The 115343-nt window shown below is 45.2% G+C and carries 115 protein-coding genes and 16 tRNA genes (2 of these 131 only partly in view); 83 read left to right on the top strand and 48 right to left on the bottom strand.

Going from position 1 to position 115343, the window contains the following annotated elements; genetic code table 11:
* From AACQ79_RS06110 to AACQ79_RS06045, 14 genes are all read left to right on the top strand, one after another.
* A protein-coding gene (locus AACQ79_RS06110) for a protein-glutamate O-methyltransferase (protein ID WP_013856250.1) crosses the window boundary here: on the top strand, positions 1-163 show its 3' end. 665 nt of this gene lie to the left of the window's left edge; 163 of the gene's 828 nt are visible here — the last part of the coding sequence; its start codon lies beyond the left edge, outside the window; it ends in the stop codon at positions 161-163.
* Between the two features lie 247 nt (positions 164-410).
* Positions 411-806 (top strand): flagellar basal body rod protein FlgB, encoded by a 396-nt coding sequence (gene flgB, locus AACQ79_RS06105; protein ID WP_013856251.1) that lies wholly within the window; start codon positions 411-413, stop codon positions 804-806.
* A 4-nt stretch (positions 807-810) separates the two neighbouring features.
* Positions 811-1227: a flagellar basal body rod protein FlgC gene (flgC, locus tag AACQ79_RS06100; RefSeq protein ID WP_010319383.1), complete on the top strand. Its 417-nt coding sequence runs from the start codon at positions 811-813 to the stop codon at positions 1225-1227.
* A 16-nt stretch (positions 1228-1243) separates the two neighbouring features.
* Positions 1244-1951, top strand: a complete 708-nt coding sequence (flgD, locus tag AACQ79_RS06095) for a flagellar hook assembly protein FlgD (protein WP_013856252.1) — start codon at positions 1244-1246, stop codon at positions 1949-1951.
* A gap of 43 nt (positions 1952-1994) precedes the next feature.
* Entirely contained in the window at positions 1995-3299 is a 1305-nt protein-coding gene (gene flgE, locus AACQ79_RS06090; RefSeq protein ID WP_088732774.1) for a flagellar hook protein FlgE, read from the top strand.
* A 198-nt stretch (positions 3300-3497) separates the two neighbouring features.
* Positions 3498-4247, top strand: a complete 750-nt coding sequence (flgF, locus tag AACQ79_RS06085) for a flagellar basal-body rod protein FlgF (RefSeq protein ID WP_026027903.1) — start codon at positions 3498-3500, stop codon at positions 4245-4247.
* Between the two features lie 21 nt (positions 4248-4268).
* Positions 4269-5057, top strand: coding sequence for a flagellar basal-body rod protein FlgG (flgG, locus tag AACQ79_RS06080; RefSeq protein ID WP_010319379.1), 789 nt, complete (start codon positions 4269-4271; stop codon positions 5055-5057).
* 23 nt (positions 5058-5080) lie between these two features.
* Complete coding sequence (flgH, locus tag AACQ79_RS06075) at positions 5081-5860, top strand: flagellar basal body L-ring protein FlgH (protein WP_013856255.1); 780 nt, start codon at positions 5081-5083, stop codon at positions 5858-5860.
* Positions 5861-5907: 47 nt separating this feature from the next.
* On the top strand, positions 5908-6999 hold the full coding sequence (locus AACQ79_RS06070; RefSeq protein ID WP_094145416.1) for a flagellar basal body P-ring protein FlgI: 1092 nt from the start codon (positions 5908-5910) through the stop codon (positions 6997-6999).
* Positions 7000-7008: 9 nt separating this feature from the next.
* Positions 7009-7932, top strand: a complete 924-nt coding sequence (gene flgJ / locus AACQ79_RS06065; RefSeq protein ID WP_013856257.1) for a flagellar assembly peptidoglycan hydrolase FlgJ — start codon at positions 7009-7011, stop codon at positions 7930-7932.
* A 142-nt stretch (positions 7933-8074) separates the two neighbouring features.
* Positions 8075-9949 carry a flagellar hook-associated protein FlgK gene (flgK, locus tag AACQ79_RS06060; protein ID WP_017045945.1) on the top strand — a complete coding sequence of 625 codons (1875 nt, stop codon included), beginning with the start codon at positions 8075-8077 and terminating at the stop codon, positions 9947-9949.
* A 10-nt stretch (positions 9950-9959) separates the two neighbouring features.
* On the top strand, positions 9960-11153 hold the full coding sequence (gene flgL, locus AACQ79_RS06055) for a flagellar hook-associated protein FlgL (RefSeq protein WP_013856259.1): 1194 nt from the start codon (positions 9960-9962) through the stop codon (positions 11151-11153).
* Between the two features lie 395 nt (positions 11154-11548).
* Positions 11549-12688, top strand: a complete 1140-nt coding sequence (locus AACQ79_RS06050) for a flagellin (RefSeq protein ID WP_017047296.1) — start codon at positions 11549-11551, stop codon at positions 12686-12688.
* Between the two features lie 506 nt (positions 12689-13194).
* The gene (locus AACQ79_RS06045; RefSeq protein ID WP_026029038.1) at positions 13195-14328 is read left to right on the top strand and encodes a flagellin; all 1134 of its coding nucleotides are present in this window, start codon (positions 13195-13197) and stop codon (positions 14326-14328) included.
* A gap of 172 nt (positions 14329-14500) precedes the next feature.
* On the opposite strand, the gene AACQ79_RS06040 is transcribed toward AACQ79_RS06045, so the two are convergent.
* From AACQ79_RS06040 to lolB, 21 genes are all read right to left on the bottom strand, one after another.
* Positions 14501-14585 (bottom strand) — tRNA-Leu (locus tag AACQ79_RS06040).
* A 52-nt stretch (positions 14586-14637) separates the two neighbouring features.
* A tRNA-Met gene (locus tag AACQ79_RS06035) sits at positions 14638-14714 on the bottom strand.
* 19 nt (positions 14715-14733) lie between these two features.
* Positions 14734-14818: transfer RNA gene (locus AACQ79_RS06030), tRNA-Leu, on the bottom strand.
* Between the two features lie 80 nt (positions 14819-14898).
* Positions 14899-14973: transfer RNA gene (locus AACQ79_RS06025), tRNA-Gln, on the bottom strand.
* 25 nt (positions 14974-14998) lie between these two features.
* Positions 14999-15083: transfer RNA gene (locus tag AACQ79_RS06020), tRNA-Leu, on the bottom strand.
* A gap of 81 nt (positions 15084-15164) precedes the next feature.
* Positions 15165-15239: transfer RNA gene (locus AACQ79_RS06015), tRNA-Gln, on the bottom strand.
* Between the two features lie 25 nt (positions 15240-15264).
* Positions 15265-15349 (bottom strand) — tRNA-Leu (locus tag AACQ79_RS06010).
* A gap of 81 nt (positions 15350-15430) precedes the next feature.
* Positions 15431-15505: transfer RNA gene (locus AACQ79_RS06005), tRNA-Gln, on the bottom strand.
* 24 nt (positions 15506-15529) lie between these two features.
* Positions 15530-15614 (bottom strand) — tRNA-Leu (locus tag AACQ79_RS06000).
* A gap of 19 nt (positions 15615-15633) precedes the next feature.
* A tRNA-Leu gene (locus AACQ79_RS05995) sits at positions 15634-15718 on the bottom strand.
* A 45-nt stretch (positions 15719-15763) separates the two neighbouring features.
* Positions 15764-15840 (bottom strand) — tRNA-Met (locus tag AACQ79_RS05990).
* Between the two features lie 78 nt (positions 15841-15918).
* Positions 15919-15993 (bottom strand) — tRNA-Gln (locus AACQ79_RS05985).
* 25 nt (positions 15994-16018) lie between these two features.
* Positions 16019-16103: transfer RNA gene (locus AACQ79_RS05980), tRNA-Leu, on the bottom strand.
* Between the two features lie 81 nt (positions 16104-16184).
* Positions 16185-16259 (bottom strand) — tRNA-Gln (locus AACQ79_RS05975).
* A gap of 25 nt (positions 16260-16284) precedes the next feature.
* Positions 16285-16369, bottom strand: a tRNA-Leu gene (locus tag AACQ79_RS05970).
* 40 nt (positions 16370-16409) lie between these two features.
* Positions 16410-16486, bottom strand: a tRNA-Met gene (locus tag AACQ79_RS05965).
* A gap of 282 nt (positions 16487-16768) precedes the next feature.
* Positions 16769-17860, bottom strand: a complete 1092-nt coding sequence (gene ychF, locus AACQ79_RS05960) for a redox-regulated ATPase YchF (protein ID WP_013857965.1) — start codon at positions 17858-17860, stop codon at positions 16769-16771.
* Between the two features lie 10 nt (positions 17861-17870).
* Positions 17871-18461: an aminoacyl-tRNA hydrolase gene (gene pth / locus AACQ79_RS05955; protein WP_013856262.1), complete on the bottom strand. Its 591-nt coding sequence runs from the start codon at positions 18459-18461 to the stop codon at positions 17871-17873.
* 149 nt (positions 18462-18610) lie between these two features.
* A complete protein-coding gene (locus tag AACQ79_RS05950; RefSeq protein WP_010320509.1) occupies positions 18611-19555 on the bottom strand; it encodes a ribose-phosphate pyrophosphokinase in 945 nt (314 codons plus the stop codon).
* A gap of 29 nt (positions 19556-19584) precedes the next feature.
* Complete coding sequence (gene ispE, locus AACQ79_RS05945; RefSeq protein WP_170898764.1) at positions 19585-20457, bottom strand: 4-(cytidine 5'-diphospho)-2-C-methyl-D-erythritol kinase; 873 nt, start codon at positions 20455-20457, stop codon at positions 19585-19587.
* The gene (gene lolB, locus AACQ79_RS05940) at positions 20454-21086 is read right to left on the bottom strand and encodes a lipoprotein insertase outer membrane protein LolB (protein ID WP_017045762.1); all 633 of its coding nucleotides are present in this window, start codon (positions 21084-21086) and stop codon (positions 20454-20456) included. Before lolB ends, ispE begins: the two co-directional genes overlap by 4 nt.
* A 161-nt stretch (positions 21087-21247) precedes the next feature.
* Here lolB and hemA point away from each other — a divergent pair, with 161 nt between their 5' ends.
* The 8 genes from hemA to ybaK all read left to right on the top strand — a co-directional run bounded on the left by hemA (position 21248) and on the right by ybaK (position 29187).
* The gene (gene hemA, locus AACQ79_RS05935; protein WP_115339219.1) at positions 21248-22507 is read left to right on the top strand and encodes a glutamyl-tRNA reductase; all 1260 of its coding nucleotides are present in this window, start codon (positions 21248-21250) and stop codon (positions 22505-22507) included.
* 30 nt (positions 22508-22537) lie between these two features.
* Positions 22538-23626: a peptide chain release factor 1 gene (prfA, locus tag AACQ79_RS05930; protein WP_013856266.1), complete on the top strand. Its 1089-nt coding sequence runs from the start codon at positions 22538-22540 to the stop codon at positions 23624-23626.
* A gap of 4 nt (positions 23627-23630) precedes the next feature.
* Positions 23631-24512 (top strand): peptide chain release factor N(5)-glutamine methyltransferase, encoded by an 882-nt coding sequence (gene prmC / locus AACQ79_RS05925; protein WP_017045760.1) that lies wholly within the window; start codon positions 23631-23633, stop codon positions 24510-24512.
* Positions 24497-24880 (top strand): SirB2 family protein, encoded by a 384-nt coding sequence (locus AACQ79_RS05920; protein WP_013856268.1) that lies wholly within the window; start codon positions 24497-24499, stop codon positions 24878-24880. The genes prmC and AACQ79_RS05920 overlap by 16 nt, the downstream gene beginning before the upstream one ends.
* An 18-nt stretch (positions 24881-24898) precedes the next feature.
* Positions 24899-25708, top strand: a complete 810-nt coding sequence (locus AACQ79_RS05915) for a SirB1 family protein (protein ID WP_170898761.1) — start codon at positions 24899-24901, stop codon at positions 25706-25708.
* Between the two features lie 22 nt (positions 25709-25730).
* Complete coding sequence (gene kdsA, locus AACQ79_RS05910) at positions 25731-26582, top strand: 3-deoxy-8-phosphooctulonate synthase (RefSeq protein ID WP_026028071.1); 852 nt, start codon at positions 25731-25733, stop codon at positions 26580-26582.
* 360 nt (positions 26583-26942) lie between these two features.
* The gene (gene ushA / locus AACQ79_RS05905; protein WP_069212142.1) at positions 26943-28604 is read left to right on the top strand and encodes a bifunctional UDP-sugar hydrolase/5'-nucleotidase UshA; all 1662 of its coding nucleotides are present in this window, start codon (positions 26943-26945) and stop codon (positions 28602-28604) included.
* A gap of 106 nt (positions 28605-28710) precedes the next feature.
* Entirely contained in the window at positions 28711-29187 is a 477-nt protein-coding gene (gene ybaK, locus AACQ79_RS05900) for a Cys-tRNA(Pro) deacylase (protein WP_026027304.1), read from the top strand.
* Between the two features lie 45 nt (positions 29188-29232).
* Here ybaK and AACQ79_RS05895 read toward each other — a convergent pair whose 3' ends face one another.
* A complete protein-coding gene (locus tag AACQ79_RS05895) occupies positions 29233-30492 on the bottom strand; it encodes a uracil-xanthine permease family protein (protein WP_010320498.1) in 1260 nt (419 codons plus the stop codon).
* Between the two features lie 189 nt (positions 30493-30681).
* On the opposite strand from AACQ79_RS05895, the gene AACQ79_RS05890 reads away from it, so the two are divergent.
* Positions 30682-31827, top strand: a complete 1146-nt coding sequence (locus AACQ79_RS05890) for a DUF2066 domain-containing protein (protein WP_249339183.1) — start codon at positions 30682-30684, stop codon at positions 31825-31827.
* Positions 31828-31928: 101 nt separating this feature from the next.
* Here the strand turns inward: AACQ79_RS05890 and AACQ79_RS05885 are convergent, their stop codons facing one another.
* The 4 genes from AACQ79_RS05885 to AACQ79_RS05870 are packed head-to-tail and all read right to left on the bottom strand — an operon-like array spanning position 31929 to position 34763.
* On the bottom strand, positions 31929-32354 hold the full coding sequence (locus AACQ79_RS05885) for a DUF2069 domain-containing protein (protein ID WP_373433371.1): 426 nt from the start codon (positions 32352-32354) through the stop codon (positions 31929-31931).
* A gap of 8 nt (positions 32355-32362) precedes the next feature.
* The gene (gene wrbA / locus AACQ79_RS05880; protein ID WP_170898754.1) at positions 32363-32935 is read right to left on the bottom strand and encodes an NAD(P)H:quinone oxidoreductase; all 573 of its coding nucleotides are present in this window, start codon (positions 32933-32935) and stop codon (positions 32363-32365) included.
* On the bottom strand, positions 32932-33282 hold the full coding sequence (gene arsC, locus AACQ79_RS05875; protein ID WP_170898752.1) for an arsenate reductase (glutaredoxin): 351 nt from the start codon (positions 33280-33282) through the stop codon (positions 32932-32934). The genes wrbA and arsC overlap by 4 nt, the downstream gene beginning before the upstream one ends.
* A gap of 23 nt (positions 33283-33305) precedes the next feature.
* Positions 33306-34763, bottom strand: coding sequence for a beta-barrel assembly-enhancing protease (locus AACQ79_RS05870; RefSeq protein ID WP_170898750.1), 1458 nt, complete (start codon positions 34761-34763; stop codon positions 33306-33308).
* Positions 34764-34957: 194 nt separating this feature from the next.
* Here AACQ79_RS05870 and AACQ79_RS05865 point away from each other — a divergent pair, with 194 nt between their 5' ends.
* From AACQ79_RS05865 to AACQ79_RS05855, 3 genes are all read left to right on the top strand, one after another.
* Entirely contained in the window at positions 34958-35185 is a 228-nt protein-coding gene (locus tag AACQ79_RS05865; RefSeq protein WP_017042766.1) for a sulfurtransferase TusA family protein, read from the top strand.
* Positions 35186-36262 carry an AI-2E family transporter gene (locus tag AACQ79_RS05860; RefSeq protein WP_017042765.1) on the top strand — a complete coding sequence of 359 codons (1077 nt, stop codon included), beginning with the start codon at positions 35186-35188 and terminating at the stop codon, positions 36260-36262. It abuts the gene before it with no gap.
* Positions 36263-36476: 214 nt separating this feature from the next.
* Positions 36477-38348, top strand: a complete 1872-nt coding sequence (locus AACQ79_RS05855; protein ID WP_064625783.1) for a methyl-accepting chemotaxis protein — start codon at positions 36477-36479, stop codon at positions 38346-38348.
* Positions 38349-38429: 81 nt separating this feature from the next.
* On the opposite strand, the gene bcp is transcribed toward AACQ79_RS05855, so the two are convergent.
* Together bcp and AACQ79_RS05845 are read right to left on the bottom strand one after the other, a co-directional pair.
* Positions 38430-38897, bottom strand: a complete 468-nt coding sequence (gene bcp, locus AACQ79_RS05850; protein WP_013856283.1) for a thioredoxin-dependent thiol peroxidase — start codon at positions 38895-38897, stop codon at positions 38430-38432.
* Positions 38898-38910: 13 nt separating this feature from the next.
* Positions 38911-39453 carry a glycine cleavage system protein R gene (locus tag AACQ79_RS05845; RefSeq protein WP_013856284.1) on the bottom strand — a complete coding sequence of 181 codons (543 nt, stop codon included), beginning with the start codon at positions 39451-39453 and terminating at the stop codon, positions 38911-38913.
* A gap of 281 nt (positions 39454-39734) precedes the next feature.
* Between AACQ79_RS05845 and dapA the strand changes: the two genes are divergently transcribed.
* Both dapA and bamC read left to right on the top strand, forming a co-directional pair.
* Positions 39735-40613, top strand: coding sequence for a 4-hydroxy-tetrahydrodipicolinate synthase (gene dapA / locus AACQ79_RS05840; protein ID WP_026027300.1), 879 nt, complete (start codon positions 39735-39737; stop codon positions 40611-40613).
* Between the two features lie 51 nt (positions 40614-40664).
* Positions 40665-41684, top strand: a complete 1020-nt coding sequence (bamC, locus tag AACQ79_RS05835; RefSeq protein ID WP_170898748.1) for an outer membrane protein assembly factor BamC — start codon at positions 40665-40667, stop codon at positions 41682-41684.
* A 43-nt stretch (positions 41685-41727) separates the two neighbouring features.
* Here bamC and AACQ79_RS05830 read toward each other — a convergent pair whose 3' ends face one another.
* Genes AACQ79_RS05830 through AACQ79_RS05815 form a run of 4 tightly spaced genes read right to left on the bottom strand, consistent with a single transcriptional unit; the run spans position 41728 to position 44093 of the window.
* Positions 41728-41907 carry a DUF2897 family protein gene (locus tag AACQ79_RS05830; RefSeq protein WP_170898746.1) on the bottom strand — a complete coding sequence of 60 codons (180 nt, stop codon included), beginning with the start codon at positions 41905-41907 and terminating at the stop codon, positions 41728-41730.
* Between the two features lies 1 nt (position 41908).
* Positions 41909-42592, bottom strand: a complete 684-nt coding sequence (locus tag AACQ79_RS05825) for a M15 family metallopeptidase (protein WP_094500380.1) — start codon at positions 42590-42592, stop codon at positions 41909-41911.
* A gap of 3 nt (positions 42593-42595) precedes the next feature.
* Entirely contained in the window at positions 42596-43729 is a 1134-nt protein-coding gene (dapE, locus tag AACQ79_RS05820; RefSeq protein WP_170898744.1) for a succinyl-diaminopimelate desuccinylase, read from the bottom strand.
* A gap of 16 nt (positions 43730-43745) precedes the next feature.
* A complete protein-coding gene (locus AACQ79_RS05815) occupies positions 43746-44093 on the bottom strand; it encodes an ArsC family reductase (RefSeq protein WP_170898742.1) in 348 nt (115 codons plus the stop codon).
* Positions 44094-44296: 203 nt separating this feature from the next.
* Here AACQ79_RS05815 and AACQ79_RS05810 point away from each other — a divergent pair, with 203 nt between their 5' ends.
* Positions 44297-44584, top strand: coding sequence for a winged helix-turn-helix domain-containing protein (locus AACQ79_RS05810; protein WP_010318729.1), 288 nt, complete (start codon positions 44297-44299; stop codon positions 44582-44584).
* A gap of 21 nt (positions 44585-44605) precedes the next feature.
* Here the strand turns inward: AACQ79_RS05810 and AACQ79_RS05805 are convergent, their stop codons facing one another.
* Complete coding sequence (locus AACQ79_RS05805) at positions 44606-44959, bottom strand: DUF4156 domain-containing protein (RefSeq protein ID WP_017047856.1); 354 nt, start codon at positions 44957-44959, stop codon at positions 44606-44608.
* 4 nt (positions 44960-44963) lie between these two features.
* Positions 44964-45305 (bottom strand): DUF2956 domain-containing protein, encoded by a 342-nt coding sequence (locus tag AACQ79_RS05800; RefSeq protein WP_017045746.1) that lies wholly within the window; start codon positions 45303-45305, stop codon positions 44964-44966.
* Between the two features lie 179 nt (positions 45306-45484).
* Between AACQ79_RS05800 and AACQ79_RS05795 the strand changes: the two genes are divergently transcribed.
* The 27 genes from AACQ79_RS05795 to flhB all read left to right on the top strand — a co-directional run bounded on the left by AACQ79_RS05795 (position 45485) and on the right by flhB (position 72095).
* Entirely contained in the window at positions 45485-45952 is a 468-nt protein-coding gene (locus AACQ79_RS05795; protein WP_017048865.1) for a DUF2919 domain-containing protein, read from the top strand.
* Positions 45953-46018: 66 nt separating this feature from the next.
* Entirely contained in the window at positions 46019-46921 is a 903-nt protein-coding gene (locus AACQ79_RS05790; protein WP_013856296.1) for a Dyp-type peroxidase, read from the top strand.
* 125 nt (positions 46922-47046) lie between these two features.
* Positions 47047-48180, top strand: coding sequence for a flagellin (locus tag AACQ79_RS05785; protein ID WP_170898740.1), 1134 nt, complete (start codon positions 47047-47049; stop codon positions 48178-48180).
* 243 nt (positions 48181-48423) lie between these two features.
* Positions 48424-49557 (top strand): flagellin, encoded by a 1134-nt coding sequence (locus AACQ79_RS05780; protein WP_013856299.1) that lies wholly within the window; start codon positions 48424-48426, stop codon positions 49555-49557.
* A 285-nt stretch (positions 49558-49842) separates the two neighbouring features.
* Entirely contained in the window at positions 49843-50973 is a 1131-nt protein-coding gene (locus AACQ79_RS05775) for a flagellin (protein WP_026028066.1), read from the top strand.
* Positions 50974-51047: 74 nt separating this feature from the next.
* On the top strand, positions 51048-51476 hold the full coding sequence (gene flaG, locus AACQ79_RS05770; protein ID WP_013856302.1) for a flagellar protein FlaG: 429 nt from the start codon (positions 51048-51050) through the stop codon (positions 51474-51476).
* A 22-nt stretch (positions 51477-51498) separates the two neighbouring features.
* Entirely contained in the window at positions 51499-53499 is a 2001-nt protein-coding gene (gene fliD / locus AACQ79_RS05765) for a flagellar filament capping protein FliD (RefSeq protein ID WP_013856303.1), read from the top strand.
* 1 nt (position 53500) lies between these two features.
* On the top strand, positions 53501-53806 hold the full coding sequence (locus AACQ79_RS05760) for a flagellar protein FliT (protein ID WP_013856304.1): 306 nt from the start codon (positions 53501-53503) through the stop codon (positions 53804-53806).
* Between the two features lie 10 nt (positions 53807-53816).
* Positions 53817-54227, top strand: a complete 411-nt coding sequence (gene fliS / locus AACQ79_RS05755) for a flagellar export chaperone FliS (protein WP_010318718.1) — start codon at positions 53817-53819, stop codon at positions 54225-54227.
* Positions 54228-54475: 248 nt separating this feature from the next.
* Positions 54476-55942 carry a sigma-54 dependent transcriptional regulator gene (locus tag AACQ79_RS05750; RefSeq protein ID WP_017045739.1) on the top strand — a complete coding sequence of 489 codons (1467 nt, stop codon included), beginning with the start codon at positions 54476-54478 and terminating at the stop codon, positions 55940-55942.
* 129 nt (positions 55943-56071) lie between these two features.
* The gene (locus AACQ79_RS05745) at positions 56072-57130 is read left to right on the top strand and encodes a sensor histidine kinase (RefSeq protein ID WP_013856306.1); all 1059 of its coding nucleotides are present in this window, start codon (positions 56072-56074) and stop codon (positions 57128-57130) included.
* Entirely contained in the window at positions 57130-58539 is a 1410-nt protein-coding gene (locus AACQ79_RS05740) for a sigma-54-dependent transcriptional regulator (protein ID WP_026028065.1), read from the top strand. The genes AACQ79_RS05745 and AACQ79_RS05740 overlap by 1 nt, the downstream gene beginning before the upstream one ends.
* An 84-nt stretch (positions 58540-58623) precedes the next feature.
* Positions 58624-58935, top strand: coding sequence for a flagellar hook-basal body complex protein FliE (gene fliE / locus AACQ79_RS05735; protein WP_026028064.1), 312 nt, complete (start codon positions 58624-58626; stop codon positions 58933-58935).
* Between the two features lie 14 nt (positions 58936-58949).
* Positions 58950-60692 (top strand): flagellar basal-body MS-ring/collar protein FliF, encoded by a 1743-nt coding sequence (gene fliF / locus AACQ79_RS05730; RefSeq protein WP_013856309.1) that lies wholly within the window; start codon positions 58950-58952, stop codon positions 60690-60692.
* Positions 60685-61734 (top strand): flagellar motor switch protein FliG, encoded by a 1050-nt coding sequence (fliG, locus tag AACQ79_RS05725; RefSeq protein ID WP_013856310.1) that lies wholly within the window; start codon positions 60685-60687, stop codon positions 61732-61734. The genes fliF and fliG overlap by 8 nt, the downstream gene beginning before the upstream one ends.
* Positions 61735-61764: 30 nt before the next feature.
* Complete coding sequence (gene fliH / locus AACQ79_RS05720) at positions 61765-62568, top strand: flagellar assembly protein FliH (RefSeq protein ID WP_170898738.1); 804 nt, start codon at positions 61765-61767, stop codon at positions 62566-62568.
* A complete protein-coding gene (gene fliI, locus AACQ79_RS05715; protein ID WP_170898736.1) occupies positions 62568-63890 on the top strand; it encodes a flagellar protein export ATPase FliI in 1323 nt (440 codons plus the stop codon). The genes fliH and fliI overlap by 1 nt, the downstream gene beginning before the upstream one ends.
* Before the next feature lie 3 nt (positions 63891-63893).
* Entirely contained in the window at positions 63894-64346 is a 453-nt protein-coding gene (fliJ, locus tag AACQ79_RS05710) for a flagellar export protein FliJ (protein WP_013856313.1), read from the top strand.
* A gap of 172 nt (positions 64347-64518) precedes the next feature.
* Complete coding sequence (locus AACQ79_RS05705; RefSeq protein WP_170898733.1) at positions 64519-66564, top strand: flagellar hook-length control protein FliK; 2046 nt, start codon at positions 64519-64521, stop codon at positions 66562-66564.
* A 33-nt stretch (positions 66565-66597) separates the two neighbouring features.
* Positions 66598-67095 carry a flagellar basal body-associated protein FliL gene (gene fliL, locus AACQ79_RS05700; RefSeq protein WP_013856316.1) on the top strand — a complete coding sequence of 166 codons (498 nt, stop codon included), beginning with the start codon at positions 66598-66600 and terminating at the stop codon, positions 67093-67095.
* Positions 67096-67102: 7 nt separating this feature from the next.
* Positions 67103-68155 (top strand): flagellar motor switch protein FliM, encoded by a 1053-nt coding sequence (fliM, locus tag AACQ79_RS05695; protein ID WP_013856317.1) that lies wholly within the window; start codon positions 67103-67105, stop codon positions 68153-68155.
* 17 nt (positions 68156-68172) lie between these two features.
* Positions 68173-68583: a flagellar motor switch protein FliN gene (gene fliN / locus AACQ79_RS05690; protein WP_010318705.1), complete on the top strand. Its 411-nt coding sequence runs from the start codon at positions 68173-68175 to the stop codon at positions 68581-68583.
* A gap of 33 nt (positions 68584-68616) precedes the next feature.
* Positions 68617-68997 carry a flagellar biosynthetic protein FliO gene (gene fliO, locus AACQ79_RS05685; protein ID WP_013856319.1) on the top strand — a complete coding sequence of 127 codons (381 nt, stop codon included), beginning with the start codon at positions 68617-68619 and terminating at the stop codon, positions 68995-68997.
* The gene (fliP, locus tag AACQ79_RS05680; protein ID WP_038170156.1) at positions 68984-69883 is read left to right on the top strand and encodes a flagellar type III secretion system pore protein FliP; all 900 of its coding nucleotides are present in this window, start codon (positions 68984-68986) and stop codon (positions 69881-69883) included. Before fliO ends, fliP begins: the two co-directional genes overlap by 14 nt.
* A gap of 11 nt (positions 69884-69894) precedes the next feature.
* Positions 69895-70164 carry a flagellar biosynthesis protein FliQ gene (gene fliQ / locus AACQ79_RS05675; RefSeq protein WP_013856321.1) on the top strand — a complete coding sequence of 90 codons (270 nt, stop codon included), beginning with the start codon at positions 69895-69897 and terminating at the stop codon, positions 70162-70164.
* Positions 70165-70172: 8 nt separating this feature from the next.
* Positions 70173-70955, top strand: a complete 783-nt coding sequence (gene fliR, locus AACQ79_RS05670; RefSeq protein ID WP_013856322.1) for a flagellar biosynthetic protein FliR — start codon at positions 70173-70175, stop codon at positions 70953-70955.
* 9 nt (positions 70956-70964) lie between these two features.
* Complete coding sequence (gene flhB, locus AACQ79_RS05665; protein WP_170898731.1) at positions 70965-72095, top strand: flagellar biosynthesis protein FlhB; 1131 nt, start codon at positions 70965-70967, stop codon at positions 72093-72095.
* A 56-nt stretch (positions 72096-72151) separates the two neighbouring features.
* Here flhB and smrB read toward each other — a convergent pair whose 3' ends face one another.
* On the bottom strand, positions 72152-72682 hold the full coding sequence (gene smrB / locus AACQ79_RS05660; protein WP_013856324.1) for an endonuclease SmrB: 531 nt from the start codon (positions 72680-72682) through the stop codon (positions 72152-72154).
* Between the two features lie 63 nt (positions 72683-72745).
* Between smrB and prmB the strand changes: the two genes are divergently transcribed.
* Both prmB and aroC read left to right on the top strand, forming a co-directional pair.
* Complete coding sequence (gene prmB / locus AACQ79_RS05655; protein WP_013856325.1) at positions 72746-73678, top strand: 50S ribosomal protein L3 N(5)-glutamine methyltransferase; 933 nt, start codon at positions 72746-72748, stop codon at positions 73676-73678.
* A gap of 184 nt (positions 73679-73862) precedes the next feature.
* Positions 73863-74948: a chorismate synthase gene (gene aroC / locus AACQ79_RS05650; RefSeq protein WP_026028357.1), complete on the top strand. Its 1086-nt coding sequence runs from the start codon at positions 73863-73865 to the stop codon at positions 74946-74948.
* Between the two features lie 166 nt (positions 74949-75114).
* Here the strand turns inward: aroC and AACQ79_RS05645 are convergent, their stop codons facing one another.
* Entirely contained in the window at positions 75115-75738 is a 624-nt protein-coding gene (locus AACQ79_RS05645) for a trimeric intracellular cation channel family protein (RefSeq protein ID WP_026027295.1), read from the bottom strand.
* A 234-nt stretch (positions 75739-75972) separates the two neighbouring features.
* Between AACQ79_RS05645 and AACQ79_RS05640 the strand changes: the two genes are divergently transcribed.
* From AACQ79_RS05640 to AACQ79_RS05630, 3 genes are all read left to right on the top strand, one after another.
* Positions 75973-76503: an elongation factor P hydroxylase gene (locus AACQ79_RS05640; RefSeq protein ID WP_170898729.1), complete on the top strand. Its 531-nt coding sequence runs from the start codon at positions 75973-75975 to the stop codon at positions 76501-76503.
* Positions 76504-76535: 32 nt separating this feature from the next.
* Complete coding sequence (locus AACQ79_RS05635; RefSeq protein ID WP_170898727.1) at positions 76536-76799, top strand: YfcL family protein; 264 nt, start codon at positions 76536-76538, stop codon at positions 76797-76799.
* A gap of 117 nt (positions 76800-76916) precedes the next feature.
* Complete coding sequence (locus AACQ79_RS05630; RefSeq protein WP_026027294.1) at positions 76917-77441, top strand: NADPH-dependent FMN reductase; 525 nt, start codon at positions 76917-76919, stop codon at positions 77439-77441.
* Between the two features lie 114 nt (positions 77442-77555).
* On the opposite strand, the gene mnmC is transcribed toward AACQ79_RS05630, so the two are convergent.
* Positions 77556-79583: a bifunctional tRNA (5-methylaminomethyl-2-thiouridine)(34)-methyltransferase MnmD/FAD-dependent 5-carboxymethylaminomethyl-2-thiouridine(34) oxidoreductase MnmC gene (gene mnmC / locus AACQ79_RS05625; protein WP_170898725.1), complete on the bottom strand. Its 2028-nt coding sequence runs from the start codon at positions 79581-79583 to the stop codon at positions 77556-77558.
* 127 nt (positions 79584-79710) lie between these two features.
* On the opposite strand from mnmC, the gene fabB reads away from it, so the two are divergent.
* The 3 genes from fabB (at position 79711) to AACQ79_RS05610 (ending at position 83291) form a co-directional block, all read left to right on the top strand.
* Positions 79711-80922: a beta-ketoacyl-ACP synthase I gene (fabB, locus tag AACQ79_RS05620; RefSeq protein ID WP_013856332.1), complete on the top strand. Its 1212-nt coding sequence runs from the start codon at positions 79711-79713 to the stop codon at positions 80920-80922.
* A 226-nt stretch (positions 80923-81148) separates the two neighbouring features.
* Complete coding sequence (locus AACQ79_RS05615) at positions 81149-82294, top strand: 4-phosphoerythronate dehydrogenase (protein WP_026028062.1); 1146 nt, start codon at positions 81149-81151, stop codon at positions 82292-82294.
* A complete protein-coding gene (locus AACQ79_RS05610) occupies positions 82278-83291 on the top strand; it encodes an aspartate-semialdehyde dehydrogenase (RefSeq protein ID WP_170898723.1) in 1014 nt (337 codons plus the stop codon). Before AACQ79_RS05615 ends, AACQ79_RS05610 begins: the two co-directional genes overlap by 17 nt.
* 115 nt (positions 83292-83406) lie before the next feature.
* On the opposite strand, the gene fcrX is transcribed toward AACQ79_RS05610, so the two are convergent.
* On the bottom strand, positions 83407-83856 hold the full coding sequence (fcrX, locus tag AACQ79_RS05605) for a ferric iron uptake transcriptional regulator FcrX (protein WP_010318689.1): 450 nt from the start codon (positions 83854-83856) through the stop codon (positions 83407-83409).
* Positions 83857-84070: 214 nt separating this feature from the next.
* Here fcrX and AACQ79_RS05600 point away from each other — a divergent pair, with 214 nt between their 5' ends.
* Entirely contained in the window at positions 84071-84589 is a 519-nt protein-coding gene (locus AACQ79_RS05600) for a DUF4442 domain-containing protein (RefSeq protein ID WP_010318688.1), read from the top strand.
* Here AACQ79_RS05600 and AACQ79_RS05595 read toward each other — a convergent pair.
* Complete coding sequence (locus AACQ79_RS05595; protein ID WP_170898721.1) at positions 84586-85470, bottom strand: LysR family transcriptional regulator; 885 nt, start codon at positions 85468-85470, stop codon at positions 84586-84588. The two genes, AACQ79_RS05600 and AACQ79_RS05595, sit on opposite strands and share 4 nt — an antisense overlap.
* 117 nt (positions 85471-85587) lie before the next feature.
* Here AACQ79_RS05595 and AACQ79_RS05590 point away from each other — a divergent pair, with 117 nt between their 5' ends.
* Together AACQ79_RS05590 and AACQ79_RS05585 are read left to right on the top strand one after the other, a co-directional pair.
* Entirely contained in the window at positions 85588-86034 is a 447-nt protein-coding gene (locus tag AACQ79_RS05590; RefSeq protein ID WP_170898719.1) for a CidA/LrgA family protein, read from the top strand.
* Positions 86031-86732: an LrgB family protein gene (locus tag AACQ79_RS05585; RefSeq protein ID WP_170898717.1), complete on the top strand. Its 702-nt coding sequence runs from the start codon at positions 86031-86033 to the stop codon at positions 86730-86732. Before AACQ79_RS05590 ends, AACQ79_RS05585 begins: the two co-directional genes overlap by 4 nt.
* Positions 86733-86798: 66 nt before the next feature.
* On the opposite strand, the gene fldA is transcribed toward AACQ79_RS05585, so the two are convergent.
* From fldA to AACQ79_RS05570, 3 genes are all read right to left on the bottom strand, one after another.
* Positions 86799-87332, bottom strand: a complete 534-nt coding sequence (gene fldA, locus AACQ79_RS05580) for a flavodoxin FldA (protein ID WP_094500355.1) — start codon at positions 87330-87332, stop codon at positions 86799-86801.
* Positions 87333-87380: 48 nt separating this feature from the next.
* The gene (locus tag AACQ79_RS05575; RefSeq protein ID WP_010318683.1) at positions 87381-87602 is read right to left on the bottom strand and encodes a DUF2788 domain-containing protein; all 222 of its coding nucleotides are present in this window, start codon (positions 87600-87602) and stop codon (positions 87381-87383) included.
* Positions 87603-87710: 108 nt separating this feature from the next.
* The gene (locus tag AACQ79_RS05570; protein ID WP_170898715.1) at positions 87711-88481 is read right to left on the bottom strand and encodes an alpha/beta fold hydrolase; all 771 of its coding nucleotides are present in this window, start codon (positions 88479-88481) and stop codon (positions 87711-87713) included.
* A gap of 92 nt (positions 88482-88573) precedes the next feature.
* Here AACQ79_RS05570 and seqA point away from each other — a divergent pair, with 92 nt between their 5' ends.
* Positions 88574-89119 carry a replication initiation negative regulator SeqA gene (gene seqA, locus AACQ79_RS05565; protein ID WP_010318681.1) on the top strand — a complete coding sequence of 182 codons (546 nt, stop codon included), beginning with the start codon at positions 88574-88576 and terminating at the stop codon, positions 89117-89119.
* 110 nt (positions 89120-89229) lie between these two features.
* On the top strand, positions 89230-90876 hold the full coding sequence (gene pgm / locus AACQ79_RS05560) for a phosphoglucomutase (alpha-D-glucose-1,6-bisphosphate-dependent) (RefSeq protein WP_026028060.1): 1647 nt from the start codon (positions 89230-89232) through the stop codon (positions 90874-90876).
* A 68-nt stretch (positions 90877-90944) separates the two neighbouring features.
* Here the strand turns inward: pgm and AACQ79_RS05555 are convergent, their stop codons facing one another.
* A complete protein-coding gene (locus AACQ79_RS05555; protein ID WP_017048880.1) occupies positions 90945-91703 on the bottom strand; it encodes a DUF1853 family protein in 759 nt (252 codons plus the stop codon).
* 86 nt (positions 91704-91789) lie between these two features.
* On the opposite strand from AACQ79_RS05555, the gene AACQ79_RS05550 reads away from it, so the two are divergent.
* Complete coding sequence (locus tag AACQ79_RS05550; RefSeq protein ID WP_096036579.1) at positions 91790-92545, top strand: Nif3-like dinuclear metal center hexameric protein; 756 nt, start codon at positions 91790-91792, stop codon at positions 92543-92545.
* An 85-nt stretch (positions 92546-92630) separates the two neighbouring features.
* Here AACQ79_RS05550 and AACQ79_RS05545 read toward each other — a convergent pair whose 3' ends face one another.
* The gene (locus AACQ79_RS05545) at positions 92631-93920 is read right to left on the bottom strand and encodes a citrate synthase (protein ID WP_017042719.1); all 1290 of its coding nucleotides are present in this window, start codon (positions 93918-93920) and stop codon (positions 92631-92633) included.
* 396 nt (positions 93921-94316) lie between these two features.
* Between AACQ79_RS05545 and sdhC the strand changes: the two genes are divergently transcribed.
* The 8 genes from sdhC to sucD all read left to right on the top strand — a co-directional run bounded on the left by sdhC (position 94317) and on the right by sucD (position 103925).
* Positions 94317-94709 (top strand): succinate dehydrogenase cytochrome b556 subunit, encoded by a 393-nt coding sequence (sdhC, locus tag AACQ79_RS05540; protein ID WP_010318676.1) that lies wholly within the window; start codon positions 94317-94319, stop codon positions 94707-94709.
* Complete coding sequence (gene sdhD / locus AACQ79_RS05535; protein ID WP_010318675.1) at positions 94703-95050, top strand: succinate dehydrogenase, hydrophobic membrane anchor protein; 348 nt, start codon at positions 94703-94705, stop codon at positions 95048-95050. Before sdhC ends, sdhD begins: the two co-directional genes overlap by 7 nt.
* Positions 95051-96817, top strand: a complete 1767-nt coding sequence (sdhA, locus tag AACQ79_RS05530) for a succinate dehydrogenase flavoprotein subunit (protein ID WP_013856347.1) — start codon at positions 95051-95053, stop codon at positions 96815-96817.
* Between the two features lie 15 nt (positions 96818-96832).
* A complete protein-coding gene (locus AACQ79_RS05525; RefSeq protein ID WP_013856348.1) occupies positions 96833-97546 on the top strand; it encodes a succinate dehydrogenase iron-sulfur subunit in 714 nt (237 codons plus the stop codon).
* 89 nt (positions 97547-97635) lie between these two features.
* Positions 97636-100446: a 2-oxoglutarate dehydrogenase E1 component gene (gene sucA / locus AACQ79_RS05520; RefSeq protein ID WP_017045226.1), complete on the top strand. Its 2811-nt coding sequence runs from the start codon at positions 97636-97638 to the stop codon at positions 100444-100446.
* 30 nt (positions 100447-100476) lie between these two features.
* Positions 100477-101685: a 2-oxoglutarate dehydrogenase complex dihydrolipoyllysine-residue succinyltransferase gene (gene odhB, locus AACQ79_RS05515; protein WP_017042519.1), complete on the top strand. Its 1209-nt coding sequence runs from the start codon at positions 100477-100479 to the stop codon at positions 101683-101685.
* Positions 101686-101886: 201 nt separating this feature from the next.
* Positions 101887-103053: an ADP-forming succinate--CoA ligase subunit beta gene (gene sucC, locus AACQ79_RS05510; protein WP_013856351.1), complete on the top strand. Its 1167-nt coding sequence runs from the start codon at positions 101887-101889 to the stop codon at positions 103051-103053.
* Positions 103053-103925 (top strand): succinate--CoA ligase subunit alpha, encoded by an 873-nt coding sequence (sucD, locus tag AACQ79_RS05505; RefSeq protein ID WP_013856352.1) that lies wholly within the window; start codon positions 103053-103055, stop codon positions 103923-103925. The genes sucC and sucD overlap by 1 nt, the downstream gene beginning before the upstream one ends.
* Positions 103926-104002: 77 nt before the next feature.
* On the opposite strand, the gene znuB is transcribed toward sucD, so the two are convergent.
* A complete protein-coding gene (znuB, locus tag AACQ79_RS05500) occupies positions 104003-104782 on the bottom strand; it encodes a zinc ABC transporter permease subunit ZnuB (protein WP_026027242.1) in 780 nt (259 codons plus the stop codon).
* Complete coding sequence (znuC, locus tag AACQ79_RS05495; protein WP_013856354.1) at positions 104775-105557, bottom strand: zinc ABC transporter ATP-binding protein ZnuC; 783 nt, start codon at positions 105555-105557, stop codon at positions 104775-104777. The genes znuB and znuC overlap by 8 nt, the downstream gene beginning before the upstream one ends.
* 84 nt (positions 105558-105641) lie before the next feature.
* Here znuC and znuA point away from each other — a divergent pair, with 84 nt between their 5' ends.
* The 5 genes from znuA to AACQ79_RS05470 all read left to right on the top strand — a co-directional run bounded on the left by znuA (position 105642) and on the right by AACQ79_RS05470 (position 113593).
* Positions 105642-106520, top strand: a complete 879-nt coding sequence (znuA, locus tag AACQ79_RS05490; protein ID WP_017048516.1) for a zinc ABC transporter substrate-binding protein ZnuA — start codon at positions 105642-105644, stop codon at positions 106518-106520.
* Between the two features lie 172 nt (positions 106521-106692).
* Positions 106693-110055 carry an AraC family transcriptional regulator gene (locus tag AACQ79_RS05485; protein WP_170898713.1) on the top strand — a complete coding sequence of 1121 codons (3363 nt, stop codon included), beginning with the start codon at positions 106693-106695 and terminating at the stop codon, positions 110053-110055.
* Between the two features lie 810 nt (positions 110056-110865).
* Positions 110866-111093 (top strand): FeoA family protein, encoded by a 228-nt coding sequence (locus tag AACQ79_RS05480; protein WP_013856356.1) that lies wholly within the window; start codon positions 110866-110868, stop codon positions 111091-111093.
* Complete coding sequence (feoB, locus tag AACQ79_RS05475) at positions 111093-113366, top strand: Fe(2+) transporter permease subunit FeoB (RefSeq protein WP_094163674.1); 2274 nt, start codon at positions 111093-111095, stop codon at positions 113364-113366. The genes AACQ79_RS05480 and feoB overlap by 1 nt, the downstream gene beginning before the upstream one ends.
* A complete protein-coding gene (locus AACQ79_RS05470) occupies positions 113363-113593 on the top strand; it encodes a FeoC-like transcriptional regulator (protein WP_096036573.1) in 231 nt (76 codons plus the stop codon). The genes feoB and AACQ79_RS05470 overlap by 4 nt, the downstream gene beginning before the upstream one ends.
* Positions 113594-113705: 112 nt before the next feature.
* On the opposite strand, the gene AACQ79_RS05465 is transcribed toward AACQ79_RS05470, so the two are convergent.
* Positions 113706-114134 carry an HIT family protein gene (locus AACQ79_RS05465; RefSeq protein ID WP_013856359.1) on the bottom strand — a complete coding sequence of 143 codons (429 nt, stop codon included), beginning with the start codon at positions 114132-114134 and terminating at the stop codon, positions 113706-113708.
* 83 nt (positions 114135-114217) lie between these two features.
* On the bottom strand, positions 114218-115343 hold the 3' portion of the coding sequence (gene argS, locus AACQ79_RS05460) for an arginine--tRNA ligase (RefSeq protein ID WP_029388093.1). Its footprint extends 611 nt past the window's final position; 1126 of the gene's 1737 nt are visible here — the last part of the coding sequence; its start codon lies beyond the right edge, outside the window — the gene reads right to left on this strand; its stop codon occupies positions 114218-114220.

Genomic DNA, 115343 nt, shown 5'->3' with positions numbered 1-115343 from the left:
TTATTTCTCACCTGATATGAAGTCGAAAGTATTAAATCAAATGGCTAGTAGCTTAAACCCCGGTGGCTACTTATTGCTCGGCGCATCGGAGTCACTGACAGGATTGACCGATAAGTTTGAAATGGTTCGTTGTAACCCTGGCATCATTTATAAACTCAAATAGCCACATTCTTACGTTGAGTTACTTGCCCAGCTTTTGCTGGGCTTTTTCTTTCCCTTAATTTCGTTTTGATTGGTGAGATTTACTGAAGTTGTGGGCGACAAGTGGATAAAGCGGCGTATATTTTGCTTACATTTCGACGGATTCTTATTTAGATAAAATTGTTGTAAACACGGTTCGTTTTTTAAGTTGGTACGTTAATTGCTTTTAATATGAGTAGTAACAGTCAGTTTTTAGTGTAGAGGCAAACATGGCTATTTCTTTTGATAACGCATTAGGTATTCACCAACACACGGTTGGTGTACGTGAGCGCAATGCTGAGGTGATTTCCACCAATATTGCACAGGCGAACACACCGGGCTTTAAAGCAAAAGGAATGGACTTTCAAAAAGCATTGCAGGCGGCAAGTTCAGGGGCAAGCATTGGTCTTAGCCGTACGGATGGTCGGCATATATCTGCCTCCACGAAAGTAACTGGCGAGAGTCTCTATCGAATTCCGACTCAACCTGATACGGGTGATGGCAACACGGTGGACGTAGATTTAGAGCGTAACTTGTTTATGCAAAACCAGATCAGACACCAAGCCTCACTGGACTTCTTAGGAAGTAAATTCAAGAACTTAACGAAAGCAATCAAAGGGGAATAAGTAGATGAGCTTATTTAATGTGTTCAATGTGACTGGTTCTGCAATGAGTGCTGAATCTGTTCGTCTAAATACGACCTCAAGTAACTTAGCCAATGCGGATAGTGTGAGTAGTTCGGCGAAAGATACTTACAAAGCGCGTCACGCGGTGTTTGGTGCAGAGTTAAGTAAAGCGCGTTATAACCGTGATCATAATGTACCTGTAAAAGTATTAGGTATTGTTGAAAGCGATAAACCGCTTAACGCAGAATATAACCCAGATCACCCACTTGCCAACGATGAAGGCTATATTTACAAGCCTAATGTCAATGTGATGGAAGAGATGGCTAACATGATTTCGGCTTCTCGTTCTTATCAAACGAACGTGCAGGTGGCTGATGCAAGTAAACAAATGCTGCTGCGCACGCTGCAGATGGGTCAATAGGATAAGGAGGTAGCGTATGGCCGGAATAAATAACATTGGTCAAAGCGGCTTGTCTTATATTGACCAGCTGAAAAGTCTTCAAGACCAAAAGAAAACAGAAGAGACAACGGGGAAGCAAGATCTTAAACAAGAAGACTTCCTATCGTTACTCACCAAACAACTGGCTCAGCAAGATCCTTTTAAACCGGTCAGTAATGACCAGATGATCGCCCAAATGGCGTCATTTGCCACAGTTGATGGTATCGGCAAAATGAACACTCAGTTTGAGAGTCTCAACTCGTCGATGACATCCAACCAAGCTCTACAGGCTTCATCACTGGTTGGCCGTGATGTGTTAGTACCTGGAGCGGCAGGGATCAAAAAAGAGGGTGCTGGGATGGCTGCGATGGTCAAACTTCCTCAAAGTTTAGAGAACTTGTTTGTCCGAATAGAGAATGAAGCTGGACAATTGGTTCGTACCTTTGATGTCGGGGCTAAATCAGCCGGTGATAATCGCGTTGAATGGGACGGTAACGATCAAAACGGTAATCCATTGCCGGGCGGCAAATACCAAGTGAAAGCTTCGGGTTTGCTCGATGGAGAAAGCAAGGAGTTTGCGGTATCGACTTACGCAAACGTCAATAGCGTTCTGCTGGGTAAAGGTGATGGTAACGTACTGCTCAATCTGGCTGGATTTACATCGCCAGTTAAACTTGCTGAAGTACTAGAAGTTGGCAAAGCGTAACTCTTTATAGAGTAGATATGCTAGCTAGATAGGAGATTTTGGAATGTCGTATATATCATTAAGCGGTTTATCCGCAGCTCAGTTAGATCTGAACACCACCAGTAACAACATTGCTAACGCGAATACCTTTGGTTTTAAAGAGTCGCGTGCTGAGTTTGGTGATGTTTACTCAACCTCATTGTTTACCAACTCCAAAACGACTCCTGGTCAAGGTGTTCAGGCGAACAAAGTGGCACAACAATTTCACGAAGGTTCCAGTATTTATACTAATAACCCGATGGACTTGCGCGTTGCGGGAACGGGGTTCTTTGCGGTTGCGAAAGATAAGCTGACGCCTCAACAAAATGAGTTGACCAGAAATGGTGCTTTCCACCTCGATAAAAATGATTACATGGTAACGTCAAATGACGAGTTTTTGCTTGGCTATGATGTTAACCCTGATACTGGTGATGTTCTTTCGTATGAGCCAAAACCTATCAATATTCCTGCTCAGTTTGGTAAACCTAAACAAACAGCCAATGTTGAACTTGGCGCGAACTTGCCAGCTAATGGCAAGTTAAAAGACCCAACCTTGTTTGATATTACTGATCCTGAGACGTACAACCGTACCACCTCATCGACAGTCTACGATTCGATGGGTCAGCCTTATAAGTTGACATCCTATTACCTCAAAGATCAGACGCAAGCTAACACATGGCAAACCTATTACACCGTGACGGATAAAACTGGTGAAAAACCAATCAATGTAGTTGGTGGTGATGCTACTACGCCGACGGGTCATATTGGGCATACCATGAAGTTTAATAATGATGGTACGCTAGCCAGCATGAATAATGGTCAGCAAATTGTAACCGAGCCTTTAGGTTTGGGGGCAAACCCAGTTGAACTCAACGGTGCTGATGCCAACCAAACATTGTCGTTCAGTCTCGATTCGGCTACGCAATTTGCCGCTCCATTTGAGTTGACTAAATTTGTACAAGATGGCGCAACCACGGGCTTTTTGACGAAGATCGATTTCGATGAAAATGGCAGTGTGCTAGCCACTTACTCAAATGGTCAAAATACCATTCTAGGACGTGTGGGGCTTGTCCGCGTAGCCAATGAACAGGGCTTAGATAAAAAAGGCGGTACGCAGTGGGATTCGACTCAATTCTCAGGTGATAAAATTTGGGGTGAATCAAACAAAGGCTCATTTGGTACCATCAGCAATGGTGTTATTGAACAATCCAACATTGATATGACTCAAGAGCTGGTGGATCTTATCTCTGCTCAGCGTAACTTCCAAGCGAACTCGCGTGCGCTTGAAGTTCACAACCAGCTACAACAAAACATACTGCAGATCCGTTAATTCTTTTAACGTCATCCAATGGCAATACCAAGTTAGCGGCAATGTTAGCTTGGTATTGTTGCCATCTGTTCGCGGCAATCTTCGTTATATCCTCCCTATTTTTTGTGCAATTACATTTAACTTATTGATTTTTAATTTAAATATAAGTTGGCACGTCAATTGCTTTTAATGATCGAACGATGATTATTGGAGCAGATTATGGATCGCGCACTGTTTCTCGCCATGAGTGGCGCAAAGCAAAACATGCAAGCCATGCAATTAAGAGCGAACAATTTAGCAAACGTCAGTACCACGGGGTTCCGTGCTGATTTGGCGCAAGCTCGCTCAATGCAAGCTTATGGCGAAGGGTTACCGAGCCGCGTGTTTAGCATGACAGAACGTCCGGGACATAATTTTGCGCAAGGCAGTGTCATTACCACAGGGCGCGATCTCGATATCACCATTCAAGGTGACGGTTGGATTTCCATGATGGATAAAACCGGCAAAGAGGGGTTAACCCGCAGTGGCAACCTAAGCATTGACCAAAATGGCATGCTCATAAATGGTAGCGGCCATCTAGTGCTAGATGGAACGGGCGCGCCAATCACTCTACCTATTCCATTGAGTAAAGTAGAAATCGGTAATGACGGTACTATTTCCGTTCGTCCGCAAGGCGCTCCAGCCGATGCGATGGAAGTGGTAGGCCGAATTAAACTGGTTCGACCCAATAATCAATCCCTATACAAAGATACGAATGGTTTATTTCGTGCTAAAGATCCTAATGCAGCATTCGAAGCAGATGCTAGCGTAAAGCTATTAAAAGGTGCGCTGGAAGGCAGTAATGTCAATGCGGTGGGTGAGATGACTAGCTTGATTGAGCTACAACGTCAATTTGAAATGCAAGTCAAAATGATGAGCACCGCAGAAGAGATGGACAAATCGTCCGACTCATTACTTCGTATGAGCTGATAAGCGTTAAAGGAGATTACTATGCAACCTGCATTATGGGTAAGTAAAACCGGGCTTGATGCCCAACAAACCAATATTGCCACTATCTCAAACAACCTAGCGAACGCCTCGACTATTGGTTTTAAAAAGGGTCGTGCGGTATTTGAAGATCTGTTTTATCAAAATATTAATCAACCGGGCGGTCAATCTTCGCAAAATACCAAACTGCCAAGCGGTTTGATGCTTGGTGCGGGTTCTAAAGTCGTGGCAACACAAAAAGTGCATACCCACGGCAACGTACAAACCACGACCAATAGCCTCGATATGATGATTGAAGGTGACGGCTTTTTCCAAATCCTGATGCCAGATGGCAATATCGCTTATAGCCGAAATGGTCAATTTACCCTCAACGACGAAGGGGCGATTGTGACGTCCGGTGCTGGATATAATTTAGAGCCGGAAATTGTTATTCCACCTGATGCAATCTCTATTACTGTCGGTAATGATGGTGAAGTGTCAGTTAGGCTTCGTGGCCAGCAAAATAACCAAGTGGTTGGACAAATTACCACGGTTGATTTTATCAACCCAGGCGGTCTAGAGCCGATTGGTCAAAACTTGTATCTACCGACCGGTGCTAGTGGTGATCCACAAGAAGGGGTGCCAGGGCTTGACGGCCTCGGTGATGTTCGTCAATCCATGCTTGAAACCTCTAACGTGAACGTCACAGAAGAGTTGGTCAACATGATTGAAGCGCAACGCGTTTACGAAATGAACTCAAAAGTCATCTCAGCAGTCGATAAGATGATGAGTTTTGTGAACCAACAACTCTAATCATTAACTAAGAGAATGCTGCGATGAAACGTCTATTGAGTCTTGTATTTGTTACTGCTTTGTCTGGTTGCTCGTTAATGCCGCCACCGGTCGATACTCCTGAAGTGGTTCAAGGTACAACCGTGGTGGACGCGGTTGAAGGGGATAAGTCTGCAGAAGAAGGTTCTGGTTTACTGGACTCAATGCGTAAGCGTTCCGATCCCGTAGCCGGTGATCCTGCTTGGGCTCCCATTCATCCAAAACAGAAACCGGAACATTATGCCGCGGAAACTGGTTCACTGTTTAATTTGGCACAAATGAACAGTCTTTATGATGATTCAAAACCGCGTGGCATTGGCGATATTATTACCGTCAATCTTGATGAAAGTACTAAAGCGGCCAAGAGTGCTGATGCGGATCTATCCAAATCCAATGATGCGTCTATGGACCCACTCGCTGTCGGCGGTAAAGATCTCACTGTGGGTGATTACAATTTCTCTTATGCGTTGAAAAATGACAACAAGTTCAATGGCAGTTCTGCAGCCAACCAAAGTAACAGTATTTCTGGTTCGATCACGGTTGAAGTGATTGAAGTACTGGCCAACGGCAACTTAGTCATCCGTGGTGAAAAATGGCTCACACTGAACACTGGCGATGAATACATTCGCTTAAGCGGTACCATTCGTCCCGATGATATCGACTTTGACAACACCATTGCTTCTACTCGTATTTCTAATGCACGCATCCAATATTCAGGCACAGGCACCAATCAAGATATGCAAGAACCTGGATTCTTGGCACGATTCTTTAATGTCTCTCTGTAACGCCGGAGTTCTGGCGTAAAGAAACGTAGAAATTAAGGTACTAGACCATGAAAAAATTCACCCTGCTTGTTTTAAGTCTGTTGCTCATCGCAACCCATGCACAAGCGGCCCGTATCAAAGATGTCTCTCAAGTTGCGGGCGTGCGGAGTAACCAATTAGTGGGTTATGGTCTAGTCACTGGGCTACCGGGAACGGGTGAATCGACACCGTTCACCGACCAAAGTTTTAACGCCATGTTGCAAAATTTCGGCATTCAATTGCCGCCGGGCACTAAACCGAAAACAAAGAACGTTGCCGCCGTGATTGTCACGGCCGAATTGCCGGCGTTTTCCAAGCAAGGTCAAAATGTCGATGTCACCGTTTCTTCGATCGGCTCTGCTAAAAGTTTACGTGGCGGCACTCTAATGCAAACCTTCCTTAAGGGGTTGGATGGTCAAATTTACGCCGTGGCCCAAGGTAATTTAGTGGTCAGTGGTTTTAGTGCCACCGGTGCTGATGGTTCTAAAATTGTCGGCAATAACCCAACGGTTGGTCTGATTTCAGGCGGTGCTATGGTGGAACGCGAAGTACCAACACCTTTTAGCCGTGGCGATTTTATTACCTTCAATTTGCTTGAATCTGACTTCACCACGGCGCAACGTATGGCAGATGCAGTGAATAACTTCTTAGGCCCAGAGATGGCGACCGCGGTTGATGCAACGTCAGTACGTATCCGTGCACCACGAGATGTTGGGCAGCGCGTCGCGTTTCTTTCTGCAATCGAAAATGTTGAGTTTGATCCAGCGGATGGCTCAGCCAAAATCATTGTTAATTCTCGAACGGGAACCATTGTTGTCGGCCAGCATGTGCGCTTAAAACCTGCTGCGGTGACGCACGGTGGTATGACTGTTGCCATTAAAGAGAATTTGAATGTCAGTCAGCCCAATGCGTTAGCGGGTGGTCAGACAGCTGTGGTGCCTAATAGCCAAATAGAAGTGTCTGAAGCACAAGGTAAAATGTTTAAATTTGAACCGGGTTTGACCTTGGATGATTTAGTGCGCGCGGTCAACGAAGTGGGCGCAGCCCCTTCAGATCTGATGGCGATTCTGCAAGCATTGAAACAAGCAGGCGCGATTGAAGGCCAACTGATCATTATCTAGGAGAGGAAGATGATTAATAATCCCAATGATATTGGCTTTATTCATGATATTGCTAGCTTAGATAAGCTACGTCAGCAAGCTAAAACCGGTGATAAAGAAGGCGAGTCAGCGGCGCTCAAGGCCGCAGCCAAACAGTTTGAAGCGATTTTTACCTCAATGTTGTTCAAATCGATGCGCGACGCCAATGCCGATTTTAAATCTGAGATGTTCAACAGCCAAAACGAAGATTTCTATCGACAAATGCTTGATGAACAAATGTCGAGCGAGCTCAGTGCCTCCGGTTCTTTAGGGCTTGCCGATATGATTGTGGCGCAGCTCAGTCAGGCTAACGGCACCTCGAAAAACGATCCAGCAATAACCGACCCGACGCAAGATGGTTTCCAAGAAGCCATGCGCCGTATAGAACGCAGTAACAACCGCCGCCTCTCAACGCAAGAGACGATCGAACCTAGCAAGGTCGAATCGAGTCGATTTGATTCGCCGCAAGCGTTTGTGGCTTCAATGAAACCTTATGCTGAAAAAGCAGCGCGGGCATTAGGTGTTGACTCTTCACTGCTACTTGCTCAAGCGGCATTAGAAACCGGATGGGGACAAAAAGTTGTTCAAAATGCTCGTGGTAGCAGTAATAACTTATTCAACATCAAAGCGGATAAAAGTTGGTTAGGTGAGAAAGTGGCGACGCAAACTCTTGAATATCATGATAATACACCCGTGATGGAAAAAGCGGCGTTCCGTTCTTATGGGAATTATCAAGACAGTTTTAATGACTATGTTCGTTTTCTCAATGACAATCCGCGCTACACCGTGGCGCTGAACCATAATGGCAGCGATGAGTCTTTCATTCGTGGCCTGCACGCTGCTGGTTACGCGACGGACCCGTACTATGCTGAAAAAGTGCTGAGAGTAAAATCTCAAATTGAAGCAATGGAATAACCCCTCTAAAGCCAGCCTTGCTGGCTTTTATCTTTCCTTTATTTTGTCTAATCTCTTCTTTGAAACTCCTTTGGCATACATATTGCAATTACTAACTTAGATATTCAGTAACCACTGATTTGATTAGGTTTTCGGGGGCAGTATGGCGTCGGATCTTCTGAATCTAGGTACCCAAAGTGTACTTACCGCTCAGAGACAACTCAGCACCACAGGTCATAACATTTCTAATGTTAATACAGAAGGTTACAGCCGTCAGTCTGTGATCCAAGGGACCAATACGCCTCGCCAATACGGTGGTGAAACCTACGGTATGGGCGTACATGTGGAAAAAGTTCGCCGCTCATGGGATCAATTTGCCGTTAATGAATTAAACCTATCTACCACCAGCTTTTCTTTTAAGCGTGACGACGAAGAAAATTTAGACATGCTTTCAAAGTTATTGTCGTCAGTGGCCTCGAAAAAAATCCCTGAAAACTTAAACGAATGGTTTGATGCGATTAAAACCCTCGCCGACAGCCCGAATGATGTAGGTGCGCGTAAAGTTGTACTTGAGAAAGCGGATCTGATCACTCAAAACATGAATGATTTTCACGAAAATATTCGCCGCCAATCTGATGCGACCAACAAAGGGCTAGATGTTGCCGTTGAGCGTATTAACCAATTGGCGCTTGAGCTGCGAGATTTACAACGCTTAATGATGCGCACTCCTGGTCCTCACAATGACTTAATGGACCAGCATGAAAAATTGGTGGCTGAGTTGTCTGAATACACCAAGGTCACCGTGACGCCACGTAAAAATGCTGAAGGGTTTAACATCCATATCGGGAGCGGGCACACGCTCGTCTCAGGTACAGAAGCCAGCCAAATGAAGATGGTTGATGGTTATCCTGATGTGAGTCAGCGCCGCTTGGCCATGATTGAAGGCAAAGGGATCAAGACCATTACCACTGAGGATATTGGCGGTAAGTTAAGTGCGCTGTTTACGATGCGAGATAAGCACATTCCTTACCTAATGGATGAACTTGGCCGCATGGCAACATCTTTCTCTTATGAAGTTAACAAGTTGCAATCACAAGGCTTGGACTTACGTGGCAATGTGGGAAGAGCGTTGTTTACGGATGTGAACTCTGAAGTCAATGCCCGCTCGCGAGCGATCATCGCTGGCAATTCAAAAGCCGATATGGCGGTCTATATCGAAGATACTTCAGCGTTGAAAAGTGGTGAATACTCCCTACAGTACAACGGCAGCAATTATACCGTATTAAAGCCAACGGGCGAGCGGGTTAACGTTCCGGTCGTTGGCAGCAGTTTATTTTTAGATGGAATGCGAGTTGAGATTCGCAACGCCCCTCAAGCAGGGGAGCGCATATTGCTGCGTCCAACGCGTAATGGTGCCGCTATTATGAAAATGGCGACCAACGATCCGACAGCCATTGCCGCACAAAGTTATGAAGCCTCCACCACTTTTGCCCAAGGGCAGGCAAAATTTAATATTTTATCGGCAGGTGGGTTGCGTGAATTTGAAGTGGTGATCTCACCAACGGGCGATCAATTTGCGGTCACGGATACCAAAGGCAACGTGCTGCTAGAACCACAGGCCTACCCACCATCGAATTCGATTACTGTGCTTGGTACAACGTTTGAATTGACGGCTGGCGCGCTACCCAATGATAAATTTACGGCAAACCTTGTCCCCTCAGAAGGTGATAACGGCAATTTACGTAAGATGCAGCAAATTCAAACGGAGAAAAAACTCAACGACGGTGAAACGACCGTGCTCGGGGTTTATCACGATCTCAATACTGATTTTGGTTTGCAGCTGGCCACCGCGTCACGCTTAAGTGACGTGGCCAGGCTTGAAAAAGAGTCAGCGCAGGAGCGCATTGCGTCCATTTCCGGAGTCAACCTTGATGAGGAAGCCGCGAACATGATGAAGTTCCAACAAGCTTATATGGCTTCCTCACGCATCATGCAGGTGGCTAATGATACTTTCAACACGATTTTGCAGCTGAGATAGGAGGCGATAAATGTTAACCAGAATATCGAGCTTCCATAACTATCAATCGGTGCAAAACGATATGCGCCGTCAAGAATCAAAGATCCATCATAACCAAGCGCAGCTAGCGTCAGGTAAGAAGTTGCTTTCGGCCAGTGATAGCCCATTAGCCACTCATTACATCCAAAAAGTAGGGCAGCAAGAAGAGCAATTACGCCAATATCTTGATGCAATCGTGCTGGTTCGAAACCGCTTAGAGCATCAAGAAGTAATCATTGCCAATGCGGAAAGCTCGACCGATGAGGCAAAGCGTACTGTTATGGAAATGATTAACGGTTCATTCTCTCCAGAAGATAGAGAAGCGAAAGCGCGTGAGCTGCAAGAGATGTTCAACAACTTAATTGAACTAGCAAATACGCAAGATGAGTCCGGTAACTACATGTTTGCCGGCACCAAGCCGAAGAATCAGCCTTTCTTTAGAGATAATGCCAGTAACGTGACTTATTCCGGCGATGATTATCAGCGCAAAATGCGTATCTCCAACAGCTTAGAGATCCCGTTCAATAATCCGGGTAATAAAGTGTTTATGGAGATTGATAACCCGTTTGGTAACTACGAACCAAACTATCAATTAAACGAAGGTTCAGAGTTACTGCTCGAGCGCGCAACCAATTTAGACTCGAATGATACATCACGCTATACCGTGACGTTTGTTGATATGGCTAACGGCAAATATGGTTACCAATTAGAGAAAGATGGCAGCGTGGTACAGGCCGATGAGTTTGATCCACAAAAAGGCATTCGATATCAAGATCTGACGGTGCACGTAAAAGGGCAAATCTCGAAAGGTGATGTGTTAAGCCTAGAGCCGCGTTCAACCTTTACCTTATTTGATAGCTATAAAGACGCAATTGAGCTCTCGCAGGGCTCCGTATCGGATGCGTCGACGACAGCGAAACTGCATCAAATTACGGAAGAGTTTCATGCCGCCTTTATTCATCTCAATAAAGTGCGTACTGATGTCGGTGCACGCTTGAGCACTTTAGATATTCAACAAGAACAGCATGAAGATTTCAAAATCAGTTTAGCGAAATCAAAAAGTAACTTTGAAGATCTCGATTACGCAGAAGCGGTGATTGAATTTAATGAGAATTCACGTGCGTTGCAGGCTTCACAACTGGCTTTTGGTAAAACGAAAGATTTGACCCTTTTCAACTATATCTAATCTTCAATGCCTTATGTGCTAAGCCATATGCGCGAAGAGTGGAATGTGTTGAAAAATTGGCCTGGAAATTGCTCATCTATTATCGAGAGATAAAGAGGCAATAGAGCGGCAAACGAAAGTGGCAACTCTGTTGCTAACGAGAAAAAACTGGATGCTCACTCACAAAGATAGAATGAATGAATTTCTTCTAAGTGATTAAAAAACAAAGAATATTAATTTTAATATCAGATGTTTTAAAAGTTGGCATACTAATTGAATTGTCTATATCAGAGTTGATACAACAAGTTTTTAAATCGGCAAATAGCGGATTTAGCAAGTTCACGGTCAGTGCTTCCAAATGAGAGTAAAGCTGGCCGCTTCGCAAAAAGCTTGCGAACTCACTAGGAGAGCAAACTATGACCATTACAGTAAATACTAACGTCTCAGCAATGACTGCTCAGCGTTACCTTAATAAAGCGACGGGTGAATTAAATACCTCGATGGAACGTTTATCATCAGGTAATAAAATCAACAGCGCTAAAGATGATGCGGCAGGCTTACAAATTTCAAACCGCTTAACCGCTCAGTCTCGTGGCCTAGATGTGGCAATGCGTAATGCCAACGACGGTATTTCGATTGCTCAGACTGCGGAAGGGGCAATGAATGAGTCGACCAGTATCTTGCAACGTATGCGTGATCTTGCTCTTCAATCAGCAAACGGCACCAACTCGGCGTCAGAGCGACAAGCTTTGAATGAAGAGTCGACCGCCTTGCAAGATGAGTTAAACCGTATTGCAGAAACGACCTCATTCGGTGGACGTAAACTGCTCAACGGTTCGTTCGGTGAAGCATCGTTCCAGATTGGTGCGAGCTCAGGTGAGGCGATCATTATGGGGCTTACCAGCATACGTGCTGATGACTTCCGTATGGGCGGCCAATCGTTCCTTGCAGAGCAAGGAAAGGACAAGGATTGGGGAGTGCCAGCGGGCGCGCGTGATTTGAAATTTGAATTCACCACCCAGGCAGGTGAGCTTGTTACTCTCGATGTGTTAGCCAAAGATGGCGATGATATTGAAGAGCTAGCGACTTACATTAATGGTCAAACCGATAAGCTTAAAGCATCGGTTGATCAAGACGGTAAACTGCAAATTTTTGCCGCAGAACCGAATTTACAAGGTGACCTTGCCATCTCTGGTGGTTTGGCAACCGAACTTGGCCTAAACGGCGGACCGGGCGTTAAGACGACGGTTCAAGATATTGATATCACCTCAGTTGGTGGCTCTCAAAATGCAGTGGGCGTTCTGGATGCTGCGTTGAGATATGTGGATTCACAACGAGCAGAGCTCGGTGCGAAGCAAAACCGTTTAAGCCATAGCATCAACAACTTGGCCAATATCCAAGAGAATGTTGAAGCATCCAACAGTCGAATTAAAGATACAGATTTTGCGAAAGAAACCACGCAAATGACGAAAGCACAGATTCTGCAACAAGCGGGTACCTCGATTCTCGCTCAAGCAAAACAGTTGCCAAATTCTGCAATGTCACTATTGCAGTAATGTTAGGACCCTTCATCCAACAGCTCAGACGTGGGTTAGGTGAAGGAATCCTTGGCAAAGTATGATTATGGCCGAATATAAAGCTCTCTCAAGATGTACCCTGCTTTATAGTCATAGATAATCATACGCCCCGGTCAGTCGGTAATGTGTTCATTTCTCTGATCTCCACATTGGCTCTGGCTACCAACTAGCCCCGGTTCTCTCAAAGGAAAAGGGGCTTTTCTTTATCTATAACTTCTTGCTCTTATCAATGCTCTTCAATCGCCCGTGAAGCCGACCAATCACGTCAAATCTTTAATGCTATTTTTGCATTTCAGCCAGTTTTGCAGCGTTTATCCCACTTTTAATCGATATTGGTTATTTTTTACGAAATCGTCGTTTTCCCGTTAAAGGATTCCTAACCGCAGTCGCTAATAATAGTACTTTGAGAGAACTACTTGGTTTTCCGAGACGTCGGAAACCGTTTGTCTATGACGCTAAGTCGGAAAATCAATAGGAGAACCACTATGGCGGTTAATGTAAACACTAACGTTTCAGCTATGACAGCACAACGCTACCTAAACAGTGCTAGCAATGCGCAACAGTTATCAATGGAACGTTTATCATCAGGCTTCAAAATTAATAACGCAAAAGATGACGCAGCAGGTTTGCAAATCTCTAACCGTTTGAACGTTCAAAGCAGAGGCTTAGATGTTGCCGTGCGCAACGCAAATGATGGCATTTCAATTGCGCAGACAGCTGAAGGTGCAATGAACGAAACCACCAATATTTTGCAACGTATGCGTGACTTATCTCTACAATCGTCAAATGGTTCGAACTCGAAAGCCGACCGCGTAGCGATTCAAGAAGAGATCACCGCGCTGAATGACGAACTCAACCGTATTGCTGAAACTACATCGTTTGGTGGTAATAAGTTGCTCAATGGTACTTTTGAGACGAAATCATTCCAAATCGGTGCGGATAACGGTGAAGCGGTCATGCTAAGCCTAAATAATATGCGCAGCGACAACGCAATGATGGGCGGTAAGAGTTACCAAGCGGCAAATGGACAAGATAAAGATTGGACCGTTAAAGCAGGTGCTAATGACCTTACCATTACGTTGACTGACAAACGTACTGGCGAGCAAACCATCAACCTAAGTGCAAAAGATGGCGATGACATCGAAGAGTTGGCCACTTACATCAATGGTCAAACCGACATGTTAAAAGCTTCTGTTGACGATGAAGGCAAACTGCAAATCTTTACTGATAGCAATCGTATTGATGGCGTAGCAACCTTTGGTGGCAGCTTAGCGGGTGAACTGAGTTTCCAAGCGGCAAAAGATGTGACAGTCGATACCATTGATGTCACCTCTGTAGGTGGTTCGCAAGAATCAGTTGCCATTGTTGATGCGGCACTGCAATTTGTAGACAGCCATCGTGCTCAACTGGGTGCATTCCAAAACCGTTTCAACCATGCGATTAACAACTTAGATAACATCAACGAAAACGTAAATGCTTCTAAGAGCCGAATCAAAGACACTGATTTTGCGAAAGAAACCACTGCCTTGACTAAATCGCAGATCCTTTCTCAAGCATCAAGCTCAGTGTTGGCACAAGCTAAACAAGCGCCTAATGCTGCTCTTGGTTTGCTTGGTTAAGTCGTTAACTTTTAAATTAAAAATCCAGCTTCGGCTGGATTTTTTTATGCCTCACTTTTCACGTGATCAAAGAATGGATCTGAAAAATGAATCAACGGTTAAAACGGGAGGAAAGGATATATTGTTATGAGGCTAATAAAACAAAACCCAGCCTAAGCTGGGTTTGAATTGATGGTGCAGAAGGAGAGACTTGAACTCTCACACCTTGCGGCGCCAGAACCTAAATCTGGTGCGTCTACCAATTTCGCCACTTCCGCAACTTGTACTGTAGATAGATTGAACATTGGTTATTCAAACTATCGTTATAAATGGTGGCTACGACGGGATTCGAACCTGTGACCCCATCATTATGAGTGATGTGCTCTAACCAACTGAGCTACGTAGCCATTTGACAATCTTAAATCATGGTGCGGAAAGAGAGACTTGAACTCTCACACCTTGCGGCGCCAGAACCTAAATCTGGTGCGTCTACCAATTTCGCCATTTCCGCAGCGTATTCTTTAAATAAACCGAATGTTATTAATTCAGCTTATCTTTTTACGGTCAGCTTATCGCTAACCCTACAAATAATGGCAGGGCTACCTGGATTCGAACCAGGGGATGGCGGCATCAAAAGCCGCTGCCTTACCGCTTGGCGATAGCCCTACAAGATGATTGCTCATCTAAATAATGGTGCGGAAGGAGAGACTTGAACTCTCACACCTTACGGCGCCAGAACCTAAATCTGGTGCGTCTACCAATTTCGCCACTTCCGCAACTTATGCTGTAGATAAAACGAGGATTGGTTACTCAATTTATCGTTGTTATGGGTAGCTTATCGCTAACCATATGAAATATGGCAGGGCTACCTGGATTCGAACCAGGGGATGGCGGCATCAAAAGCCGCTGCCTTACCGCTTGGCGATAGCCCTACAAGATGATTGCTCATCTAAATAATGGTGCGGAAGGAGAGACTTGAACTCTCACACCTTACGGCGCCAGAACCTAAATCTGGTGCGTCTACCAATTTCGCCACTTCCGCAACTTATGCTGTAGATAAACTGAGGATTGGTTACTCAATTTATCGTTGTTATGGGTAGCTTATCGCTAGCCATATGAAATATGGCAGGGCTACCTGGATTCGAACCAGGGAATGGCGGCATCAAAAGCCGCTGCCTTACCGCTTGGCGATAGCCCTACAGGATGATTGCTCATCTAAATATGGTGCGGAAAGAGAGACTTGAACTCTCACACCTTGCGGCGCCAGAACCTAAATCTGGTGCGTCTACCAATTTCGCCATTTCCGCAAATTTTTAGTTATCGAGATGGTGCGGAAGGAGAGACTTGAACTCTCACACCTTACGGCGCCAGAACCTAAATCTGGTGCGTCTACCAATTTCGCCACTTCCGCAGCTCGATATCTATGTGTTGCCAACTTTCGCTAACAACTAAATTATGGTGGCTACGACGGGATTTGAACCTGTGACCCCATCATTATGAGTGATGTGCTCTAACCAGCTGAGCTACGTAGCCATCTTTTTGAGCGAGACAATATAATACAATCCACACTCATGTGCCAATGGTTTTTTAAACACTGACCCATTTGAATAATGGCAGGGCTACCTGGATTCGAACCAGGGGATGGCGGCATCAAAAGCCGCTGCCTTACCGCTTGGCGATAGCCCTACAAGATGATTGCTCATCTAAATAATGGTGCGGAAGGAGAGACTTGAACTCTCACACCTTGCGGCGCCAGAACCTAAATCTGGTGCGTCTACCAATTTCGCCACTTCCGCAACTTAACCTGTAGATTCAGTGAATATTGGTATTCATTGAATCGTTGTTATGACCAGTTTATTCGCTAGTCATCTCAATATTGGCAGGGCTACCTGGATTCGAACCAGGGGATGGCGGCATCAAAAGCCGCTGCCTTACCGCTTGGCGATAGCCCTACAAGATGATTGCTCATCTAAATAATGGTGCGGAAAGAGAGACTTGAACTCTCACACCTTGCGGCGCCAGAACCTAAATCTGGTGCGTCTACCAATTTCGCCATTTCCGCAACTTTCCTAAATATTTTTATAAGAAAAACACTTAGGAAATGGTGGCTACGACGGGATTCGAACCTGTGACCCCATCATTATGAGTGATGTGCTCTAACCAACTGAGCTACGTAGCCATTTTTATTCTCTCTTTAAGTTTGCCTTAATGTCGAGAACGGAGCGCATTATGCGGATATGGCTCTAGAGCGTCAATAGTTTTTTTGAATAAATTCTTTGAAACCAACCGTTCGAACTTTTTTTGAACAAAGAGACGTGTTTGTGATCAAAAACGGTTAATAAATCATTAAGCTTATTGATTTTTCCTTGCTTGTCGCTAAGGTTGATTTTGAGAAAAAAACAAAAAAGCCAACAGAATCTGTCGGCTTTAATGGTGTATTAATTGCTGATTAACGAGTTATTTACACGTTGAAGCGGAAGTGGATAACATCGCCATCTTTTACGATGTATTCTTTACCTTCCAAGCGCCATTTGCCCGCTTCTTTGGCTCCATTTTCGCCGCGATATTGAATGAAATCATCATAACCCACAACTTCAGCGCGAATGAAACCACGTTCAAAGTCGGTATGGATTTTACCCGCCGCTTGCGGAGCCGTCGCACCGACCGGAATCGTCCAGGCACGCACTTCTTTTACGCCTGCGGTGAAGTAGGTTTGCAGCGTTAGCAGTTCGTAACCGGTACGAATCACGCGGTTTAGACCGGGTTCTTCAATGCCTAAATCGGCTAAAAACTCGGCGCGATCTTCTTCTTCAAGTTCAGATAGTTCAGCTTCAATGGCTGCGCAAACAGCAACCACAGAATTGTTCTCTTTTTCTGCAAACTCTCTGACAGCATCAAGGTACGGGTTATTTTCAAAGCCATCTTCGCTCACGTTGGCGATATACATGGTTGGTTTCAACGTTAAGAAGTTGAGATAATCTACGGCGGCTAGCTCTTCTTTTGAGAGTTCAACCGTGCGAGCCATACCACCTTCCGTTAATACAGGGAGTAGCTTCTCTAATACGGTGATTTCAAATTTAGCGTCTTTATCGCCACCTTTGGCACGTTTTGCTTGACGTTGAATGGCGCGTTCACAGCTATCAAGGTCGGCAAGGGCAAGCTCTAGATTGATTACTTCAATATCTTCAATTGGCGATACTTTGCCTGCTACGTGAACGATATTTTCGTTCTCGAAGCAGCGAACAACGTGACCAATCGCATCTGTTTCACGGATATTTGCAAGGAATTTGTTGCCTAAACCTTCACCTTTTGACGCGCCAGCCACTAGGCCTGCGATATCGACAAATTCCATTGTCGTCGGAAGGATACGTTGAGGGTTTACAATTTCTGCTAACGCATCGAGACGAAGGTCTGGAACAGGAACCACACCCGTGTTTGGTTCGATAGTGCAAAACGGGAAGTTTGCTGCTTCGATGCCCGCTTTAGTTAGTGCATTAAATAATGTCGATTTACCCACATTTGGTAAACCCACGATGCCACATTTAAAACCCATGACTGTAACCTTATTCAGCTTTGAACGTATGTAAGCGATTTTGTGCTTTAGTTAGACCATCTTTTAGTAAAATGTCGAAGCAACGAACCGATTCGTCAACTGCGGCATCTAAGCACTCTTGCTCTTTGGCGGGTGCTTTACCTAAAACATAGCCTGCTACTTTATCTTTGTGCCCCGGATGGCCGATACCAATCCGCAGGCGGTAGAATTCTTTGTTATTGCCGAGTTTGCTGATGGTGTCTTTAAGGCCATTATGCCCGCCATGACCACCGCCCATTTTGAACTTAGCTACCCCGGGAGGTAAGTCTAGTTCATCATGTGCCACCATGATCTCTTCTGGTTTTATCTGGTAAAACTTGGCGATGGCCGCCACGGCTTTACCGGATAAATTCATAAAAGTTGTTGGGATCAATAAACGCAGATCTTCACCATTAACCACGATACGTCCGGTGAAACCGAAGAATTTGGCTTCGTTTTTCAAGGTGACGTTATGAACTCGGGCTAATTCTTCTACTACCCAAGCGCCGGCATTGTGCCTCGTTTTGGCGTATTCAGGGCCAGGATTCGCTAGCCCGACAAGAAGTTTGATTGGTTGGCTCAAGGTTAGGATCTCTTTGCAATATCAAAAGCGCGGTATGATAGCACACAAAAGGGAAAGGGTGCGAGGCGCTAAAATAACAAAGGAAAAAGCACCTCATTTTTCAATGAAGTGCTTTAAAAGCATTTAAAAATCAGTAAATAAACTGAGTTTTAATTAAACATGGCAGAAATAGACTCTTCGTTGCTAATGCGACGAATCGCTTCAGCAAGCATGCTAGACAAGGTTAACTGTGTCACTTTACCGGTTGCCGCCATCTCTTTAGATAGGGTGATCGAGTCTGTGACGATAACTTGGTCTAGTACTGAGTTTTTGATATTTTTCGCTGCGTTACCTGAGAATACCGCGTGCGTTGCGTAAGCAAACACACGTTTTGCACCACGTTCTTTCAATGCTTCAGCGGCTTTACACAAAGTGCCGCCAGTGTCGATCATGTCATCCACGATCACACAATCGCGCCCATCAACATCGCCAATCAGGTTCATAACTTCAGACACGTTGGCGCGTGGACGACGTTTATCAACGATTGCGATGTCGATATCACCTAATGCTTTTGCAGTCGCACGAGCACGAACCACGCCACCAAGGTCAGGTGAAACCACAACAGGATCTTCTAACCCACGCGCTTTCATATCTTCAAGCAACACTGGCGTACCAAAGATGTTATCTACTGGGACGTCAAAGAAGCCTTGGATTTGTTCTGCGTGAAGGTCGATGGTCAAAACGCGGTCAACACCAACGTTTGAAAGGAAATCTGCAACAACTTTTGCAGTGATCGGTACACGAGCAGAGCGCACTCGGCGGTCTTGACGGGCATAACCAAAATATGGGATGACAGCAGTAATACGGCCTGCTGAAGCACGGCGCATTGCATCAATCATCACTACTAATTCCATTAAGTTGTCATTAGTAGGAGCACAAGTAGATTGAATAATAAATACATCGCTACCACGAACATTTTCGTTGATTTGCACTGCAACTTCACCGTCGGAGAAACGAGAAACAGTAGCATCACCAAGAGAGATGTATAGACGTTCAGCAATACGTTGGGCTAGTTCAGGTGTGGCGTTACCAGCAAATAGCTTCATATCAGGCACGGTGGAAACCTCAGGGTTGCGTCCAGTTTTTAAATAGGTCGGGTGTTGGCGAATTGGTATTCAGCCAGAGTCTTTTTCAGTGGCGAAATGTTACACCCTAAGGCGACAAACGCGAAGACTGTGTCAGGGAGCTTGGCAAGGACAGCTTCCGCTTCTACTTTGCTAGAAAATTCGGCAAAAACGCAAGATCCCGTCCCAGTCAATCTTGACGGCGCGTATTGTAGCAGCCATGAAAGTTGCTTATCAACCTCTGGGTACAGCATTCGGACAATTTTTTCGCAATCGTTTTCGTAAGGGTGTTCGAGAAGCGTTGCTAGCGCTCGTTTTGGCGTGTTCCTTATCAATTGGGGATGAGTGAAAATATCTTTCGTTGCAATGCTCACATTAGGCCGAACCACCAAATACCATTTTTGCTTTGGTTCGGTTTGGGTCAGTTTTTCACCTACGCCTTCAGCAAATGCGGCAAAGCCATGGACAAAAACGGGAACATCCGCCCCGAGTGTTAAACCGAGCGTAGCGAGTTCTTGCTGTGTTAGATTGGTTTGCCATAAGTAGTTCAGTGCAACAAGCACGGTTGCAGCATTGGAAGAGCCGCCACCGATGCCACCGCCCATTGGCAAAACTTTATTTAATTCAATGCTCGCGCCATAGCGGCATCCACTTGCCTTTTGTAAGGCGATGGCCGCTTTCCAAATCAAGTTGTCTTGTAGCGCAACGCCAGCAATGGCTGGTGTGAGAGTTATTGCGCCAGACTGATTGGCAGTAATGGTTAACTCATCACCAAAATCGAGAAATTGAAACAGTGTCTGTAATTCATGATACCCGTCGGCTCTTTGCCCTGTGATGTACAGAAACAGGTTGAGCTTAGCGGGTGATGGCCAGTGGGTTGGGGTACAAATCATGGCGTTAGGGTCCACTTTGAAATGACGAGGTTTAATGAAACTTGATCTTGAGTCAGCTTCAGTTTGGCCGGAAGTGGCACTGAAGTGGAAGAAGCGGATGTTGAGACGAAGGGATAAGCTTGGTAGTTCAAATATTCCAAGTGCCAGCGGCTAAGCCCTAGCTGTTTATCTAACGATGCCAACAAATTATTTTGATTCAATTGAAAACCATCCGCCTCGGTTGGTAGCCCAAGCAGCCAATCTTGTAGCTGCTCAATGGGGATCGATAACCCAGTTAACTCGTAAACTAAAGCATCCGCATTCTGCGCATCGATAATTTGATCATCATACGTTTTGACCTGGGCGCCCTGAGGCGAGATGGAGAGATTTAAAACGGTCTGACCTAAAAATGTTGAGAGACGAAGCTGGCTATGGTCGGCGTTTTTTTGCCAATGAAAATTGAGGGATTGGCGCTGTTGTGGTGATATATAGCCGAGTTTTCCGCTGGCTTGGTACTCGCGGATCGTTTGCAATTGCTGTTGGTGTTGCTGCCAGCCGACGCTCTCGACCCTTGTTGAGGGTAAGTTTGTGCAACCAAAGAGTGTCAGCAGAGTGAGGAGAGTTAAAATCAGTCTATTTGCGCGTGTCATATCTGCCCATTATTTACACAGTGAAGGCCGTAAAAACGCCTCACTATATCATTGATATCACGAAGTCGGGAAAACAAATCCCTGTTGCCCTTTCATTAAAACAGGGCATCAAGTAAAATTCTGCTCCTATTTACATTTCCTGAACCGAGAAACCTCTATAGATGTCCTTGCTTGCTATTGGAATAAATCACAATACAGCGTCGGTAGAACTGCGAGAGAAAGTGGCGTTTGGTCCTGATAAATTATCAGAAGCCTTGCGACAACTTGCGTCCAGTTCCAGCGTTCAAGGTAGCGTTATTGTCTCTACCTGTAATCGCACGGAAATTTATTGTGATGTAAAATCGTCGAGCAAAAGTAAGTTAATCGATTGGTTGTCTCAGTTCCATCATGTGAATCCTGAAGATCTTAAACCGAGTTTGTATGTACATGAAGAACAAGCCGCTATTCGTCATTTGATGCGAGTGGCTTGTGGGCTGGATTCACTGGTATTGGGTGAGCCGCAGATTTTAGGGCAGGTGAAGCAAGCCTATGCGGATGCTCGCGAGCATAACGCGGCTGATTCAGCGATTGAAAAACTGTTTCAAAAAGCATTCTCGGTAGCTAAACGTGTGCGCACCGAAACCGAAATAGGCGGCAGTGCGGTATCTGTGGCTTATGCTGCTTGTACGTTGGCAAAGCAGATCTTTGAATCACTCTCTGATTCAACGGTAATGTTGGTTGGGGCGGGTGAAACCATCGAACTGGTTGCGAAGCATTTAGCCAGCCATCGATGTAAACGCATGATAGTTGCCAACCGAACCCGCGAGCGAGCGATGGGGCTTGCACAGCAGTTTGACGCTGAAGTGATTGCACTCAATGAGATACCTGACTATCTCGCTCACGCGGATATCGTCATCAGTTCAACCGCCAGCCCACTGCCGATTATTGGCAAAGGGATGGTAGAAAGTGCGATTAAAGTGCGCCGCCATCAACCCATTTTACTGATTGATATTGCCGTGCCTCGTGATATTGAATCGCAGGTCGGGGATTTAAACGATGCCTATCTGTATACGGTTGATGATCTTCAGTCAATTGTAGACAGCAATATGGAACAGCGTAAAGTTGAAGCCATTCAAGCTGAAGCGATTGTCAGTGAAGAGAGCGCAGCCTTTATGAGCTGGATGCGCTCCTTGCAAGCGGTAGACAGCATCCGAGAATACCGTCAATCGGCCAACGAAATTCGTCAAGAATTGCTCAGTAAAAGCTTGCAGGCACTGGCTGCAGGGGGCGATCCTGAAAAAGTGTTACTTGAGTTAAGTAACAAACTCACCAATCGATTGATCCACACACCAACCCGAGCATTGCAAAGCGCTGCAGAGTTAGGTGAACCGGCTAAATTGGCCGTTATTAGACAAAGTTTGGGTCTTGACGACCCTCGATAATATCCGTCACTCCGAATTAAAGAAGAAACTATGAAAGCGTCGATTTTAGTTAAGCTTGAATCCCTTGTTGAGCGTTACGAAGAGGTTCAGCGCCTGCTTGGCGAGCCTACCGTAATTAGTGATCAAAACAAATTCCGTACTTTGTCAAAAGAGTACTCTCAGCTTGAGGAAGTAACTAAATGCTTCCAAGCTTACCAACAAGCGCAAGAGGATTTGGTTGCCGCAGAAGAGATGACCAAAGAAGAAGACGCCGAGATGCGTGAGATGGCTCAAGAGGAAATCAAAATAGCCAAAGCGACGATTGAACGTCTCACTGATGAATTGCAAATTCTGTTGCTACCAAAAGATCCGAACGATGATCGCAACTGCTTCTTAGAAATTCGTGCAGGGGCGGGCGGTGATGAGGCGGGTATTTTTGCTGGCGATCTGTTCCGTATGTATAGCCGTTATGCTGAGAAGATGAGCTGGCGTATCGAAATTATGTCCGCTAGTTATGCTGAGCATGGCGGCTATAAAGAAGTGATTGCTAAAGTGAGTGGTGATGGCGCTTACGGTGTGCTTAAGTTTGAATCAGGCGGTCACCGCGTACAGCGTGTTCCGGCCACGGAATCTCAAGGTCGTGTGCATACTTCCGCTTGTACCGTCGCGATCATGCCCGAAATTCCTGAAGCAGAAATTCCAGAAATTAAAGCTAGCGATCTGAAAATTGACACTTTCCGCTCATCGGGCGCGGGTGGTCAGCACGTAAACACCACCGACTCTGCGATCCGTATTACCCACTTACCAACAGGCACGGTAGTTGAGTGTCAGGACGAGCGTTCACAGCACAAAAACAAAGCCAAAGCGATGGCCGTATTGGCCGCTCGTATTGCACAAGCGGAAGAAGCGAAGCGCGCAGCCGAAGTGTCCGATACTCGTCGTAACCTACTGGGTTCTGGTGATCGTAGCGACCGTATTCGTACTTACAACTATCCGCAAGGTCGCGTTTCCGATCATCGTATTAACTTAACCATCTATCGTCTTAATGAAGTGATGGAAGGGGATCTGCAAAGCTTGATTGATCCAATCATTCAAGAATATCAAGCAGACCAACTTGCCGCTCTTGCCGATCAACACTGATCCCATGACGTTATCTCGTATTGATGATGCGTTGAAAGCCGCGATTGCTCAACTCCAAGAAGGCGGCAGTGATTCGCCTTCTGTGGATGCAGCGGTGCTGCTTTGCCATGTACTGGATAAACCACGTTCTTATCTGCTGACTTGGCCTGAAAAGACCTTAAGCGAAACGCAGTCGCGGCAATTTTGCTCGCTGATTACGCGTCGAGTGACGGGGGAGCCTGTGGCCTATTTGGTTGGGGAACGTGAGTTTTGGTCGTTGCCACTGAAAGTTTCGCCTTCGACATTAATTCCTCGGCCGGATACTGAACGTTTGGTTGAAATTGCGTTAGAAAAAAGCCAGCAGACGCAAGGGGATATTTTGGACTTAGGCACAGGAACTGGCGCAATCGCATTAGCGCTAGCGTCCGAGCTACCTGAACGTCATGTGGTTGGTATTGACTTACGCCCAGAAGCGCAAGCCTTAGCGTTGGAAAACGCGCAGCGTTTAACTATTACCAATGTCACATTTTTACAAGGCAGTTGGTTTGAACCTTTAAAGCTCGGTACAAAGTTTGCTTTAATTGTCTCCAATCCACCGTATATTGAAGAAAATGATCCCCATCTCACGCAGGGGGATGTACGTTTTGAGCCTTTAAGTGCGCTGGTGGCCAAAGACAAAGGCTTGGCTGACATTAAACACATTGCAGAGAATGCGCGACACTATTTGCAGCAACAAGGCTGGCTGCTGTTTGAACATGGTTATGATCAAGGGGCGGCAGTCAGAGCGTTATTTGAGTCACTCGGCTATCACCACGTAGTGACAGAAAAGGATTATGCGGGTAATGACCGAGTGACACTGGGTCAATATTCGCACTCAGAAGAGAGAGCATCATGTACGAAGGATTAAAACATTTTCATCTACTGACCATTGCGATCAGTGCACTATTGTTGTCGGTACGTTATGCCTTGATGATGATGGATTCCAAATGGCTGCAACACCCTTTTTTGAAACGTTTTCCTCATATTAACGATTCGTTGTTGTTGTTATCGGGTATCGCGTTGATTGTGATGTCTGGTTTTATCCCATTTACCCCAGCCGCACCTTGGTTAACTGAGAAGCTGACTTGTGTGATGGCGTACATTGCGCTGGGCTTCTTTGCGCTCAAACTGGGTCGGAATAAGCTGTTACGTACCTTTGCTTTTTTGGGCGCATTAGGTTGGCTTGCTATGGCGGGAAAAATCGCCATCGTAAAAACGGCTATGTTTTTAGGCTAACAGCATCCGAGCGGCATTATGTTTGAATGGTTCGATGAAGATTTTGATGCAATGGAATTGGTGGAAGGGGCGCTGATCTTAAACAAGGCCGTCAATCCTGAAACTGAGGATGAATGGGCACGCCAAGAGTTGGCCCGTTTGCTTACACAAGCAAAACACGAGTTAGCTAATGAACAGGATGAAAAACAGCGTTTCGAAGCGTTGTTGCGTCTGTTTTACCAACAATGGGGTTTTCGCGGTGACAGAGAGGCTTATTTTGATTCACGTAATGCCTTCATCGATAAAGTATTGCAGCACCGCAAAGGTATTCCCGTCAGTTTAGGTGCGCTGTTGCTCTATTTTGCGCGCAAGCTAGGCTTTCCTTTACAAGGTATTACCTTTCCCACACAGTTTTTATTGCAGTTGCATTGGTGCGATGAATCACCGATTTATATTAACCCTTTTACTGGTGAAACCGTCTCATTACATATACTACAAGCGTGGTTAGTTGGGCATAAAGGGGTCTTGTCTAAGCTGAAATCGAGTCATTTGGAAGTGACAGATAATCCGACGGTGATCGGTCGTTGGTTGGCTCTACTAAAGAGCGCACTATTAAGAGAAGAGCGTTATACCTTAGCGCTGCGTTGTACTGATTTAGCGCTGACTTTTGTTCCTGATGATCCGTATGAGATCCGCGATCGCGGATTTATCTATCAGCAACTGGATTGTCACCAAATTGCCTTATCCGATTATCAATACTTTATTGATCATTGTCCGAATGATCCGGCGGCTGAGTTATTAAAAAATCAAGTTAATGCATTAAGCTTTGAAGCTATTACGCTGCATTAACCGCTAAATGAGAGAGAATAAAATGGAACAAAAAATCGTCCACGTGGGTGATATTCCCGTTGCTAACGACAAACCGTTTACTCTGTTTGCTGGAATGAACGTCCTTGAATCCCGTGATTTAGCGATGCAAATCTGTGAGCATTACGTGAAAGTGACCGATAAACTCGGCATCCCTTATGTGTTTAAAGCTTCTTTTGATAAAGCAAACCGCAGCTCTGTTCACTCTTATCGTGGCCCCGGCTTGGAAGAGGGAATGAAAATTTTCCAAGAGCTAAAAGAGACCTTTGGCGTCAAAATCATCACTGACGTGCACACAGAAGCTCAAGCTCAGCCTGTGTCTGAGGTGGTTGATGTGATTCAACTGCCAGCGTTTCTTGCTCGTCAAACTGACCTTGTCGAAGCGATGGCGAAAACAGGTGCAGTGATCAACGTGAAAAAACCACAATTTATGAGCCCTGGTCAAGTGGGCAATATCGTGGAAAAATTTGCAGAGTGCGGCAACGACAAAGTGATTTTATGTGAACGTGGTGCTTGCCATGGCTATGATAATCTGGTCGTTGATATGTTGGGTTTTGGTGTGATGAAAAAAGTATCAAACGGCAGCCCAATTATTTTTGATGTGACCCACTCACTGCAAATGCGCGACCCTTCTGGCGCAGCTTCTGGTGGGCGTCGTGAACAGACAGTTGAGTTAGCAAAATCAGGTCTTGCTGCCGGGATTGCGGGCCTTTTTATTGAAGCGCATCCAAACCCAGATAAAGCGCGTTGCGATGGTCCATCGGCACTGCCTTTGGATAAACTTGAACCTTTCCTTGCACAAATGAAAGCGTTAGATGATTTGATCAAGAGCTTTGCTCATATCGATATCCGCTGATTTTTTGTTGGATCTATCACTCATGATTTGGCCACCGCAAGGTGGTCAAATTTTATCGAATGTTTCCCAAACCTGTTTATCTTGTCTAAGTGCTCACTTTTCCTTATTTTTTCGTGTTTAGGAAAGAAAACGATTGCCTGTGATCCATTAAAATTTCACGTGTAACCTGTGGCAACCGTTACATTTTTGAATTGATTTTATAGTGATCAATTCTACATAAATATGAAATCAATCTGTCACCTTTGAGATGTTAATTTAAACTGGGTCAAGTTTATCGGTATGGCTTGATTTTGTGTTTGCAACGTTGACCATGACCTCCCCCTCACAAGCAGTGGATTTTTCAAGTTCAAAGGTATGATAATGAAACAACGTCTTATTCTAAAAACAGCGCTCAGCGCGGCTATTCTTACAGCCCTTATGGGTTGCGCAACTCAACCCACTCATGAGTGGAAAGAAGATACGACTTATAAACTCACCGTGTTACACACTAATGACCACCACGGTCGTTTCTGGCAAAACAAATATGGCGAGTATGGTATGGCTGCACGTAAAACGCTGATCGACGATCTTCGCTCTGATATTGAAGCTGAAGGCGGCAGCGTACTGCTTCTTTCTGGTGGCGATATTAATACCGGAGTTCCTGAATCTGATCTGCAAGATGCAGAGCCTGATTTTAAAGGTATGAGCAAGATTGGTTATGATGCGATGGCGTTAGGTAACCATGAATTCGATAACCCGCTCGAGGTTCTGTTTAAGCAAAAAGAGTGGGCGAATTTCCCAATGCTGTCGGCCAACATTTACGATAAAGCGACCGGAAAACGTCTATTCCAAGCCTACCAAATGTTTGATAAACAGGGCGTAAAAATAGCGGTTATCGGTTTAACGACTGAAGATACCGCTAAAATCGGCAACCCTGAATACATTGGTGGTATTGAGTTTAGAGATCCAAAAGAAGAAGCGAAAAAACTGATCGCAGAAATTGAGAAAACGGAAAAGCCGGACCTTATTTTTGCCGTTACCCACATGGGCCATTATGAAAATGGTCAACGTGGTGTGAATGCACCGGGTGATGTTGCGCTTGCACGATACTTGGATGAAGGTTCTCTCGATATGATCGTCGGCGGCCACTCTCAAGAGCCTGTCTGCATGGAAGGCCCTAATGTGGTGAAGAAAAACTTCCATCCGGGAGATGAATGTAAGCCTGATATGCAAAACGGTACTTACATAGTGCAAGCGCATGAATGGGGTAAGTATGTTGGCCGTGCGGATTACGAATTCCGTAATGGTGAACTGAACATGGTGAGCTACAACCTGATCCCCGTAAACTTGAAGAAAAAAGTGAAAGTGAATGGCGAGAGTAAGCGCGTACTGATTCAAGATCAAATCGCTGAAGATCCAGAAATGCTTAACTTTTTGCGCCCATATCAAGAACAAGGTCAAGAGAAACTGAATGTGGTCATTGCACAAAGTAATGGCAAGTTAGAAGGGGATCGCAACGTTGTGCGTTTCCAACAAACAAATTTAGGCCGTTTGATTGCACTTTCTCATATGGAACGTGCAAAAGCCGACTTTGCGGTGATGAATTCTGGCGGCGTGCGTGATTCGATTGATGCAGGAAAAATCACTTATAAAGATGTGCTTAAAGTACAACCTTTTGCCAATATTCTCACTTATACCGATATGACCGGGGCTGAAGTGTTGGATTACCTCAATGAAGTGGCGACCAAACCTGTTGATTCTGGCGCTTATGTACAATTCGCGGGGATTTCGATGACAGTGGCCAATGGTAAGGTATCGAACGTCTTTATTGGTGATAAGCAGCTCCGTTTGGACGAAACGTATCGCTTCACCGTGCCTAGTTACAATGCAGCAGGTGGTGATGGTTATCCAAAAATCTCCGATCATCCAGGTTATGTGAATACGGGGTTTGTGGACGCGGAAGTATTGAAAGATTACCTCGAAGCACATAGTCCAATTGATGTGAACCAATATGCGCCAGCGGGCGAAATTGTCTATAAGTGATAGCGCGATAAAGAGTTTGACTCATTGTGAGCAATCATTTTAACTAAAGGCGGTGCTTAGGCATCGCTTTTTTATTGGCACTAACGGTTACTTTGAGATAAGCACGATGACACCTGCGATTGATTTGGCGAAAAAGAAAAAAATTCCTCATACTCTCCATCAATATCAACATGATCCTAATCACAGCAGTTATGGTTTAGAAGCGGCTGAGGTTTTGGGACAAGATCCGAAAAAAGTGTTTAAAACACTGCTGTTTTGCTTAAATGGCGAGCCGAAAAATCTCGCTGTCGCGATTATTCCTGTTGATCAAAAATTAAACTTAAAGCGTGCGGCCAAAGCGGCTAAGTCGAAAAAAGCGGAAATGGCTAATCCAGACATAGCGCAAAAAACCACGGGTTATGTGGTCGGCGGCATTAGCCCACTTGGGCAGAAAAAAGCACTACCGACCTTCATTCATCTCAGCGCAGAAGATCAATCGACCATCTGTGTCAGTGCAGGTAAGCGCGGTTTAGAGATTGAATTGGCACCGAGCGATCTTGCGTTATTAACGCGAGGTGAGTTTGTTGAATTGTGTCAAGAATAGAGAATGAAAATCCGGCCTCGATTGAGGCCGGATTGACTGGCAAAATTAGTTCTTCAGTTTGATCTCTTCTTCCATCTGGGCGTTATCCACCACATGGTTTTCTCCTAAGTCATTAGGAAGGATCAAGTTTAGAATAATGGCTACGATACCGCATAAGCTGACACCTTGTAGGCTAAACTCTCCGATACCAAAGGCCATGCCGCCGATACCAAACACTAATGTCACTGCCACAATCACTAAGTTACGAGACTTGTGAAGATCGACATGATTTTTAATCAGTGTGTTTAGGCCAACCGTTGCAATTGAACCGAACAGCAAAATCATAATCCCGCCCATTACGGGAATTGGAATGGTTTGTAGTAGCGCGCCCAGCTTACCAACCAATGCTAATACAATCGCGGTGATCGCAGCCCAAGTCATGATTACTGGATTAAAGGCTTTCGTCAGCATTACGGCACCCGTCACTTCGCTGTACGTAGTGTTTGGTGGCGCACCCAGCATCGAGGCTGCGATGGTGGCAACACCGTCACCCGCAATGGTGCGATGTAGCCCAGGTTTCTTGATGTAATCTTTTCCAGTGACGTTTGAGATCGCGAGCATATCGCCCACGTGTTCGACTGCCGGAGCAATTGCAACCGGGATCATGAACAAGATAGCGTTGATGTTGAACTCAGGGAAAGTGAAGTTCGGCATTGACAGCCAAGCCGCTTGCGTAACAGGAGTAAAATCCACTACACCAAAATAGAGGCCCAAAAGATAGCCTGCAAAAATACCGCCGCAGATCGGCAACAGTTTGAGAAAACCTTTGGCAAAGACGCTAATCGTGATAGTGGTTAACAGTGAAACGCAAGAGATCCACATCGCTACATCTGAGCTAATCAGTTGTACCGAACCATCTCCAGTTTTACCTAGCGCCATGTTTACAGCAACAGGCGCAAGGCCTAAGCCAATCACCATGATCACTGGGCCAACGACCACAGGAGGTAAAATTTTGTGGATGATTTCGACGCCACGGACTTTGATGATCGCTCCCAGTAGTATGTAGACAAAACCAGCGGCCACTAAACCGCCCATCGTCGAGGCAACGCCCCAAGTTTGGATGCCAAACATAATCGGTGCAATAAAGGCAAAAGAAGAAGCAAGAAAGATGGGGACAGAGCGGCGAGTAATAAGTTGGAATAAAAGGGTACCGACACCGGCGCCAAATAGTGCAACGTTAGGATCAAGCCCAGTTAACAGCGGGACAAGAACCAGCGCACCAAATGCGACGAAGAGCATCTGTGCGCCTTGGATGGCATTTTTCATCATGATTTCCCTGAAGCAAAATAAAAATTCGCCGGATTCTATCACTTTTGCAAACGATTGCCATTGAAACTAGATCAAATAAAGTCACAAATGTTGATGAAATTATCACCGAACTCTGCCGTGGATTCCTTGCCGCGGACCGGATAGTTGCTTATCATCGACGTTCACAAAACAGATCATAGGAACAGTATGCGCTATTTAGCTATGTTGGTGATGAGCTTACTCACTCTCCCTGCTTATGCCTTAACCAAGGTCGACTTATACCATACCGAAGTCGTGATTGATCAACAGCAAAACAATGCCGACGCGAATGCTCGTATCAAAGGGATGAGCGAAGTGATTGTTCGAGCTTCGGGTGATAGGAATGCGGTGAACAATGAGGTGATTAAAAAAGCCTTAAGGCAGAATTCGCAATATTTAGCGCAAATCAGTTATGGTCAAAATGGGGCGCAATCTTCGATTGTTATGGGGTTTAGCGCACCGCATATCCGCACATTACTAACTCAAGCTCAATTACCATTTTGGCCTGAAAACCGAGCTAATGTTTTAGTCTGGTTGATTGAAGAGTCAGGTTATGACCGCAGTATCGCTTGGGAGCATTCTGACACGAGTACGTTAAAACAGCTTAAAGGCGCGACTCAAACTCGCGGTTTGCCTATCACAGTACCTGTGGGTGATTTTGATGATATTACCGGTGTGGAAGTATCGGATTTGTGGGGCGGTTTCGTGCAGCCTATCAGCATGGCTAGCCAACGTTATCCAACCGATGCTGTATTGGTGGTCAGAGTGCAAAGTAATGGTGTGCGTTGGAGTTTGTATGATCAACCTGCCGTTCAAATCACACAAGCGACGAAAGCGCCACTGTCTGGTCAAGCGTCTGGTGACGATGCCATTGAACAAATGGTCGATCAATTGAGTGATTACTATGCAAGAAAGAGCTCGGTTATCGTGGCCAGTGAATCCTCTTCTTCGCTGCTTGCTCGTTTTAGCCCGATTGATGATGCAATGGATTTCTTTACCTTGGAGAATAAGTTGAAGCGCTTAAGCTCTGTTGCTTCTTTGGACATTCTCAAGATTCAAGGTGAGGAAATCACTTTCGAAGTGCATTTGTTGGCTTCAGAGTCCGAGTTTGAGCAAGAAGTGCTACGCATGGGCAAAGTCGCTAAAATTGACGACCCACAGCCAGAGAGTGTGCCAACACAGCTTACCCCAGCAGCAGAGGTTGATGATTCTGCTGTGGAGTCAGGCTCTTTGCAAGTCATACCTGAATCGTCATTATCTCAGGCCATCACTGAACCAGTGAAGCGAGTGCTCTCTTTTGAGTGGCAAGCGTAAAGTACTCAGTCACCCCTTGAACAAATGCTGAGATAATCAAAAAGAGCCCATCAGGGCTCTTTTTGCATGAGAAGAATAGGCAATCCTGTCATGGATTGACTCTATGGTTGGTTATCGTGGGTAAAATTGGCTTTCTCTTGCTTTTCGACTTCGGATAGACGCTTGAGTTTCAGTCCGAGCTCTTTACCGCGATGGCGAGCATACAAGGTATTACCGACAAAAGCGGCAAATGTCAGTAGTAGTTCCACTACCGCTAACCAGCGCTCCCCTCCATCAACATAAATCAGCGTCAATGCGTGTAGAAAGTAGAGCATTAAAACAAAGTTGGCCCAGGCGTGAGTGTAGGGTTTTCCGGCCAAAATTCCCGGTAATGGTAAAAGCAGTGGCATAACCCATGCAATGGCCAATGCAACATGATTAAGATGAGGGTGAGGAGAGAGCGAGAATTGCCATAAAACCACCCATATAATTAGGGATAAGTTACTCAGTAAAGCTAGCCATCGGTACTGCTTGGTGCTTGGCATCATTTCTGCCGTCATAATCTGTCCTTTAATCGGCTGGCTAGCATTGCCAGCCGTTTTCCTAAATTTTTAGCCAGTTCACTTTCGTGCGTAGTGAGCTGTGGCGAGTGTGCTGCGACATGGCTTGCACCATATGGCGTGCCTCCAGAGGTTGTGGTATGCAGTGCAGGCTCTGAATAAGGGATGCCAACGATTAACATGCCATGATGCATCAGTGGCAGCATCATACTCTGTTGCGTACTCTCTTGGCCGCCATGCAAAGAGGATGAAGAAGTAAACACGCAAGCGGGTTTATCAATTAATGCACCGCTAATCCATAAAGGGGTCGTTTGGTCCCAAAAGTGCTTCAGTGGCGCGGCCATATTGCCAAACCAGACTGGGCTGCCAAAAGCCAGACCATCACATTGCTTTAACTCATCCAGAGTAAGGTAAGGATCGGCTGCTTGCTCGGCATGACTGTCTAGTGCAGGGACTGTGCGTAGGATTGCTTCAGCACCTTGCGCTTCAATACCGCGTGCGATTTGCCGTGCTAGAGCTTGCGTTGAACCGTGCCTGCTGTAATAAAGTACGACGACTTTAATACTCATAAAATCTCAAGTACTTGCTCTGGTGGGCGGCCGTGGCGCGCTTTACCATTGGCGACAACAATGGGACGCTCAATCAACTTAGGGTGCGCGGCCATGGCGGAAAACAGCTGATCATCAGTAAGTGCATCATCACTTAGGCCAAGTTCTTTATAGAGCTCTTCTTTAGTGCGCATCATGTCACGAACCTGCTGTAGCCTGAGTTGAGCGTACAAGGTTTTCAACTGTTCGATGGTTGGCGCTTGGTCTAAATATTTGATGATCTGTGGCTTTAACTGGCGGTCTTCTAGCAGTGCCAGAGTTTCACGACTTTTTGAGCATTTAGGGTTGTGATAAATCACGACAGACATAACTTCTCCTCGTTGTATTGTGATTATTGGAGTGATAAGAATCGGTCTCGTTGCACCATCAATTGGTCAATGCGTGCATCGTAGCGAGCTTGTTCTAAGCTGCCAAGTTCAGCGAGTTGACTTGCTTGAGTGTAATATTGAATCGCTTTATTCCAATTAGCTTTGAGCGCTAGAAGCTCCGCCCGCGCAGCGAGATCTTCTTGGCTATTGCCAATGCCGATATTCGCTTCTGATAGCAAATGCCAGCCGTTGGTATCATTAGGGTTGTCATGGGTGTAGCGCTGCAATACCCGAATGGCATCAGACAATTTATCTTGTTTTAACAAGCTGTTGGCGTAGTTAATTGTTAAGGTTGGATTGTTCGGTTTCTGTTTGAGCGCCTTCTCGAGCAAGGTTTGGGCTTTGGCCGCTTGATTTAGAGCGATATCGAGATCGGCCATCGCATCAAGATAGAAATTGTTTGTTGGGTCTTGTGCAACCAGCTTTGATAAAATCGCCTCTGATTTATCAAATTGCTTGCTATCGAGATAAACCAAGGCTTTGCCATATTGGAAGGCTGGCGCGAGAGCCGTACTCTCTTTTTTCTCCGCACGCTTAAACCAATCAAGAGCGGCTTCATTATCAATCCCAGCATAGCGAGCAACAATTCGCGAGCGTGCTAAATGGTAATCCAACGAAGGTTGAAGGCGCATAGGCGGGTAGTGTTGGGCACGCTCACGGCTGTCGGTAATACGATCTTCTGGCAGCGGATGGGTTAGTAACATTGGTGGCGGTTTACTAGCGTAACGATATTCATCAGCGAGGCGGCCAAAAAACCTTGGCATGGCTTGGGCATCAAACCCCGCTTTGGCTAGCGTTGCAATACCAAATCGGTCAGCCTCTTTTTCATTACTGCGCGTATAGTTTATTTGGCTTTGCATACTGCCTGCGGTGGTGGCGGTAATGGCGGCAATGCCCACTTCAGGTGCCGCAATGGCCAATAACAAAGAGCCTGCCAATGCGGCGATTGTTGCTGGTGAGCGTCTGGCTTGGTCTTCCATACTGCGTGCTAAATGGCGCTGCGTGACGTGGGCAATTTCGTGCGAAAGAACCGAAGCGAGTTCGCTTTCTGTTTGTGCATGCAAAAACAGCCCAGAGTGCAACGCAACATAACCGCCAAAGAAGGCAAACGCATTGATGTTGCGATCGCGGATCATAAAAAAGGTGAACGGCGTTTTTACATCGTTGGCATTGGCAACCAATTTATGCCCTAGGCTATCGATGTACTCGTTTATCACCGGATCATTGACGATAGGCTGGCTGTTACGCAGCATGCGCATATAAGCATCACCATAAATAAGCTCTTGATCAATCGTCAAGGTCGAACCTGCTACTGTCCCAATGTCCGGTAGCTCTATGGTGTCGGCATAGCTCAAGGAAGGGGCGTTTATCGCCACAGTAATACAGAGGCAAAGTAAGGATCGAGCGCGTTTAAACTTCATATTTGTCAGTGATATTCCGTGATCTTCTTGTCTGTATGACATTGAATGTGTGAATTGGTTTCCAACTCAAAATAACGGCCAAAAATTGTAGAGAGAGAAGAGTAAGCCAGCCGGTGTTTGAGTATCGATAAACACTGGCATGCCAGTCAAAACTCGATACAATGGCAGGCCTATATTAAGCATTGAGCAGAAGAATGGAACCAAATATTCTGGATTTACGCCAGCAGCGTTGTCCGATGGCTTTATTACTTGCGAAGCGTCACACTGTTCAATTGGTTTTGGGTGAGGTATTAGACATTTGGCTTAACGACGTCAGCTCAGGACAGGATATAGAAAAATATTTGTCTGCTCATGGCTTTCGTTGCCAGTGGAACACGTCACCCGGCTATTTTTGGCTAAAAGTAATTAAGGAACTCGATTAAATGTTTGAAATGGTAACTCGTTGGTATCAAAGACGCTTTTCTGATCCTCATGCCGTTAGTCTGGTTGCTATTCTGTTTTTTGGTTTTGTAACGATATATTTCTTCGGCCATTTGATTGCGCCGCTGCTTGTGGCCATTGTGCTGGCGTATTTACTTGAGTGGCCAGTAATGCAATTGCGCCGTTTTGGGCTTCCTAGGTCCGTTTCCGTAATTTTGGTGATTTTGCTATTTGTCGGTTTGATGCTGCTGGCTATCTTTGGTTTAGTACCAACCATTTGGAAACAGGTTGGTAATTTAATCAATGACATTCCTAACATGTATGCAGGGTTGCAAAGCTTCATTTTGAGTATTCCTGAACGTTACCCTGAACTCGATAACTTACAGATTGTTGAGTCGGTGATAAGCAATGCTAAGAACCAGGCTTTAGGTATGGGGGAAAGTGTCGTTAAAGGGTCACTTGCTTCTCTTGTGAGTTTGGCCACCTTGGGTGTCTATCTCATTTTAGTGCCGTTGCTGGTCTTCTTTTTATTGAAAGATAAGAATGAAATGCTGCGAATGACCAGTGGGTTATTGCCACGCAACCGTAAACTCGCGGCTAAAGTATGGCAAGAGATGAACCAACAAATCTCAAACTACATCCGTGGAAAAGTGTTAGAAATACTGATTGTTGGTAGTATCAGTTACGTCACTTTCGCCATTCTTGATTTACGTTATTCTGTGTTACTTGCTGTGGCTGTGGGTCTATCGGTTTTGATCCCTTATATTGGCGCGGCCGCTGTGACGGTGCCAGTTGCCATCGTCGGTCTCTTCCAATGGGGCATGACTCCGCCGTTTTACACATTATTAATTGCTTATGGCATCATCCAAGCTTTGGATGGCAACGTATTGGTTCCCGTTCTATTTTCTGAAGCCGTTAATCTACATCCCGTTGCTATCATTGTCGCGGTGTTAGTCTTTGGTGGGCTATGGGGGTTTTGGGGCGTATTTTTTGCAATTCCTCTTGCCACTCTAGTAAAAGCAGTATGGCATGCTTTGCCCAGCACTGATGAACCTGTTGTTGAGGCTGAATCACCCTAAAATCACTGAATTATAAATAAAAAATAGAGAGTAAACAGAATCTCTAAGGAAGCCTAAACCGTAATCGTTTTAGGCTTTTTTTTTGCCAAATAGTAAATATTGATTAGACTGAACTAAGTGGATGTGTAAAAAAGCTATAGATTTTTTGTAACTTGGCGATAACTAACTATAACCACAACAATGATAATTAATTTGGCATCAATGAGGGATACTTATGAAGTTTAGCCAAAAAATAGTTGCAGCTTCTTCTGCACTTCTGCTTGTTACCGTCTCGCTTATTTCCATTCAGCAACTGAGCATTGTGCGCTCGGAAATAGAATCCCTAGTTACAAAAAGTCTGAGTGAAATGGAAGCTGGGGTCAAAAACACCATTGTTTCTGAAATGGAAAGTAAAAAAACCTTGGCTCAATCGACGACTGAAGTGATTGAGCTTGATCCGCTCAACCGGGATTACGTTAAAAATATTCTTGAAAAGCCGAAATTGAAAAAAAGCTTTTTAGCCATAGGGTTAGGGTATGAATCCGATGGTAAAGTGGTGGAGAATGATGACGGTTGGGAACCAAGCGCCGATTACGATCCTCGCAAGCGCCCTTGGTTTGTGGATGCTAAAGCATCGAAAAAACTTATCGTTACAGCGCCGTATGTCGATATTTCTACCAAAAATGTGATCATTTCTATTGGTACGCCTATTTACGATCAAGGTCGATTCTCTGGTGCCATGTTCTACGATATGGAATTGACGGGTTTAGCTGAATTGGTGAACTCTATTAATTTATTCGATGCGGGTTACCTCTTTATTGTTTCAGGTGACGGAGCGACGATTGCCCACCCTGATACCAAAAATAATGGTGAGAAGTTATCGACTTATTTACCACAAGTGACTCTGAAAGAGGGGGACCAACAGATTGAAATTGATGGTACCCGTTATCTCGTCAGCTTCACTCATATTCCAAGTGAGAACTGGTACATCGGTGCGATTGTTGATGAATCCATCGCCTTCAATGCGATTGGCGTATTACGCAATAGCTCTATTATCTATACGTTAATTGGGCTTGTGTTGAGTGTGATTGGCTTGACGCTACTGATTAAAGTGTTAATGCGTCCATTAGGTGTGCTCAATGAAGCGATTCAAGATGTCGCCTCAGGGCAGGGGGATTTAACCAAACGCTTGGATACCAATACGGACCAAGAGTTTGCTCAACTCGCATCAGGGTTTAATACCTTTACTGAGACGCTGCAAAAGCAGATCACGCAATCAAAAGCGATTGGTGAAGAGATCATGCGTGGCACAGAGCTCACGGTGCAAGGTGCTCATGAGTCAGCAGAAGCGATGCGCACTCAGTTACAAGAGTTAGAGCAACTAGCCACTGCAATGCACGAAATGGCAGTGACATCGACAGAAGTCGCCAATAATGCGCAAGGTGCAGCAGCAGCGGCGAAAGAAGCCGATGAAGCAACGCAAGATGGTTCCAGTGTGGTCAGTGAAACGACATTGTCGATCGACAATTTATCGGCCCGCATTGACCAAGCGGTGGAAGAGGTGAAAGGCCTAGAGTCCGCGACGGCGAATATTGAAACTATTTTGAAAGTGATTAATGACATTGCTGATCAAACTAACTTGCTTGCCTTAAACGCGGCGATTGAAGCGGCTCGAGCGGGTGAATCTGGCCGTGGTTTTGCCGTTGTTGCTGATGAAGTGCGTACACTAGCTCAGCGCACTCAGCAATCGACCACCGAAATTCGCAGTATGATTGAGCAATTACAAGCAGGAGCGAGTTCGGTTTCTTCGGCTATGAATGAAAGTAAAACGACGGCTGTTGATGCGGTAAATAAAGCGAAAACGGCAAATTCGGCACTGAACCGTATTCGTGATGCGATACAAGTGATTTCGGACATGAATATCCAAATTGCATCTGCGGCAGAAGAGCAAAGCCTTGTGGCTGAAGAGATCAACACCAATACAGTGAAGATTAAAGATTTGTCGACGCAAGTGGCACAATCTGCTGAAGAAGCCAATATCGCAATGCAGGTTCAAACGGAAAACGTTCGTGAGCAAGATGCTCTGCTCAATAAGTTCATTGTGTAATTACACATCAACTTTTGATTAGCCGTGTTACAAAAATGCCAGTATTAAGAACTGGCATTTTTTATTTCAGTCGAGCTTTGATTATTGGGCGTTTAGATAATCAAGTACCACTTCATGGTGATCTTTGGTTTTGAATTTATCAAAAACCTGTTCAATGATACCTTGCTCGTTAATTAAAAAGCTAATCCGGTGTAGGCCATCATAAACTTTGCCCATGAACTTCTTCTCACCCCATACGCCGAACTGCTCAGCAACCACGTGGTCTTCATCGGATAATAAAGTAAAGTTTAAGTGATCACGTTCAATGAACTTTCCTAAACGCTTCACGGGATCTGTGCTGACTCCGAGTACCACTACGTTATGAGCATCGAGTTCTGCTTTTACATCTCGAAGGCCTTGAGCCTGAACAGTACAACCTGGTGTCATGGCTTTAGGATAAAAGTAGAACAACACCTTTTTCCCTGAGAAATCAGCAAGGGAAACGGTATTTCCATCTTGATCTAAAAGTGAAAAAGCAGGTGCTGGCGTGCCTGCAGTAAGCGTTTTCATTATTCTTCCTTTTTTATTGACTGTTTTTTATAAAGTTGAGCGAACCTTGTACATCCAGTGTCTTGCATAAACTGTCAAATTCTTCTTGTAGTTGCATTAAGTTACACCCTGAATCGACACTGGCGGTAATGGCAATATGAAATTGGTCGTGATCAAGATGTAACTTCGATTTATGAATCGTCTGCGCACTCAGTGAAGCCATACCAATATTACGATTGGCAAAAAATTGAGTGAATTTCTCTGTTAGGCCAATTTTGTCTTCAGACTCAACAAACACTTCAACCGTATAGGCATTATCTTGATAATCATGAGGTGATGTACGTTTCATGATGGTGATGAGATCATGTTGTTGGCCTAATAAAGGTAAGGTTGTCTCTACTCGGGTGATGTGGTTTGTATTGCCAGAGACCAGCATGATGAGCGTGAACTCTTTGCCAAACAAAGCAATTCGGCTATCGATGATATTGCAGCCTGATTGCGTAACTAAACGTACCACTTCATTACAGATACCAGGGCGGTCTGTCCCTACAGCAGTGATCACTAGATGCTGAGTCATAATATCGCTTCACTTTTATCGTTTTGGGCATGTTATCACAGTTAAATTATAGAGGAACGGTGGTGGAATAGCTTTTTAAGAACTCCGTCTTGAAAATAACGTGTTGTTGACATCGACATATTCAGATCCGCTATAAAGTTGCCCTTAATTGATGTTGTTTGTTAAACCTCTAACATCTGATAAATATTCATCCAAATGGGCTGATTAAGCGAATTTAATCCCTTGTGTTTTTCAATCGCCTTACAGTACCATGCAGAAAGTAACAAATTAGGGAGATGGACATGTTTTCAGGAAGTATCGTAGCGCTCATTACACCGTTTAATCATGATGGTGAGGTTGATTTTGTTAGTTTGAAGAAGCTGGTGGACTTTCACGTGACAGCCGGAACTGACGCCATTGTTGCCGTCGGAACAACGGGTGAATCTGCCACGCTAACCGTTGAAGAGCATGTCAAAGTTGTCGCAAAAACCGTCGAGTTTGCCGAAGGACGTATTCCTGTGATTGCGGGAACGGGTGCGAATGCTACTCATGAGGCGGTAACGTTTAGCCGTTTATTAAATAACACAGGTATTGCTGGCTGTTTAAGTGTGACTCCTTATTACAATAAACCAACCCAAGAAGGTTTATTTCAACACTACAAAGCAATTTCTCAAGAGACTGATATCCCTCAGATTCTCTATAATGTACCAGGCCGTACAGCGGTGGATTTGCGTCCTGAAACCGTCGCTCGCCTTGCTGAAATTAAAACGATTGTCGCTTTGAAAGATGCAACGGGTGATTTGAGCCGAGTGGCTCTTCATCGTGAGCTTTGTGGAAAAGACTTTATTTTATTAAGTGGCGATGACGCGACGGGTTTGGAGTTTGTTAAATTAGGTGGACAAGGTGTTATTTCGGTGACGAATAATATTGCCGCTAAAGATATGGCGCAGATGATGCACTTAGCATTAGAAGGCCGGTTCGACGAGGCTGAGCTTATTAATCAACGTTTAATGCCTTTGCATAAAGGTCTGTTTGTTGAGTCGAGCCCGATTCCAGTGAAATGGGCTGCTCACAAAATGGGATTGATTACAAATGGTGATCTACGTCTACCTTTGACTGAACTGTCTGAACCAGCACGACCAACTGTTGCCCAAGCCATGACCGAAGCTTGTATCTTCTAAATCGATTCAATATTGTGCCGAGGCTTTTTCCTCGGCAGTCTAGGAGTTTGAATGAAATTTACTCATCAGCTAGTTATCAGTTCACTAGCTGTTTTTGTTTTAAGCGCATGTGCTGGTAACGCTTCTCAGCGTCGCCAAGCAAAAGATGATTTTGCTTATTTAGAAACCCCGGCTCTAAAAGAGTGGCAACTTCCTGAAGGAGCCACTCCGCAGTTTTATCTTAACTACCAAATACCAGAAGGTGACTTCCAAGGTGGCATTGGCCGTACTGTGGATATTCGTCCTCCTCAACAAGTATTAGAATTGATCCCTGGCGCGCGTGCCGAGCGCCAAAATGGCGAAGTGACATTATGGATGATCAAGCAAGATGAAGCCGACAAGGTGTGGCAAACTGCGTTAGCCATGCTTAAAGAGCGAAACATTGGTATCGCTGCACAAAGTGAAAACCAGATTGATACTGATTGGGTGACTTGGGTTTCTGAAGATGAAGAAGTTGAGATTGGTAGCCGCTACCAAATCTCACGAGTGATGGCGAATAATCGTTTTGGCTTTAAGATTTCATTGACTGGTTGGCGTGAAGGTGACAAAGAGATGCCAGTGAGTGCCACCAATAAAGAGCGTTATAATGCGTTCATGACCAATTTGGTCACGGCTCGTTACGATACCGATCTACGTCAAGAAGCAGCACGTAAAGCTCAACAGTTGGTTAAACAGATCCCCATTACGATGGGCAGTGACCGTAGTGGTTTCCCTGTCATTATTGCTCGTACCTCTTACGATGTTCTGTGGCAACGTTTGCCTAATCTTATGCCGCAGTTCGGTTTTACGCTCGAAGAGCGCAATCAATCTCAAGGTACAATAAAAGCGAAATACTCCGCGCCAGATGACGCCTTTTGGCAAGACATTGGGGTGAAACCTATCTCGCTGAAAAGTGGAACTTACACCTTCTTATTAGGTGATCTAGGCAACCGTACCTCGATCAACGTGACCAATTCAGCCGGCAAGCCGGTGGAAGAGGATCTATTGAAAGATATGGTGCCTGTACTGTCGGCGATTGCCGAGCGTCAGTAATTGTGATGACGAATCCATGAAAAATAAAGGGACGAAAGTCCCTTTATCTTTGCTCTGAATCTGAGTCTTCGTGCTTATCAAGTTCGTTGAGTTTATCCAGATCACTCTTCTTTCCTTTCAAGCCAAATTTCATGTTAGCCGTGTATTTCAGCGCGGCAATATTACCGATAAACACCGCTAAGATTACAATAGTGATAACCCAAGGGTTGGTAATGAATTCCATATTAGGACTCCGGTTGGCTGATGTTAACAATGTACTGAGTGTAGATCCGATCTAAGTTCTCTTGTACCGTCGACACACCTAGGAGCGGCATGTTTTCAAGCTGTGTCGCCAATACGCTTGGCGTCAACAGGTCAAGACAGTCTTTAGCCGCTGTTTTGTGGCTAATATGCCAAGGTTCAAACGCAACACCGCCTTTCTTTCCTTGGTAGGGGAAGAAAAAACCAAATTTAGGTAAATGCTCCTTCATCCATTGGTAAAAAGGAGCTTGGTGGCCTGAGAGATATTCCCACGGTTCAAGCTTGAGCGTGACACCTGTCGGTAATGCTTTGCGATCAAAAACATCAAAGTCACACCCCCAATGGTGGCGGCTGCTACCGGGCAGCGCTGACCAGCGCAAAATCGTGAATATCTTTTGTTCTTCGCTTAACTGAGCAGGGTTTACCGGTTGACTGTTATTATCAAGTAATTCGGCTTGCCCTGACATTTTCCGATTCCAGATGTTCAACTGGCGTTCAAAATCACGAAACCCACTGGCGATATGGAAATCAAAACCAGCGTCGTCAGCCGCTTGCTTTAGATCGAGCAAATCTTGGATCACCCCGGGGTGAACCAAGAAAGATTTCTGCCCAATCAGCACTGATGTTAAATGGGAGTCGGTTTGTCCGGTCAACTGCTCTGGAGTCATGGGTTACACCAATAAATTCTCTAGGGTTTTTTGGTACATATCCGTCAGTTTCTCTAAATCGGCAATCTTAACGCACTCATTAACTTTATGAATTGTCGCGTTAACAGGACCAAGTTCGACCACTTGTGCGCCCATCTGGGCAATAAAGCGTCCATCAGATGTGCCCCCCGTCGTTAATAGCTCTGGGGATTTGTGGTTCACCTCATCGACGGCTTTAACGACGGCAGTCAGTAATGAGCCCGTATCGGTCAAGAAAGGTTGGCCGCTTAACGTCCAGCGCAATTCATAATCCAATCCATGGGCATCTAAGATAGAATGCACGCGGCGCTTGATCTCTTCATCGGTTAACTCGGTACTGAAACGGAAGTTAAACTGCACGTCAAACTCACCGGGGATGACATTTGATGCTCCCGTGCCAGCTTGCAAGTTTGGAATTTGGAAGCTGGTCGGTGGGAAATAAGCGTTCCCTTCATCCCATTTTATTGCCGCAAGTTCGGCTAACGCAGGCAAGGCTTGGTGAATCGGGTTATTAGCAAGGTGAGGATAAGCAACGTGTCCTTGAATCCCTTTTATCTGTAGATCGCCTGTAATTGAGCCACGACGGCCATTTTTTATCACATCGCCCACATTTAATGTACTCGATGGCTCACCGACGATACACATATCAATTGGCTCATTACGCGCCATTAACGTATTGACTACGCGAGTGGTGCCATTGATGAATGGCCCTTCTTCATCTGAAGTGATCAAAAAGGCAATCGAACCTTGATGGTTAGGGTGCTGTTCAATAAAGCGCTCGACAGCGACAACCATGCAAGCAAGCGAGCCTTTCATATCTGCCGCCCCGCGCCCATGTAAATAACCATCAATTACAGTCGGTTCAAACGGCGCTGTATGCCACTGCGCTAAAGGACCCGCGGGAACCACATCCGTATGGCCAGCAAAGGCAAAAAGAGGCGATTGAGTGCCGCGGCGAGCCCAAAAATTAGTGGTATCTTCAAAGACCATTGTTTCCACTTCAAACCCTAGCGCTTGTAAGCGTTTAATCATCAGGTCTTGGCAACCTGCATCCTCAGGAGTTACTGATTGGCGACTAATGAGATCTTTTGCGAGCGCCAGTACAGGGCTGTCTGTCATCCTTGAAATCCTTGTATTAAGAGAAAATAGCAGAGTATTGCTGAGCATTAAAACCGAGATGGTAATGGGTGTCGACCAATAAAATAGGTCGTTTGATCATAGCAGGTTGCTCAACCAGCAAGGTCACTGCATTGTTAGCATCTAATGACTCTTTTTGTGAGGGCGTGAGCTGACGAAAAGTTGTACCGCGTTTATTGAGTACATTTTCCCAACCAAGCGCTTGGCAAAACTGAGCCACGAGCTCGGCATCAATACCTTGTTTGCGGTAGTCATGAAATTGGTAATCCACCCCCGCAGCTTCCAACCATTTCCGTGCTTTTTTAATGGTGTCGCAGTTGGGGATGCCATACATGGTGATCGTCATAAAAATCCTTGTTGAGGCGTATTATTTTTTTAATGGTCAAATCCTATCAGGAAGCGCTGTGGCTTACAAAATAGAGATGCTTTTATTTCGTTGTTTAAAAAAAATGTGTTTCAGTTGCTTACGATTGGAAAGTTATTGATCGAACGCAACACTCTAAATGTGAAAACAGAAATAATGAAGCGGCACAGTAATAGGAGGTGTCAATGGAACTGAGTCCTGTTTTTGCAAGGCGACTGTATTTAGCTTTGTTAGTAGAAAGCCTTGAAAGACCAAACGTGCCCAAACTCATCGAAAAAACGGGGTGGCCTCGCCGTACGATTCAGGATGTCCTGAAAGCACTGCCAGGAATAGGGATTGAACTGATGTTTGTTCAAGATGGAAGGCGTCACAATGATGGTTACTATCAACTCTCTGATTGGGGGCCATTTGATAGTCAATGGGTATTAGATCGTCGCTGTGATATTGCGACTAGCCTTGGATTTAGTGCATAAGCCAGCATTTGCTGGCTTTTTTTATGGTGTTTTCATATCCACATTGGGTAAGCAACGATAAACAGTACCGAAAATCGTGACAGAGGTTTTGAAATAATTGGAGTAGTCGAGCGTTACTGTATCGCCTCCCAGTTGATGAGCGTGAGTTTTTAGCTCGTTTACTGCCCTTCGAATTAATTTGTCATTGGGAATGAGCCAAGAGCTGAACCAGTAACCTTCACTGCCTGTCACATCCCCTAACCAGTCACACTGACCAGCATCAAATCCGGCATCAGTACGAATTTGGATGCGATCTGCATCGTTTGGGAGTGGGCTGTGTGATGAGCTACAGCCTATCATTAGCGCTGCCAGCAATAATATAGACAGTCTTTTCATCAGTTTAACCTTTCAGAACTAGATAAGAGATAAAACCAAGCCAGCTCACGATCAGCAGTGCCCAAGGTAACCATGAGGTCGATACCAAGCTGGATGAAGTTTCAATGTGTGCGGGTTCTTCTTCCGTATTTTGTGCGGTTTTCTTTAGCTGCAATGCTCTTTTTTTGGCTTTATCTGCCTGTCGGCTTTTCTCTTTTTGCTGCTTTTTATACAAGGCTATGCCTTTCTCAATGCCTTGAGCGATCAGCTTGGTTTGTTCTTTCGTTTGCCCTTGCTTTTGAGTGGCTAAGGCGACTTTCATGGCTTGTTGCTGAGTTTGTTCTGAGGGAATAATCGTTTTATTCATAACGTTTACAAGCGGCTATAGACAGGCGCTTACCCTATCACGTATCGTCATCCTTCACTATTGAGATTGATCACTATGCGTGATGTTCAAGTTAGAAACTGGTCAAGAGCAAAAGATCTGGCTAGCTATTTGAAATCGATTCGCTAAAGTAAAAACGTTTTTTTAAAAGAGCGAAGGTATTGATGCGTTATGCGTTAGAGCGATACGACCAACATGGTTTTCTTAAAGCCCCTAAACTTATCTGGCTTGGTTGGTTATTTTTGGCAAAAGCTTGGGTTGTTTTCGTGGTGGCAGGAGCAAGCCGAGATAATGGTACGACGATTTTAACCATTGTTTACCCAGACCATTCGATGCTTTATTTGGGGTTGATTATAGGGTTGCCAAGTATCATTCTGATGTGGCTTATCAGCTTACGTGCTCCTGAACGATCGTGGCTAAACCGCATCGTCAGCATGGGAAAACCGCTGACGTTACTTATGGTTATCTTGCAATTTATGCAAACGCTTTATCATATCTATTTAGAGCACGGCGTTTTTAATTGGGCCAATGCAAGCACACTGTTGGTGCTGTTATGGTTTGGCCTATATCTACTGAAGAGTAAAAGTGTGCGTGATTGTTTTTCTATCCCGCTCATAGACAAGGCGTGATCCCAATCAAGGTCGCCCCAAAAAACTGAATTACACTGAGCAAAAATAAGTAAGTGAGGATATTTTATGACACAACCTCAAACCGCGATTCTGCCTGAAGCAGGTCCGTTTGCACTATTTAGCCTTTTAAAAGTAAAGCAAAATCCGGCGCATGTTTTAGCGCAATTAAAAGCATTGCCCGCTTTAGTCAATGAGATAAATCAACATCAACCCGGCGCTGAATTAACCGTGTCGGTCGCATTTACTCGCACCTTTTGGCAGCGTTTAAACCAAAGCATACCACAAGAGCTGATTGATTTTCCTGAGCTTGGTGAAGGCGAAACCATAGCACCAAGTACCGAGGTGGATGTGTTGATTCACTGCCATTCTCAGCGTCATGACTTGCTGTTTTATGTGTTGCGTAAATGGATGGAACCCGTGGCTGAGTTGGTTGAAATGGTGGATGAAACCTACTCATTTCGTTACTTAGATGCGCGAGATATGACGGACTTTATCGATGGCACTGAAAACCCTAAAGCCGAAAAACGTCAAGAAGTTGCACTGATTGCTGATGGTGAATTTGCTGGCGGCAGCTATGTGATGTTGCAGCGTTTTGTGCATAACCTTCCAGCTTGGAATCGCTTAAATGTGGCGGCGCAAGAAAAAGTGATTGGGCGCACTAAGCCTGATTCGATTGAGCTTGATAATGTACCAGCAGCGTCTCACGTTGGCCGTGTCGATATCAAAGAAGAGGGGAAAGGGCTAAAAATTGTTCGTCACAGCTTACCTTACGGTACGGTGAGTGGTGAGCACGGTTTACTATTCATTGCTTATTGCCATACGCTGCATAACTTTAAAGTGATGTTGGAAAGTATGTATGGTGTGGCGGACGGTAAAACAGACCAACTGCTGCGCTTTACCAAGGCCGTAACGGGTGCGTACTTTTTTGCCCCTTCAGCTGAGATGCTGCAACATCTTGAACTAAAGTAAGTTTCAATACTGACCTACTATCGGACCGAGCCTTGTGCTCGGTTTTTCTTTTTTAAGCATTTTATGTAAAGAAAAGCGTCTACTGTCCGATAAAGAGATCATTCATTCTATGGCATGGGTCTGTTATGGCAATTACCGTTAATACCAATGTTTCTGCTTTGATTGCGCAGCGCCACTTAGGCTCAGCAAGCGAAATGTTGAATCAATCTTTGGAGCGTCTTGCTTCCGGGAAGCGTATTAATAGTGCCAAAGATGATGCTGCAGGTTTACAAATTTCGAATCGCCTTGAGTCGCAAATGAGGGGCTTAGATGTCGCTGTACGCAATGCTAATGATGGCATTTCAATCATGCAGACTGCTGAAGGTGCAATGCAAGAGACCACCAGCCTGCTTCAGCGTATGCGAGATCTCTCTTTGCAGTCGGCGAATGGCGCGAACAGTAAAGCGGATAGGCAAGCTTTACAGGAAGAAATGGGCGCCTTGAACGATGAATTAAACCGAATTGCTGAAACCACCTCTTTTGGTGGTCGTAAGTTACTGAACGGTTCGTTTGGTCAATCCTCATTTCAGATAGGGGCGAGCTCTGGCGAAGCAGTGCAAGTTTCGTTAAAAAATATGCGTTCAGACAGTTTGGATATGGGGGGCTTTAGCTATGTTGCGGCAGGCATGGCGGATAGCCAGTGGCGGGTGACACAAGATAATCGGCAGCTCACCATGAGCTATACCGATGCCAAGGGAAAACAGCACAACATTCAAATCCAAGCAAAAGTAGGGGACGATATTGAAGAGTTGGCAACCTACATCAATGGGCAAACCGATAAAGTATCGGCGTCAGTCAACGACAAAGGACAGCTACAGCTGTTCATGGCGGGTAAAGAAACCTCTGGGACTATTGATTTTAAAGGTAGCTTAGCCAATCAGTTGCAAATGAATGTGACGGGATATGAAGCAGTAGACACTCTTGATATTACCGAAGTCGGTGGTGCGCAGCGGGCGGTTGCCGTCATTGATACCGCAATGCAGTACGTTGATAGCCATCGCTCTGAGTTAGGCGCGTTGCAAAACCGTTTTAACCACGCCATCAACAACCTCGACAACGTACATGAAAACCTCGCTTCTTCAAACAGTCGAATTAAAGATACGGACTATGCGAAAGAGACCACCCAAATGGTAAAACAGCAAATCCTACAACAAGTCAGTATCTCTATTCTTGCGCAAGCCAAAAAACAGCCAAACCTAGCATTGGCCTTACTTCGCTAGCGATAAAAATCAACAATTATCGACCTTTATCAACAACTCTTTAGCGAAATTATTACCTTTTTGATGGGTTTTTGACCTCTTGTCCTGTTTTTTACACTAAACACATTTTTTTTAAGAAAATTGAAAAAAAATCCTCAAGCTTTGGAAAATACCGCCGTTATAAAAAGTAACTTTGAGAGAACTATTTGGTTTTCCGAGACGTCGGAAACCGGAAACATCGGAAAATCAATTGGAGTAATCACCATGGCAGTTAATGTAAATACCAACGTATCAGCGATGACAGCACAGCGTTACCTAAACGGCGCTAGCAATGCACAACAAACATCAATGGAACGCCTATCTTCTGGCTTTAAAATCAACAGCGCAAAAGATGATGCGGCAGGCCTACAAATCTCTAACCGTTTGAATGTTCAGAGCCGCGGTCTTGACGTAGCAGTACGTAATGCGAATGACGGTATTTCTATTGCACAAACCGCTGAGGGTGCGATGAATGAAACGACCAACATTTTGCAACGTATGCGTGACTTGTCACTGCAATCAGCTAACGGTTCAAACTCAAAAGCAGACCGTGTAGCGATTCAAGAAGAAGTCACCGCTCTGAATGACGAGTTAAACCGTATCGCAGAAACCACATCATTTGGTGGTAACAAATTACTTAACGGTACTTTTGAAACTAAGTCATTCCAAATCGGTGCGGATAACGGTGAAGCCGTCATGCTTAGCCTAAACAACATGCGTAGTGACAATGCTATGATGGGCGGCACAAGCTACCAAGCGGCGAACGGCAAAGATAAAGATTGGTCAGTTCAAGCCGGCAGCAACGATCTACAAATCACACTGAAAGATACTTCAGGTACAGATCAGACTATCAATATCTCAGCTAAAGAAGGCGATGATATTGAAGAGTTGGCGACTTACATCAACGGCCAAACTGATATGGTGAAAGCATCAGTTGATGATGAAGGAAAACTACAAGTCTTCGCTGGCAGTAATAAAGTAGAAGGCCCTGTAACATTCGCAGGTGGTCTTGCTGGTGAGCTCGGCATGCAAGCTGGTCAAGCTGTTACCGTAGATGTCATTGATGTGACCTCTGTGGGTGGCGCTCAAGAATCGGTTGCCATTGTTGATGCTGCACTGCAATTTGTAGATAGCCACCGCGCACAATTAGGTGCATTCCAAAATCGCTTTAGCCATGCAATCAGCAACTTAGATAACATTAACGAAAACGTGAGTGCTTCTAAGAGCCGCATTAAAGATACTGACTTTGCCAAAGAAACAACAGCGCTTACTAAGTCGCAAATTCTTTCTCAAGCATCAAGCTCAGTGCTGGCTCAAGCAAAACAAGCGCCACAAGCGGCACTTAGCTTACTTGGCTAAAAGAGCCCAATAGCTCAAGAGTTATCCTTAATGAAAATCCAGCCTCGGCTGGATTTTTTTGCTTAGCGGCAAAGTGGAAAAAGTGTTAGTCGATGCAGCATTATCTTTCTTACTTTTTGACGCTAATCACATTTCTCATGCTCGCTGCATAAATTTTAAAAAAAGGCTTATTTTTTTCTAAAGGATATAAATCTTTCGCCGTTAAAGGATACGAGAGAAATGAGGTGTACCGACGTGAGGTGAGAGACACGGAAGTACATCAACACAATGCCTAAGGAGATCAATATGGCAATTAATGTAAGCACTAACGTGTCTGCAATGACCGCACAGCGTTATTTAAATAACGCCGCTGATGGTACGCAGAAATCGATGGAGCGTCTGTCATCGGGCTATAAAATCAATAGCGCGCGTGATGATGCAGCGGGTCTACAAATCTCAAACCGTTTAACGTCACAAAGCCGTGGCTTAGATATGGCGGTAAGAAACGCAAATGATGGTATCTCCATTGCACAAACCGCAGAGGGTGCAATGAATGAAACCACCAACATCTTGCAACGTATGCGAGATCTTTCTTTGCAATCAGCAAACGGTTCTAACTCAAGTTCAGAACGCCAAGCGATCCAAGAGGAAGTCTCAGCACTCAATGATGAATTAAACCGTATTGCTGAAACAACCTCGTTTGGTGGTAATAAACTGCTAAATGGTTCGTTTGGTAATAAATCTTTCCAAATTGGTGCCGATTCTGGTGAAGCTGTGATGCTTTCCATGAGCGACATGCGTTCTGACACAAAAGCGATGGGCGGTAAGAGTTATGTCGCGACAAATGGCAAAGCGCCTGACTGGTCAGTCACCAATGCGACGGATCTGACTCTGAGCTATACTGATAAACAAGGAGAAGCTCGCGAAGTCACCATTAACGCTAAAGCGGGTGATGACTTAGAAGAAGTCGCTACTTACATTAATGGTCAAAATGGTGACATCAAAGCTTCAGTCGGTGATGAAGGTAAACTACAACTGTTTGCCGCCAATCAAAAAGTCTCAAGCGATGTCACTATTGGTGGTGGACTGGGTACTGAAATTGGTTTTGCTGCAGGTAAAGACGTAACCGTCAAAGACATTAATGTCACAACGGTTGGCGGCTCTCAGGAAGCTGTAGCTTTGATTGATGGTGCACTAAAGGCCGTTGATAGCCAACGTGCCTCGTTAGGTGCATTCCAGAACCGTTTCGGTCATGCCATCAGTAACCTTGATAACATCAACGAGAACGTCAACGCTTCTCGTAGTCGAATTAAGGATACTGATTATGCCCGTGAAACAACCCAAATGACGAAGTCGCAGATTTTGCAGCAAGCGAGTACGTCAGTTTTGGCACAGGCGAAGCAGTCACCATCTGCAGCTCTTAGTCTATTGGGTTAACCGATAGGCGAATGGAGCTTTGTGGGGAAAGCAGTGTTTTCACTGCCAACCTATGAGGTGGAAGGGAGATTGTTATGGAAATACCATCCTACACATCGAACATCCAGCCTTACGGCTCGCAAAGTGGCATTAAATTTGCTTCAGAAAACGATGGCGCGACACGCGCTTCCTCGAAACAAAATGAGGTGAATCGTACTGAACAGTTAAGAAATAGGCAAAACCAAAGCGTTGAAGCGGCAATCGAGCTTGCACAGCAACGAGAGCAGATCAACAAATCGGAAAGAGCCAAGATGGTAGAGCAGATGAATGAATTTATCTCATCTATCAACAAAGACTTAGCGTTTAGAGTCGATGAAGAATCAGGACGGGATGTTGTGACGATTTATGAAGCCAGTACTGGTGACATTATTCGTCAGATCCCGAACGAGGAAATGCTAGAGGTTTTGCGACGCCTTGCCAGACAAAAAGACCACAGTACAGGTTTATTGGTTGCTAAGGTGTAATCGTAGTTTTTGAGGTGATTTAATGAGCTTAGGCCCGATGGGTATGAATACTGGCATGGATATCAATTCCTTGGTCAGCAAAATTGTCAATGCAGAGCGCGTTCCTAAGCAGCAACGCATTGATAATGAGCTTGGCCAAATTGATGCCAGTATCAGTGCCTACGGCCGGCTCAAAGAGTCGCTGGATACGATGAAAAATCTTATGACGAATTTTCGTCAGGAGAAGGCTTTCGCTTTGCGAAAAGTCGATACTACTGATGAAAATGTCGTCTCCGCGACAGCCACCACTGACGCAATAGCAGGTAAATATGCTATCGATGTGTTGCAGCTTGCACAGAGCCATAAAGTTGCCTCGGATGTTTTAGATAAAGAGGCAAAGTTTGGTCCTGGTAAGCTGCAGATTTCACTTGGTGATCAGAAGTTTGATGTTGATGTCCAAGCCAATTCAAAATTGATTGATATCGTTCGCGGTATCAACAGCACTAAAACCAATCCTGGAGTTCGTGCTTCGGTAATCAATGATGTTGAAGGGCCACGTTTGATTGTGGCCTCTAATCTATCTGGAAAAGATCATGACATTAAAATTAATGCTCAGTCTGATGCCGGAAATCCGCTCAAAAATCTAGAATACAAAACGCTGGAAGAGCGCGTTAAAGATTTAGAAAAAGCACGCGCTGCGGCGCAACAAATCATTGCACCACTCACGCCAGCTCAACAAGCTATCGCTGCAAAAGTCGCCGAGAAAATAGGTGCGGCGGCACGCGAAGTTGACCAAAGTATGGCGAGTGGTGTTCAAGAAGTCGCCGGGCAAGTAGCTGCCGACGGTAAAGTTGCTAATGCTGCCGGTGAATTAACCGACGCCGCCGTCAAAGCTGCTGCCGCCGCCGGTGTTGCTGCCAATAAATATCTGAAACCGCAAGATCGTATTCCAGGGTGGACTGAAACCGCCTCTGGCACCTTGCTCGATTCCTACTATGAACCTGAGCCAGAGCTTGATGCGACCGCGTTAGAAAAAGCGCCAGATGTGCCCGGTTGGACTAATACTGCTTCTGGTACTTTGGTTGACTCCTATGTAACCCCCAAAGAAGCGCAAGCCAAGCTTGAACAGCAATTAGCAGCTGAAAAAGCCGCGGTTGCGGCGGCGGTGCGTAGTGGTGAACTGACGCCAGAGCAAGCCAAGCAGAAAGAGCGTGAAAAGCTTGACCCGCAAGAGCGTGAGTATTTAGATAAAGTGGACAAAGCAGATGCTGAACTTAGAGCGGCACAAGCATCGTTTGACGCCTATCAAGGTATGACTCAAGTACAAGCAGGCCAAGATTCCGTGGTGGTTTTGGACGGTGTGGCGACCCTTTCTAGCAACAACAACGTGATTGAAGATGCAATTGAAGGGGTTGATTTGACCCTTAAAGGGCAAACGGCCAAAGGCAAACCACCGGCTGAAATTGGCATCGAATATGACCGCAAAACCGTGCGAGATGATATTGAACAATTTGTCGCGGCGTATAATCAGTTTTATCAGGTCTCTAAAGAACTTGGAGGCGTTGACCCTCGGACTGGCCAAGCTGGGCCACTGGCGGGTGACAGTATTGTGCGCAGTGCAGACTCCCGCCTACGTAGTGTTTTTTCGACTAGAATTGAGCAGGCTCCAGAAGAGATCAAAAGTCTGATTGAGTTTGGTATTACCACCACACGCCAAGGGACACTTGAAATTAACTACGACATGCTAGATCGCCAACTCAATAACAACTTTAATAAGCTAGGTGAGTTCTTTGGTGGAAACCAAGGATTTGCCAAACGGGTTGAAGATGCTATTCAGAGCATGACGGGGGTGACGGGGTCGATTCGCACACGCGAAAAAAGCTTAGTAGAACGCAACTACCGTGTGGCGGACGACCAAGCGGCACTCGATCGCCGCATGGACAGTTTGGAGAAGCGAACGCATTCTAAGTTTTCAGCAATGCAAGACGCGACCAGTAAAATGCAGAACCAATTAGCTGGTATGATGAATGCGTTAGGCGGCTGATATGGAACAGCAACTCGACCTTTTAAGTGATCTAGATCACCAAATAAGAGCAATGCTTGTCATTGATGAAATTAATACTGAAGAAATCAATCATCTTGTCGATAAAAGGGAACGGATATTGCAAAACTTACTGACGCATGCGTCAGAAAATCCACAGTTTGCAATGTCGAGCCAATGGCGAGAGGCTATTGATGAAACTAAACATCTTGTTGAACTGATGCAGTCAAAAACGGTCGAGATCGGTAGAACGCTCCAAAAATACCGACACGGTAATAAATCCGTTCAGCAATACAAAAAGTTTTTATAAGAGGAAGACTATGCGCGGTTCTTTACAGGCATACAAAAAGGTATCAGTGGATAGCCAGCTCAGTGCGGCCTCGCCGCATAAAGTCGTACAAATGTTGATGGCGGGTGCCATTGAACGCCTTATTCAAGCAAAAGCAGCAATGCTACAGGGCAATATCCCAAGTAAGGGTGAGCGCCTTGGTAAAGCATTGGATATCATTATTAGCTTACGCAGTTGCTTATCGATGAGTGATGGCGGGGATATTGCAAAAAATTTAGATCAGCTTTATGAATTTATGATCACTCAGATCACCGAAGCGAATCATCAAAATGACCCGCAACCACTGGATGATGTGATCGACATCATTCGAGAAATTAAATCAGCATGGGATCAAATCCCTCCTGAATACCACAATCTAACGGCAAGCGAAGTGGGCATATAAGTTATTTATAAAACTTTAGGCACTTATTTTTTAAAGTTTTAACTGATGTCACACCAGCTCATTGCTTGGTTGCCTTATTTTTTTTATTCCATAGAATAGAAGCCATTACTAGCCTAATGGCTTTTTTTGTTGCTGAATTCCACAAATTGTCTATCGTTTAATCAAGTGATTATAGAAAAACAAAACTGAATAACGATTTTCAGAAGTGCGGCCACAATTTCTCTGATTTAAGGCAAATATTCTCACCTATGCAAGGTTTAGCAAAACTGCTTGTGATAGAAGACGATCCGCAGATCCGTCTCAATCTAAGTAACATTTTAGAATTTGTTGGAGAGCACTGCGAGGCGATCGAGTCATCCCAAATCAAGGATATTGATTGTTCAAGATTGTGGGGGGGCTGCATTATTGGATCGCTAAAAAGTGAGCAGTTAACTGATGAGATAGCTCAGTGGTTGACTAAGGCCAACTATATTCCACTTCTAATGGCAAACAAGCAGCCATATTCATTGGAAGAATTTACTCAATACGTCGGTGAACTTGAGTCACCCCTTAATTATCCTCAACTGAGTGACGCATTACGACATTGCAAAGAATTTTTAGGACGTAAAGGCGTGCAAGTTCCCTCTACATCGCGTAAGAATACCTTATTTCGTAGCCTTGTAGGCCAAAGTCATGGTATCCAAGAAGTTCGCCATTTGATTGAGCAAGTCTCAGGCACAGAAGCTAATGTGTTGATCTTAGGTGAATCTGGAACGGGCAAAGAAGTGGTTGCGCGTAACATCCATTATCATTCTGCACGCCGCAACGGTCCGTTTGTGCCGATTAACTGTGGTGCGATTCCGGCTGATTTACTTGAAAGTGAATTATTTGGTCATGAAAAAGGGGCGTTTACCGGAGCGATAACCGCGCGTAAAGGTCGTTTTGAGCTTGCCGAAGGCGGTACTTTATTTCTCGATGAGATCGGTGATATGCCGATGTCGATGCAGGTAAAGTTGTTGCGTGTGTTACAAGAACGCTGCTTTGAACGTGTGGGCGGTAACACCACCATTAAAGTGAATGTGCGTGTGGTGTCAGCGACTCACCGCAATTTAGAAAACATGATTGATGATGAATCATTTCGTGAAGATCTTTACTATCGACTCAATGTTTTCCCAATTGAAATGCCAGCGCTAAAAGATCGCAAAGACGACATCCCATTGCTGTTACAAGAACTCATGACACGTATGGAAGCGGAAGGTGGACAGCCATTTTGTTTTACCCCGCGAGCAGTCAATTCGTTAATGGAACACAATTGGCCGGGCAATGTTCGTGAGCTAGCGAATTTAGTTGAGCGGATGATCATTCTCTATCCAAATAGTCTCGTCGACGTCAATCATTTACCAACTAAATACCGCTATAGTGATATTCCAGAATTCCAACCAGAGCACAGCTCCTATGGCTCAGTTGAAGACCAAGAACGTGATGTGCTGGCGGGTATTTTCTCTGAAAACTTCAGTTTTGAAGACGTCGAAGAGATGCACGAAAATCTCAACGCACCGCAGTCATTACCTCCTGAAGGCGTGAATTTGAAAGAGCTATTGGCGGACTTGGAAGTCAATATGATCAACCAAGCCCTTGAAGCTCAAGGCGGAGTGGTAGCGCGTGCCGCTGATATGCTGGGTATGCGCCGTACGACCTTGGTTGAAAAAATGCGTAAATACAATATGCAACGGTGATTAAAAAACAGCATGGGTAAAGTTTAGTCAATATATTGGCAATGGATTAATTCTTTGATTTTAAAGAAAAATAGCCTGGCATGTATTTTGCGTGTTAGGCTATTGTTGTTTTATAGGTAGAATTTCGACATGCAGTCTCCTGACACACCCATTAATCAATCTCACTTAGATTCTGTAGAGGATCAAGTTGAGCGCTATAAACAGGTTCTTGATGTGATGCCTGCTGGCGTCATTTTGCTCGATACTCAAGGCGTAGTCAGAGAAGCTAACCCTGAAGCTCAGCGGTTATTGCAAGTCCCATTGGCGGGTGAAAAATGGTATTCCGTCATTCAAAGTGCTTTTGCGCCGAGAGAAGATGATGGGCATGAAATCTCGCTGCGCAATGGTCGTAAAGTGAGATTAGCCATTTCAGCATCAGCAACAGGCCAATTGATATTAATCACCGATTTAACCGAAACTCGGTTACTTCAATCACGCATCAGTGATTTACAGCGCTTATCCTCACTCGGTCGAATGGTGGCGTCTTTGGCACACCAAGTTCGCACACCGTTATCCAGCGCTATGCTCTATGCCTCAAATTTAGGTGCGCCTAACTTGCCAAACGCTACAAGAGAGCGTTTTCAGTCTAAGCTGATGGATAGGCTTCATGATCTTGAAAAACAAGTCAATGATATGTTGTTGTTTGCCAAAGGTGGTGACAATAAAGTCATTCAGCCGTTTACAGTGACAGACTTGGTCAGCGAATTTGTTCCCATGGTGGAAACGGCATTAAAAAATAGCGCAATTGATTATCATCAGGAAGTGGAACAAGAAGGGACAGTGGTGTTAGGCAATGCAAATGCCATTGCCTCTGCACTGAGTAACTTAGTGATGAACGCAATACAAATTGCGGGTAAGGCGTCACAAATTGATGTCTTTTTTCGCCCGGTAAATGGTGAGCTGAAAATCTCGGTACAAGACAGTGGCCCGGGAGTCCCTGCTGCGCTGCAAAGTAAAATTATGGAACCGTTTTTTACCACTCGCTCACAAGGAACGGGGTTAGGGTTAGCGGTGGTACAAATGGTCTGCCGCGCCCATGATGGGCGATTGGAATTAATTTCAGAAGAAGGGGAGGGTGCTTGCTTTACTATGTGCATTCCACTCGAGCGTCATGCCCCTTCTTCACCAACAGAGACTGGAGAAGGATGATGGCTCAAAGCAAAGTCTTAATCGTTGAAGATGATGAAGGTCTACGCGAAGCGTTAGTCGATACTTTGGCGCTGGCCGGTTATGAATGGCTGGAAGCTGATTGCGCCGAAGATGCACTGATTAAACTCAAAGCACATCCTGTTGATATTGTTGTCTCTGACGTTCAAATGGCTGGCATGGGTGGCCTTGCACTGCTGCGCAACATCAAACAGCATTGGCCCAATTTACCCGTGTTGCTGATGACGGCGTACGCCAATATTGAAGATGCGGTCTCGGCGATGAAAGAGGGCGCCATTGATTACATGGCAAAACCCTTTGCCCCCGAAGTGCTACTCAACATGGTTAGCCGTTACGCGCCAGTGAAATCGGATGATAATGGTGATGCGGTTGTTGCAGATGAGAAAAGCCTGCGCTTATTGTCACTTGCCGACAAAGTGGCAAAAACCGATGCTAACGTCATGATTTTGGGCCCAAGCGGCTCTGGAAAAGAGGTCATGTCTCGCTACATTCATAACTCATCTCCGCGTAAAGATGGGCCATTTGTGGCGATCAACTGTGCCGCCATTCCAGACAACATGCTCGAAGCCACCTTATTTGGTTATGAAAAAGGGGCATTTACAGGAGCGGTACAAGCTTGTCCGGGCAAATTTGAACAAGCACAAGGTGGGACCATTTTACTCGATGAGATCAGCGAGATGGATCTGAACCTACAAGCAAAACTGCTGCGTGTACTCCAAGAGCGTGAAGTGGAACGCTTGGGGGGGCGTAAAAGCATTAAGCTTGATGTCCGCGTATTGGCGACCAGCAACCGCGACCTAAAGCAGTATGTGCAGGAAGGCAATTTCCGTGATGATTTATATTATCGCCTCAACGTCTTCCCAATCTCATGGCCAGCGCTACGTGACCGCAAAGGGGATATTGAACCGCTGGCTCACCACCTTGTAGAGCGTCACTGCACTAAACTTGGTTTACCTGTGCCTCGTATCGCGCCGCAAGCCATTAACAAGTTGCTTAGTTACGCTTGGCCGGGCAACGTCCGTGAACTTGATAACGTCGTGCAACGCGCGCTGATTTTGAGCGAGCAAGGAGACATTGCAAGTGAACATATCTTGTTGGAAGGGGTTGATTGGCAAGATGCTAGCAGCCTGCAACAAGTTGTAGAGCGCAGCGATATTGCCACACCAGAGATTAAGCCTGTAGCACAAGCCGAAGTGAACAAGTTGTTTAATAACAATGGCGCTGCATTGGGTGATGAGCTGAGAGATCAAGAGTACACCATTATCATGGATACTTTAGTCGAGTGCCAAGGCCGCCGTAAAGAGATGGCAGATAAGCTCGGAATTAGCCCTAGGACACTGCGTTACAAATTAGCAAAAATGCGTGATGCAGGAATTGATATCCCGAATTAACCCCAAAGTGGGTGATGGCATATAAATTGCTGCATCACAGAAAGAAGCAGCACAGCAGTCAAAGATTTGGCGTTAGAGGTAGCAATGAGACTTGATGGTTTAAACAGCGAAATGCAAACAATGATGTTGGAAGCAACCAATGCTCGTCCTACGGCAACTGGACAAAGTGTGAGTGCTGATTTTGGCGACATGCTTTCCAAAGCCATTAATAACGTGAACAGTTTGCAAAAGACCTCAGGTAATTTACAAACCCGCTTTGATCGGGGAGATGAAAATGTCTCACTATCGGATGTGATGATTGCTCGTAACAAGTCGAGTGTAGCCTTTGAAGCGACGATTCAAGTTCGAAATAAACTTGTCGACGCCTACAAAGAACTCATGAATATGCCCGTATAAATTAGGTAGCCGCCGTGGCAGAAGATAAGCAAACAACCGATCTTACCGTGACCAGTGGTTCTGACCACGCTTTAATGGCGAGCTCAGATCTAGACATGGACACGCAAAACCCAGATCTTGAAGAGAAGAGTTCATCCAAAAGTGATTTTGCGATGGGCGACTTGGACTTGTTGCGCCAGGTGGTGTTAGTCCTCTCTATTTCCATCTGTGTGGCACTGATTGTCATGTTGTTCTTTTGGGTTCGAGAACCTGAAATGCGCCCGCTTGGCGCTTATGAAACCGAAGAACTTATTCCTGTCCTCGATTATCTTGATCAGCAGAAACTGACCTACAAATTAGATGGTAATACTATCTTAGTGCCATCCAGTGAATACAACAGCTTAAAACTCAACCTCGTCCGTGCAGGGTTAAATCAAAACAAGCAAGCGGGCGATGAAATCTTGATGCAAGACATGGGCTTTGGTGTTTCTCAGCGCCTTGAGCAAGAGCGCCTTAAACTTAGCCGTGAACGTCAGCTTGCCAAAGCGATTGAAGAGATGAAGCTCGTCAACAAAGCTCGTGTGTTATTGGCGCTGCCTAAGCAAAGCGTATTTGTTCGTCATAACCAAGATGCTTCTGCCTCCGTATTTCTTACCTTGCGAACTGGCGCGAACCTTAAACAAGAAGAGGTCGACTCTATTGTCGATATGGTCGCCAGTGCCGTGCCAGGGATGAAACCCAATCGAATTACCGTGACTGATCAACATGGTCGGTTGCTCAGCTCTGGCTCTCAAGACCCCGTCTCTTCTGCTCGTCGTAAAGAACAAGAACTTGAACGCAAGCAAGAAGAGGCGTTGCGTGACAAAATTGATTCGGTATTAATCCCAATTCTAGGCTTTGGTAATTACACCGCCCAAGTGGATATCCAACTGGATTTCAGTGCCATTGAACAAACGCGTAAACGCTTTGACCCGAATACGCCAGCGACACGCAGCGAATATACGCTTGAAGACTATAACAACGGCAATGTGGTGGCTGGCGTTCCAGGTGCATTAAGTAATCAGCCACCTGCGGATGCTTCTATCCCACAAGACGTTGCGCAGATGAAAGATGGCTCGGTACTTGGGCAAGGTTCGGTCCATAAAGAAGCCACGCGCAATTTTGAACTCGATACCACCATCAGTCATGAACGTAAACAATCGGGTGTGGTAAATCGTCAAACCGTTGCGGTGGCGATTAAAAACCGACCATCGGTTAACCCAGAGACTGGCGAAGTCACCTATACTCCCTTGAGCGAAAGTGAAATTAGCGCCGTGCGACAAGTATTGATTGGGACGGTTGGCTTTGATGAAAACCGTGGCGATTTGTTGAATGTCTTGAGCATGCAATTTGCCGTGCCTGAAGTTGAGTCAATGGTTGATGTCCCTATTTGGGAGCATCCAAACTTCAACGATTGGGTACGCTGGTTTGCTAGTGCCTTGGTTATTGTGGTTGTGGTGCTGGTGCTGGTTCGCCCTGCGCTGAAAAAACTGCTCAACCCTGCTGCGGATGATGATGACCCAATGTACGGACCTGATGGTTTACCGATTGGTGCTGATGGTGAAACCAGTTTAATTGGCAGTGGTATTGATGGCGGTGATCTCTTTGAGTTTGGTTCCGGTATTGATTTGCCAAACTTACACAAGGATGAGGATGTACTGAAAGCGGTGCGTGCTCTAGTGGCCAATGAGCCTGAACTTGCGGCTCAAGTAGTGAAGAATTGGATGCAAAATGCCTGATAATAAAAATAAGAGTGGAACAGAAGTGACAGAATCATCGGTTGATATTTCAACAATTTCTGGTGATGAAAAAGCGGCTATTTTGTTGTTGAGCTTAAACGAAGAGGACGCCGCTGGCATCATCCGCCATCTTGAACCTAAGCAGGTACAACGAGTCGGTAGCGCGATGGCGAAAGCGAAAGAGCTTAGCCAAGAGAAAGTCGGCGCGGTGCATCGTGCTTTCCTCGAAGATATTCAGAAATACACCAATATCGGTATGGGCAGCGAAGACTTTATGCGTAACGCGCTTATCGCTGCATTAGGTGCCGATAAAGCCAATAACTTGGTCGATCAAATTTTGCTTGGCACGGGTTCAAAAGGGTTGGATTCATTGAAATGGATGGACCCACGACAAGTGGCGAGCATCATTGTTAATGAACACCCACAAATCCAAACCATTGTTTTATCGTATTTAGAACCGGATCAATCGGCTGAAATTTTGGCACAGTTTGCTGAACGTGACCGTTTAGACTTATTGATGCGCATTGCCAACCTTGAAGAAGTACAACCTTCGGCATTGGCTGAGTTGAATGAAATCATGGAGAAACAATTTGCCGGTCAAGCGGGCGCGCAAGCGGCGAAAATTGGTGGCTTGAAAGCTGCGGCTGATATCATGAACTACCTCGATAACAATATCGAAGGCATCCTCATGGATCAGATGCGTGAGCAAGATGAAGACATGGCAACGCAGATCCAAGATCTGATGTTCGTGTTCGAAAACTTAGTCGAAGTGGACGACCAAGGCATTCAAAAATTGCTGCGTGATGTACCGCAAGATGTACTGCAAAAAGCGCTTAAAGGTGCTGATGACGCATTGCGCGAGAAGATCTTCAAAAACATGTCAAAACGTGCAGCTGAGATGATGAAAGATGATCTGGAAGCCATGCCTCCGATTAAAGTATCAGATGTCGAAGCGGCGCAAAAAGAGATTCTGGCGATTGCACGTCGTATGGCCGACAGTGGCGAAATTATGCTGTCTGGCGGCGCAGACGAATTCTTATAATCTAACCCTGACTCAACAATAGGTAGCATTATGTCTGGAGAAAGAAAACGCGGCTTTTTACGTTTAGATGCAGACGCTAATATTGAACAAGCCAAAAAGTGGGGGTTGCCGGACTACGGCGCAGAGATCAATAAAAAAGCCAAAGAAACGGCAATGAACTACGACCCCGGTTGGATGCCAAGTTTTGATGAGCCAGTGGTTGAAGAGCCGCTGCAACTCAGCGAAGAAGAGATTGGCCAGATCAAACAAGGGGCTTATCAAGAAGGTTTGCATCAAGGTCAAGAAGCCGGATTCAAACAAGGTTATGAAAAAGGCAAAGAAGAAGGTCTGATTGCAGGACACCAAGAAGGTGTTGAGCAAGGCAAAACCGAGGGTGTCGCTGAAGGGCAAATTCTCATCCAGCAGCAGGTTGATATTTTCGTTGGTCTTGCCAATCAATTTGCTCAACCGCTAGAGTTGATGAATGCCCAAGTCGAAAAACAGCTGGTCGATATGGTTTTAACCTTGGTCAAAGAAGTCGTTCACGTTGAGGTACAAACCAATCCGCAAGTGATCTTAGATACCGTCAAATCGTCGGTTGAATCCCTGCCTGTATCCGGTCATGCCATCACATTAAAACTCCATCCAGAAGATGTTGACGTGATTCATTCTGCTTATGGCGAAAAAGAACTGGATTTCCGAAACTGGACATTGGTCAAAGAACCAGCATTAAATCGCGGTGACGTCCAGATTGAAGCTGGTGAGTCGAGTGTGAATTATCGAATGGAAGATCGTATTCGTAGCGTGTTGAAAAGTTTTTGTGGCACCAATCGTCACCAACAAGGTGATCAATAGTGTTGTCTCTTGCCGATCGCCTTAGTCAATATAAAACCGAAGGGTTAACCTGCCGCCCAATGGCATCGGGCAAACTGGTCCGTGTGGTTGGTTTAACCCTTGAGGCTACTGGTTGTAAAGCCCCTATTGGCAGCTTATGTAAAGTAGAAACCATGTCCGGAGAAATGGAAGCGGAAGTGGTTGGCTTTTCTGGCGATAACCTCTATCTGATGCCCAGCGAACAGATAACAGGCGTACTGCCCGGAGCTAAAGTTACCCCAATGACAGGGGACGCTGGCTTACCAGTCGGGATGGAACTGCTTGGACGGGTAATTGATGGTGTCGGTAACCCACTCGATGGGCTGGGGCCGATTTATACCGAAAAGCGCGCATCGTTTAATGCTGACCCCATCAATCCATTAGCTCGCAAACCCATAACAGAACCTCTGGACGTTGGCCTAAAAGCGATCAACGGTTTACTGACGGTGGGTAAAGGGCAGCGGATTGGTTTATTTGCTGGTTCTGGTGTCGGTAAATCGGTAACGCTTGGCATGATGACTCGTGGCACAACCGCTCAAGTGGTGGTGGTGGGGCTGATTGGTGAACGTGGCCGCGAAGTAAAAGAGTTTATAGAAGAGATTTTAGGCGTTGATGGACGTCAACGTTCAGTTGTAGTAGCCGCGCCTGCGGACTCCTCACCGTTGATGCGTTTAAAAGGCTGTCAAACCGCGTTAGCGATTGCGGAATACTTTCGTGATCAAGGGTTAGATGTATTGCTACTAATGGACTCGTTGACTCGTTTTGCCCAAGCGCAACGTGAAATTGCGTTATCTGTGGGTGAGCCGCCAGCTACAAAAGGCTATCCACCGTCGGTGTTTGCTAAACTGCCCGCCTTGGTTGAACGAGCGGGAAATGGAGCTCCTCACCAAGGATCGATTACCGCTTTCTTTACCGTGCTCACCGAAGGGGATGATCTACAAGACCCGATCGCTGATGCATCGCGAGCCATTCTTGATGGTCACATTGTTTTATCACGTGAAATGGCCGATGCCGGACATTACCCTGCGATTGATGTAGAGAAATCGGTCAGCCGTGTCATGCCACAAATCACCACCGATGAACATCTGTTGATGTCGAAAGCGGTGCGTCAAATACTCTCCATCTGCCGGAAAAATCAAGATCTCGTCTCTATCGGTGCTTACAAGCCGGGGACGGACCCTGCGATTGACAGTGCATTTACGCTAAAACCTAGGCTGGATGAATATTTGCAGCAAGGGATGAAGGATTCGGTTCCTTACGACATGTGCGTCAATATGCTCAAGCACGTTTTGCAAGTGGGGTAATCGATGGATAACGCACTCGAGTTTTTGCTTGATCAAGCCAAAGACAAAGAAGAAAAAGCCGTGATGGCGTTATCTAAATCGCGTGATGAGCTAGAGAGTTATTACAAGCAGTTGGCGCAGATTGAGCAATATCGTCTTGATTATTGTCAGCAGCTTATGGAGCGCGGCATGTCAGGTTTGACGGCGAGCCAATATGGACACTTAAACCGATTTCTTACCCAGTTAGATGAAACCCTTGTCAAACAAAGAGATGCAGAACAACACTTCAAAAATCAGGTAGATAACTGCCAAGAGCATTGGATGGAAGTGAGAAAACAGCGACGCTCTTACGAATGGCTCATTGAAAAAAAACAGATAGAAGCGCAACGTCTGCAAGATAAACGAGAGCAGAAGCAGATGGATGAGTTTTCTACACTGCTCTTTAGTCGGCAACGTTCTAATCAACACAAGTTTTAAGCAACATAAGTTTTAATCAAAATAAGTTTTAAGTCACTGACGCCTCAAGTCGTCAACGTGTCCAATAAGATGGGTGTCATACTTTTTTATCGATATTGAAGGCTTGGCTCATTTCTTGCTTCTGACTAATCACGGAGTTCATTAGGTTAATCCACTGCGCCATCGTCAAAAAATGATGAAACATGGCTTACTGGCCAATAATGAATCCGCGTCATCCTCTGTTTTTAGTGCGAGCATCATGGATATGAATGTAAATATTACAACACCATCCGACACCTCTAAAATGGCCAGCGTGAGTAAAGCAGGCTCTGATGCGGTGAGTGAAGGTTCTGAATCTCAAGGTTTTTTTGAAAAACTGACCGCCCTCATTATGGGTCGTAGCACTGAATCTTCGGCAGAAACTGACTTTAAGGCGTTGGATGAGGGAGCTGTGCTCACCGATGACGTGGCAGCCCAAAGTAGCGATGCCTTGTTAGATAAAGAACTTGGTGAGGCATTGAGTGAAGAGGCCGATGTTGATACCGTGCAAACAAAATCACCCCCTTCAGCAGAGGTTGATGACCCCGCTCTTCAGCTGAAAACAGCACAGGTTATGAGCGATGGCGATGAAATCCTTGGCCGTTTAAATAGCGCCAATCAAGCACTTGCTGACCAAAACGGCAAAACCTTGCCACAAAACACTCATCCGGTAGACGTGCAAATCGACGACAACGCAGGTGACTCCTCGGATCAAGTGGAGCAAAAAGCGCCAGCGGCTGCGCAAATCCCAGCACAGGATGCATTCGCTAAACCCACTACTGAACCAGTAGCACCGACGTCAGTGAATGAGCAAGCTCCATTATCTGATCAGCACATCACGGAACAAGATGCAGAGCGTGTGCTGCCTATTCAGCAGGACAAAGAGCGTTTGATTGCTGCGGAAGGTTCACCTACGGCATCAAGCTTAAACGCAGAGACTGAAGAGAATGGTGAACTCATCCTGCCGGAATCAGTCCGAAAATTCATTCAGCCGCCTCAAGATACAAAGTCAGTGCAAGCAAGCGCTTTGTCGCAAGCGATAGAAGATGAGGCCACTTTACTTGCCACAACTGAAGTTGGCGATGCAGCAGTTAACGCGGTGGCAAAAAGTGACAACACCATGCCCATAGAGCCATCACCTTTGGTTGAAGCGCAAGCACTTGATTCACAATTGACAACAAATTTAGCAGAGGGCAAGTTGCCACTCTCTCCATCTACGAATACACCTCAAACCGATTCGGAAAATGATCAGCAAGGACTGCCCACAGAGGCGTTATTGACTGCCGCTGCCATTCCTTGGGCGAACACAGTTGTTGCCGAAGGGCAAGCATTACCTCTAGACGTGGCACAAAGTGAAACGGTCCTCAAGGGTAAAAATACGCCGGTTTCATTAGCCCATTCTGTTCAGCAAGCCTTAGCTCAGCAACAATCTCAAACCATGCAGGCTGCCGCGGCGGCAGATAAAGCCGCACTAGCATCGTCACCTCTTGTGACAGCAAGCAATGAGTTATCCAATGTACAAATACAACAGTTAGCGAATGCGGCCGCGATACCAGCTGCAACCCATGCAGAATTGCCACTCAACCCCGCGCTATTCAAAGCCGGATTAGGCGCGAAAGCGTTATCGGGTGTGAATGATGCAGGGTCGGCTCAAGAGTCAAAAGAGGGCACATTAGCGCAGCAGCTTTCGAGTGCTTTGGGGCAACATGGTTTGAACGCGACGCAGAGCCGTGCTGACAACTTGCAAGCCGCGCAACAGCCTCCTTTGTTGCTTAACCGAGAAATGGCCAGTGAGCAAATGGCGGAACGGCTGCAAATGATGATGTCGAAAAACCTTAAACATGTCGATATTCGCTTAGATCCACCGGAATTGGGGCGTTTACAAATTCGTATGAATATGAATGGTGATCATACGACGGTTCATTTTACGGTCGCTAACCATCAAGCACGTGATGTGATTGAACAATCTATGCCAAGGCTACGAGAAATGTTGGCACAACAAGGTGTGCAGTTGGGTGAGACCTCTGTCCAACAACAGAGCGCTGGTCAGCAACAAGCGCGCTACACTGCCGACGGGGATGCCCAATCTGGTCAATTGACGCGCAACGGAAGCTATTTAGACGAAGAAAACCTTGATACAGACGTCAAACTTGATTTGAATGTCGCATCAAAGCGTGATGGAATCAGTTATTACGCTTAAACTAATATTAAAAATAACGACATAGAGAACATTATGGCCGATGAAGAGTTAGGCGCGGAAGCCCCCAAAGGGAAGAAAAAACTGCTGATTATCATTATTGCTGCCGTAGTGTTACTGCTTGGTGGTGGTGCAGCTTTCTTTTTGATGAGTGGAGATGAGGGTGAAGCCACGAGTGAGCAAGCCCCCGCAGCGCAGCAAGCTTTGCCAACGGATCCTGTGGCTTACGTTAATATTGCACAGCCGTTTGTGTTTAACGTCACGGGTGATAAGAAAGATCGTTTGGTGCAAATCAAAGTGCAGTTGATGGTGCGAGGTTCAGAAAACGAAAGCCTTGCACGTTACCATTCACCTTTAGTGGAAAGCTCTTTACTGGCCACTTTTGCGTCTGCCACTGTGGAACAGCTTCGTAGCCCTACCGGACGAATTGAGCTGAGAGATAAGGCGACCGATGACATTAAAGCGGCACTCACTAAAGCGGTTGGGCAACCTGTGATCGAAAAAGTGTTGTTTACCGATTTTGTAATGCAGTAGGTGAGAAGTGACTGATTTATTAAGCCAAGACGAAATTGATGCCCTGCTTCATGGTGTAGACAGTGTTGATGAGGCGGAAGACGATGACGATGTTGCCGATAAATCGGCGATTAACTTTGACTTCTCTTCACAAGACCGTATCGTCCGTGGGCGCATGCCTACGCTGGAGCTTATCAACGAACGTTTTGCTCGTCACATGCGTATTAGTTTGTTCAACATGCTGCGTAAAACGGCTGAAGTGTCGATCAACGGCGTACAGATGATGAAGTTTGGTGAATACCAAAATACGCTTTATGTTCCGACTAGTTTGAACATGGTGCGTTTTCGTCCGTTAAAAGGGACCGCGTTGGTCACGATGGAAGCGCGTTTAGTCTTCATTTTGGTGGAAAACTTTTTTGGTGGCGATGGCCGTTTCCACGCTCGAATTGAAGGGCGCGAATTTACGCCAACAGAACGTCGTGTCATTCAATTACTGTTAAAAATTGTTTTCGGTGACTACAAAGAAGCTTGGTCACCGGTGATGGGCGTTGAGTTTGAATATTTGGATTCAGAAGTGAACCCAAGTATGGCTAACATCGTCAGTCCAACGGAAGTGATCGTAGTGAGCTCGTTTCATATCGAAGTCGATGGCGGCGGCGGCGATTTCCACGTGGTCATGCCTTATTCGATGGTTGAACCCATTCGTGAGTTACTCGATGCGGGTGTCCAGTCGGATAAAATGGAAACCGATGTACGTTGGAGTTCTGCACTGCGCGAAGAGATCATGGATGTACCCGTCAATTTCCGAGTCAATTTATTAGAACAAGACATTTCATTGCGTGACTTAATGGATCTACAAGTAGGCGATATCATCCCAATTAAAATGCCCAAAAACGCAACGATGTTTGTTGAAGAGCTGCCTACTTACCGAGTGAAAATGGGCCGCTCTGGTGAAAAACTGGCGGTTCAAGTCTCTGAAAAAATTAAACGCCCTGATGTAGTAAAAACGGATCTCGCCTTTTTAGGCAAAGACATCATGTCTGAATTTGAAGATGATGACGAAGAAGATAACGAAGAATAATAGAGTAGGTAACGAAGATGGAACCAAGTGACGACCAAAGATTGGCAGACGAATGGGCAGCCGCATTAGGGGAAGACCCGTCCGCGCCTAGTATTGATGTAGATGAAATTCTGGCCGCGCCTCTTGATGAATTGAAAGATACTTCACCACCGATCACCGAAGATGAGCGCCGCAAACTTGATACGATTATGGACATTCCGGTGACCATTTCGATGGAAGTGGGACGTTCGAAGATCAGCATTCGTAACTTACTGCAATTGAACCAAGGCTCGGTGGTTGAGCTTGATCGCATCGCGGGTGAGTCATTGGATGTGATGGTGAACGGCACCTTGATTGCTCATGGAGAAGTGGTAGTGGTTAACGATAAATTCGGTATTCGTTTAACCGATGTAATCAGCCAGACTGAGCGTATTAAAAAGCTGCGTTAGCATAACGTCAGCTTACGAAAAAGAAGTATTTGGATGAAAAAACTGATCGGTTTATTGCTCTGTTCAAGCCAAGCGATGGCAGCGCCGAATGATCACTTAGATTTAGCGACCACTTTCGGGTCGCTTTTGTTCGTTATTGCGCTAATTCTCTTTTTGGCTTGGGTGTTAAAACGCATGCGAGTGCCCACGTTCGGTAATCAAAAAGGGTTGAGCATTGTACGTCAACTGCCAGTGGGTACTAAAGAGCGTATCGTTATTGTGCAAGCGGGAGAAGAACAATTTCTCGTCGGAGTCACGTCACAATCCGTCCAATTGATCGCAAAATTAGATGCCCCACTCAAACAGGAGGAGGCTGAGGTCAGTCCGTTTGCCGGTCAACTGACTCAGCTGCTAAAGAAAAATGACAAGAAATAGTCGCACGGCCTCATTGGGTTACCTTGCTCATCTATGGCATCTTTCTATGTTGCTGGTGGCATTATTGTTTACCCCGTTTGCGTTTTCAGAGCAAGAGTTAGCCACACCAATTCCTTCCAGCGCCGTAGGCGCAGAAACGGTGACAGTAACGGCGATGAATAAAGACAGTGGCGCCTCTAAAACGATAGCCGCTGGTAGCGTCAGTGGTGGTGGCGGTATTCCAGCATTTACCATGACGACCAATTCAGATGGCAGTCAAGATTACTCGATCAATCTACAAATTTTAGCCTTGATGACCATGTTGGGTTTTTTGCCTGCCATGGTCATTTTGATGACTTCTTTTACACGTATCGTGATTGTGATGTCGATCTTGCGCCAGGCAATGGGCCTGCAACAAACGCCGTCAAACCAAGTAATTATCGGCATCGCTATTTTTCTCACTTTTTTCATTATGTCACCAGTCATCAACGCCATTAATGAGCAAGCTGTACAGCCATATCTCAATGAGCAGATGACGGCGCGTCAAGCGTTTGATACGGCTCAAGAGCCACTAAAAGCCTTCATGCTGAAACAGACGCGAGTCAAAGATTTAGAAACCTTTGTTGAGATATCGGGCTCTGACGCAACCAATCCTGAAGAGGTCTCGATGGCGGTGCTGATCCCTGCGTTCATCACCTCGGAGCTAAAAACGGCGTTTCAAATCGGCTTTATGCTATTTTTACCCTTTTTAATCATTGATTTAGTGGTGGCGTCTGTTTTGATGGCGATGGGTATGATGATGCTTTCGCCGATGATCGTCTCGCTGCCTTTTAAACTCATGCTGTTTGTACTAGTGGATGGATGGAACTTGATCCTCTCAACGCTAGCTGGCAGTTTTGCTTTATAGCGGGGGCGCGAATGACTCCTGAAGTCTTTGTTGAGCTGTTTCGAGACGCACTGTGGATGGTGCTTATCATGGTGTGCGCCATCATCATCCCGAGTTTGTTGATTGGCTTAGTGGTCGCCATTTTCCAAGCCGCGACCTCAATTAACGAACAGACGTTGAGCTTTTTACCGCGTCTCATTGTGACGTTACTGGCACTGATGTTCTTTGCCCATTGGATGACGCAGATGTTGATGGAGTATTTCTTCTCTATCGTTGAACGGCTACCACAGGTACTGTACTAGGAGCTTGAATGGAGTACCCAACAAGCCTCGTTTTAGAGTGGATTGCTAGCTATTTTTGGCCCTACACTCGTATTTCCGCCATGCTGATGGTGATGTCAGTCACTGGGGCCCGCTTTGTTCCGACCCGAGTGCGGCTCTACTTAGGTTTGGCTATTACCTTCGCCGTGATGCCCGCGATTCCTGCCGTTTCAGAGACCGTTGAACTACTTTCATTTAAAGGTTTTTTGACCACCTTTGAGCAGATTATTATTGGCGTTGCAATGGGCATGATCACCCAGTTTATAATCCAAACCTTTGTTATGCTTGGCCAAATATTGGGTATGCAAGCCAGCTTAGGTTTTGCTTCAATGGTCGACCCCGTAAACGGGCAGAACACCCCTTTGCTTGGTCAATTGTTTATGTTTTTAGCGACCTTGTTCTTCTTAGCAACCGATGGTCATTTAAAGATGATCCAACTGGTGGTATTCAGTTTCAAAACCTTGCCTATTGGCGATGGGGCATTAACGACCGTGGATTTTCGTGAGCTCGCATTGTGGCTGGGAATTATGTTTAAAGTGGCGCTGAGTATGTCTCTTTCTGGCATCATTGCGCTATTAACCGTCAACTTATCATTTGGTGTGATGACTCGTGCAGCCCCTCAGCTCAACATTTTCTCGTTGGGTTTTGCGTTTGCGCTTTTGGTCGGCTTGTTACTCTGTTGGTATATTTTAGGCGGCCTGTATAGTCACTACGAACTATTCTGGTTAGAAGGCGAGCAACAAATTTGTCGCCTTATCCGTATGAACTGTTAGGAGGCGTGTTTGGCAGAGTCAGACGGTCAAGAACGTACCGAAGACGCCACGCCCAAGCGATTGGACGAGGCGCGAAAAAAAGGTCAAGTCGCTCGTTCAAAAGAGTTAGCGTCCGTTTCGGTACTGGTAGTGGGTGCGATTGCATTGATGTGGTTTGGCGAATCGTTAGCCCGAGCCTTGTACGCTTTGATGGGTCGAATCTTCAACTTAAGCCGAGAAGAAGTGTTTGATCTCGGAAAGTTGTTTGATATTGCGGCTGGTTCTCTTGCGACCCTGATATTGCCACTCTCGCTTATCTTAATTACGTTATTTATTGCTGCATTAATTGGCGCGGCTGGCATTGGTGGAATTAACTTTTCTGTCGAAGCTGCGATGCCAAAGCCCTCCAAAATGAACCCGCTCAGTGGCTTAAAACGTATGTTCGGTTTGCAAAGTTGGGTTGAGTTATTTAAGTCCATTTTAAAAGTACTGCTTGTTTCTGGCGTTGCTTTTTATCTGATCAATGCATCGAAAGAAGATCTATTTCAACTGAGCATGGATGTCTATCCACAAAATATTTTCCATGCGCTCGATATTTTGCTCAACTTCGTGTTGCTGATCAGTTGTTCTTTATTGGTCGTGGTCGCCATCGATATCCCATTCCAAATCTGGCAGCACGCTGACCAATTAAAAATGACCAAGCAAGAAGTAAAAGACGAATACAAAGATACGGAAGGAAAACCTGAGGTTAAAGGCCGAATTCGGATGTTGCAGCGTGAAGCGGCCCAGCGGCGGATGATGGCGGAAGTGCCACAAGCGGATGTAATCATCACCAACCCAGAACACTTCTCAGTTGCGCTGCGCTATAAACAAAATACGGATAAAGCACCGATTGTGGTGGCTAAAGGCGTCGATCACATGGCGATGAAAATTCGTGAAGTAGCACGTGCGCATGATATACACATCATCCCCGCACCGCCTTTGGCTCGAGCGCTTTATCACACAACCGATCTTGAACAGGAGATCCCCGACGGGCTTTTCGTGGCGGTTGCGCAGGTACTGGCTTATGTCTTTCAGATTAAGCAGTATCGTAAACGCGGTGACCAAAGACCCAAACTCGATGAAAATAACATGCCGATTCCACCGGATTTACGACATTAATCCTCATCGTTATGCTGGAGCAAAAGCGTTAATGCTGAAGTTAGCGTCAGTTTAAATCACTTATCAGGAATAGAAAGCAGCACCAATACCGCGCCATGCCCGCCAAATTCAAGGGGGGCTTGATGAAACGCCATCACATCAGGATGTTGAGCGAGCCAGAGAGGAACTTTTTGTTTGAGAATGTGTTTACCGATCCCATGTTGGACACAAGCGCAGTGAATATTTTCTTTCACACAATAAGCAACCATCGCCCCGAGCTCTCGTTTCGCTTCTTGCTGTGTCATGCCGTGCATATCCAAAAATACATCCGGCACATAGACGCCACGTCTTAACCGTTTAACTTCATATTTCGACACATCATCACGAGCATAGCGTGTCGGGCCTTCATCGCTGAGTTTTGGTATAAACTCATCGGAAAAATAAAATTCGGTATCGCTGGCTTCCCGAGCAATACGGCGGATTTCTTTTTGTTTGGGGTTTCTGTTTGGCGGCTGGATTATGGTATCCTGTCGCAACTTTTTAACGCCCTTTACTGCATCCCGAAACAAGTCGAAAGCGTCATCGTGTTCGGTCTCTTTTTGGCTCATTGGGTTTGGTCATTTTCTAACAGATCGATATTGGCAGTATTGTAGCGCTTTTCGGAGGCAATTTTGGATAAGATTTTTGTAGAAGAGGCGGTTTCTGAACTTCACACGCTTCAAGATATGATTCGTTGGACGGTCAGCCGTTTTAATGCCGCCAACTTATTTTATGGTCATGGGACCGATAATGCGTGGGATGAAGCCGTTCAGCTAATCCTACCGACACTCTATCTTCCGATTGATGTTCCTCCGCATGTACTGAATTCTCGTTTAACAGGCAGCGAACGTCTGCGTATTGTTGAACGGGTGATTAAGCGCATTAATGAACGTACTCCTATCGCCTATTTAACTAATAAAGCGTGGTTCTGTGGCCTTGAGTTTTATGTGGATGAGCGAGTACTGGTGCCACGTTCACCGATTGGCGAATTGATTGAAGCGCAGTTCCAACCTTGGTTGATCGACGAGCCTGTGCGCATTATGGATTTGTGTACTGGCAGCGGTTGCATCGCCATTGCGTGCGCCCACGCGTTCCCTGATGCTGAAGTGGATGCGATTGATATCTCAACCGACGCACTGCAAGTGGCAGAGCAAAATATTCAAGATCACGGTATGGAGCAACAAGTTTTCCCGATCCGTTCCGATCTATTCCGTGATTTGCCAAAAGAGAAATATGACCTAATCGTGTCGAATCCACCGTATGTGGATCAAGAAGATATGAATAGTTTGCCCAAAGAGTTCAAACATGAACCAGAACTCGGCTTAGCCGCCGGTACCGATGGTTTGAAATTGGTGCGTCGTATTTTGGCCAATGCGGCGGGGTATCTCACCGATAACGGTATTTTGATCTGTGAAGTGGGCAATTCGATGGTGCATATGATGAACCAATACGACCACATTCCGTTTACTTGGCTTGAGTTTGAAAATGGTGGGCATGGCGTATTCATGCTGACTCGCCAGCAGTTGGTTGATTGCGCTAGCGACTTTGCGCTTTATATCGACTAATGCCGTACGCATAAGAAAAACGCCAGCCACAGTGCTGGCGTTTTTTTATCCATTAGAAAAATACACATTGCTTTATTTTGGGGCTTTACATCATTTCGTAATAAAGCCACTATGAATCCACGAACAATAGAATGAATCGGTGATAGGGAGCATGTCGCTCTGTGTCATCAATATTGAGGAAGTAATGGCAGGAAACAGTATCGGACAACATTTTCGAGTGATGACATTCGGAGAAAGTCACGGTATCGCACTAGGATGTATCGTCGACGGATGCCCTCCGGGCTTAGAAATTACAGAAGCTGACTTACAGATAGACCTAGATCGTCGCCGTCCTGGCACATCTCGCTATACAACGCAGCGCCGTGAAGCGGATGAAGTCAAAATTCTTTCTGGTGTATTTGAGGGGAAAACCACAGGTACATCGATTGGTCTATTAATTGAAAATACCGACCAACGTTCAACCGATTATTCAGACATTAAAGACAAGTTTCGCCCCGGTCATGCCGATTATACCTACCACCAAAAATATGGCATTCGCGACTATCGTGGTGGTGGCCGTTCATCAGCACGAGAGACAGCGATGCGAGTGGCAGCGGGAGCCATTGCGAAGAAATATCTCAAACAAGAATTTGGGGTTGAAATTCGCGCTTACTTGTCACAAATGGGTGATGTTTGTATCGATAAAGTGGATTGGAATGAAATTGAGAATAACGCCTTTTTCTGTCCAGATGCAGACAAAGTGGCGGCATTCGACCAACTGATCCGTGATTTGAAAAAAGAAGGTGATTCGATCGGTGCAAAAATTCAAGTTGTCGCGACCAACCTGCCTGTTGGTTTAGGTGAGCCGGTATTTGATCGTCTAGATGCGGATATTGCGCATGCTTTGATGAGCATTAATGCGGTGAAAGGGGTAGAGATTGGTGACGGTTTTGATGTCGTGCAGCAAAAAGGCAGCCAGCATCGAGATCCTCTAACACCGAACGGCTTTCGCTCAAATCATGCTGGCGGTATTTTAGGCGGTATTTCGACTGGACAAGATATTGTTGCCAGTATTGCACTTAAACCCACGTCAAGTATTACAGTACCTGGCGATACCATTACTCGCACGGGTGAACCCACACAACTTATCACGAAAGGTCGCCATGATCCTTGCGTTGGTATTCGCGCCGTGCCCATTGCCGAAGCAATGCTGGCGATTGTGTTGATGGACCACTTACTTCGTCATCGCGGGCAGAATTTTGCGGTTCAAACAGAAACGCCTAAAATCTAATCCAGCATAACCGAATTAAAATGAAAAGCGCCCTTCTTGTTAGGGCGCTTTTGTTTTAAGCAATTTTCTGTTTGGCCAATTTCCGCGGCTGAATGAATTTTTTATCGAAACAAGTCAGCTAACTAACTAAATATCTAACATCGGAATATCTAACATCGGATTGTGGCTAATGAATCTGATTTTCAGCATCAAGCTGGAAAGAAGGCAAACGCCATTTAAAACGCACTGCCGCCATACGCAATAAATAACCCACAATAAGCGTTACTATCGTGCTGGTGACATCATTGATGCCGAATGCGAGTAAGGTTAAATAAAGCCCTGAAGCGACTAATGAAACCGAAGCGTAGAGTTCTTCATGCAGTACCAGTGGCGTTTGTCTGCAGATTAAATCGCGTAATAACCCACCAAACACCCCAGTGACCAACGCAGAAACCATACAAATGCCGGGATGCAAACCCATGCCCATTGCGACTTTTGTGCCTATGATACTGAACACAATTAGCCCCAATGCATCTAAACGAATGAACAACCCTTTGAGTTTGATTACCCATTTAGCTAAGCCTGTGGTGAGAACGCCTGCGATACAGGTAATGGCTAAAAACTCCGGATTCTTCACCCAACCTAGCGGATAATGGCCGAGTAAAATATCCCTCACCGTACCGCCTCCAATCGCAGTGGCACTCGCTACTAACATCACACCGAACCAATCCATTTTTCGACGGCCTGCACTCAATGCGCCAGTCATCGCTTCGGCAGTAATACCAATAATATATAAAACACTGAGCAACATAATGCGGTACTCCGACAGCACTTCCTTAGGTATATAAGAACCGAGAAAGCGGTTGAACTTAAAAATGGAGGCGCAAGTGTAGTAGTAAAGTCAGGCGATGGCGAATGAGATTTTATGCCAAGAAACCGTTTGACCGATTAATAAAACTAATGAAGTGAGGCGATTGAATGGCTTTACCTGACTACAGAAAAATAAGAGAATGCGTTGAGAAATTTTTGCCTGCATGACTGAGCGATGACACATCACTACCAAGACTTGATCTCCCTGTTCAATGACACTTTTTTTGATCCATTCAATACGCGTTTAGAGCTCGGTGGTGATGAGCCGATTTACTTGCCTGCTGATGCGCAAATTAATCATCACCGCATCATTTTCGCACGGGGATTCTTTGCCTCGGCACTGCACGAAATCGCGCATTGGTGCGTCGCCGGGCCTGAACGGCGATTGATGGAAGATTTTGGCTATTGGTATCAACCAGACGGGCGAACCGCGCAAGTCCAAGCCGAATTTGAAAAAGTCGAGATCCGCCCTCAAGCGTATGAGTGGATTTTATCGGTCAGTGCTGGCTTTCCTTTTACTGTGAGTTGTGACAACCTACACGGCGATTTTGAACCAGACCGCATCGCCTTTATGACTCAGGTACATCGTGAGGTAGTCTCTATTTTACAGGGAGGCCTTCCACCCCGAGTAAAGATGCTGTCAGATGCATTGCGTGCTTTTTATAGTACGACAGAATTAAGGCTAGAGCACTTTATTATCAGGTAACTAGCTAAATAATAAGAGAAAATGAGAGTTGTATGATTATTGGATTTGAAGAAAAACTGCTGGAAATGATTGATTCACGTATTGCGACGGCATCGGACGATGAATTGTTTGCGGGTGGTTATTTGCGAGGTCATATTTCTTTGTCTGTAGCCGCGTGTGAAGATGAAGGAATTGACGATCTATCTCTGTTTAAAGCACGAATTGAGCAAAGCCTAGAGCAAGCGCGCACAGAGCTTACGCCTGCAGACCGTGTGATTGTGTTCGATTTATGGACCGAGCTTCACAACCAAGCTTAAGGTGACCACACTTAACTCATTCGAATTCTTTGAATGAGTCCGTAAAATTTTTATGGTTGTTGTTAATTTGTGCGATCGCTATGCTTAAGCCATATTCGAACACACAAGGGCAACACCATGAAAGTCATCGCATTTGGAGCATCAAACAGCTCAACTTCAATCAATAAAGCATTGGCCACTTACACCGCTCACCTCATCGAAGGTGCAGACGTGGTGGTGCTTGATATTAACAACTATACCGTTCCTATGTTTAGCGAAGATCTTGAAAAAGAGCTTGGTCAAGCCGAAGGCGCTCAAGCTTTTCTGCGTGATCTTGCTCAAGCGGATGCGTTTGTTATCTCTTTTGCTGAGCATAATGGTCACTACCCAGCGGCGTACAAAAATTTATTTGACTGGGCAACACGCATTGACCGTGAACTATTCAAAGGTAAACCTGCTGTTTACCTAGCCAGCTCTCCTGGTCCTGGTGGCGCGCAATCGGTTTTGGCGGCGGCAAATAATTCTGCTCCTTATTTTGGTGGTAATGTAAAAGCGTCTGTCTCGGTACCGAGTTTTTATGACAATTTTGACTTGGCTACGGGTCAAGTGACTAACCCAGAAGTGGCGGCACAATTGAAAGACGCGGTTGCGAAGCTCGTATAGCTTTCGTGTCTCGTTTTAAGTTCGTCTCACGTTAAGTTTCACGGCTTTTCGCGTGAAAAAGTGAGCATTAAAAAAGCCTTGCTGGATAAGTAAGGCTTTTTTCTATGACGGGTTTTATCGAGGAGTACGTTCGGTGATGGCTTTGCCTTTTTTGAGTTTTCTCACCCACATTCGACTTGGATGAAGCGTTTCGAGAACATCAACAGCAAGCGGAAGTGGATCGCCACTCATTTGTGAAGCCAGCAACTCAGCCATTAATGGCGCAGAACTTAGCCCTCGCGATCCTAGCCCGAGCATGCAGTACAAATGAGGATAGTGAGCCACAGATGGAGTCTGTTGCGGATCTTGGGGCGTTAACGGCTGGTAGTCGAGCTTGATCTGTTCAAAGTTGCCCACATTCCCGACAAACGGCAAATGATCGCGGCTGACACAGCGAACGCCTTGGCGAGATTGATTGCTAGATGTATCGACTTGCTGTGTCCAGTTTTGGTCGTTAATACAACGGGTTAAGCGTTGTCCATTCTCTTGCTGCGCCGCCGCATCGAATGCTTGGTTGATTTGACTTCGGTCATAGCTTGCGCCAATGCAGTGCTGTTGAGTGTTGGGGTTGTGCGGCGTCATATAGCCGTCGTAACACAACACGCTGCTCAGCTTTTGCAATGTTTCTGAGGTTGGAATATGGCTCACTTGTCCTTTCACTTTACCAAGTGGCAACGCTTGAGTTTGCACGAAATGGTCAAATTGATGACCGTTTGCAATGACCACACACTGATGGTGCTTTTCGCTACCATTAACACTTAATGTCCACTGCCGCTGTATTTCATCCCAGCGCAAAGACTCCACCTTGTGATTGAAATAGGCGTTGAATCGCTCACTTTGGCTTAATTGGTCAAACAGGCCTTGTGTCAGTTGAGCAGGGCAAAGCCATCCTCCGAGTGGGTAATGTAAGCTGACCATGTCAGTCGGTAAGCCGACGTTTTGTAACGTTGCTTGTTGATCGCAGTAGTGCATTAGCTGAGGGTTAAATTTCCCTTCAAGCATCGCCATTTGTTTTTGGGTCGATTTTTCATCCCACATTAATTGGGTCACACCACACCAATCATGATCAAAAGGGACGGTTTGCGCCATTTGCTCAACAAATTGCCGAGCAAACAGAAAAGCGGGCGCAAAAACACGCGATACACCACTGTGGTTTTTATTCAGCAGTGGGTAAACCGCACCTTGTCGGTTACCTGAAGCACCTTGAGCGGCTTTATCATCAGCGCAATACACGCTGACATTGATACCGCGGCGATTGAGCATTTTAGCTAATGTGGCACTAGCAATGCCGCCGCCGATGATCGCTACGTCGGTAACATTGGTCGTCGGCGCAATCGCAAACCAAGGTTTTATATTGCTGTACGGCGTTTTGTGTTCCAGTTGACCAGCAATCATTTCTCTTTTGGTGCCAAAGCCTTTCACTTTTTTCATCGAAAAGCCTGCTTCTATCAATCCGCGTCGTACAAAACCTGCGGCGGTAAAAGTGGCGCACGTGGCTTTGTGTTTCGCCAGTTTGGCCATATTCTCAAACAGCGTTTGATTCCACATTTCAGGGTTTTTACTGGGAGCAAAACCATCCAAAAACCATGCGTCTACCACGCCTTGCTCAGTCGTGGGAACTTGCGGCATACACTCTTTGATATCCCCGAACCAAAGATCAAGGGTAATGGCGCCATCATCAAGAACAATGCGATGACATTCTGGTACTGCAATCGGGTAGTGTTGTTGAAGCTTTTTCGCATAAGTCGCTAATTCAGGCCACGCTTGGTGCGCTGTTATCAAGTCGTGTTTATTGAGCGGATATTTTTCAAAACTGATAAAATGCAGCGCTTGCAATGGCGCATTTGGGTTTTGTTGCCTAAACGCATCAAATTCTTGCCATACAGCGAGAAAATTTAACCCAGTGCCGAACCCCGTTTCGGCAATGACGAATCGTTTTTGGTCATACTGGTGCCATCTTTGTGGTATATGATTTTGGGAAAGAAACACGTAACGCGTCTCTTCTAGGCCGTTAACGTTGGAAAAGTAAACGTCATCGAATTGGTCGGAAACGGGTGTGCCCGCTTCATTCCAACCCAGTGTTGCGTTGGTTATGCTGGTCATAATGGTGTAATTCTGTGAAATCGGGCGATATATAGCTCGAGATTGTACGAATTTCTGAGAAAGCTGACCACTTTTGTTATTCTTCTTAGTTATTATCTAAGCGAATTTTGAATTATAGGAATGTCACATGAAACGAGTCGTAATCACCGGTATGGGTATTGTTTCAAGTATCGGTAACAACGTCGAAGAAGTTTTAGCGTCTCTAAAAGCAGGCAAATCAGGTATTACCGCTTCTGAGCAGTTCAAAGAGAACGGTTTACGCTCTCAAGTGTGGGGTAGCCTGAAAATGAACCCTGCTGACCATATTGATCGCAAACAGATGCGTTTTATGGGTGATGCGGCCGCGTTTGCATACCTATCAATGGAACAAGCGATTGCCGATTCAGGTTTAGCACCAGAGCAGGTCTCTAATGACCGCACTGGTATTGTGGCTGGTTCTGGCGGTGCGTCGTCGTATAACCAAGTTATTGCTGTCGACACATTGCGCACAAAAGGCGTGAAGCGCGTTGGTCCTTACATGGTTCCACGTACTATGTCTTCGACTGTTTCAGCCTGTCTTGCTACGCCATTTAAAATCCGTGGCGTCAACTACACCATGAGCTCCGCTTGTGCGACGTCGGCTCACTGTATTGGTCACGCAATGGAACTTATCCAATTGGGTAAGCAAGATGTTGTGTTTGCAGGTGGTGGTGAAGAGCTCGATTGGTCTTTAACTATGATGTTTGATGCAATGGGTGCGTTGTCAACTAAGTACAACGAAACACCAGAAAAAGCGTCACGTACTTACGATGCTGACCGCGATGGTTTCGTGATTTCAGGCGGCGGCGGCATGGTTGTGGTTGAAGAGCTTGAGCATGCACTGGCTCGCGGCGCAAAAATTTACGGTGAAATCGTCGGTTACGGTGCGACATCCGATGGCTACGACATGGTGGCTCCATCAGGTGAAGGCGCTGTGCGTTGCATGAAGATGGCAATGCAAGCGGTAGATAGTGTGGATTATGTCAATACACATGGTACTTCCACACCTGTCGGTGATGTAAAAGAGTTGGGTGCCATTCAAGAAGTGTTCGCTGGCAACAGCCCAGCTATCTCGGCAACAAAAGCAATGACTGGCCACGCATTGGGTGCGGCAGGTGTGCATGAAGCCATCTACTCTACCTTGATGCTTCACCACGGCTTTATCGCGCCAAGCATCAACATTGACAATTTAGATCCAGCGGCTGATGGCCTTGATATTGTGACCGAAATGCGCGAGCAAGAGCTAACCACTGTGATGTCTAACAGCTTTGGTTTTGGCGGTACGAACGCGACGCTAGTGATCAAAAAGTATCAAGGCTAATGAGCCTACACACCTCTAATAAAAAGGTTTCCAGAGCGGGTCAGCTTAGCTGATCGAACAGACGCAGACTCTGTCCCATGGAGAGCGGGACGGGATCCTTTTGTTCTGGGTTTTTGCCCGGTTTCCGTGAGGAGCCGGGCATTTTTATGGAAAGCGGGATTTCTTCTCGACAGTCTGTGCGCTTTTCTGCACAATTCCTTCAATTTCGAAAATTGTGAACTCCGCTATGAAAATCCTTATTGATGAAAACATGCCTTATGCTGAATCGTTATTTAGCCAGCTTGGTGAGGTGGTGTTGAAACCCGGTAGAAGCTTAACGGCTGATGATCTTATCGACGTTGACGCCTTGATGATTCGTTCTGTTACGAAAGTAAATCAAGCACTATTAGCGAAAGCCAATAAATTAAAGTTTGTTGGTACGGCGACGGCAGGTATGGACCACGTTGATCAAGCGCTTTTGGCTGAAAGAGGCATCTTTTTTACTGCCGCACCGGGGTGTAATAAGGTGGGAGTGGCTGAGTATGTTTTCAGTGTACTGATGGTGTTAGCACAGCAGCATGGTTTTTCTGCCTTAGAGAAAACCGTTGGCATTATTGGTGCTGGTCAAGTCGGCAGCTATTTAGCCGAGTGTTTAGCGGGGATTGGCATTAATGTGCTGCTCAACGATCCCCCAAAACAAGCACAAGGTGATTGCCGCGAGTTTACTCATCTTGATGTTTTACTTGATAAAGCGGATGTCATTACGCTGCATACACCCATTACTAAAAGTGGTGAATGGCCAACCCATCACTTGATTGATGAAGTTCGACTTGCCCAGTTGCGCAGTGATCAGATTTTGATCAACGCGGCTCGTGGCCCTGTGGTGGATAACCAAGCGCTGAAACAACGCCTACAGAAAAATGATGGTTTTATTGCCGCTTTAGACGTGTTTGAATTTGAACCTGAAGTGGATATGGAACTGCTGCCTTTGCTCGCCTTTGCGACGCCGCATGTGGCTGGCTATGGGTTAGAAGGTAAAGCCCGAGGCACGACCATGATTTTCAATAGTTTTTGTGAGTATCTTGGCGATGACCATTGCGCGAATGCCAGTAGTTTATTACCCGAGACTCCCATTGCCAAAGTGTATTTATCACGCGGTTGGGATGAGGAAACATTACACAGTTTAACCCAATTGATTTATGACGTACGCAAAGATGACGCCTTGTTTCGCCGTGAAATTGGCAAACCAGGTGCTTTTGATCAAATGCGTAAACTTTATTGGGATAGAAGAGAATATAGCGCGATGACTGTCGTCGGTAGTGAGTCGTGTGATCTCACTCCCTTAGCTAAATTAGGTTTTAAAACAGAGGTAACAAATGAGCCAAGAATTTAATATCGCTATTTTAGGAGCAACCGGCGCGGTTGGTGAAACCATGCTTGAAGTGCTCAAAGATCGCAAATTCCCCGTTGGTGAACTTTACCTACTTGCCAGTGAGCGTAGTGAAGGTAAATTCTACCGCTTCAATGGTAAGACCATACAAGTACAAAATGTTGAAGATTTCGATTGGTCACAAGTTCAGATTGCACTGTTTTCCGCTGGTGGTGAATTGTCCGCAAAATGGGCTCCTATTGCCACAGAAGAAGGCGTGGTAGTCATCGATAACACCTCACATTTCCGCTATGAGTACGATATCCCACTTGTTGTGCCTGAAGTGAACCCTGAAGCGATTGCGGATTTCCGTAACCGCAATATTATTGCGAACCCAAACTGCTCAACCATCCAAATGTTGGTGGCGTTAAAGCCGATTCACGACGCTGTGGGTATCGAGCGAATTAACGTATCAACTTATCAGTCCGTTTCAGGAGCTGGGAAGTCAGGCATTGATGAGTTGGCGGGACAAACCGCAAGGCTGTTAAACGGTGTTTCGGCCGATCCTGATGTGTTTAGCCAGCAAATTGCGTTTAACTGCATCCCACAAATCGACCAGTTTATGGATAATGGTTACACCAAGGAAGAGATGAAAATGGTGTGGGAAACGCAAAAAATATTCAATGACTCAACCATTATGGTCAACCCAACTTGTGTACGCGTACCAGTTTTTTACGGCCATGCTGAGTCACTGCATATTGAAACACGCTTACCGATTGATGCTGAGCAAGTTATTGAGTTATTAGAGAAAATTGAAGGTATTGAAGTATTCAGCGGGAATGATTTCCCCACGCAAGTTCGCGATGCGGGAGGGAAGGATACGGTTCTTGTAGGGCGTATTCGCAACGATATCAGTCACCACAGTGGCATTAACATGTGGGTAGTGGCAGATAACGTGAGAAAAGGCGCTGCAACAAATGCGGTACAAATTGCGGAAGTGTTGATTCGAGATTATTTCTAATTAATACCTAGTAAAAAGGAGTGGCTTACCACTCCTTTCTCTCTACACAAAAAAGCCGAGTGATTGATTCACCCGGCTTTTTTATTATCGTCCAGCTCAAGGCTGAGAATGATGGCTATCTTTTTGACTTGTGCGCGTTAGGGTTCTGCTTGCAACTGCCGTCGGCACATTTACCATATAGATAAAGACTGTGATTGGTGAGCTGTACATTATATTGCTCGGCAATCTCTCTTTGGCGTTGTTCGATCACCTCATCTGAAAACTCAATCACTTCACCACAATCTAAGCACACTAAGTGGTCGTGGTGGTGTTGTGTTGAAAGTTCAAAAACGGATTTTCCACCTTCAAAATGGTGACGAGTGACAATACCCGCATCATCAAATTGGTTTAATACTCGATAAACAGTCGCAAGACCGATTTCTTCACCAAGATCAATCAATTTCTTATACAGTTCTTCAGCGCTGATATGTTGGCACTCAGGCTGCTGTAGCACTTCTAAAATTTTTAGCCTAGGAAGGGTAACTTTAAGACCTGCATCCTTGAGCGCTTGGTTATTATCTGACATACACTTTCCTGTTGATGATCTGCAGCAGTTAACAGAATTCATAATTGCGATCATTATAGGGGAGTCACTGCTAACAATAAACCACGAAGTTCAAAGGGTTACTTTATATTTGTCACAAAGCCGCGCAATATCACTGATATAACAGCTCTTACCAGTTACAATTGCGTAACATTTATTAGTGATTGAGTCGATAGGTTTAAAAGGTGAGCACGGAATGAATCACTCTTTAGCAAGATTTTATAAGCCAAATATTGTTAAGTGGGCGTTAAATAGCTGGCCTCCTTTTTGGGGCGCTGGTATCCACATTGATGAAATTAGTAGCGACTTCCGTCAGGTGAAAATGCGCCTAAAGCTGCGGTGGTGGAACAAAAATGCCAATCGCACTCAATATGGTGGCAGCATTTTCTCTCTCACGGACCCTGTTTACTCTTTGATGTTAATGGGGATTTTGGGTGAGCAATATTATGTATGGGACAAAGAGGCCAGCATCAACTTTATCAAACCGGGCCATTCTGATTTGTATGCGGAGTTTCTGATAACGCAAGACCAACTGGATTCAATCTTAGTGAGCACGGCCAATGGGGATAAATGCTTTCCGGAATTTGTTATCCATGTTAAGGATGCCAAAGGCGAAGTGGTCTCTGAAGTGCAACGTAAATTGTACGTGCGCAAAAAACCTAAATACAGAGAAGAGAGTGATGCAGACAAAATGGTTACTTTTTGTGACCGTTAAGGCTGTTCATTCTGCATTTGACACAGCTCAATCCAAGCTTCGGCGGTGCGAGAAACGTACCGTTCCGCGTGCCATATTAATCCTAAGTGCCAATCAATACTGGGTGTCATCGGTTTGACTAAGACGCCTTCTCCTTGAATTCGTCGACAAAGTGGTTCGGGTAGAAAGGCAACGCCTACGCCACTTTTGACCAACGCGACTAAAAAATCCCACTGGCTACTGCGCGCCGCAACTTGTGGTGTAAATCCATGTTGTAGGCAGAATGAGTGGATGTAGTCACTCAGCGTAAAATCATGGGTATAGAGGTAAAATGGCTCATTTTGTAGTTGCTCCCAACTGATGGCTTCTTGCTGCTTCCAAGGAGATGAATCGGGGAGTACGGCGCAAATGGGGTAACTGTCTAAGGAGAGTGACCGCAGATTATCAATCGGATGAGGCGAAAGCATGGTGACGGCGACGTCAATTTCGCCATTGAGGATAGCTTGCTCTATTTTACGTCCGCCATACTCAACGATGGTGAGCTCTACATTAGGGTAGGTTTGACGGTATTGGCGGATCAGACCTGCGTAAAGGTGTCCAACCATTGGTGGAATTCCGAGATGCAGTTGTCCACGCTTTACCTGATTGAGATCGACCAGTTCGGCTTCTAACTGAGACATCTGCGCTAAGATCTCTAGCGCTCTTTGATAGACAACCTCTCCTGCATCGGTAAGCCAGAAACGTCGACCTTCACGATGTAATAGTGGCTGTTCAATTTCCTGCTCTAGACTGCGGATCATCTTACTGATGGTGGGTTGGGTGACGAACAGTTGCTCGGATGCGCGGGTAAAGCTTTGTTGATTGACCAATTCAACAAAATAGCGCAGTGCTTTAATATCCATAATATCTCCTTTTTATCATTCTATTTTGGCATGAAAATGATAATAAAAAGTCATTTTACGATGGTTTCATAGCTTAATATAATGTGACTAATTTCACAAAACGGCATTAGTCTCATCATGCAAAGAATAAGAAATAGCCAAAGGGTAAAAAACAATCTGCAAACAGTGGTACAAGTTGTTGCGCTATCAATGATTTGGTTTTTGGCGGATTTTCTAGTCAGCACTTTTCATATTCCTTTACCAGCAAATTTAACGGGCATGCTATTGCTATTAACTTTAGTGATTATGCGAGTTATAAAAGTTGATTGGTTGCGTAAGGGAGCAACTTGGTTATTGGCGGAAATGCTGTTGTTCTTTGTACCAGCGGTCATTGCGGTCGTTAACTATCAAGAGTTAATGCAACAGCAAGGGTTACGAATTATGGCGGTACTTGTCATCAGTACCATCATGGTCATTGCTATTACTGCTTGGACCGTTGATAAAATGTATCGTTTAGAGCTGATATTAGCGCGTAGAAAAAGCAACCGGGCAATACGCCTAACCAAAGTGGAGCGTTCATCATGAGCTCACTACTTACCTCAACGCTGCTTGGTATATTTTGCTTGCTGTTAACCTTGGCTTTTTACTATGGCAGCAAGTGCCTTTATCAACGTAAACGTTCTATTTTCTTCATGCCGCTGCTATTGGCCCCTATATTGTTAGTGGCTGTTGTGATGATCTTTCACATCCCTTACCAGACCTATATGGCAGAATCTCATTGGTTATTGTGGCTACTTGGTCCGGCTACAGTGGCTTTTGCTATTCCGGTCTATGACAACCGATTGTTGATCAAGCGCCACTGGCTCTCTCTATCCGTGGGAGTGATCGTATCGGTTGTGGTGGCTGTGGGAAGCACGGTTTTATTGGCTCGTTGGTTTGAATTACCCGATATGCTTCAGCGCAGTTTAGCGATGCGCTCGATTACCACCCCTTTTGCTGTTGAAGCGACGAAGTCAATTGGTGGGCAAAGTGATCTGACTGCTCTATTTGTGGTACTTACTGGGGTGATAGGCATGGCGGTAGGTGAAGTGGTGTTAGCGTTATTATCCATTCGCTCTGGGCTTGGTAAAGGAGCCAGTCTTGGCGCTTCCGCGCATGGTGCAGGAACAGCAAAAGCGTATCAAATTGGCAATGCTGAAGGGGTAGTGTCGAGTGTGGTGATGATGATTGCGGGCATGGTCACTGTGTTGCTTGCTCCATTTATCGGTCATCTACTTTGGTAAAGCAAAGTGCTTGAACATGGACCAATAAAAAATCCCCTCGCAAGGGGATTTTTTATGTTTAAGAGATTAGCCTTCAAGTTCAGCTAAACACATCTCTTCATAAATCTGCTTAACCCATGCGCTGACGCGCTGTTCAGTCAGCTCTGGTTGACGATCTTCATCGATGCATAAACCAATAAAGTGGCTATTGTCACCTGCAACCAAGGCTTTAGAGGCTTCGAATTCATAACCTTCAGTTGGCCAGTGGCCAATAATCGTTGCACCTTTGCTTTCGATAATGTCACGCACTGTACCCATCGCGTCACAGAAGTATTCAGCGTAGTCTTCTTGATCGCCGCAACCGAAAATAGCAACTAATTTCGTCGAGAAGTCGATCGCTTCTAATTCTGGGAAAAAATCATCCCAATCACATTGTGCTTCGCCGTAGTACCAAGTAGGGATACCCAGTAACAATAAGTCAAAATTATCAATGTCTTCTTTGCTGCTTTTCGCAATATCTTGAACGTGAACGAGCTGCTTACCCAGTTGCTTTTGAATCATTTTCGCAACGGCTTCAGTATTACCGGTATCGCTACCAAAGAAGAGGCCTACACTTGCCATAGAATCATTACCTTTAATTTGTCATTTTCTGGCGGATGAGCGTGTTCTTTATCCCAGTCCGGTGCCTTCCCAACTGAGTTGGATAAGTCCTTTAAGGATAAAGCCAGCACAACCTAAAAACAGAACTAGCCATACAATACGGCGCCCAAATGGCGGTACATTACCTTGCTTAAGGACATCTTTTATTGCCATACCGATAAGGAAAAATATAGACGCAAAAAGAAGATCGAGTCCAATCGACTCAAGCATGTTCATGTAGTCGTACAGCATGGGTATCCTTTATGCCAATTTGCTTGAGCGCACTATAACACTGTTATTCGTCAAAGTTAATGCGCGCATTGGTACCTATTTCACACTTGTTGTTTCACAGTAAAGCGGCTAGCTGCCAATGAACTTTCTGATCGCTCGTAAAACTTCAACGGGCTTTTCTGCGTGTAGCCAGTGCCCTGTGTTGGCGATGACGTGCGCTTTCGCTTGGCTAAACTGCTGCTGGATCATTTCTTGGTGTTCCGCTAGCAGATAATCAGAGTCGCTGCCTTTAACCAATAAGGTTGGAACAGAGCTGCAAGGGATTGGTTCCCAGCCTAAAATATTCCAGTAATTTTTTTCAATGGCGGGAACATTAAAACGCCAGCTCATTACACCATCTTCTCGTTTAAATAACGATTTACTGAGAAATTGTCGTACGCCTTCTAGCTCAATATGTTGCGCTAAAATGGCCATGACCTCTGCTCGCGAGGTAGGCTGCTGCGCAATAACCGCGTTGAGCCCCGCCAGTACGTTATCATGTTTCCGATGCTGATAGCTGACGGGTGCCATATCTAAAACCACCAGTTTGGCGACTTTGGATGAGGCGATGTCAGCCAGCTTCATAGCAACTTTACCGCCCATTGAATGGCCAATCAGCGTGACTGAATCACAAGCTAACTCTTCGAGTAAACTAGCAACATCGAATGCCATGCTCGCGTAATCATGTACCTCACTGTGAAATGATTGACCGTGATTGCGCAAGTCAATACTCAATACTTGGTGATCGGCTTTTAGGTTTCTTGCAAGTAAACCTAGGTTGTCTAAATTGCCGAATAAACCATGGATCAAAACAACGGTGTGACCTTCACCTTCGAGTTTGTAATTAAGAAGTGCTGACATTTTATCTTATTAGTGATTGGTTTAACGTAGAGTATCAGTGAAGATCTCGCTATAATCCCTCAGAGTTTAAACATTGAGATTGTGAAAAGCGAATGAAAACAATTGAGGTTGATGAGGATCTATACCGTTATATTGCCAGCCAAACCCAACATATTGGAGAAAGCGCGTCGGATATTTTACGCCGTTTGCTCAATGTTGACGGTAAAGTGTCTGCAGCAGCGGTCGTGACGCAAGTAAGTACCGAGCCCAAGGGTATTGTTGTGAGTAAAGATGCCGTACAAGAGATACAGATTGATAGCGTAAAAGAGATGCGTTCTTTGCTCATTTCTGATGAATTTGCGGCTTTGAAAAAAGCAATTGATCGTTTTATGTTGGTGCTTTCAACCTTATACCGTATCGATCCAGTAAGTTTTGCTGAAGCGACCTTAGTGAAAGGACGTAAGCGTGTGTATTTTGCTGACAACGAGCAAACCTTGCTTGCTAGTGGGCAGACAACCAAGCCAAGAGCGATTCCAAACACACCATTTTGGGTCATTACCAATAACAATACTAGCCGCAAACAACAGATGATCGAGCAGCTGATGGTATTGATGAATTTCCCGAGTGACATTATTGAGAAAGTGACGCACTCAATCTGATTTGTGCCCATTCATAGATAAAAATCTGATTCAAGCCTCATACTGCGGACCACTAAGTCCGTATCATGAGGCTTTTTATTTCGTTGTTATTTTAAGAAAGGATGTCAAAAATGGCTATGCACCCACGCGCCGGACAAAAAGCACGGCAGGAAGACTTACATAATATCCCTGCGCTCGTTGCAAACTACTTTTTACTTCAACCTGATGCGGCTAACCCAGACCATAAAGTGCAATTTGGTACTTCGGGGCATCGTGGTTGCGCGGATAAATCGACATTTAACGAAAACCACATTCTTGCTATTGCTCAAGCTGTAGCAGAAGTGCGCGCTCAGCAAGGAACCACTGGGCCGATTTTTGTCGGAAAAGACACGCACGCACTCTCTGAGCCTGCTTTTTCTAGTGTACTTGAAGTACTGATCGCTAATGAAATTGAAGTGATCGTTCAACAGGATAATGGCTATACGCCAACGCCGGGTATTTCACACGCAATCTTGACTCATAACTTGAAGCACGCGCAAAAAGCTGATGGCATTGTGATCACGCCTTCTCATAATCCACCACAAGATGGCGGTATTAAATACAATCCTACCCATGGCGGCCCTGCTGAAGGGGAAATCACCCAAGCGATTGAGAACCGGGCCAATGAGATCATTGCAGAAGGCATGCAAGGGGTGAAGCGTCTGCCTATTATGTCGGCAAAGCAATCGCCACTGTTTAAACAAGTTGATCTTGTGAAACCTTATATTGATGACTTAGTGAATGTGATTGATATGGAGGCCATCCAAAAAGCCAATCTAAAACTGGGTGTTGATCCGCTCGGTGGCAGTGGTATTGACTATTGGCGCCAAATTGGCAAAGCGTATCAGCTTGATTTAACACTGGTGAGCGAAGCGGTGGATCCGACATTCCAATTTATGTCACTCGATAAAGATGGTGTAGTGCGTATGGACTGTTCTTCTCCTTATGCAATGGCGGGGTTATTAGCGTTAAAAGATCAGTATGATCTCGCGTTTGGTAATGACCCTGACTACGACCGCCACGGCATTGTCACTCCGAAAGGTTTGATGAACCCAAACCATTTCTTAGCCGTATGCATCGATTATCTGTATCGTCACCGCAAACAATGGCGTAAAGAAGTGGCTGTTGGTAAAACGTTAGTATCAAGTGCATTGATTGACCGTGTGGTCGCCGATCTTGGCCGTGAGCTGTGTGAAGTACCTGTCGGCTTTAAGTGGTTTGTTGATGGCTTATACAGTGGTCACTTCGGTTTTGGTGGTGAAGAGAGCGCAGGTGCGTCATTCCTGCGTAAAGACGGAACGCCTTGGTCAACGGATAAAGACGGTATTATTCTTTGCTTACTGGCGGCGGAAATCACTGCTGTCACAGGTAAAAATCCGCAGCAATATTATGAAGATCTGGCTGCCAAACATGGAGAGTCTAAATATAGTCGTATTCAAGCTGTCGCAAATGGCCCACAAAAAGCAGTGCTGAGCAAATTATCACCAGAGATGGTCTCTGCGCAAACATTAGCGGGAGATGAGATCACAGCCCGCTTGACGCACGCTCCCGGCAATGGCGCAGCCATCGGTGGATTAAAAGTGACCACTGATTATGGCTGGTTTGCTGCTCGTCCATCAGGCACAGAAGATATTTATAAGATCTATTGTGAAAGTTTTAAGGGCGATGAGCACCTCAAGCAAATCGAAGCGGAAGCGCAACAGATTGTTAATCAAGTCTTTGCCGACGCTGGTTTGTAAGCAAACTTATCAATTAAAATAGGCGGCCAGAGGCCGCCTATTTTATATTTAGTCGTCTATTATCTTGGTTAAAGCTGAGGCCAACTGTCGGGAACGATGAACCAGAACTTTCCGCTGTCACTTTGGCAATGCACAAAACCATGCTCTTCATTTGCTGTGTAACGCGTGCAGTTTTTACCTTTCCCGCTAATCCATTGAGGCTTTTCCAGTAAGAATAACGCTTCATCTATTTGATGTGACTGGCTTTGATAACACCAAAAACCAGCAATTTGTGACGGATTGAGTTTATAACCTAGGCATTCACTAGGAACAGGCTCATCGTGAAAAGGGTTTACATATAAGCGCCCTTGCATCAGTAAATGACGGCTAACGTCACGCCAAAGTGGGTAAGCCGCACTAAATTGGGCTGATTGGGAAAGGGTCAATTGGTGGTTCAGCATATGTTCAAGTTTGAGATCTAATCGATCTTGAGCATTGGGACCATACCACAGCCCTTGATGTAGCAGGTAAAACTTCACTGCGACTTCCCAATGCTCATAACGCTGACTGCGTTTATTTTTGATGACAAAATCTAGCGAACCTAGTGTACTTCCTGCTTCGTTCAATTGAATTTCTTCAGAAACGGCGGAATAAGTGGGGTTTAGCGTAAACAATAAAGAACATAAATGCTGGTAGAGAAAGCCTAATCTAGGGTTCCCTCTGTATTCTTCTTTCAATATCGGAACATTGGGTAAAAAAGGAGTACGCGCCGCGACTACACCCTCTCCTTGAAAAAGAGTAGGGGTTGTCGACACCCAGTGTGCCAGTGTGTTGAGGTCCATTGTCATTAATTGTTCTCGTCCTTATTTTTCGACATTCTAGCTTGAAATTGTTATAACCACGCTAATGATAAAACTCAATTTTGGAATGAAAGATGGATAATTTAAAACTTGAAGCTCTGCTCAATCAAAAGCTTAATCCTCAATTGATTAAAGACTATTGCCCTAATGGATTGCAAGTTGAAGGTCGCACTGAAATCAAAAAGATTGTGACGGGTGTGACGGCCTCGCAAGCGCTGATTGAACAAGCAATTGAACGAAATGCTGACGCTTTATTAGTGCATCATGGTTATTTTTGGAAAAGTGAGCCTGAGTCCATCCGTGGAATGAAAGGCCACCGGATCCGAGCTTTGATACGAAATGATATAAATTTATACGCATATCACTTGCCGTTAGACATCCATCCAGAATTAGGCAATAACAAATTGCTAGCTGATTTGTTGGGGATTCATGTTGATGGCGGATTAGAAGGGCATCCTCAGTCGGTCGCCATGTTCGGCCATTTTGAACAAGCGTTGACAGCCGATGAGCTCAGTCAACGAATCGAGCAAGCTTTGCAACGACAGCCACTGCACGTAGCTCCGAGCTCAAACAGAATCATCAAAACGGTGGGTTGGTGTACTGGTGGTGGGCAAGATTACGTCGATCTAGCGGCGCAGCATGGATTAGATGCGTTCATCTCTGGTGAAATATCAGAGCGGACTACCTACTCAGCAAGAGAGCAAAATATTCATTATTTTTCTGCAGGGCACCATGCCACAGAACGTTATGGCGTTAAGGCTCTGGGAGAATGGTTAGCGAGCGAATATGGCTTTGAGGTTGAGTTTATCGATATCAATAACCCTGTGTAGCGGGTTTGTTTCTGATCAATGTATCAAATGAAAAAAGAGCGAGTGGGAACTCGCTCTTTTCTATTAGGTATTATGACTGGGTTTGCTATTCGCGTTCGTGTAACGGTTTAAAGTTGCGCATTTTTTGACCAGTGTAAAGTTGGCGAGGACGGCCAATTTTATTATCTGGATCACTGTGCATTTCATTCCAGTGGGCAATCCAACCGATAGTGCGAGACATTGCGAAGATAACGGTAAACATAGAGATTGGAATACCGATAGCCTTCAGAATAATGCCTGAGTAGAAATCAACGTTAGGGTAGAGTTTTTTCTCAACAAAGTATTCGTCAGAAAGCGCGATGCGCTCAAGTTCCATCGCCACATCTAACAGTGGGTCTTGAATATTTAGCTCTTTGAGCACTTCATGGCAAGCCTCACGCATTACCGTCGCTCTTGGGTCGTAGTTTTTATAAACTCGGTGACCAAAACCCATCAAGCGGAATGGATCATCCTTATCTTTTGCTCTGACGACATACTCAGGAATGTTATCAACGTTGCCTATCTCTTCTAGCATACGCAGACAGGCTTCGTTAGCACCCCCATGAGCAGGCCCCCACAACGAGGCAATGCCAGCCGCAATACAGGCAAACGGGTTAGCACCAGAAGAACCGGCAAGGCGAACCGTTGAGGTTGACGCGTTTTGTTCATGATCGGCATGCAGTGTGAAAATTTTATCCATCGCGCGTGCAACCACAGGATTCACTTCATACTCTTCACACGGCGTTGCAAACATCATGTGTAGGAAGTTCTCGGCATAGCTTAAGTCATTACGCGGGTAGATAAATGGTTGGCCGACAGAATACTTGTAGCACATCGCCGCCAATGTTGGCATTTTTGAGAGTAGGCGGTAAGCCGCTATTTCTCGGTGTATATCATTATTAATATCAAGTGAATCATGGTAGAACGCAGCAAGCGCTCCAACCACACCACACATTACAGCCATTGGGTGAGCGTCACGGCGGAAACCGTGGAAGAAACTTGCGATTTGCTCATGAACCATAGTGTGACGCGTCACCGTATGTTTAAACTCTTCATATTGCTTACGATTAGGGGCTTCACCGTAAAGAAGAATATAACAAACTTCCAAGTAATCAGCGTTATTGGCTAATTGATCAATAGGGAAGCCGCGGTGCAGTAACACCCCTTTTTCGCCATCGATATAAGTGATTTGAGATTCACAAGATGCAGTGGCAAGAAAACCAGGGTCAAAAGTGAAGTATCCGTTGGCTCCTAGTTTACGAACGTCGATTACTTGTGGGCCTACAGTCCCATCCATAATCGGCAGCTCGATTGGCGCTTTACCTTCAATATGAAGGGTCGCTTTCTTATCTGCCATAACAATCTCCTTTGTTTATTATTTAATCCGTCCAGGATGTTTGTGTGACATTTTTTTACGTGTGTTCTTAATTAAAGTCAATTTTTCTCGTCTGATGTGTGCACTTGTTTTGATTTTTTATACATATAAAGTTAAAAATCTGTTCTGTGTAGCAAAAATTGTTACATCAATTGTATTAGAATGTTGCGAGCCGTATAGTGGCACTGAAAATTTTGGTGAACACCTTATAAATAAAAGGCTAGAAACTGTATTTCAGTATTGCATTCTGTCTTTGTTGTTAACGGAATTATTACATTTAACTGCGCGATATCGGGCTCTTTATGTTAAAATAATGTTAACTTTTGTGGGTTTTACAACCAAAATTCATTTATAACTATAAATGCTCAATGGAGCTGAGTGAGCAAGCCCGTGAAAGAAAGAAAGTCAAGACCTGTTAATTTAGATTTACAGACCATTCACTTTCCGATCAGTGCGATTGCATCCATCCTACACCGAGTGTCTGGGGTGATGATGTTCGTTGCGGTCGGAATTTTGCTGTGGTTACTCTCCCTCTCGTTAAGTTCTCCGGTAGGTTTTATGGAAGCCAGCAACATTGTTAATGGATTTTTCGCAAAATTTATTTTATGGGGAATTTTAACAGCGCTGTCTTACCACATTGCAGGTGGTATACGCCATTTGCTGATGGACCTGGGCCACTTTGAAGAGTTGGAGTCAGGGGCTATGAGTGCCAAAGTCGCCTTCATCGCAACAGCAGTGCTTTCAGTTTTAGCGGGAGTATTGGTATGGTAAAACATGTTTCTTCTTTTGGTCGTAACGGAGTGCATGATTATCTGCTGATCCGTGCTTCTGCGATCATTATGACTCTTTATACTATCTACCTAGTCAGCTTCTGTGCTTTCTCTGGTGATATCTCCTATGTTTCATGGACACAGTTTTTTGGTGGAACCTTTACCAAAGTCTTCACAATGCTGGCGTTAGTCTCTGTCCTTATCCATGGTTGGATCGGTTTATGGCAAGTATTAACGGATTACATTAAGTGTTCTAAATTGCGTGGTGGCCTGCAATTGGTCGTTATCGCAGTGCTCTTTGGATACTTCTTCTCTGGCTTATTTGTATTGTGGGGTGCGTAAGTGACTATTCCAGTTCGTGAATTTGATGCCGTAGTGATCGGCGCTGGTGGTGCTGGCATGCGTGCAGCACTGCAAATTTCAGAGCAAGGTTTATCCTGTGCTCTGCTTTCTAAAGTTTTTCCAACACGTTCTCACACGGTTTCGGCTCAAGGTGGTATTACCGTTGCGTTAGGCAACGCGCATGAGGACCACTGGGAACAACATATGTATGACACGGTGAAGGGCTCCGACTATATCGGTGACCAAGATGCTATCGAGTACATGTGTAAGAATGGTCCAGAGTCGGTGATTGAACTAGAGAAAATGGGTTTGCCTTTTTCTCGTTTTGACAATGGCACCATTTATCAGCGCCCATTTGGTGGGCAATCCAAAAACTTTGGCGGTGAACAAGCGGCTCGAACCGCTGCTGCCGCTGACCGTACTGGTCACGCACTACTTCATACCTTGTATCAACAAAACATTAAATATAAGACCACTATTTTCTCTGAGTGGTACGCACTTGATTTAGTGAAAAATGAAGAGGGTGCAGTACTTGGCTGTACCGCCTTGTGTATGGAAACAGGCGAAGTTTGTTATTTCAAATCTAAAGCCACAGTATTAGCGACTGGCGGAGCTGGCCGTATCTATGCTTCAACCACCAACGCGCACATCAATACGGGTGATGGCGTGGGCATGGCTATCCGCGCTGGCGTCCCGATGCAAGATATCGAAATGTGGCAATTCCACCCAACAGGGATTGCTGGTGCTGGCGTTCTTGTGACGGAAGGGTGTCGTGGTGAAGGTGGTTATCTTTTAAATAAAGATGGCGAACGTTTCATGGAACGTTATGCACCAAACGCGAAGGATTTGGCTGGTCGCGATGTAGTAGCCCGCTCAATGATGATTGAGATCCGTGAAGGTCGTGGTTGCGATGGTCCATGGGGTCCACACATCAAGCTTAAACTGGATCACCTTGGCAAAGAAACTCTGGAATCTCGTCTGCCGGGCGTATGTGAGTTGTCACGTACGTTTGCTCACGTCGATCCAGTTAAAGAACCGATTCCAGTGATCCCAACCTGCCACTACATGATGGGAGGAGTACCGACTCAAGTTTCAGGTCAGGCGATTAAGCAAGATGCTAAAGGTGCTGATGTGGAAGTTCAAGGTTTGTTTGCGTGTGGTGAAATTGCATCAGTATCGGTGCATGGCGCGAACCGTTTGGGTGGTAACTCTCTACTGGATTTAGTGGTCTTTGGCCGAGCAACAGGCTTGCATTTGGGCGAAACGTTGAAAAAGCAAGCGGACGCAAAACCTGCCACAGAAGCGGACATTGAAAAATCGCTAGAACGTTACAACCGCTGGGAAAACAGTACAGGTGGTGAAGATCCCGCGCAAATTCGTAAAGATCTGCAACGTTGTATGCAAAATAACTTCTCGGTGTTCCGTGAAGGTGAAGCGATGGCTAAAGGTCTTGAAGAGCTTAAAGTGATTCGTGAACGTTTGAAGAACGCACATCTTTCAGACAAGTCAACCGAGTTTAACACTCAACGGATCGAGTGTTTAGAGCTGGAAAACTTGATGGAAACAGCATTTGCTACCGCGGTTGCTGCAAATTATCGTACCGAAAGCCGTGGAGCCCACGCTCGCTTTGACTATCCTGAACGCGATGATGCTAATTGGTTATGCCATTCAATTTACAACCCTGAGACTGAAAGCATGTCGAAGCGTAGCGTAAATATGGAACCAATTTATCGTGAAGCGTTTCCGCCTAAAGCGCGCACATACTAAGGAGAAGGCACTATTATGAAATTGAAATTCTCTTTGTATCGCTATAATCCGGATGTCGATCAAAAGCCTTACATGAAGGATTATCTGCTTGAAGTCGAAGAGGGCTCTGACATGATGTTGTTGGATGCACTCATTTTGCTGAAAGAGCAAGATCCTACCATTGCTTTTCGTCGCTCGTGCCGTGAAGGAGTGTGTGGATCTGACGGTTTGAACATGAACGGTAAAAATGGATTAGCGTGTATCACTCCATTATCCGCGCTTTTGGCCAAAGGCACGATTGTTATTCGACCTCTGCCGGGGCTACCAGTCGTCCGTGATTTAATTGTCGATATGGCCCAGTTTTATGAAAATTACGAGAAGGTTAAACCTTACCTTGTGACTGACGGAAACTTGCCTCCGGCTCGTGAGAACTTGCAATCACCAGAAGAGCGAGCGCATTTAGACGGTTTATATGAGTGCATTATGTGCGCTTGCTGCACAACTTCATGCCCTTCTTTCTGGTGGAACCCGGATAAGTTTATCGGCCCAGCAGGTTTGTTGGCGGCTTATCGTTGGCTAATTGACAGCCGAGATACCGCAACAGATGAACGTTTATCTAATCTTGATGATGCTTTTAGCGTTTTTCGTTGCCATGGCATCATGAATTGTGTAAGTGTTTGTCCTAAGGGATTAAATCCGACGAAAGCCATTGGACATATCAAATCAATGCTTGTGAACCGTTCGGTTTAAAATGAATAAAAATTGCAGGTCTTCGGACCTGCCTTTTATAGCTCGGCATAGACCGAAGCAAACGTGAAAACTACTGGTTAAGGGAAAATATGCACAACGGCGTGATGAAGGCATGGCTCGAGTCTTCACACTTGGCTGGCGCCAATGCAACTTACGTAGAGGACCTCTACGAACTGTATCTAAGTGATCCTGATCTGGTAAGTGAGGAGTGGAAACGTGTTTTTGATGGCTTGCCTGCGCAAGCTGACAATGTGGTTGAACAGCCACATTCACGTGTCCGTGACTACTTCCGACGACTCGCGAAAGAAACAAAGCATTACAATGTCCAAGTTAGTGATCCAGATGTCGATGCTAAGCAAGTAAGAGTCTTGCAGCTGATTAATGCTTACCGTTTTCGCGGTCATGAAGCGGCTCAACTCGACCCCCTAGGTTTATGGCAACGCCCATTAGTGGCAGAATTAGACCCAGCGTTCCACAATCTTAACGAAGGTGACTTCGAAGAAACTTTCAATGTCGGCTCTTTTGCTATCGGGCAAGAGACAATGAAATTGAAAGACATTTATCAAGCCCTCAACAAAACCTATTGCGGTTCCATCGGTGCAGAATACATGCACATTATCGACACTGAACAAAAGCGTTGGATACAACAACGTCTTGAATCAGTCGTTGGACAACCTTCTTTCAGCAAAGAAGAAAAACGAATTTTCCTCGAAGAATTGACAGCCGCAGAAGGCCTTGAGCGTTATTTAGGCGCGAAATTCCCTGGTGCGAAACGCTTTTCTTTAGAAGGTGGCGACGCACTCATCCCAATGATGAAAGAGTTGATCCGTCATGCTGGTAGCACAGGTATGCGTGAAGTTGTGATTGGTATGGCGCACCGTGGTCGTCTTAACATGCTCGTCAACGTCTTAGGTAAAAAACCTCAAGATCTGTTCGACGAGTTTGCGGGTAAGCATGGTGAAAGCTGGGGAACGGGTGATGTTAAATATCACCAAGGTTTCTCTGCTGACTTTGCGACACCCGGCGGTGATGTGCATCTAGCCTTAGCATTTAACCCTTCGCATCTTGAAATTGTTAACCCAGTCGTGATTGGTTCAGTTCGTGCTCGACAAGATCGATTGGGAGATGAAGACGGTTCGACAGTGCTACCTATTTCGATTCATGGTGACTCTGCTATCGCTGGCCAAGGTGTCGTTGCCGAGACATTTAACATGTCTCAAGCGCGTGGTTATTGCGTGGGAGGGACGGTACGTATTGTTATTAACAACCAAGTTGGTTTTACCACGTCAAACCCTCGTGATACACGCTCGACTATGTATTGTACTGACATCGCTAAGATGGTTCAGGCACCCATTTTTCACGTCAATTCTGATGATCCAGAAGCAGTTGCTTTCGTCACCCGCATTGCACTCGATTATCGTAATGAATTTAAGCGTGATGTCGTCATTGATCTGGTTTGTTATCGCCGTCACGGCCATAACGAAGCCGACGAGCCAAACGCAACTCAACCGCTGATGTATCAAAAGATCAAAAAGCATCCTACACCGCGTAAGCTTTATGCCGATGTTTTGATAGAGCGTGGTGAGTTTGATATCGAGATTGCCACACAGTTAGTCAACGAATATCGTGATGCTCTGGATCATGGTGAAGTCGTGGTGAAAGAGTGGCGTCCAATGGCACTGCATTCTGTTGATTGGTCACCGTATATTGGCCATGAATGGGATATGCCATGGAATAATAAAGTTGACCTTGAGCGTTTAAAAGAGCTGGGTAACCGAATTTGTCAGTATCCAGAAAGCCATAAACTGCAAAGTCGTGTGGATAAAATCTATACCGACCGACAAGCGATGGTTAATGGAGAGAAGCTTCTCGATTGGGGTATGGCTGAAACGCTGGCTTATGCAACCTTAGTTGATGATGGAAAGCGAATCCGCATTTCGGGGCAAGACTCTGGGCGTGGAACCTTCTTCCACCGTCACTCGGTATTGCATAACCAAAGTGACGCAAGTACCTATATTCCATTAGCGAATATCCATGATAAACAGGGTCCTTTTGAAGTATTGGATTCGGTTTTGTCGGAAGAAGCAGTACTAGCTTTTGAATATGGCTACGCGACAGCGGAGCCGAGTGGTTTGACGATTTGGGAAGCTCAGTTTGGTGATTTCGCCAATGGAGCTCAAGTCGTGATTGACCAGTTCATCTCTTCCGGTGAACAAAAATGGGCGCGTTTGTGTGGTTTAACCATGCTGCTACCTCATGGTTATGAAGGGCAAGGCCCGGAGCACTCATCAGCACGCCTAGAGCGTTATTTGCAACTGTGCGCCGAACAAAACATGCAAGTGGTGGTTCCCTCTACGCCAGCGCAGGTATACCACATGCTGCGTCGTCAGGTTGTTCGTCCAATGCGTCGACCATTGATCGTTATGTCACCAAAATCGTTGCTGCGTCACCCACTATGTATATCAACACTGGAAGACTTGGCTGACGGATCGTTTTTGCCGGCTATCGGCGAAGTTGACGATCTCAACCCAGCGAATGTCAAACGTGTTGTGTTCTGCTCTGGTAAGGTTTACTACGACCTGCTTGAACAGCGCCGCAATAACGAACAAGGTGATGTTGCTATCGTCCGTATTGAACAGCTATATCCATTCCCGAAAGAAGAAGTGGAAGCGGCTATCGCTCAATACACTAATGTTGTTGACTATGTATGGTGCCAAGAAGAGCCTCAAAACCAAGGTGCTTGGTACAGTAGCCAACATAACTTCCGTTCTGCCATTCCAGCCGGTGCTGATCTGAAATACGCAGGTCGCCCTGCATCAGCATCACCAGCCGTTGGTTATATGTCGGTACACTTGAAACAACAAAAAGCGTTGATTGAAGACGCTCTGACCCTAGCTTAACGAACTAGAAGTAAAAGGAAGACACAGATTATGACAATTGAAATTCTGGTTCCAGATCTACCTGAATCAGTGGCTGATGCAACAGTCGCGACATGGCATAAAAAGCCAGGTGAAGCCGTCGCTCGTGATGAAGTACTCGTTGAGATTGAAACTGATAAAGTAATTCTTGAAGTGCCAGCGCCTGAGGCGGGTGTTCTCGAAGCCATTATCGAGCAAGAAGGTGCGACGGTGCTTTCGAAACAGTTATTGGCGAAATTAAAACCCGGTGCCGTTGCAGGTGAACCGACGAAAGATACCACCAACGATACAGAGCCGTCTCCTGATAAACGCCACAAAGCCACACTGACAGACGAAACGAATGATGCGCTTAGCCCTGCAGTACGCCGTTTACTCGCCGAGCATGGTTTGGAAGCAAGCCAAGTGAAAGGCTCTGGTGTGGGTGGACGTATCACGCGTGAAGATATTGATGCTCATCTAGCAGCCGCAAAATCAGCGTCAGCAGTTGCTCCAAGTCAACCTGAGCCTGTCGTTGCGATGGCGCGCAGTGAAAAACGTGTACCGATGACGCGTTTGCGTAAACGTGTTGCGGAGCGCCTGCTTGAGGCAAAAAATAGCACGGCGATGTTGACGACGTTTAATGAAGTTAACATGAAGCCTATCATGGATCTGCGTAAGCAATATCAAGGTCTGTTTGAAGAGAAACACGGTATTCGTTTAGGCTTTATGTCTTTCTACGTGAAAGCGGTAACAGAAGCGTTAAAGCGTTACCCAGAAGTGAATGCATCTATTGATGGCCAAGATATTGTGTATCACAGCTATTTTGATATTAGCATGGCAGTTTCAACGCCTCGTGGCTTAGTGACTCCGGTTCTTAAAGATTGCGATACGCTAAGCCTTGCCGAAATTGAGAAGGGCATCAAAGAGCTTGCACTCAAAGGAAGAGATGGCAAATTGACGGTTGAAGAACTGACTGGCGGTAATTTCACAATTACGAATGGCGGTGTGTTTGGATCGTTAATGTCAACACCGATCATCAATCCGCCGCAAGCGGCCATATTGGGCATGCACAAAATCCAAGACCGCCCAATGGCTGTGGATGGCAAAGTAGAAATTTTACCAATGATGTACCTAGCACTTTCTTACGACCACCGTTTGGTGGATGGCCGTGAGTCAGTTGGTTTCCTTGTGACAGTAAAAGAGCTACTTGAAGATCCAGCACGTCTGCTACTGGACGTGTAACCTCACTGAACGTTGTTCAGTGAATTTAAGGCTAGGCAGGCTCACGTCTAGCCTTCATTTAAGCAAAAGGCTACAAGCTATCCTCTTGGATAAATTGCAGCCGCTTAATTTGAGAAGCACCCTACAGATATATGGCGCAGCATAGCTGCCGCTTTATGGAAATAATAAATCCCCTAAGGGATAAACAAACGGAAGAACATAATGAATTTGCATGAATATCAAGCCAAACAGCTGTTTGCAGAATTCGGTTTGCCTGTACCGGAAGGTTATGCCTGTGATACTCCACAAGAAGCTTTTGAAGCGGCGGGTCGGATTAGTACAGCGAAGAAAGTTGTTAAGTGTCAAGTGCATGCAGGTGGTCGCGGTAAAGCGGGTGGCGTTGAGTTGCACGACACTAAAGATGGTGTCAAAGAGTTTGCTCAAAAATGGCTAGGTAAACATCTGGTTACTTATCAAACGGACGCAAATGGCCAGCCAGTATCAAAAATTTTGGTTGAAGAAGCCTCTAATATCGCGAATGAGCTTTACTTAGGCGCTGTTGTTGACCGTGCGACTCGTCGTGTCGTGTTCATGGCCTCAACAGAAGGCGGCGTGGAAATTGAAAAAGTAGCGGAGGAGACTCCGGAGCTGATTCATAAAGCCGCGATTGATCCTTTGGTTGGTCCGCAAGCCTACCAAGGCCGCGAACTTGCTTTCAAACTTGGCTTGGAAGGCGACCAAATTAAGCAATTTGTGAAGATCTTTCTAGGTCTTGGCGCTATGTTTACCCAGTATGATCTTGCACTGCTAGAAATCAACCCATTAGTTGTCACCGCTGAAGGGAACTTGTTGTGCCTTGATGGCAAGATCAACATCGACTCAAACGCACTTTATCGTCAACCTAAACTTCGCGAAATGCACGATCTCTCACAAGAAGATGAGCGCGAAGCTCATGCTGCTCAGTGGGAACTGAACTATGTTGCTCTTGATGGCAATGTTGGCTGCATGGTGAACGGTGCTGGCCTTGCAATGGGCACCATGGATATTGTTAACCTTCATGGCGGCAAACCTGCAAACTTCCTTGATGTTGGTGGTGGTGCAACCAAAGAGCGTGTTGCTGAAGCGTTCAAAATCATTTTGTCTGATGACAACGTGAAAGCCGTATTGGTGAATATTTTCGGCGGTATCGTACGTTGCGATATGATTGCAGAAGGCATTATCGGTGCGGTGAAAGAAGTTGGTGTAACGGTTCCCGTAGTCGTGCGTTTGGAAGGTACAAACGCGGAATTAGGACGCGGAGTACTCGCAAATTCTGGTCTTGATATCATTGCAGCTGAGTCGTTAACGGACGCAGCTCAGAAAGTTGTTGCTGCGGCGGAGGGTAAATAATGTCGGTACTTATTAATAAAGACACCAAAGTAATCTGCCAAGGTTTCACTGGTGGTCAGGGAACTTTCCACTCCGAACAGGCGATTGCCTACGGTACACAAATGGTCGGTGGGGTTTCTCCGGGTAAAGGTGGTCAAACTCACCTTGGTCTGCCTGTATTTAATACGGTGCGTGACGCAGTGAAAGCAACGGGTGCAACGGCAACCGTTATTTATGTACCTGCACCATTTTGTAAAGACGCTATTTTAGAAGCAATTGACGCTGGTATTGAACTTATTGTGACGATCACTGAAGGTATACCGACTACCGATATGATTGACGTAAAAGTGAAGCTCGAAGAGACTGGTGTGCGTATGATTGGCCCGAACTGTCCGGGTGTGATTACACCGGATGCGTGTAAGATCGGCATCATGCCAGGCCACATTCATAAGAAAGGAAAAGTGGGTATTGTTTCTCGTTCAGGAACGCTAACTTATGAAGCCGTTAAGCAAACAACAGATGAAGGCTTTGGTCAGTCAACGTGTGTTGGTATCGGCGGTGACCCAATCCCGGGCTCTAACTTCATTGATATCTTGAAACTATTCCAAGATGATCCTGAAACTGAAGCGATTGTGATGATTGGCGAGATCGGTGGTACAGCCGAAGAAGAAGCCGCGGCATTCATTAAAGAGAATGTCACGAAACCGGTTGTGTCTTATATTGCTGGTGTGACAGCGCCTCCGGGTAAACGGATGGGCCATGCTGGTGCTATCATTTCTGGTGGTAAAGGGACAGCTGATGAGAAATTTGCAGCGCTTGAAGCCGCGGGTGTGAAAACTGTCAAAAGCCTTGCTGATATCGGAAAAGCATTGCGTGAAGTGACGGGTTGGTAATCACGCCTTCCTCAGTTTGAAGACAAACCCCGAACCTTGTTTCGGGGTTTTTACTTTAGATTCAATAGGTTTTGATACTAGCGTTTTACAAGTTGACTGCACATAAACATCGTTGTAGCCGTCACGACAACCGAAGGGCCTGCAGGTGTGTCAAAATGCCACGAGAGGATTAGCCCGCCCAGCACAGCTAAAGCGCCAACCAAAGAAGCTAATATTGCCATTTGCTCTGGGGTTTTTGTGAGTCGCCTAGCGGTCGCCGCGGGAATAATCAGCAGCGATGTCATAATCAGAGCACCAACAAATTTCATCCCTAGTGCAATCACCACCCCAATCAATAGCATTAGCAGCAAACGCATTAAATCAACGTTTATGCCCTCAACAAACGCAAGTTCTTCGTTCACTGTAGTTGAAAGTAATGGCCGCCAAAAAAGAAATAGCAGTGCACTTACTGCAATCGCTCCCCCCCAAATGAAGGCTAAATCGGTAAAGTTCACTGCCAATAAATCGCCAAAGAGATAGCTCATTAAATCGATGCGAACGTTATCAAGGAAGCTTACTGCAATGAGACCAATGGATAACGAGCTGTGAGCGAGAATGCCGAGCAAAGTGTCTGTCGCCACAAGCTGCTGTTTCTGCATAGTAACCAAAATGATTGCAAGCCCAAGACAGCAAACGAGCAACGCAAGATAAAGGTTGATATCAAGCAAAAAACCTAGTGCCAATCCCATCAGCGAGGCGTGTGCGAGGGTATCGCCAAAATAAGCCATTTTTCGCCAAACCACGAATGACCCAAGGGGACCTGCGATAACGGCAATACCAAGGCCTGCTAATATTGATGGAAGAAGAAATTCAATCATGATGGTGACCGTGTGAATGATTTGAACAGCAAGTTGCATCTCCTTTCACAGGTTGGCCTGCTAAGTCGTGATGATGCTGATGTTTGTGATGGTAAAAAGCTAAGGCTTCGCGATTGCGCGTACCAAATAATGCGATATAGCTTGGGTGTTGAGTAATCGTTGCAGGTGAACCGAAACAGCAAACATGGTGATGAAGACAGATAACATCATCCGTTTTTGCCATCACCAGATGCAAATCGTGAGAGACCATGAAGACACCACAGCCGAAACGATGTCGTATGGCATCGATAAGATCATACAGATCAATTTGCCCTTGCACGTCAACACCTTGGGCTGGTTCATCAAGAATTAGAATATCTGGGCGCTGTAGCAATGCACGGGCGATAAGAATCCGTTGTGTTTCACCACCGGACAGCTTATGCATATCATAATCAAGAAGATGCTCGGCCCCGACTAGCCGGAGTGCGTCTAGCAACTCTTGCTGACTAAAACGTCCGGCTAAACTTAAAAATCGTTTAACGGGGAGTGGTAACGCGTCATTAAGTTTTAACTTTTGAGGAACATAACCAATTTTAAGGTTTTTTACGCGCGTCATCGTTCCGCTATGGACGGGCTGTAGCCCGAGCAATACTTTAACGAGCGTCGACTTGCCCGCACCATTAGGACCTATCAGTGTGGTAATCTTCCCTTTTTCTAGGTTGATACTGACATTGTCCAAAACACGGCGGTTGTTGAATTCGACACAAATGCCTTGCAGCTGAATTAAGTTGGACATGAATGGAACTTATTTGCAATTCGGAAGTGTTATAATGTAACATTTCGTTCCCTTTAACGCTATATACCGAATGGAAAAACCATCATGTTGCGTCAGATTATGCTCCTTCTTTGCTTAATAACATTATCGCCTTTGGCGTGGTCTACGGTCATTTTGACCAGCATTAAGCCGATTCAGATGATTACATATGAATTGACTCTCGATGTGAATGAACCAGAAGTACTACTGGGGGCAAATACCTCACCGCATGACTATGCGTTGCGCCCTTCTGATGTTAAAAAAATCAGAGCGGCGGATTTAGTGATTTGGTATGGAAAAGACCTTGAGCCATTCTTAAGTAAGACATTAGCGAGTCACCACAACGTTTTGACCATCAGCCAAATTGATGGCCTGACACTGAGAGAGCTCAGTGGCGAACAACACGATCATGATGGGCATCACCATGGTATGTATGACCCACATTTTTGGCTTGGAACCGATCAAGCCAAGCAAGTGGCAGCGGCGATTACCGCAAGTTTAGTGAAAAGTGATAGCGCTAATGCCGAGCAGTATAAAGTAAACTTAGTCCGCTTTTTGGCTCAATTAGACTCGACTCATCAAGCAATCATGCAGAAGATGAGCAAAATTAGTGATAAAGGATATTATGTTTTTCATGATGCATACGGTTATTTTGAACAGCAATATCATTTGAATAACCTCGGCCATTTTACCGTTAGTCCTGATAGAAAACCGGGGGCTAAAACGCTCATCACCATTAAAAATTCCATTATTAATAATGAAGCAAAGTGTGTCTTTTCAGAACCTCAGTTTACTCCTGCAGTAATTGATACTGTGACTCGTGGCACTAAGGTTAAAACGGGAGTACTTGATCCATTAGGCGCAGATATCAAAGTGAAAAGTGGCAGCTATTTTGAGCTGTTAAATCAGCTGAGCAACAACTTTTACACTTGTTTGTCTCAATAGATGTACGCTGTATTGTATGTTGTACGATCTGCACTGAAATCTAGGATAAAGATTCACAGATTGTCGCTTTCTTAGCTTCAAAAAGCCTTATCTTTGGTTAGAATGTTTTGATAATTATCGCCACGAAAAAACAGTTTGCAATTTGGCGTGCTATTGATTGAGGCTCTGTCTGTTGAAAGGAAAGAACGACTATTTTAAACCTTTGCTCTGGATCTTGGGTTTTCTGACGCTTTTATTAGCGCAGGGGACACAAGCTCTAGACAAAGCACCTTCCATCTTCTATCCATTGCCAGCTCAGGCTCAAGGGAAAATTTTTGCCGCACAAAATTTGTTTCTAGGTGAAGAAGGGGGAATTTGGATACACGATGTGCATGGCAAAGTGGTTTTCTTTGATGGGCAAAACATCCTTCCCCGGCGTGGCTCAGTGCTTTCACAAGAGAGCGAAAATATTACCTATCTTAATAACGCTTTTTGGACGTTCATTGATAATGAACTTTATCGAACTTATCCCGCACAAGATCGCGAATTAGTATTTAGCTTAACGCCTGGAATCATCATAAAAAAAATAGGTTCGTCAGGTAATTTCATCTGGTTAGCCGATGAGACGCACTTTTATACATACCATGCGCAAACCCACAAGTTAGTTACTTATTCTTTTAAAGAAATGTATCAATTAAATCAAGCTAGTCGATTGATCGTTAATGATGCGAAGTTTGTGCTTTCTAAATGGGTATTAGCCACTAATGCTGGAGTCTATCTGTCAGATGGAGAGAGTTTTTCTCACGTGCTCAGCTCTGGTAAAAACTTCATTGAGAAACTCTATTTTTCCGAGAAACGTAGAGAACTTGTGATTGGAACGCTCAATGGTGGGCTGATTATTGATGTCGAGGACCCAAAGCGCCAACAAAAGTTGGTTGGAGATTCCCATGTATTATCTGTTGCTGAGACAGATCAAGAGTATTGGATTGGTACTGAAGATGGATTATTTGTTCATTCGTTTTTGACAGGTAAAACCGTCAAGTTAGAAAGTAATGACCAAGACAATAATGGGTTACCAGGCAATAAAATTTATTCATTGGTCAATGACTTACAGGGTGGGATTTGGATCGCAACGGATAAAGGTATTCGTTACTTTTCTCTGTTTGGACAAAAATTTAAGCGCCATTCCATTGCACAGCTCAACAATAATCCCATAACAAAAATTGTGACAAGGTCAGATAATAAAGGGTATTTGTTTTTAACTCGACAAGGGTTATACCAAGTCGATGCTGAAAATTGGCAAGAGCCTAAACTTATTTTCCCAGGAGAAGTGCATGATGTCGCTCAAATAGATGATCATTCTCTATGGATAGCTACACATACAGGCATTGTTATTTATCACTTGCAGACAAAAAAGATGATAGAAACGAGCATGTTACCTCTTAAGCTGCGTTCGAATGATACTAAACACCTTGAATTTGATCATGAAGGACTATTATGGGGAGCAACAGGTAACCATTTGTGGTCATATCGGTTGGCCGATAACTCGCTCACCGATTTCGGTTCGGTATGGTTTGTTGATGCATTTTTGCCTGCAAAAATAATAAAACTTAAGTCAACTCGGCGAGGGGTATTTATCGGCACTGACCATGGTGTTTATCTTTTTGACAAAGGCAAAATTGTTTTTCTCCGAGCGACTAGTCATTATGGACAAAGCATTGATATATTTGAGAGTAGCAAGGGTGATGTTTGGTTTGCTAGTGCTTATGGCGTCTTTGTTTTGGCACATGATCGTAGTGATATTCGATCTATTGATATGGTTGAAGAGAATATTAGCCCCAAATGTTTAACTGAAACGGGCAACGGTATTTGGCTGACTTCCTCACAAGGAATCTCGCTCTACAATCCTATGGGTGAGGTGGTAAAGCATTTTGGTGATCCACACGGATTGATGAATAATGAATTTAAAAGTGGAGTTTGCGAATCAAGTATTATCAATAACCAACAGCAGTTGCTGCTAGGTTCCCGTTTCGGCTTAGTGACAGCATGGTCCTCTGAACTCACGGTTGCTACCCCTCCTAATACCAATATTATCTTTAGCCAAGTGAATGTCGATCACATTCCTGTCATGTTCGGTCGTGGTCGTTTTCAGACACTAGAATTGGAATATGGAAGTTCGATAAGCTTTTTATTTGGTGCATTGCCAGAATCGAGAGCCTTATCATTGGAGTATCGTATTGCAGGGGATAAGGAGTGGCAGAGATTAGAAAGCGCTCAGTTGACACTTGATCACCTGTTACCTGGACACTATCGTTTGCTGGTGAGAAATTACAGTCCAAATCCGCAAAACAGTATGATAAACAGTCTATCATTTATTGTGGATAACCCGTGGTATTGGTCTTCATGGGCTATTGTTCTTTACCTTTGCCTTTCTATAGGCCTTATTGCTTTTGCTTCATGGTGGCGTTCTCGTTGGGTTACCAAAGTAAACCGAAAGTTAAAAGCTCAGGTGGCCTTGAAAACGGATCAACTACGGCATCAAAGCAAAATTGTTTTGACTAATAACCAGCAGTTGCGCAAGCAATTACAAATTCGCCATATCGTTGTTGAACAGATGTTAGATTCTATTACACCTACATTAAATCAGCTGATTTATCGCTCCCAACTACATCAACTCGCGCGACTTGAGTCTTTAGCTTTAAAAGTAAAACGTGAACTGACGTTACTTCGTAATGTAAGAAATGATAAAACAGCGACTCAGTTGCTCTACGACCTATCGATCATCTTGAACTCTTGTGTGGACGGATGGCGTGAAGAGTTCGCGAAAGCGAATATTTCGTTGGCGGTGAACAATGAGCTTAAACAAGCTTATATTGAATCTGCCCATTTTAACCTAGACATCATTTTCAATACGCTACTGTCTGATGCGGTAAAACGTCTTTACAGAAATCAAGAGCTACAAATTCATTGTTATGAAAGGGAGAAAAGACTGTTTATTGTGATGATTGACTGTGGCGATCAGGTGCAGTCTATCAATAGTGATAAGCGTATCTCTGGTTTTGAACTAGAGGAAATGCAACTGTTAGTACAGCGCAGTGGTGGGGAAATACATATTTTTTCATCGCCAGAACGAAATTTAGTTGAGCTTTCTTGGCCATCAGTTGAGCTTGTGAGTGATGCACCTGAAATGATCGTCGTAGAGGAGCATTCAGAGGACAAGTTTATTGATGTAACGGAAAAAGAGTGGCTTAAAAAAGTCGAAAAATTGGTACACAATCACTATTCAGATCCTGAATTTAGTACCTCTAGTGCGGCCAAATCACTCTTCGTATCGGAGCGTAGTTTGCAGCGTCGTTTTAAAGCGATCACCAATAAAACATTCAAAGAGTATCTAAATGAGATCCGCTTAGAGAAAGCGTGCCAATATTTGCTCGCAGGAGGAAAAGTCGCCCAAGTCGCTTTTGATTGTGGGTTTAATGATCCGTCTTATTTCAGCCAAAGATTTAAACATCACTTCGGTTTATCGCCAACCCAATTTGTTGATGATAACGAGTAATACCGCCCCTGATAAATAGTGATAACTTTCCCACTTGAAGACTTGAAGACTTGAAGACTTGAAGACTTGAAGACTTGAAGCTGCAGCGATGTTAGCGACATTCAGTCACCCTAATCATAAAGCTTATTCAGGTGTGTGGATATGAACTCACTTTCCGCCGACCTGCAATCAAGCGGTATCTCCCTTCTTGATTAGATTGGCTGCTGTGTTAGCTACGCATATTTGTCTATGCTTGCGTAGATACACTCATTAATACTCAAAGTCGTAATATCAATTTATTTTGGGAATAGCACTTACTCAATAAACAGGCTGGGTCGGTGATTGTGTTGCGGTAAAGATGAGATGAGTAGAAAAAAAAGATCGTGGTATAGCCGGGGGGACTATACCACGGGTGTCAATGACACCTTCGCTTGCTGCCGGAGTGATACGAGTAACACCCGTACCACCTCTGGAATTTGTATCTAAGGAGTAATTCCTTTCGATGGATTTACTATATGACAAAGGACTTATTTCATTTATAAAATTAACGACAACCTAGTATAAGAAAAACGACAAAATACATAATTAACCATAACTTATTGATTTTAATGGTTTATTTTTATTTTATCTGTTTTTGTTTATTTTTTTATGTTGAGCTCATTTGTACCTGATAATTTTTTAACGTTTTTAACGTCAGTTTATTTACCGAAAACAACGTGATGGATTTATGCAATCTTTGATTTCACGCAATAAAATAGAGGGTTAGCGCGTGTATTATTCGCCTGTTAATAAAAATATTTCTCATTACCACTACCATTGAGAGCAAGATAGATGAAATTATCTCAATTAAATGAAGGGGATAGCGCGAGCATTGTCGCGTTCAATCAACTTCCAAATGACATTCGTAAAAAATTGATGGTGATGGGCTTGCTGCCTCTAACTACTGTTACGTTAATCAGAAGAGCTCCTATGGGAGATCCACTTCAACTTGAAGTGAGAGGCGTCTCTTTAGCGGTACGTGAAAATATAGCCGCTTGTATTGAAGTGGAGAGAGCGTAGTGCGATATCAAATTCTAACCGTTGGTAACCCTAATAGTGGCAAAACAACGTTATTTAATGGGCTGACTGGTTCTAAGCAACAAGTCGGTAACTGGGCTGGTGTTACAGTTGAGAAAAAAACGGGTCGCTACACTCATTCTGGAGATGAATTCATACTAACGGATTTGCCGGGCATCTACGCACTTGACAGCGGGAATGACAGTAACAGCATTGACGAATCCATTGCCTCTAGAGCGGTTCTTACACATCCTGCTGATTTAATCATTAACGTTGTGGACGTGACGTGTTTGGAGCGCAGTCTCTATATGACGCTTCAATTGAGAGAGCTCGGGCGTCCAATGATTGTGGTTTTGAATAAAATGGACGCTTTAAAAAGAGAGCGTCAAAGCCTAGACATTCAACAACTTGAGAAAGTTCTAGGTTGCCCCGTTTTTATGCTTTCTGCTACCAGTAAAGAGCAGGTGAGTCGATTCAAAGAAAAGCTGCATAAAGTACTGCTGCAAGGCGTAGCTCTTAAAGAACTGCTATTGGATTACGGCAGTGCATTTGAACAATCGATCGGAAAATTAGCCACTATTTTTCAACATAAGCAAGTGGCACCTCGCGCATTGGCTATTCGTGCTTTAGAAAATGATCTTTTGGTGATTAATGGATTACCAGAAGTGCAGCGTGAGCTTATCCAGAAAGAGCAATTGCAAAGTGGTTTGGATATTGATCTGCATGTCGCTGATACCAAATACACATTTTTGCATGAACAGTGCCAGCAGATCCGCAAAACCGAAGGGAAACTAAGCCACAGTTTTACACAAAAAGCAGATAAGCTGATTTTAAATAAATGGGTGGGTGTACCGTTTTTCTTTGTGGTTATGTACTTAATGTTTATGTTCTCGATCAATATTGGGAGCGCTTTCATTGATTTCTTCGACATTGGCGTCGGGGCGTTATTGGTTGATGGCGGGCACTACTTACTGGATGATCATTTGCCTATTTGGCTAGTGACATTATTAGCAGATGGCCTTGGCGGAGGTATTCAAACCGTCGCCACATTTATCCCAGTTATCGCTTGTTTGTACTTATTTTTAGCTGTACTCGAAAGTTCTGGCTATATGTCTCGCGCGGCTTTTGTTTTAGATAAAGTGATGCAGAAGATAGGCCTACCGGGTAAAGCGTTTGTTCCGCTTGTTTTAGGATTTGGTTGTAACGTTCCCGCGATTATGGCGACCCGAACTCTAGATCAAGAACGTGAACGTAAATTAGCGGCATCGATGGCACCCTTTATGTCATGTGGTGCACGTTTGCCCGTGTATGCGCTATTTGCTGCGGCGTTTTTCCCTGAAAGCGGTCAAAATGTAGTTTTTGCTCTTTATTTGTTGGGCATTTTAGCCGCAGTGTTCACTGGTTTGGTTTTGAAGCATACGCTCTATCCGGGTTCAAGCGACAGCCTAGTCATGGAGATGCCAGATTACGAGATCCCAACGCTACAAAACATCATGATCAAAACATGGCAGAAATTAAAACGTTTTGTTCTCGGTGCAGGGAAAACGATTGTCATCGTTGTTATGATCTTAAGCTTCCTCAATTCAGTTGGTACTGATGGCAGCTTTGGTAATGAAGATAGTGACAACTCCGTGTTATCAAAAGTGGCTCAAGTGGTTACGCCGGTATTTGCTCCTATTGGTATCAATCAAGATAACTGGCCAGCGACAGTGGGTATCATCACGGGTATTTTTGCAAAAGAAGCGGTAGTCGGAACATTAAACAATTTATATACCTCTGCTGAAGGTGATGAAAGTGAATATGACCTAATGGCGAGCCTACAAGAAGCGGTTATGTCTATTCCAGAAAACCTAACGGGATTAAGCTTCTCTGATCCGCTCGGTATCGAAGTCGGAGACTTGACAGACAGTAGCGCAGTGGCTGAAGAGCAAGCCGTAGATGCCTCAATCTTTGGTAATTTGAAACAGCACTTTGTCACTGGTCATGCCGCATTTGCCTACCTTATCTTCATTTTGCTTTACACGCCTTGTGTTGCAGCCATGGGGGCTTATGTTCGTGAGTTTGGTGCGAATTACGCTCGTTTTATCGCAGTATGGACGATGGGGCTTGCGTATGGTGGCGCCGCGCTTTATTACCAAGCGACTAGGATCACCGAAACCCCAGTTGAAAGTTTAACGTGGATTATTGCCATTGTTATGGCGAGTTTGTTGACCTTTAAAATGCTTAAGCGAAAAGGACTCCAGCAGAAAACGGTGCTTGAGGTACAAGTGGCATGATATTAAATGAGTTAAAGCGCTACATTGAAGATAATGGGATCGTTAGCCGCTCGGCGATTGCGAAAAAGTTTTCGCTCAGTGAGGACGGCGTTGACGCTATGTTAGCCGTGTGGATAAGAAAAGGTGTGTTGTCGCGCACTATCGATACCAACAAGGCTCACCACGTAACAAGAGTGCGTTATGGGCTTAACCGAAATAACGGGCTGTCTTTGACTGTCGTACTTTAGTCATAATTGATGCTAGGCATTCTGTCTGATAAACGAAAGCCGCTGATGTCAGCGGCTTTCAAACTTTTACCCAATCTATCTTTTACCTAATATATTGTGTGAGAGACGACGTTTATCCTTTTCTAAAAATAGAACTCAGTGATAGAACATTTTGGATTCTGGTTAAGATCGCTTGCTGCTCTTGTTCGGCTCTCACTATCCCTTGAGTATTGCCCCAGATAGGCCCAGGCCATGCTATGTCATTTTTAAATCGAGCAACATGGTGAATATGGAGCTGAGGAACCATGTTACCCAGCGCACCTAAATTGAGTTTATCTGGACAAAACGTGGCTTCAAGAGCTTGGCTAACGGCTTGAGATTCACACAAAAATTGTTGCTGTTCCTGCATTGGTAGATGATGCAGCTCTTTTAAATTGGCACGTTTAGGCACCAGAATAATCCAAGGCACGGCATTATCTTTATGGAGTAATGCTAAGCAAAGAGGAAATTCGCCAATGACGGAAGTGTCTTTGGCCAGTTGCGGGTGGAGTTCAAAATTCATGTCAATCTCACTTGCACGGATGTTATCACCGATAAAAGAAAAGGCTGACCATGGTCAACCCTTTCATTCACTCATAGCTGTCGTTACATACGTTCTAATGTATCAATACCGAGTAGCGACAGACCTTGCCTGATGGTTTTTGCTGTCAACGCAGCCAGTTTTAGGCGGCTTTGTTTCACACTTTCATCTTCAGCGACTAAGATTGGGCATGCTTCATAGAAGCTAGAGAATTGGCCAGCTAATTCAAATAGGTAGCTACACATAATGTGAGGTTGGCCTTCGCGGGCAACAGCTTGTACCGCTTCTTCAAACTGCAGAAGTTTCGCAATCAAAGCTTTTTCTTTCTCTTGTGTGACTTTAATTTCACCCGTCAGGTTATCCATCGATACGCCTGCTTTAGCAAAAATTGACGCGACACGTGTGTAGGCATACTGCATGTAAGGTGCAGTGTTACCTTCAAATGCCAACATGTTGTCCCAGTCAAACACGTAATCGGTAGTACGGTGCTTAGAAAGATCAGCATATTTCACTGCGGCCATCGCGACAGTATTGGCAATGTTCGCTTTTTCTGCGGCGTCTAAATCAGGGTTTTTGGATTCAATTAATTTAGCGGCACGCTCTTGCGCTTCATCGAGAAGATCGGCCAGACGAACAGTACCGCCAGCACGAGTTTTGAACGGGCGGCCATCTTTGCCTAGCATCATACCAAAGGCGTGGTGTTCAAGAGTCACTTCTTCAGGTACATAGCCCGCTTTGCGGACAATCGTCCATGCTTGCATTAGGTGTTGATGTTGACGCGAGTCGATAAAGTACAGCACACGGTCCGCACCCAAGGTTTCATAACGGTATTTTGCACACGCGATATCGGTTGTGGTGTATAAGAAGCCGCCATCACGTTTTTGGATGATAACGCCCATCGGCTCGCCATCTTTATTTTTGTATTCTTCAAGAAAAACGACTTGTGCGCCATCATCTTCTTGCGCCAAACCTTTTTCTTTTAAATCGGCTACGATGCCGGGCAACATGTCGTTGTACATGCTTTCGCCCATCACATCATCGCGCGTGAGCGAAACATTCAAACGATCATAGTTACGCTGGTTTTGGATCATGGTGATGTCCACCAATTTTTTCCACATTTGAGCGCAGAATTCGTCACCGCTTTGTAGTTTGACCACATAATTTCGTGCTTTAGCGGCAAACACTTCATCT

It is taken from the genome of Vibrio sp. 3-2(1) (genome assembly GCF_963887575.1).
GTDB lineage: Bacteria > Pseudomonadota > Gammaproteobacteria > Enterobacterales > Vibrionaceae > Vibrio > Vibrio anguillarum.
Note: the sequence above shows the minus strand (reverse complement) of the source record. Positions and strands in the feature narration are given on the sequence as shown.

Bases quoted from the DNA above. Each gene is read 5' to 3' on its own strand.
- fliD (WP_013856303.1), top strand. From the start codon at position 51,499: ATGAGCTTAGGCCCGATGGGTATGAATACTGGCATGGATATCAATTCC.
- flgE (WP_088732774.1), top strand. From the start codon at position 1,995: ATGTCGTATATATCATTAAGCGGTTTATCCGCAGCTCAGTTAGATCTG.
- sdhD (WP_010318675.1), top strand. From the start codon at position 94,703: ATGGTAAAACATGTTTCTTCTTTTGGTCGTAACGGAGTGCATGATTAT.
- znuA (WP_017048516.1), top strand. From the start codon at position 105,642: ATGTTGCGTCAGATTATGCTCCTTCTTTGCTTAATAACATTATCGCCT.
- fabB (WP_013856332.1), top strand. From the start codon at position 79,711: ATGAAACGAGTCGTAATCACCGGTATGGGTATTGTTTCAAGTATCGGT.
- AACQ79_RS05555 (WP_017048880.1), bottom strand. From the start codon at position 91,703: ATGACAATGGACCTCAACACACTGGCACACTGGGTGTCGACAACCCCT.
- flgB (WP_013856251.1), top strand. From the start codon at position 411: ATGGCTATTTCTTTTGATAACGCATTAGGTATTCACCAACACACGGTT.
- fliG (WP_013856310.1), top strand. From the start codon at position 60,685: ATGCCTGATAATAAAAATAAGAGTGGAACAGAAGTGACAGAATCATCG.
- AACQ79_RS05570 (WP_170898715.1), bottom strand. From the start codon at position 88,481: ATGTCAGCACTTCTTAATTACAAACTCGAAGGTGAAGGTCACACCGTT.
- sucD (WP_013856352.1), top strand. From the start codon at position 103,053: ATGTCGGTACTTATTAATAAAGACACCAAAGTAATCTGCCAAGGTTTC.
- pgm (WP_026028060.1), top strand. From the start codon at position 89,230: ATGGCTATGCACCCACGCGCCGGACAAAAAGCACGGCAGGAAGACTTA.
- flaG (WP_013856302.1), top strand. From the start codon at position 51,048: ATGGAAATACCATCCTACACATCGAACATCCAGCCTTACGGCTCGCAA.
- fliL (WP_013856316.1), top strand. From the start codon at position 66,598: ATGGCCGATGAAGAGTTAGGCGCGGAAGCCCCCAAAGGGAAGAAAAAA.
- AACQ79_RS05890 (WP_249339183.1), top strand. From the start codon at position 30,682: ATGCGCTATTTAGCTATGTTGGTGATGAGCTTACTCACTCTCCCTGCT.
- AACQ79_RS05705 (WP_170898733.1), top strand. From the start codon at position 64,519: ATGATGAAACATGGCTTACTGGCCAATAATGAATCCGCGTCATCCTCT.
- AACQ79_RS05865 (WP_017042766.1), top strand. From the start codon at position 34,958: ATGGAACCAAATATTCTGGATTTACGCCAGCAGCGTTGTCCGATGGCT.
- AACQ79_RS05525 (WP_013856348.1), top strand. From the start codon at position 96,833: ATGAAATTGAAATTCTCTTTGTATCGCTATAATCCGGATGTCGATCAA.
- prmC (WP_017045760.1), top strand. From the start codon at position 23,631: ATGACGTTATCTCGTATTGATGATGCGTTGAAAGCCGCGATTGCTCAA.
- flgG (WP_010319379.1), top strand. From the start codon at position 4,269: ATGCAACCTGCATTATGGGTAAGTAAAACCGGGCTTGATGCCCAACAA.
- AACQ79_RS05815 (WP_170898742.1), bottom strand. From the start codon at position 44,093: ATGACGATCACCATGTATGGCATCCCCAACTGCGACACCATTAAAAAA.
- AACQ79_RS05805 (WP_017047856.1), bottom strand. From the start codon at position 44,959: ATGAAAAGACTGTCTATATTATTGCTGGCAGCGCTAATGATAGGCTGT.
- fldA (WP_094500355.1), bottom strand. From the start codon at position 87,332: ATGGCAAGTGTAGGCCTCTTCTTTGGTAGCGATACCGGTAATACTGAA.
- dapE (WP_170898744.1), bottom strand. From the start codon at position 43,729: ATGACAGACAGCCCTGTACTGGCGCTCGCAAAAGATCTCATTAGTCGC.
- AACQ79_RS05745 (WP_013856306.1), top strand. From the start codon at position 56,072: ATGCAGTCTCCTGACACACCCATTAATCAATCTCACTTAGATTCTGTA.
- AACQ79_RS05470 (WP_096036573.1), top strand. From the start codon at position 113,363: ATGATATTAAATGAGTTAAAGCGCTACATTGAAGATAATGGGATCGTT.
- fliP (WP_038170156.1), top strand. From the start codon at position 68,984: ATGACAAGAAATAGTCGCACGGCCTCATTGGGTTACCTTGCTCATCTA.
- ushA (WP_069212142.1), top strand. From the start codon at position 26,943: ATGAAACAACGTCTTATTCTAAAAACAGCGCTCAGCGCGGCTATTCTT.
- AACQ79_RS05785 (WP_170898740.1), top strand. From the start codon at position 47,047: ATGGCAATTACCGTTAATACCAATGTTTCTGCTTTGATTGCGCAGCGC.
- bamC (WP_170898748.1), top strand. From the start codon at position 40,665: ATGAAATTTACTCATCAGCTAGTTATCAGTTCACTAGCTGTTTTTGTT.
- AACQ79_RS05585 (WP_170898717.1), top strand. From the start codon at position 86,031: ATGAGCTCACTACTTACCTCAACGCTGCTTGGTATATTTTGCTTGCTG.
- wrbA (WP_170898754.1), bottom strand. From the start codon at position 32,935: ATGAGTATTAAAGTCGTCGTACTTTATTACAGCAGGCACGGTTCAACG.
- ychF (WP_013857965.1), bottom strand. From the start codon at position 17,860: ATGGGTTTTAAATGTGGCATCGTGGGTTTACCAAATGTGGGTAAATCG.
- ispE (WP_170898764.1), bottom strand. From the start codon at position 20,457: ATGATTTGTACCCCAACCCACTGGCCATCACCCGCTAAGCTCAACCTG.
- AACQ79_RS05780 (WP_013856299.1), top strand. From the start codon at position 48,424: ATGGCAGTTAATGTAAATACCAACGTATCAGCGATGACAGCACAGCGT.
- AACQ79_RS05480 (WP_013856356.1), top strand. From the start codon at position 110,866: ATGAAATTATCTCAATTAAATGAAGGGGATAGCGCGAGCATTGTCGCG.
- AACQ79_RS05800 (WP_017045746.1), bottom strand. From the start codon at position 45,305: ATGAATAAAACGATTATTCCCTCAGAACAAACTCAGCAACAAGCCATG.
- fliR (WP_013856322.1), top strand. From the start codon at position 70,173: ATGGAGTACCCAACAAGCCTCGTTTTAGAGTGGATTGCTAGCTATTTT.
- bcp (WP_013856283.1), bottom strand. From the start codon at position 38,897: ATGAAAACGCTTACTGCAGGCACGCCAGCACCTGCTTTTTCACTTTTA.
- flgL (WP_013856259.1), top strand. From the start codon at position 9,960: ATGTTAACCAGAATATCGAGCTTCCATAACTATCAATCGGTGCAAAAC.
- AACQ79_RS05760 (WP_013856304.1), top strand. From the start codon at position 53,501: ATGGAACAGCAACTCGACCTTTTAAGTGATCTAGATCACCAAATAAGA.
- prfA (WP_013856266.1), top strand. From the start codon at position 22,538: ATGAAAGCGTCGATTTTAGTTAAGCTTGAATCCCTTGTTGAGCGTTAC.
- mnmC (WP_170898725.1), bottom strand. From the start codon at position 79,583: ATGACCAGCATAACCAACGCAACACTGGGTTGGAATGAAGCGGGCACA.
- AACQ79_RS05810 (WP_010318729.1), top strand. From the start codon at position 44,297: ATGGAACTGAGTCCTGTTTTTGCAAGGCGACTGTATTTAGCTTTGTTA.
- AACQ79_RS05830 (WP_170898746.1), bottom strand. From the start codon at position 41,907: ATGGAATTCATTACCAACCCTTGGGTTATCACTATTGTAATCTTAGCG.
- AACQ79_RS05895 (WP_010320498.1), bottom strand. From the start codon at position 30,492: ATGAAAAATGCCATCCAAGGCGCACAGATGCTCTTCGTCGCATTTGGT.
- AACQ79_RS05610 (WP_170898723.1), top strand. From the start codon at position 82,278: ATGAGCCAAGAATTTAATATCGCTATTTTAGGAGCAACCGGCGCGGTT.
- AACQ79_RS05870 (WP_170898750.1), bottom strand. From the start codon at position 34,763: ATGAAGTTTAAACGCGCTCGATCCTTACTTTGCCTCTGTATTACTGTG.
- aroC (WP_026028357.1), top strand. From the start codon at position 73,863: ATGGCAGGAAACAGTATCGGACAACATTTTCGAGTGATGACATTCGGA.
- AACQ79_RS05635 (WP_170898727.1), top strand. From the start codon at position 76,536: ATGATTATTGGATTTGAAGAAAAACTGCTGGAAATGATTGATTCACGT.
- fliJ (WP_013856313.1), top strand. From the start codon at position 63,894: ATGGATAACGCACTCGAGTTTTTGCTTGATCAAGCCAAAGACAAAGAA.
- sucC (WP_013856351.1), top strand. From the start codon at position 101,887: ATGAATTTGCATGAATATCAAGCCAAACAGCTGTTTGCAGAATTCGGT.
- arsC (WP_170898752.1), bottom strand. From the start codon at position 33,282: ATGTCTGTCGTGATTTATCACAACCCTAAATGCTCAAAAAGTCGTGAA.
- AACQ79_RS05465 (WP_013856359.1), bottom strand. From the start codon at position 114,134: ATGAATTTTGAACTCCACCCGCAACTGGCCAAAGACACTTCCGTCATT.
- sucA (WP_017045226.1), top strand. From the start codon at position 97,636: ATGCACAACGGCGTGATGAAGGCATGGCTCGAGTCTTCACACTTGGCT.
- fliN (WP_010318705.1), top strand. From the start codon at position 68,173: ATGGAACCAAGTGACGACCAAAGATTGGCAGACGAATGGGCAGCCGCA.
- AACQ79_RS06050 (WP_017047296.1), top strand. From the start codon at position 11,549: ATGACCATTACAGTAAATACTAACGTCTCAGCAATGACTGCTCAGCGT.
- AACQ79_RS05885 (WP_373433371.1), bottom strand. From the start codon at position 32,354: ATGATGCCAAGCACCAAGCAGTACCGATGGCTAGCTTTACTGAGTAAC.
- znuB (WP_026027242.1), bottom strand. From the start codon at position 104,782: ATGATTGAATTTCTTCTTCCATCAATATTAGCAGGCCTTGGTATTGCC.
- seqA (WP_010318681.1), top strand. From the start codon at position 88,574: ATGAAAACAATTGAGGTTGATGAGGATCTATACCGTTATATTGCCAGC.
- AACQ79_RS05855 (WP_064625783.1), top strand. From the start codon at position 36,477: ATGAAGTTTAGCCAAAAAATAGTTGCAGCTTCTTCTGCACTTCTGCTT.
- flgF (WP_026027903.1), top strand. From the start codon at position 3,498: ATGGATCGCGCACTGTTTCTCGCCATGAGTGGCGCAAAGCAAAACATG.
- fliE (WP_026028064.1), top strand. From the start codon at position 58,624: ATGAGACTTGATGGTTTAAACAGCGAAATGCAAACAATGATGTTGGAA.
- dapA (WP_026027300.1), top strand. From the start codon at position 39,735: ATGTTTTCAGGAAGTATCGTAGCGCTCATTACACCGTTTAATCATGAT.
- flgD (WP_013856252.1), top strand. From the start codon at position 1,244: ATGGCCGGAATAAATAACATTGGTCAAAGCGGCTTGTCTTATATTGAC.
- AACQ79_RS05575 (WP_010318683.1), bottom strand. From the start codon at position 87,602: ATGCTGTACGACTACATGAACATGCTTGAGTCGATTGGACTCGATCTT.
- AACQ79_RS05920 (WP_013856268.1), top strand. From the start codon at position 24,497: ATGTACGAAGGATTAAAACATTTTCATCTACTGACCATTGCGATCAGT.
- AACQ79_RS05860 (WP_017042765.1), top strand. From the start codon at position 35,186: ATGTTTGAAATGGTAACTCGTTGGTATCAAAGACGCTTTTCTGATCCT.
- AACQ79_RS05750 (WP_017045739.1), top strand. From the start codon at position 54,476: ATGCAAGGTTTAGCAAAACTGCTTGTGATAGAAGACGATCCGCAGATC.
- AACQ79_RS05775 (WP_026028066.1), top strand. From the start codon at position 49,843: ATGGCAATTAATGTAAGCACTAACGTGTCTGCAATGACCGCACAGCGT.
- odhB (WP_017042519.1), top strand. From the start codon at position 100,477: ATGACAATTGAAATTCTGGTTCCAGATCTACCTGAATCAGTGGCTGAT.
- fliH (WP_170898738.1), top strand. From the start codon at position 61,765: ATGTCTGGAGAAAGAAAACGCGGCTTTTTACGTTTAGATGCAGACGCT.
- AACQ79_RS05645 (WP_026027295.1), bottom strand. From the start codon at position 75,738: ATGTTGCTCAGTGTTTTATATATTATTGGTATTACTGCCGAAGCGATG.
- flgH (WP_013856255.1), top strand. From the start codon at position 5,081: ATGAAACGTCTATTGAGTCTTGTATTTGTTACTGCTTTGTCTGGTTGC.
- fcrX (WP_010318689.1), bottom strand. From the start codon at position 83,856: ATGTCAGATAATAACCAAGCGCTCAAGGATGCAGGTCTTAAAGTTACC.
- ybaK (WP_026027304.1), top strand. From the start codon at position 28,711: ATGACACCTGCGATTGATTTGGCGAAAAAGAAAAAAATTCCTCATACT.
- flgJ (WP_013856257.1), top strand. From the start codon at position 7,009: ATGATTAATAATCCCAATGATATTGGCTTTATTCATGATATTGCTAGC.
- AACQ79_RS05825 (WP_094500380.1), bottom strand. From the start codon at position 42,592: ATGACTCCAGAGCAGTTGACCGGACAAACCGACTCCCATTTAACATCA.
- lolB (WP_017045762.1), bottom strand. From the start codon at position 21,086: ATGACACGCGCAAATAGACTGATTTTAACTCTCCTCACTCTGCTGACA.
- AACQ79_RS05615 (WP_026028062.1), top strand. From the start codon at position 81,149: ATGAAAATCCTTATTGATGAAAACATGCCTTATGCTGAATCGTTATTT.
- AACQ79_RS05550 (WP_096036579.1), top strand. From the start codon at position 91,790: ATGGATAATTTAAAACTTGAAGCTCTGCTCAATCAAAAGCTTAATCCT.
- AACQ79_RS05740 (WP_026028065.1), top strand. From the start codon at position 57,130: ATGGCTCAAAGCAAAGTCTTAATCGTTGAAGATGATGAAGGTCTACGC.
- fliQ (WP_013856321.1), top strand. From the start codon at position 69,895: ATGACTCCTGAAGTCTTTGTTGAGCTGTTTCGAGACGCACTGTGGATG.
- AACQ79_RS06070 (WP_094145416.1), top strand. From the start codon at position 5,908: ATGAAAAAATTCACCCTGCTTGTTTTAAGTCTGTTGCTCATCGCAACC.
- fliS (WP_010318718.1), top strand. From the start codon at position 53,817: ATGCGCGGTTCTTTACAGGCATACAAAAAGGTATCAGTGGATAGCCAG.
- AACQ79_RS05915 (WP_170898761.1), top strand. From the start codon at position 24,899: ATGTTTGAATGGTTCGATGAAGATTTTGATGCAATGGAATTGGTGGAA.
- AACQ79_RS05595 (WP_170898721.1), bottom strand. From the start codon at position 85,470: ATGGATATTAAAGCACTGCGCTATTTTGTTGAATTGGTCAATCAACAA.
- AACQ79_RS06045 (WP_026029038.1), top strand. From the start codon at position 13,195: ATGGCGGTTAATGTAAACACTAACGTTTCAGCTATGACAGCACAACGC.
- AACQ79_RS05630 (WP_026027294.1), top strand. From the start codon at position 76,917: ATGAAAGTCATCGCATTTGGAGCATCAAACAGCTCAACTTCAATCAAT.
- AACQ79_RS05845 (WP_013856284.1), bottom strand. From the start codon at position 39,453: ATGACTCAGCATCTAGTGATCACTGCTGTAGGGACAGACCGCCCTGGT.
- fliO (WP_013856319.1), top strand. From the start codon at position 68,617: ATGAAAAAACTGATCGGTTTATTGCTCTGTTCAAGCCAAGCGATGGCA.
- AACQ79_RS05545 (WP_017042719.1), bottom strand. From the start codon at position 93,920: ATGGCAGATAAGAAAGCGACCCTTCATATTGAAGGTAAAGCGCCAATC.
- AACQ79_RS05600 (WP_010318688.1), top strand. From the start codon at position 84,071: ATGAATCACTCTTTAGCAAGATTTTATAAGCCAAATATTGTTAAGTGG.
- znuC (WP_013856354.1), bottom strand. From the start codon at position 105,557: ATGTCCAACTTAATTCAGCTGCAAGGCATTTGTGTCGAATTCAACAAC.
- AACQ79_RS05590 (WP_170898719.1), top strand. From the start codon at position 85,588: ATGCAAAGAATAAGAAATAGCCAAAGGGTAAAAAACAATCTGCAAACA.
- flgK (WP_017045945.1), top strand. From the start codon at position 8,075: ATGGCGTCGGATCTTCTGAATCTAGGTACCCAAAGTGTACTTACCGCT.
- AACQ79_RS05640 (WP_170898729.1), top strand. From the start codon at position 75,973: ATGACACATCACTACCAAGACTTGATCTCCCTGTTCAATGACACTTTT.
- AACQ79_RS05790 (WP_013856296.1), top strand. From the start codon at position 46,019: ATGACACAACCTCAAACCGCGATTCTGCCTGAAGCAGGTCCGTTTGCA.
- hemA (WP_115339219.1), top strand. From the start codon at position 21,248: ATGTCCTTGCTTGCTATTGGAATAAATCACAATACAGCGTCGGTAGAA.
- kdsA (WP_026028071.1), top strand. From the start codon at position 25,731: ATGGAACAAAAAATCGTCCACGTGGGTGATATTCCCGTTGCTAACGAC.
- flgC (WP_010319383.1), top strand. From the start codon at position 811: ATGAGCTTATTTAATGTGTTCAATGTGACTGGTTCTGCAATGAGTGCT.
- smrB (WP_013856324.1), bottom strand. From the start codon at position 72,682: ATGAGCCAAAAAGAGACCGAACACGATGACGCTTTCGACTTGTTTCGG.